95 protein-coding genes and 7 pseudogenes are annotated in these 108,310 nt (G+C 58.2%); 66 read left to right on the top strand and 36 right to left on the bottom strand.

Annotated features, from left to right (window positions below; genetic code table 11):
* Positions 1-447 precede the first annotated feature (447 nt).
* The 6 genes from dmsA (at position 448) to EIEH_RS06275 (ending at position 6,885) form a co-directional block, all read left to right on the top strand.
* Positions 448-2,895 carry a dimethylsulfoxide reductase subunit A gene (gene dmsA / locus EIEH_RS06300; protein ID WP_015871761.1) on the top strand — a complete coding sequence of 816 codons (2,448 nt, stop codon included), beginning with the start codon at positions 448-450 and terminating at the stop codon, positions 2,893-2,895.
* Positions 2,896-2,905: 10 nt separating this feature from the next.
* Positions 2,906-3,523 carry a DMSO/selenate family reductase complex B subunit gene (locus EIEH_RS06295; RefSeq protein WP_015871760.1) on the top strand — a complete coding sequence of 206 codons (618 nt, stop codon included), beginning with the start codon at positions 2,906-2,908 and terminating at the stop codon, positions 3,521-3,523.
* A gap of 1 nt (position 3,524) precedes the next feature.
* Positions 3,525-4,385, top strand: coding sequence for a DmsC/YnfH family molybdoenzyme membrane anchor subunit (locus EIEH_RS06290; protein WP_015871759.1), 861 nt, complete (start codon positions 3,525-3,527; stop codon positions 4,383-4,385).
* Between the two features lie 56 nt (positions 4,386-4,441).
* Positions 4,442-5,056, top strand: a complete 615-nt coding sequence (gene dmsD, locus EIEH_RS06285; RefSeq protein WP_035609037.1) for a Tat proofreading chaperone DmsD — start codon at positions 4,442-4,444, stop codon at positions 5,054-5,056.
* Positions 5,056-5,628: a 4Fe-4S binding protein gene (locus EIEH_RS06280; protein WP_015871756.1), complete on the top strand. Its 573-nt coding sequence runs from the start codon at positions 5,056-5,058 to the stop codon at positions 5,626-5,628. Before dmsD ends, EIEH_RS06280 begins: the two co-directional genes overlap by 1 nt.
* Positions 5,629-5,739: 111 nt before the next feature.
* Entirely contained in the window at positions 5,740-6,885 is a 1,146-nt protein-coding gene (locus EIEH_RS06275) for an MFS transporter (protein ID WP_015871755.1), read from the top strand.
* An 81-nt stretch (positions 6,886-6,966) separates the two neighbouring features.
* On the opposite strand, the gene EIEH_RS06270 is transcribed toward EIEH_RS06275, so the two are convergent.
* From EIEH_RS06270 to EIEH_RS06250, 5 genes are all read right to left on the bottom strand, one after another.
* Positions 6,967-7,419, bottom strand: a complete 453-nt coding sequence (locus tag EIEH_RS06270; protein WP_015871754.1) for a PTS sugar transporter subunit IIA — start codon at positions 7,417-7,419, stop codon at positions 6,967-6,969.
* A gap of 416 nt (positions 7,420-7,835) precedes the next feature.
* A complete protein-coding gene (locus tag EIEH_RS06265) occupies positions 7,836-8,105 on the bottom strand; it encodes a YdgH/BhsA/McbA-like domain containing protein (RefSeq protein ID WP_015871753.1) in 270 nt (89 codons plus the stop codon).
* A gap of 58 nt (positions 8,106-8,163) precedes the next feature.
* Positions 8,164-8,892, bottom strand: a complete 729-nt coding sequence (locus EIEH_RS06260) for a cytochrome c biogenesis CcdA family protein (protein WP_015871752.1) — start codon at positions 8,890-8,892, stop codon at positions 8,164-8,166.
* Between the two features lie 9 nt (positions 8,893-8,901).
* Positions 8,902-9,279: a thioredoxin family protein gene (locus tag EIEH_RS06255; protein ID WP_015871751.1), complete on the bottom strand. Its 378-nt coding sequence runs from the start codon at positions 9,277-9,279 to the stop codon at positions 8,902-8,904.
* Positions 9,279-9,743, bottom strand: a complete 465-nt coding sequence (locus tag EIEH_RS06250) for a DUF417 family protein (RefSeq protein WP_015871750.1) — start codon at positions 9,741-9,743, stop codon at positions 9,279-9,281. Before EIEH_RS06250 ends, EIEH_RS06255 begins: the two co-directional genes overlap by 1 nt.
* Before the next feature lie 107 nt (positions 9,744-9,850).
* Here EIEH_RS06250 and EIEH_RS06245 point away from each other — a divergent pair, with 107 nt between their 5' ends.
* The gene (locus tag EIEH_RS06245; RefSeq protein WP_015871749.1) at positions 9,851-10,462 is read left to right on the top strand and encodes a TetR/AcrR family transcriptional regulator; all 612 of its coding nucleotides are present in this window, start codon (positions 9,851-9,853) and stop codon (positions 10,460-10,462) included.
* Between the two features lie 62 nt (positions 10,463-10,524).
* Here the strand turns inward: EIEH_RS06245 and pflA are convergent, their stop codons facing one another.
* From pflA to ycaO, 4 genes are all read right to left on the bottom strand, one after another.
* Positions 10,525-11,265: a pyruvate formate lyase 1-activating protein gene (pflA, locus tag EIEH_RS06240; protein WP_015871748.1), complete on the bottom strand. Its 741-nt coding sequence runs from the start codon at positions 11,263-11,265 to the stop codon at positions 10,525-10,527.
* Between the two features lie 261 nt (positions 11,266-11,526).
* Positions 11,527-13,809 carry a formate C-acetyltransferase gene (gene pflB, locus EIEH_RS06235; protein WP_015871747.1) on the bottom strand — a complete coding sequence of 761 codons (2,283 nt, stop codon included), beginning with the start codon at positions 13,807-13,809 and terminating at the stop codon, positions 11,527-11,529.
* A gap of 64 nt (positions 13,810-13,873) precedes the next feature.
* The gene (focA, locus tag EIEH_RS06230) at positions 13,874-14,731 is read right to left on the bottom strand and encodes a formate transporter FocA (protein WP_015871746.1); all 858 of its coding nucleotides are present in this window, start codon (positions 14,729-14,731) and stop codon (positions 13,874-13,876) included.
* Positions 14,732-15,161: 430 nt separating this feature from the next.
* Positions 15,162-16,922: a 30S ribosomal protein S12 methylthiotransferase accessory factor YcaO gene (gene ycaO, locus EIEH_RS06225; RefSeq protein ID WP_015871745.1), complete on the bottom strand. Its 1,761-nt coding sequence runs from the start codon at positions 16,920-16,922 to the stop codon at positions 15,162-15,164.
* A 143-nt stretch (positions 16,923-17,065) separates the two neighbouring features.
* Here ycaO and ansB point away from each other — a divergent pair, with 143 nt between their 5' ends.
* The 17 genes and pseudogenes from ansB to EIEH_RS06150 all read left to right on the top strand — a co-directional run bounded on the left by ansB (position 17,066) and on the right by EIEH_RS06150 (position 36,834).
* Positions 17,066-18,115 carry an L-asparaginase 2 gene (gene ansB, locus EIEH_RS06220; RefSeq protein ID WP_015871744.1) on the top strand — a complete coding sequence of 350 codons (1,050 nt, stop codon included), beginning with the start codon at positions 17,066-17,068 and terminating at the stop codon, positions 18,113-18,115.
* A gap of 256 nt (positions 18,116-18,371) precedes the next feature.
* Positions 18,372-19,463, top strand: coding sequence for a 3-phosphoserine/phosphohydroxythreonine transaminase (gene serC, locus EIEH_RS06215; RefSeq protein ID WP_015871743.1), 1,092 nt, complete (start codon positions 18,372-18,374; stop codon positions 19,461-19,463).
* 72 nt (positions 19,464-19,535) lie between these two features.
* Positions 19,536-20,384 (top strand): annotated as a pseudogene (locus EIEH_RS17470) (IS110 family RNA-guided transposase); the annotation flags it as partial.
* A gap of 158 nt (positions 20,385-20,542) precedes the next feature.
* A complete protein-coding gene (aroA, locus tag EIEH_RS06210) occupies positions 20,543-21,829 on the top strand; it encodes a 3-phosphoshikimate 1-carboxyvinyltransferase (protein ID WP_015871741.1) in 1,287 nt (428 codons plus the stop codon).
* A gap of 305 nt (positions 21,830-22,134) precedes the next feature.
* Entirely contained in the window at positions 22,135-22,812 is a 678-nt protein-coding gene (gene cmk / locus EIEH_RS06205; RefSeq protein WP_015871740.1) for a (d)CMP kinase, read from the top strand.
* 227 nt (positions 22,813-23,039) lie between these two features.
* Entirely contained in the window at positions 23,040-24,713 is a 1,674-nt protein-coding gene (gene rpsA / locus EIEH_RS06200) for a 30S ribosomal protein S1 (RefSeq protein WP_015871739.1), read from the top strand.
* An 87-nt stretch (positions 24,714-24,800) separates the two neighbouring features.
* Positions 24,801-25,085 (top strand): integration host factor subunit beta, encoded by a 285-nt coding sequence (gene ihfB, locus EIEH_RS06195; protein WP_005287510.1) that lies wholly within the window; start codon positions 24,801-24,803, stop codon positions 25,083-25,085.
* A gap of 224 nt (positions 25,086-25,309) precedes the next feature.
* Positions 25,310-27,574 (top strand): DNA internalization-related competence protein ComEC/Rec2, encoded by a 2,265-nt coding sequence (locus tag EIEH_RS06190; protein ID WP_015871738.1) that lies wholly within the window; start codon positions 25,310-25,312, stop codon positions 27,572-27,574.
* A 36-nt stretch (positions 27,575-27,610) separates the two neighbouring features.
* Positions 27,611-29,365 (top strand): lipid A ABC transporter ATP-binding protein/permease MsbA, encoded by a 1,755-nt coding sequence (gene msbA / locus EIEH_RS06185; RefSeq protein WP_015871737.1) that lies wholly within the window; start codon positions 27,611-27,613, stop codon positions 29,363-29,365.
* On the top strand, positions 29,362-30,357 hold the full coding sequence (lpxK, locus tag EIEH_RS06180) for a tetraacyldisaccharide 4'-kinase (protein ID WP_015871736.1): 996 nt from the start codon (positions 29,362-29,364) through the stop codon (positions 30,355-30,357). Before msbA ends, lpxK begins: the two co-directional genes overlap by 4 nt.
* Before the next feature lie 315 nt (positions 30,358-30,672).
* The gene (gene cspE, locus EIEH_RS06175; RefSeq protein ID WP_005296986.1) at positions 30,673-30,882 is read left to right on the top strand and encodes a transcription antiterminator/RNA stability regulator CspE; all 210 of its coding nucleotides are present in this window, start codon (positions 30,673-30,675) and stop codon (positions 30,880-30,882) included.
* A 218-nt stretch (positions 30,883-31,100) separates the two neighbouring features.
* Positions 31,101-31,310 carry a cold-shock protein gene (locus EIEH_RS06170; RefSeq protein ID WP_015871735.1) on the top strand — a complete coding sequence of 70 codons (210 nt, stop codon included), beginning with the start codon at positions 31,101-31,103 and terminating at the stop codon, positions 31,308-31,310.
* A gap of 294 nt (positions 31,311-31,604) precedes the next feature.
* Entirely contained in the window at positions 31,605-31,781 is a 177-nt protein-coding gene (locus tag EIEH_RS17465) for a Trm112 family protein (RefSeq protein ID WP_015871734.1), read from the top strand.
* On the top strand, positions 31,781-32,542 hold the full coding sequence (gene kdsB, locus EIEH_RS06165; protein WP_015871733.1) for a 3-deoxy-manno-octulosonate cytidylyltransferase: 762 nt from the start codon (positions 31,781-31,783) through the stop codon (positions 32,540-32,542). The genes EIEH_RS17465 and kdsB overlap by 1 nt, the downstream gene beginning before the upstream one ends.
* A 127-nt stretch (positions 32,543-32,669) precedes the next feature.
* Positions 32,670-33,563 carry a YcbJ family phosphotransferase gene (locus tag EIEH_RS06160; protein ID WP_015871732.1) on the top strand — a complete coding sequence of 298 codons (894 nt, stop codon included), beginning with the start codon at positions 32,670-32,672 and terminating at the stop codon, positions 33,561-33,563.
* A 385-nt stretch (positions 33,564-33,948) separates the two neighbouring features.
* Positions 33,949-35,355 (top strand): nucleobase:cation symporter-2 family protein, encoded by a 1,407-nt coding sequence (locus tag EIEH_RS06155; RefSeq protein WP_015871730.1) that lies wholly within the window; start codon positions 33,949-33,951, stop codon positions 35,353-35,355.
* Between the two features lie 108 nt (positions 35,356-35,463).
* Positions 35,464-36,834 (top strand): 8-oxoguanine deaminase, encoded by a 1,371-nt coding sequence (locus EIEH_RS06150; protein ID WP_015871729.1) that lies wholly within the window; start codon positions 35,464-35,466, stop codon positions 36,832-36,834.
* 2 nt (positions 36,835-36,836) lie between these two features.
* Here the strand turns inward: EIEH_RS06150 and EIEH_RS06145 are convergent, their stop codons facing one another.
* Together EIEH_RS06145 and elyC are read right to left on the bottom strand one after the other, a co-directional pair.
* The gene (locus EIEH_RS06145) at positions 36,837-37,121 is read right to left on the bottom strand and encodes a hypothetical protein (RefSeq protein WP_015871728.1); all 285 of its coding nucleotides are present in this window, start codon (positions 37,119-37,121) and stop codon (positions 36,837-36,839) included.
* Positions 37,118-37,915: an envelope biogenesis factor ElyC gene (gene elyC / locus EIEH_RS06140; RefSeq protein WP_015871727.1), complete on the bottom strand. Its 798-nt coding sequence runs from the start codon at positions 37,913-37,915 to the stop codon at positions 37,118-37,120. Before elyC ends, EIEH_RS06145 begins: the two co-directional genes overlap by 4 nt.
* 181 nt (positions 37,916-38,096) lie before the next feature.
* Here elyC and cmoM point away from each other — a divergent pair, with 181 nt between their 5' ends.
* From cmoM to EIEH_RS06105, 7 genes are all read left to right on the top strand, one after another.
* Positions 38,097-38,882 (top strand): tRNA uridine 5-oxyacetic acid(34) methyltransferase CmoM, encoded by a 786-nt coding sequence (gene cmoM / locus EIEH_RS06135; protein WP_015871726.1) that lies wholly within the window; start codon positions 38,097-38,099, stop codon positions 38,880-38,882.
* Complete coding sequence (gene mukF, locus EIEH_RS06130; protein ID WP_015871725.1) at positions 38,879-40,201, top strand: chromosome partition protein MukF; 1,323 nt, start codon at positions 38,879-38,881, stop codon at positions 40,199-40,201. Before cmoM ends, mukF begins: the two co-directional genes overlap by 4 nt.
* Positions 40,182-40,907, top strand: a complete 726-nt coding sequence (mukE, locus tag EIEH_RS06125) for a chromosome partition protein MukE (protein ID WP_035609032.1) — start codon at positions 40,182-40,184, stop codon at positions 40,905-40,907. Before mukF ends, mukE begins: the two co-directional genes overlap by 20 nt.
* The gene (mukB, locus tag EIEH_RS06120) at positions 40,904-45,361 is read left to right on the top strand and encodes a chromosome partition protein MukB (protein WP_015871723.1); all 4,458 of its coding nucleotides are present in this window, start codon (positions 40,904-40,906) and stop codon (positions 45,359-45,361) included. The genes mukE and mukB overlap by 4 nt, the downstream gene beginning before the upstream one ends.
* A gap of 400 nt (positions 45,362-45,761) precedes the next feature.
* Complete coding sequence (ldtD, locus tag EIEH_RS06115) at positions 45,762-47,396, top strand: L,D-transpeptidase (protein WP_015871722.1); 1,635 nt, start codon at positions 45,762-45,764, stop codon at positions 47,394-47,396.
* 275 nt (positions 47,397-47,671) lie between these two features.
* Positions 47,672-48,220 carry a peptidoglycan L,D-endopeptidase MepK gene (gene mepK, locus EIEH_RS06110; protein WP_015871721.1) on the top strand — a complete coding sequence of 183 codons (549 nt, stop codon included), beginning with the start codon at positions 47,672-47,674 and terminating at the stop codon, positions 48,218-48,220.
* A gap of 81 nt (positions 48,221-48,301) precedes the next feature.
* On the top strand, positions 48,302-48,949 hold the full coding sequence (locus tag EIEH_RS06105; protein ID WP_015871720.1) for an MBL fold metallo-hydrolase: 648 nt from the start codon (positions 48,302-48,304) through the stop codon (positions 48,947-48,949).
* A gap of 81 nt (positions 48,950-49,030) precedes the next feature.
* Here EIEH_RS06105 and fliR read toward each other — a convergent pair whose 3' ends face one another.
* From fliR to fliF, 13 genes are all read right to left on the bottom strand, one after another.
* Positions 49,031-49,816: a flagellar biosynthetic protein FliR gene (gene fliR, locus EIEH_RS06100; RefSeq protein WP_015871719.1), complete on the bottom strand. Its 786-nt coding sequence runs from the start codon at positions 49,814-49,816 to the stop codon at positions 49,031-49,033.
* A 2-nt stretch (positions 49,817-49,818) separates the two neighbouring features.
* Positions 49,819-50,088 carry a flagellar biosynthesis protein FliQ gene (fliQ, locus tag EIEH_RS06095; RefSeq protein ID WP_015871718.1) on the bottom strand — a complete coding sequence of 90 codons (270 nt, stop codon included), beginning with the start codon at positions 50,086-50,088 and terminating at the stop codon, positions 49,819-49,821.
* 148 nt (positions 50,089-50,236) lie between these two features.
* A complete protein-coding gene (gene fliP / locus EIEH_RS06090; protein WP_015871717.1) occupies positions 50,237-50,977 on the bottom strand; it encodes a flagellar type III secretion system pore protein FliP in 741 nt (246 codons plus the stop codon).
* Positions 50,977-51,372, bottom strand: coding sequence for a flagellar biosynthetic protein FliO (gene fliO / locus EIEH_RS06085; protein WP_015871716.1), 396 nt, complete (start codon positions 51,370-51,372; stop codon positions 50,977-50,979). The genes fliP and fliO overlap by 1 nt, the downstream gene beginning before the upstream one ends.
* A 1-nt stretch (position 51,373) precedes the next feature.
* Positions 51,374-51,787: a flagellar motor switch protein FliN gene (fliN, locus tag EIEH_RS06080; protein WP_015871715.1), complete on the bottom strand. Its 414-nt coding sequence runs from the start codon at positions 51,785-51,787 to the stop codon at positions 51,374-51,376.
* Entirely contained in the window at positions 51,780-52,793 is a 1,014-nt protein-coding gene (gene fliM, locus EIEH_RS06075; protein WP_015871714.1) for a flagellar motor switch protein FliM, read from the bottom strand. Before fliM ends, fliN begins: the two co-directional genes overlap by 8 nt.
* Before the next feature lie 5 nt (positions 52,794-52,798).
* On the bottom strand, positions 52,799-53,278 hold the full coding sequence (gene fliL, locus EIEH_RS06070; RefSeq protein WP_015871713.1) for a flagellar basal body-associated protein FliL: 480 nt from the start codon (positions 53,276-53,278) through the stop codon (positions 52,799-52,801).
* A gap of 150 nt (positions 53,279-53,428) precedes the next feature.
* The gene (locus EIEH_RS06065; RefSeq protein ID WP_015871712.1) at positions 53,429-54,643 is read right to left on the bottom strand and encodes a flagellar hook-length control protein FliK; all 1,215 of its coding nucleotides are present in this window, start codon (positions 54,641-54,643) and stop codon (positions 53,429-53,431) included.
* Positions 54,640-55,080, bottom strand: coding sequence for a flagellar export protein FliJ (fliJ, locus tag EIEH_RS06060; protein WP_015871711.1), 441 nt, complete (start codon positions 55,078-55,080; stop codon positions 54,640-54,642). The genes EIEH_RS06065 and fliJ overlap by 4 nt, the downstream gene beginning before the upstream one ends.
* Before the next feature lie 29 nt (positions 55,081-55,109).
* On the bottom strand, positions 55,110-56,468 hold the full coding sequence (gene fliI / locus EIEH_RS06055; protein ID WP_015871710.1) for a flagellar protein export ATPase FliI: 1,359 nt from the start codon (positions 56,466-56,468) through the stop codon (positions 55,110-55,112).
* Entirely contained in the window at positions 56,465-57,220 is a 756-nt protein-coding gene (gene fliH / locus EIEH_RS06050) for a flagellar assembly protein FliH (protein ID WP_015871709.1), read from the bottom strand. The genes fliI and fliH overlap by 4 nt, the downstream gene beginning before the upstream one ends.
* Entirely contained in the window at positions 57,213-58,205 is a 993-nt protein-coding gene (fliG, locus tag EIEH_RS06045) for a flagellar motor switch protein FliG (protein WP_015871708.1), read from the bottom strand. Before fliG ends, fliH begins: the two co-directional genes overlap by 8 nt.
* Positions 58,202-59,911: a flagellar basal-body MS-ring/collar protein FliF gene (gene fliF / locus EIEH_RS06040; RefSeq protein WP_015871707.1), complete on the bottom strand. Its 1,710-nt coding sequence runs from the start codon at positions 59,909-59,911 to the stop codon at positions 58,202-58,204. Before fliF ends, fliG begins: the two co-directional genes overlap by 4 nt.
* Before the next feature lie 252 nt (positions 59,912-60,163).
* On the opposite strand from fliF, the gene fliE reads away from it, so the two are divergent.
* Together fliE and EIEH_RS06030 are read left to right on the top strand one after the other, a co-directional pair.
* Complete coding sequence (gene fliE / locus EIEH_RS06035; RefSeq protein WP_015871705.1) at positions 60,164-60,478, top strand: flagellar hook-basal body complex protein FliE; 315 nt, start codon at positions 60,164-60,166, stop codon at positions 60,476-60,478.
* A 418-nt stretch (positions 60,479-60,896) separates the two neighbouring features.
* Positions 60,897-61,193, top strand: coding sequence for a hypothetical protein (locus tag EIEH_RS06030; protein ID WP_015871704.1), 297 nt, complete (start codon positions 60,897-60,899; stop codon positions 61,191-61,193).
* Positions 61,194-61,498: 305 nt separating this feature from the next.
* Here EIEH_RS06030 and fliT read toward each other — a convergent pair whose 3' ends face one another.
* The 3 genes from fliT to fliD are packed head-to-tail and all read right to left on the bottom strand — an operon-like array spanning position 61,499 to position 63,718.
* Positions 61,499-61,861 (bottom strand): flagella biosynthesis regulatory protein FliT, encoded by a 363-nt coding sequence (fliT, locus tag EIEH_RS06025; RefSeq protein WP_015871702.1) that lies wholly within the window; start codon positions 61,859-61,861, stop codon positions 61,499-61,501.
* A 10-nt stretch (positions 61,862-61,871) separates the two neighbouring features.
* Positions 61,872-62,273 carry a flagellar export chaperone FliS gene (gene fliS, locus EIEH_RS06020; protein WP_015871701.1) on the bottom strand — a complete coding sequence of 134 codons (402 nt, stop codon included), beginning with the start codon at positions 62,271-62,273 and terminating at the stop codon, positions 61,872-61,874.
* Positions 62,274-62,290: 17 nt separating this feature from the next.
* Positions 62,291-63,718 carry a flagellar filament capping protein FliD gene (fliD, locus tag EIEH_RS06015; protein WP_015871700.1) on the bottom strand — a complete coding sequence of 476 codons (1,428 nt, stop codon included), beginning with the start codon at positions 63,716-63,718 and terminating at the stop codon, positions 62,291-62,293.
* A gap of 721 nt (positions 63,719-64,439) precedes the next feature.
* On the opposite strand from fliD, the gene EIEH_RS06010 reads away from it, so the two are divergent.
* The 10 genes and pseudogenes from EIEH_RS06010 to EIEH_RS18420 all read left to right on the top strand — a co-directional run bounded on the left by EIEH_RS06010 (position 64,440) and on the right by EIEH_RS18420 (position 74,818).
* A complete protein-coding gene (locus EIEH_RS06010; protein WP_015871698.1) occupies positions 64,440-64,718 on the top strand; it encodes a flagellin N-terminal helical domain-containing protein in 279 nt (92 codons plus the stop codon).
* Positions 64,719-65,185: 467 nt separating this feature from the next.
* Positions 65,186-66,247 carry a FliC/FljB family flagellin gene (locus EIEH_RS06005; protein WP_015871696.1) on the top strand — a complete coding sequence of 354 codons (1,062 nt, stop codon included), beginning with the start codon at positions 65,186-65,188 and terminating at the stop codon, positions 66,245-66,247.
* Positions 66,248-66,563: 316 nt separating this feature from the next.
* Positions 66,564-67,131: pseudogene (locus EIEH_RS17460) on the top strand (IS256 family transposase); the annotation flags it as partial.
* A 249-nt stretch (positions 67,132-67,380) separates the two neighbouring features.
* A complete protein-coding gene (locus tag EIEH_RS05995; RefSeq protein WP_015871693.1) occupies positions 67,381-68,424 on the top strand; it encodes a flagellin N-terminal helical domain-containing protein in 1,044 nt (347 codons plus the stop codon).
* A gap of 270 nt (positions 68,425-68,694) precedes the next feature.
* Entirely contained in the window at positions 68,695-69,753 is a 1,059-nt protein-coding gene (locus EIEH_RS05990; RefSeq protein ID WP_015871691.1) for a flagellin N-terminal helical domain-containing protein, read from the top strand.
* A gap of 261 nt (positions 69,754-70,014) precedes the next feature.
* The gene (locus EIEH_RS05985) at positions 70,015-71,085 is read left to right on the top strand and encodes a FliC/FljB family flagellin (protein WP_015871689.1); all 1,071 of its coding nucleotides are present in this window, start codon (positions 70,015-70,017) and stop codon (positions 71,083-71,085) included.
* A 195-nt stretch (positions 71,086-71,280) separates the two neighbouring features.
* A complete protein-coding gene (locus tag EIEH_RS05980) occupies positions 71,281-72,003 on the top strand; it encodes an RNA polymerase sigma factor FliA (RefSeq protein ID WP_015871688.1) in 723 nt (240 codons plus the stop codon).
* A 25-nt stretch (positions 72,004-72,028) separates the two neighbouring features.
* The gene (gene fliZ, locus EIEH_RS05975; RefSeq protein ID WP_015871687.1) at positions 72,029-72,547 is read left to right on the top strand and encodes a flagella biosynthesis regulatory protein FliZ; all 519 of its coding nucleotides are present in this window, start codon (positions 72,029-72,031) and stop codon (positions 72,545-72,547) included.
* Positions 72,548-72,672: 125 nt separating this feature from the next.
* Positions 72,673-73,449: an L-cystine ABC transporter ATP-binding protein TcyN gene (tcyN, locus tag EIEH_RS05970; protein WP_015871686.1), complete on the top strand. Its 777-nt coding sequence runs from the start codon at positions 72,673-72,675 to the stop codon at positions 73,447-73,449.
* Between the two features lie 266 nt (positions 73,450-73,715).
* A pseudogene (locus EIEH_RS18420) lies at positions 73,716-74,818 on the top strand (IS3 family transposase).
* Between the two features lie 272 nt (positions 74,819-75,090).
* Here EIEH_RS18420 and EIEH_RS19635 read toward each other — a convergent pair.
* Both EIEH_RS19635 and EIEH_RS20095 read right to left on the bottom strand, forming a co-directional pair.
* A pseudogene (locus EIEH_RS19635) lies at positions 75,091-75,587 on the bottom strand (IS1 family transposase); the annotation flags it as partial.
* Between the two features lie 162 nt (positions 75,588-75,749).
* Positions 75,750-75,884, bottom strand: coding sequence for an IS1 family transposase (locus tag EIEH_RS20095; protein WP_158002376.1), 135 nt, complete (start codon positions 75,882-75,884; stop codon positions 75,750-75,752).
* 289 nt (positions 75,885-76,173) lie between these two features.
* Between EIEH_RS20095 and EIEH_RS05955 the strand changes: the two genes are divergently transcribed.
* The 3 genes from EIEH_RS05955 to EIEH_RS05945 all read left to right on the top strand — a co-directional run bounded on the left by EIEH_RS05955 (position 76,174) and on the right by EIEH_RS05945 (position 82,988).
* On the top strand, positions 76,174-80,241 hold the full coding sequence (locus EIEH_RS05955) for a non-ribosomal peptide synthetase (protein WP_035609027.1): 4,068 nt from the start codon (positions 76,174-76,176) through the stop codon (positions 80,239-80,241).
* Positions 80,242-80,313: 72 nt separating this feature from the next.
* Positions 80,314-82,215, top strand: coding sequence for a thioester reductase domain-containing protein (locus tag EIEH_RS05950; protein ID WP_071525697.1), 1,902 nt, complete (start codon positions 80,314-80,316; stop codon positions 82,213-82,215).
* Positions 82,212-82,988 (top strand): 4'-phosphopantetheinyl transferase family protein, encoded by a 777-nt coding sequence (locus EIEH_RS05945; RefSeq protein ID WP_015871678.1) that lies wholly within the window; start codon positions 82,212-82,214, stop codon positions 82,986-82,988. Before EIEH_RS05950 ends, EIEH_RS05945 begins: the two co-directional genes overlap by 4 nt.
* Positions 82,989-83,208: 220 nt before the next feature.
* On the opposite strand, the gene EIEH_RS19255 is transcribed toward EIEH_RS05945, so the two are convergent.
* On the bottom strand, positions 83,209-83,358 hold the full coding sequence (locus tag EIEH_RS19255) for a transposase (RefSeq protein WP_015871676.1): 150 nt from the start codon (positions 83,356-83,358) through the stop codon (positions 83,209-83,211).
* 10 nt (positions 83,359-83,368) lie between these two features.
* Here EIEH_RS19255 and EIEH_RS20185 point away from each other — a divergent pair.
* From EIEH_RS20185 to fumA, 3 genes and pseudogenes are all read left to right on the top strand, one after another.
* Positions 83,369-83,928 (top strand): annotated as a pseudogene (locus EIEH_RS20185) (transposase); the annotation flags it as partial.
* 75 nt (positions 83,929-84,003) lie between these two features.
* Positions 84,004-84,114: pseudogene (locus EIEH_RS19630) on the top strand (IS5/IS1182 family transposase); the annotation flags it as partial.
* 640 nt (positions 84,115-84,754) lie between these two features.
* Positions 84,755-86,401: a class I fumarate hydratase FumA gene (gene fumA / locus EIEH_RS05930; RefSeq protein ID WP_015871672.1), complete on the top strand. Its 1,647-nt coding sequence runs from the start codon at positions 84,755-84,757 to the stop codon at positions 86,399-86,401.
* Between the two features lie 77 nt (positions 86,402-86,478).
* Here fumA and fetB read toward each other — a convergent pair whose 3' ends face one another.
* The 3 genes from fetB to pyrC form a co-directional block, all read right to left on the bottom strand.
* Complete coding sequence (gene fetB / locus EIEH_RS05925) at positions 86,479-87,237, bottom strand: iron efflux ABC transporter permease subunit FetB (RefSeq protein WP_015871671.1); 759 nt, start codon at positions 87,235-87,237, stop codon at positions 86,479-86,481.
* Positions 87,230-87,928: an iron efflux ABC transporter ATP-binding subunit FetA gene (fetA, locus tag EIEH_RS05920; RefSeq protein WP_015871670.1), complete on the bottom strand. Its 699-nt coding sequence runs from the start codon at positions 87,926-87,928 to the stop codon at positions 87,230-87,232. The genes fetB and fetA overlap by 8 nt, the downstream gene beginning before the upstream one ends.
* 70 nt (positions 87,929-87,998) lie before the next feature.
* Positions 87,999-89,045, bottom strand: coding sequence for a dihydroorotase (gene pyrC, locus EIEH_RS05915; RefSeq protein ID WP_015871669.1), 1,047 nt, complete (start codon positions 89,043-89,045; stop codon positions 87,999-88,001).
* Between the two features lie 346 nt (positions 89,046-89,391).
* Between pyrC and EIEH_RS05910 the strand changes: the two genes are divergently transcribed.
* Entirely contained in the window at positions 89,392-89,682 is a 291-nt protein-coding gene (locus EIEH_RS05910) for a putative quinol monooxygenase (RefSeq protein ID WP_015871668.1), read from the top strand.
* A gap of 52 nt (positions 89,683-89,734) precedes the next feature.
* Here the strand turns inward: EIEH_RS05910 and rne are convergent, their stop codons facing one another.
* Positions 89,735-92,950 (bottom strand): ribonuclease E, encoded by a 3,216-nt coding sequence (gene rne, locus EIEH_RS05905; RefSeq protein WP_015871667.1) that lies wholly within the window; start codon positions 92,948-92,950, stop codon positions 89,735-89,737.
* 577 nt (positions 92,951-93,527) lie between these two features.
* Between rne and rluC the strand changes: the two genes are divergently transcribed.
* Complete coding sequence (gene rluC, locus EIEH_RS05900) at positions 93,528-94,490, top strand: 23S rRNA pseudouridine(955/2504/2580) synthase RluC (protein ID WP_015871664.1); 963 nt, start codon at positions 93,528-93,530, stop codon at positions 94,488-94,490.
* A gap of 64 nt (positions 94,491-94,554) precedes the next feature.
* Here rluC and EIEH_RS18870 read toward each other — a convergent pair whose 3' ends face one another.
* Positions 94,555-94,728, bottom strand: a complete 174-nt coding sequence (locus EIEH_RS18870) for a YadA-like family protein (RefSeq protein WP_015871663.1) — start codon at positions 94,726-94,728, stop codon at positions 94,555-94,557.
* Between the two features lie 165 nt (positions 94,729-94,893).
* On the bottom strand, positions 94,894-95,484 hold the full coding sequence (locus EIEH_RS05895) for a Maf family protein (protein ID WP_015871662.1): 591 nt from the start codon (positions 95,482-95,484) through the stop codon (positions 94,894-94,896).
* 141 nt (positions 95,485-95,625) lie between these two features.
* On the opposite strand from EIEH_RS05895, the gene yceD reads away from it, so the two are divergent.
* From yceD to EIEH_RS18865, 15 genes and pseudogenes are all read left to right on the top strand, one after another.
* Complete coding sequence (gene yceD / locus EIEH_RS05890; protein ID WP_015871661.1) at positions 95,626-96,147, top strand: 23S rRNA accumulation protein YceD; 522 nt, start codon at positions 95,626-95,628, stop codon at positions 96,145-96,147.
* Positions 96,148-96,163: 16 nt separating this feature from the next.
* Positions 96,164-96,334: a 50S ribosomal protein L32 gene (gene rpmF, locus EIEH_RS05885; protein WP_005287307.1), complete on the top strand. Its 171-nt coding sequence runs from the start codon at positions 96,164-96,166 to the stop codon at positions 96,332-96,334.
* Positions 96,335-96,362: 28 nt separating this feature from the next.
* On the top strand, positions 96,363-97,397 hold the full coding sequence (gene plsX, locus EIEH_RS05880; protein WP_015871660.1) for a phosphate acyltransferase PlsX: 1,035 nt from the start codon (positions 96,363-96,365) through the stop codon (positions 97,395-97,397).
* Between the two features lie 6 nt (positions 97,398-97,403).
* Entirely contained in the window at positions 97,404-98,357 is a 954-nt protein-coding gene (locus EIEH_RS05875) for a beta-ketoacyl-ACP synthase III (protein ID WP_015871659.1), read from the top strand.
* Between the two features lie 23 nt (positions 98,358-98,380).
* Positions 98,381-99,310 carry an ACP S-malonyltransferase gene (gene fabD, locus EIEH_RS05870; RefSeq protein ID WP_015871658.1) on the top strand — a complete coding sequence of 310 codons (930 nt, stop codon included), beginning with the start codon at positions 98,381-98,383 and terminating at the stop codon, positions 99,308-99,310.
* Positions 99,311-99,322: 12 nt separating this feature from the next.
* On the top strand, positions 99,323-100,057 hold the full coding sequence (gene fabG / locus EIEH_RS05865; protein WP_015871657.1) for a 3-oxoacyl-ACP reductase FabG: 735 nt from the start codon (positions 99,323-99,325) through the stop codon (positions 100,055-100,057).
* A gap of 154 nt (positions 100,058-100,211) precedes the next feature.
* Positions 100,212-100,448 (top strand): acyl carrier protein, encoded by a 237-nt coding sequence (gene acpP, locus EIEH_RS05860; RefSeq protein WP_005293837.1) that lies wholly within the window; start codon positions 100,212-100,214, stop codon positions 100,446-100,448.
* An 82-nt stretch (positions 100,449-100,530) separates the two neighbouring features.
* Positions 100,531-101,772 (top strand): beta-ketoacyl-ACP synthase II, encoded by a 1,242-nt coding sequence (gene fabF, locus EIEH_RS05855; RefSeq protein WP_015871656.1) that lies wholly within the window; start codon positions 100,531-100,533, stop codon positions 101,770-101,772.
* A 92-nt stretch (positions 101,773-101,864) separates the two neighbouring features.
* Positions 101,865-102,677 carry an aminodeoxychorismate lyase gene (gene pabC / locus EIEH_RS05850; RefSeq protein ID WP_015871655.1) on the top strand — a complete coding sequence of 271 codons (813 nt, stop codon included), beginning with the start codon at positions 101,865-101,867 and terminating at the stop codon, positions 102,675-102,677.
* 18 nt (positions 102,678-102,695) lie between these two features.
* Positions 102,696-103,724 carry an endolytic transglycosylase MltG gene (gene mltG, locus EIEH_RS05845; protein WP_015871654.1) on the top strand — a complete coding sequence of 343 codons (1,029 nt, stop codon included), beginning with the start codon at positions 102,696-102,698 and terminating at the stop codon, positions 103,722-103,724.
* Positions 103,714-104,355, top strand: a complete 642-nt coding sequence (tmk, locus tag EIEH_RS05840; protein WP_015871653.1) for a dTMP kinase — start codon at positions 103,714-103,716, stop codon at positions 104,353-104,355. The genes mltG and tmk overlap by 11 nt, the downstream gene beginning before the upstream one ends.
* The gene (holB, locus tag EIEH_RS05835) at positions 104,352-105,338 is read left to right on the top strand and encodes a DNA polymerase III subunit delta' (protein WP_015871652.1); all 987 of its coding nucleotides are present in this window, start codon (positions 104,352-104,354) and stop codon (positions 105,336-105,338) included. The genes tmk and holB overlap by 4 nt, the downstream gene beginning before the upstream one ends.
* A 29-nt stretch (positions 105,339-105,367) precedes the next feature.
* The gene (locus EIEH_RS05830) at positions 105,368-106,156 is read left to right on the top strand and encodes a metal-dependent hydrolase (RefSeq protein ID WP_015871651.1); all 789 of its coding nucleotides are present in this window, start codon (positions 105,368-105,370) and stop codon (positions 106,154-106,156) included.
* A gap of 306 nt (positions 106,157-106,462) precedes the next feature.
* Positions 106,463-107,896 (top strand): PTS glucose transporter subunit IIBC, encoded by a 1,434-nt coding sequence (gene ptsG / locus EIEH_RS05825; protein ID WP_015871650.1) that lies wholly within the window; start codon positions 106,463-106,465, stop codon positions 107,894-107,896.
* Positions 107,897-108,032: 136 nt separating this feature from the next.
* Positions 108,033-108,310 (top strand): annotated as a pseudogene (locus tag EIEH_RS18865) (hypothetical protein); the annotation flags it as partial.

Raw genomic sequence — 108,310 nt, 5'->3', positions numbered from 1 at the left:
ACCCATTGCTGGGGATCCCTCAGTGCATCGCGGGGTTTTTTATTTTTGTATTATTATCACATAGCCTCACGCTGACTCTACACCCGACGTCGTAAAAATAAATTATTGTAGATATCATCCGTAATTTATTAACTCTGGTTGAAAGGCTTTAAAAGTATTTTTTGTCATTGTGTGAAATGCAACGCCTTATTTCTTGATGTGAAACAAATAGGATAGCAGTGAAATGCGTACTCTTTTTAAGAGAGCTTGACTCAGATCGTGGCGTTGCATAGCCAGTGTATAATTTTAATTATCATGAAATTTTTAGCGTCATCTTGAATGCTCTCAGCGTTATTGCGGGATCGATTTGGAGCCTATTACCTCTTTTCTGCTTTTTTGAGTATGCCGCTATTTCCAGTAGGGAAAGTGGTATTAACCAGTAGAAAGCAAAATAAAAGTGAGCATGCTATGAAAAAAAACAGTCGGACGGCGTTACTGGATGCGTCGCTGAGTCGGCGGAGCGTGGTGAAAGGAGGGGCGATCGGCGGACTGGCAGCGGCCAGCGGCGCGCTGTCATTGCCCTTTGTCCGCCAGACTCAGGCCGCGCCAGCGCAGAATAAGCCGATGGTGCAGGGTGAGAAGGTGATCTGGAGCGCCTGTACCGTTAACTGTGGCAGCCGTTGCCCGCTGCGGATGCACGTAGTCGATGGTGAAATCACCTATGCCGAAACCGATAATAGCGGCGACGATCGCTACGAGGGGCTGCATCAGGTGCGCGCCTGCCTGCGCGGCCGTTCGATGCGTCGCCGGGTCTACAACGCCGATCGTTTAAAATATCCGATGAAGCGGGTCGGCAAGCGCGGCGAGGGAAAATTTAAGCGCATCACCTGGGAAGAGGCGTTCGACACTGTCGCCGTCAGCATGAAGGAGATCATCAAGACCTACGGTAACGAGGCCATTTACCTGAACTATGGCACCGGGACGCTGGGCGGCACCCTGACCCGATCATGGCCGCCGGGGGCGACGCTGCTCGCCCGGCTGATGAACTGCTGCGGTGGTTATCTCAACCACTATGGCGACTACAGCACCGCGCAAATCGCCGCCGGATTGAACTACACCTATGGCGGCTGGGCCGACGGCAACAGTCCGTCGGACATTGAAAACAGCCAGCTGGTGGTGATGTTCGGTAATAATCCGGGCGAAACCCGGATGAGCGGCGGCGGCGTGACCTACTATGTGGAGCAGGCGCGCGCCAAGTCCAATGCGAAAATGATCATTATTGACCCGCGCTACACCGACACCGGCGCCGGGCGTGAGGATGAGTGGATCCCGATCCGTCCCGGTACCGATGCGGCGCTGGCGGCGGGACTGGCCCATGTGCTGATCACCGAGGCGATGGTCGATCAGCCATTCCTGGATCGCTACTGTGTCGGTTATGACGAGCGTACCCTGCCCGCGGGCGCACCGGCCAACGGCCACTATAAGGCCTATATTCTGGGCCAGGGGCCGGATAAAACCGCCAAGACACCGGCCTGGGCGGCGGCGATCACCGGGATCCCGCAGGATAAGATCATCAAGCTGGCGCGGGAGATCGGTCGCGCCAAACCGGCCTATATCTGCCAGGGCTGGGGGCCGCAGCGTCACGCCAACGGTGAGCTGACGTCGCGCGCCATCGCCATGCTGCCGATCCTGACCGGCAACGTGGGAATCAACGGGGGCAACAGTGGCGCCCGCGAAGGCTCCTACAGCCTGCCGTTTGTGCGGATGCCGACGCTGGAGAACCCGGTGAAGACCAGCATCTCGATGTTCCTGTGGACCGATGCCATCGTGCGGGGGGCGGAGATGACGGCTACGCGTGACGGGGTGCGCGGCAAGGAGAAGCTGGATGTCCCGATCAAGATGATCTGGAACTACGCCGGTAACTGCTTAATTAACCAGCATTCAGAGGTCAACCGTACCCACGAAATCCTGCAGGATGACAGTAAGTGCGAGATGATTGTGGTGATCGATAACCATATGACCGCCTCGGCCAAGTATGCCGATATCCTGCTGCCGGACTGCACCGCCTCCGAGCAGATGGACTTCTGCCTGGATGCCTCCTGCGGCAATATGAGCTATGTGATCTTTGCCGACCAGGTCATTGCGCCGCGCTTCGAATGCCGCACCATCTATGACATGACCAGTGAGATCGCCAAGCGAATGGGCGTCGGCCAGCAGTTTACCGAGGGACGCAGCCAAGAAGAGTGGCTACGCCACCTGTACGCCCAGTCGCAGCAGGCGATCCCGGGGCTGCCGTCGTTTGAGGCGTTCCGCAGCCAGGGGATCTACAAGCAGCGAGATCCGCAGGGACACCACGTGGCCTACCGCGACTTCCGCACCGATCCAAAGACGTATCCCCTGAGCACGCCGTCGGGCAAAATCGAGATCTACTCCGCCGCGCTGGCCGAGATCGCCGCCACCTGGCAGCTGGGGCCGGACGACGTCATCGATCCGCTGCCGATCTACAGCCCCGGATTTGAAAGCTATCAAGATCCGCTGATCGCCAGGTTCCCACTGCAGCTGAGCGGTTTTCACTATAAGGCGCGCACCCACTCCACCTATGGCAACGTGGACGTGCTGAAGGCGGCTTGTCCCCAGGAGATGTGGATCAATCCGCTGGATGCCGCTCCGCGCGGTATCGCCCAGGGCGATCTGGTGCGGATCTACAACGATCGCGGCGAGGTGCGCATCAGCGCCAAGGTGACGCCGCGCGTGCTGCCCGGTGTTGTGGCGCTGAGCGAAGGGGCCTGGTATAGCCCGGACGGCGAGCGGGTCGACTACGGCGGCTGTATTAACGTCCTGACGACTCAGCGCCCGTCGCCGCTGGCCAAGGGGAATCCGTCACACACCAATCTGGTACAGGTTGCCAAGGCCTAAGGAGTCGCTGATGACAACGCAATACGGTTTTTATATCGACTCCAGCCGCTGCACCGGGTGTAAGACCTGCGAGCTGGCCTGTAAGGATTACAAGGATCTGACGCCGGACGTCAGCTTCCGCCGCATCTATGAGTACGCCGGCGGCGAGTGGCAGCGCGAGGGCGACGGCTGGCATCATGACGTGTTTGCCTACTATCTCTCGATCTCCTGCAACCACTGCGACGACCCCGCCTGCGTGAAGGTGTGCCCGAGCGGCGCGATGCACAAGCGGGAGGACGGCTTTGTGGTGGTGGACGAATCGGTGTGCATCGGCTGCCGCTATTGCCACATGGCCTGTCCCTACGGCGCGCCGCAGTACAATGCGCAGAAGGGGCATATGACCAAGTGCGATGGCTGCTATGAGCGGGTGGCGCAGGGGCAGAAGCCGATCTGCGTCGAGTCTTGTCCGCTGCGTGCGCTCGATATGGGGCCGATCGCGGAGCTGCGTGCCCGCCACGGTGATCTGGCCGCGGTAGCGCCGCTGCCGGCGGCGCACTATACCCGGCCGAACCTGGTGCTGAAGCCGAATGCCAACAGCCGTCCGGTTGGTGATACCTGCGGCTACCTGGCAAATCCAAAGGAGGTCTGAGATGGGAATGGGATGGCATGAATGGCCGTTGATGATCTTCACGGTGCTGGGGCAGAGCGTGGCCGGTGCCTTTATCGTGATGGCGGCGGTACTGCTGCGCGGGAATCTGGAGGCCGATCGCGCCCTGCGGATCCAGGGGAGGATGTTCTTCCTGTGGCTGCTGCTGGGGATCGCCTTTATGGCCTCGGCGCTGCATCTGGGCTCGCCGCTGCGCGCCATGAACTCGCTGAACCGGATCGGGGCCTCTGGGTTGAGCAACGAGATCCTGTGCGGTTCGCTGTTCTTTGCCGCCGGGGGACTGTACTGGTTGCTGGCGGTATTGGGCAAGATGCCCGTCGTCCTGGGGCGCCTGTGGCTGATGCTGACGATGGCGATGGCGCTGCTGTTTGTCTGGGGGATGAGTCAGGTGTACCAGATCAATACGGTGCCGACCTGGTATAGCGGGTATACCACGCTGAGTTTCTTTGTCACCATGCTGATCGGCGGGCCGCTGCTGGGCTATCTGCTGCTGCGCTCGGTGGAGATGGAGAGCGCCTCGCTGTACCTGCTGCCCCTGATTAGCTGCTTCGCCGCGCTGGTCGGCGTGGTGTCCGCCGGCATGCAGGGGAGTGGTCTGGCCACTATCCACAGCGCGGTGCAGCAGGCCTATGCCCTGGTTCCGGATTTTGCCGGTCTGCTGGCGCTGCGCAGCGTGCTGCTGGCGCTTGGGCTGGGCTGCTGGCTGTGTCCGCTGCTGCGCAGCAGGGCACCGTCGCCGATGACGCTGGCGCTTGCCCTGATTCTGGTACTGGCGGGTGAGCTGGTGGGACGCGGGGTGTTCTATGGCCTGCATATGAGCGTCGGCGTGGTGGTTTCCGGCTGATGACAGAGTGGGGCGGTGCCAGGGCGCCGCCCAATAGCGTAAGGAATGCGTTGGTTATGTTACAACCTGAACAACTGCAGGATATGGCGCTGACGGCGCGGGCGCTGGGGGCCTTGTTATACTGGCCGCCGGACAGTGAGCAGGTGGCTCCGCTGGTGGCGCTGCTGCGTCAGCCACAGGAGACGCTGCGCTGGCCCTATGGCTCGTCGGCGCAGCGTGAACACTGCGCCGCGCTATTGTGCGCCCCTGCGCAGGAGTCGCTGGCCTCGGCTCATCAGCGGCTGTTTATCGGCCCCCATGCGCTGACGGCGCCGCCCTGGGGATCGGTCTATCTGGATCGGGAGAGCGTGCTGTTCGGTGAGTCTACCCTGGCGCTGCGCCACTGGATGGGTGAGCAGGGGATCAGCTGGCAGTCAGACGCCCGCGAGCCGGAGGATCATATCGGTATTTTGCTGCTGATGACCGCCTGGCTGGCCGAGGGGCAGCCGCAGCAGCTTCCGGCACTGCTGCAGCAACATCTGTTGCCGTGGGGCGGACGCTATCTGACGCTGCTGCAGCAGGGCGCGGATCATCCGTTTTATCAGGGGCTGGCGTCGCTGGCGGCGTTGACGCTGCAGGCGTGGCAGCGCCAGCTCGCCATCGCCGACAGCGATGTACGGCTCTATCGCTGATGGGCGGCCGTCGCGACGAACGCTACTATCGCGCCTGGATGATGCACCGTCACGTCAGCCGGCGTGGCCTGCTGCGCGGTCTGCTGGGGGGAGGGCGCCAAGCGCAGCGGCAGGCAGCGCGGATCGCCGAATGCCGGGCCGCGGGGAGGCCGCCTTATGCGCTGGCGGAGGCGGCCTTCTTGGCCAGCTGCGATGGCTGCGGGGAGTGCGTCGCAGCCTGCCCCTATGGACTCATCGCTCTGCACGAAGGGCGCGCCTGGCTGGATATCGCCTTTTGCGCCTGCGACACGCAGCGCTGCCGGGCCTGTGTCGACGCCTGCCCCACAGGGGCGCTGCAGCCGTGGTTCCCCGCGGATACCGCCTGGCGCCCGCAGGTTGGCCCACACTGCCTGGGCCGTTACTCTGGGTGTCGCCTGTGTCAGCGGGCCTGCCCCCGGCAGGCGCTGCACTTCGACGACGCGGGACTGCCGCAGCTTGAGGAGAGCGTCTGCGATGGCTGTGGCCAGTGCAAAATCGCCTGTCACGATGGCCATTTGCAGCTGGTTGCCGCCGTCGCGCGCGGGAGAGGGTAACGCAGTGCCCGTCCGCTGGCTGACCGCTGCTGAGTAATTAACGAGCCATTGACATTTTTGTCACCGGTGGCATGATGCGCACACTTTGTCTGTCTGTGCGGTCACTCTTCCATGCTCTCGCTCTCTCGCCCGGTGCTGCTGCTGCTCTGCGGGCTACTACTGCTGACGGTTGCCATGGCCTTACTCAATACGCTGGTGCCGCTGTGGCTGGATCAGCAGCACCTGGTGACGTGGCAGGTCGGGGTGGTGGGCTCAGCCTATTTTCTTGGCAATCTGGTCGGGACGCTGGTCACCGGGCGCGTGATCCTGTGGCGTGGCTTCAATCAGAGCTACTACTACGCCTGCCTGCTGTTTGCCGCCTCGACGGCGGCGCTGGGGATCGCCAGTGAATTCTGGGGTTGGCTCCTGTGGCGTTTCCTGGCCGGGATCGGCTGTGCCATGATCTGGGTGATCGTCGAGAGTGCCCTGCTGCGCAGCGGTAGCAACGCTAACCGGGGGCAGCTGCTGGCGGCCTATATGACTATCTACTATCTGGGCACCGTACTGGGGCAGCTGGCGCTGGGGGTGATCTCGACGGCGCTGCTGAGGGTGATCCCCGGGACGACGGCACTGATGGTGGTGGCGATGCTGCCGCTGTGTTTTGCCCGTATCGAGCAGCCTCAGCCGCGGCATACGGTGCTGGCGATCTGGCCGCTTCTACGCCGTCGCAGCGTCTGGCTGGGGGTGAGCGGCTGCGTTGTTTCCGGGGCGATACTGGGCACCCTGTATGGGCTACTGCCGCTGTATCTGAGCCATCAGGGGATCAGCGATGCCCGCATTGGCTATTGGATGGCGCTGCTGGTCAGCGCGGGGATCCTCGGCCAGTGGCCGGTAGGGCGCCTGGCCGATCGCTATGGCCGCCTGCGGGTGCTGCGGGCACAGGTTATGCTGCTGATCCTCAGCTGTCTGGTAATGCTGTCGACGCCACAGGGGGCGATGGCTGCGCTGGTTATTTTGGGCGGGGCCGGGTTTACTCTTTACCCTGTCGCCATGTCGTGGGCGTGTGAGCGGGCCGATCGCCATGAGCTGGTGGTGATGAATCAGGTGCTGCTGATAAGCTATACCCTGGGTAGCTTGGCCGGACCTACGCTGGTGGCGCTGTTGATGCAGCATTTCTCCGATCGCTGGATGTTTGTGATAATCGCTGTGATTGCGCTGTGCTATTGGCTGATGTTGTGGCGACGCCCCGAAGGACACTCCGCGCTGCCGACGGCCTAAAGCAAGACACCCTGCGCAGGGCTCAGGGTGTCTTTATGGTGCGGCATAGACCCACCCGCGTGGTGGGACAGGGTTCTGCTGTCAGCGCAGCAGCGTGGCCTGAATTCGGGCCCCCAGCATGTTCTGGCTGGTTGCCTGGGTGAACAGCTCGAAGCCGTTGTTGATCTCCAGCCAGTTTTCGATCCGGCCGTGCAAATCATACAGTGCCTGCTGCGTCCCGGCGGAGAGCGTGATAATCAGGGTCACTTCAGCTCCATCTGGCATGACGACCGGTTTATCACACTTGAGTACGGATGCTTCCCCCTTCTCACTGAGTACCCCATGCTGCGGTTGGGCGAATACCAGCATCACACCTTCGCGTACCATGAAATCCTGCTTGCCCCGTTTCAGTGAGTCGATGATGTGCAGCGGATAATGGGCGCTAATCTTCTTATCGCTGATCAGCGGTTGACAGGCAAGATGGATGGCATGGCGCCAGCTCAGCGGCTGATGGCAATACTGCCAGCGTTGGTCGAGAGTTGCATCAATAGACATAAAATCCTCCGGTAACCTTGTACCTGAAATAATTATCTATGCTGTCCCTAATGATAATTTCATTGAGCCGTCTACAGTCGCAGTGACAATGAGGCGTGGGTACAAGTTCAGCATTAAAATAACGATACATCACACGTAATAGATTGATTAATAATGCTTAATCTCTTGCGGTGTAAAAGCAGTGTATCGACTCAGGTCATAGAAGTCACTGACTAGAAGAATTTCTAATAATCGCGACTATCTCATTACATTACTTAAATTATCGCCATTATATTAGCGTAATAATTCAACAAAAAGAGATTATGTGCGATGAATATCCTAAACGTAACCTAAATAGCATGATAAATGCTATATCGAGTATCGATTGGGCCTGCGGGGAAAATGGCCTCCGGAAAGGAGGCCTCCCACAGAAAATGCTATTTATAAATTTCAGCGGTTGCAGTGGTATTGCTACCCATGCCGGTAGAGCCTATCGAGGTGATCTGGAAGTAGTTTCCCCCCTGCTGCGTGGTTTTCTGCGCCAAGGCATCGACGGCCTGCTCCAGCGTGCCGTTGGGGATCTGGATCCGTACGGCGCCGATACGCTGCTGATCCATGGCCTGACGGGCATCGATCTGGCTGGCGGCGAAAGCGGAGGTGGCGCTGAGCAGCAGGGCCAGGGTGGTTGCGATAGTATAGGTTTTCATCGGATTTCCTTTTTGTTTTTGCAGGTCAATAGCATTGTCTTAATCAGCCAATACGTGATTACAGCGCTGTAGTCAGGTTAATGAGCCACTCCGGAGACAGCACGATGAGCCATTTCTCCAGGGTTTTATCCAGGCCACTCAGCACCAGCAGTCCGACGGTGAGCAGGCTCCAGCCCATGATCTTGCGGCCGGACTCCCCCAGCTGCACCAGCTTAGCGCGGCGCTGCAGGAAAAATCGGCGCGATAGCATACCGATCGCCATCAGCGGCACCAGCGCGCCGAGGCTAAACACCAGCATGACGACGCTGACGCTGAGCAGACTTTCGCCGCGGCTGGCCAGGGCGATGGCGGCGCCCAAGGTTGGACCGATACAAGGGGTCCAGACCAGTCCCAGCAGTAGTCCGACGATCAGCTGTCCGGCGGCGGAGCGCGGTTGAAAGGCGCTGAGCCAGGTCTGCCCGTGTCCAGTCAATGCGCTGGTTTTCAGGCTCATCCAGGCCTGTATCCGGCGGTTCAATAGCCACAGTGCGACCAGTAGCATCAGCAGGGCGGCGCCGTAGCGCAGCGTACGGCCGTCAAATCCCAGGCTGAAGCCCAGCGAGGCGACGAGCACGCCGGTCAGGGTAAACGCCACGGCCATACCGGCGGCAAGGAACAGCAGCCCCCAGCGGCTGCGATCCATCGCCGATGAGGCCACGATAGGCAGGATCGGCAGGACGCAGGGGGAGAGGGTCGTCAGCATGCCGGCCAGCAGGCTGAATCCCAGTGTCAGCAGGCTTATCTCCATGGGATGTCCTCAGCGGCCCAGAAACTCTGAGAGCGCGCTGGGCGACGTTTCGCCAATGCTGCGGCGGATCTCCTGACCGTGACGATAGAGGATCAGGGTGCTTTGCTGGCTGACGCGAAACTGCTGCAGCGCCGTCTTTTGGGTATCGAAGTTGACCTTAAAGACGCGCAGATCGCGCTGTGTCGGCTGGGCAAACAATGGCGTGAGTTCACGCTCCTGTCGTTTGCAAACCGGACACCAGTCGGCGTAGACGTCAATCAGCACCGGCGCGCCGCTGGCCTGTGCCTGGGTAAAGGCGGCGTCGCTATAGGGCTCTACGCTGGCGGCCTGAACGGCCGCTGACAGCAGCAGGGCGGGAATAAACAGTAGGGTGCTCAGGGTTTTCATTATGCTACCTCCGCGGTCGTCGGGGTCTGCATCGCCGCACGGCTGCGCTCGGCAATACTCAGGCTGATGCCCAGGAATGCCAGATCCTTAAACAGGAAAAACTCGGTTACCGGCACTCCGTCGACCACCTTGAATACGCCCGGAGTGGTAAACATGAAGCTCAGGGTGACCAGGAAAATTACGCTGGCGGCAATCCCGGCACAGAAGCCGATGTGCGGTCGCGTGATACCGATCAGCAGCGCGACGCCCACCACGATTTCGCTCAGACCGATCAGGTTGGAGACGGTCTGGACGCTGAATACGCCATACAGCCAGCCCATCAGAAAATGGTGTTCTACCAGTGGCTTGATTGCATCGGCTTCGGTTGGTGTAAATTTGAAGATGCCGAGCCAAATCAGGATCAGTGCCGTTGCCCACAGGCCGATCAGATAGCCGCGCCGTCCGCTGGATTTGCATGAATTCATAATTCCACCTTTTTGTAATGTTCGATACAATATAATATTGTGGTATTGGAAAGTTGAGTCAAGTGTTTTTGTATTCATCGATACAAAAATCGATACGCAGGGTAAAAATGAAAGAGCACAGCAATAAAAAGGCAGGGCGGCCACAGAGGTTTGAGCGTGAGCAGGTATTGGATAAGCTGCTGCATCTTTTCTGGATGCAGGGCTATGAGGGAACCTCTATCGCCGAAATCGTGAAGTGTGCGGGGATTAACCCACCGACGCTGTATGCTTCATTTGGCACTAAGGAGCAGGTGTTTGCGCTGGTGATGGAGCGTTATGTCTCGCAATACCTGAGCCAGGTGATCGCCAGCATCGAGATGCCGGGGCTGTCGGTTCCGGCCCGGCTGGAGCTGTTTTTAACCCGCTTTGTCGAGGTGATCACCCAGCCTGGCTATCCGCGCGGCTGCATGCTGCTGTTTGAGTTGTTCACCTACCACAAAAAGCCTCCGGCGGTCTTTACCGGTCTGTATAGTGCCGGGCTTGCCTTTTTCAACGAATTCTGCATGATGGTGGCGCAGGGGATTGAACACGGTGAGATCCATGGCGCGGGTACGCCACAGGAGACGGCGACGCTGATCCTGGCCTTCGAAAAGGGGCTGGCCATGCAGGCTAAGGCGGGGAGCGATCGCGATATGCTGCTGCATATTAGCCGCCAGTTTGTGCAGATGCTGACGCATTAAGCAGGCTATCGGGTCAGAGAGAGACGCGGCGCCGTCGGCGTCGCGCCGGGAGTGTACCAGGCTTAATAGATAACCTTGTGACCATACTCGGTCAGAATGCCTTTAACCTTCTCCATGATCTCGCGGGAGGGGGGCTTCACGTCGCCCAGCTGATAGGTTTCCCCCATCGCTTCCCACTTGTGCTTGCCAAGCTCATGGTAGGGCAGCAGTTCTATCTTTTCGATATTCTTCATATCCTTGGTGAATTCGCCCAGCAGGCGCGCCGAGGCCTCATCGTCTGACCAGCCCGGGACCACCACGTAGCGGATCCAGGTTTTCTGGTTGCGTTTGGCCAGGTAGCGGCAAAACTCCAGGGTGCGATGGTTGGAGACACCGACCAGATTCTTATGGATATCGTCGTTCATCTGCTTGAGGTCGAGCATCACCAGGTCGGTGACGTCCAGCAGCTCATCAATGACCGGATCGTAACGGCGAACGAAGCCGTTGGTGTCCAGGCAGGTGTGGATGCCCTCGGCCTGACAGGCGCGGAACCAGTCGCGCACAAACTCGGCCTGCAGCATGGCTTCGCCGCCGGAGGCCGTCACGCCGCCGCCGGAGGCATTCATAAAGTGGCGGTAGGTGACGGTGTCTTTCATCAGTTCTTCTACGGTGACCTCTTTGCCGCCGTGGGTATCCCAGGTGTCGCGGTTATGGCAATACAGGCAGCGCATCAGGCAGCCCTGGAAGAAGGTGATAAAGCGGATGCCTGGGCCGTCAACGGTACCGCAGGATTCGAACGAGTGGATGCGACCTGTTACTGACATTGCGGGGTTATCTCCAAAATTGACTGATCAATAGCAGTCATAAAACCATATGAGGCAGGCCGATATGTGGATAGCGCCCTGTCCCGATGGTAGTAACTGTTTTGCCCGGTATCCCTTGGCGTCAGCGTGCCAGAGAGCGACCCGGCAAAACAGTCAATCCTGTTGTTTTTTGGATAGTTTAGTCTGTGCCTGACTCCGGATGATAAAAAGGCCCCACCGGGGTGGAGCCTTTATTTTATGCCATTTTACGCGGTCAGGGAATTAGATGGACTGCGTGAAGGTACGGGTAATAACGTCCTGCTGCTGCTCTTTGGTCAGCGAGTTGAAGCGGACGGCATAGCCGGATACACGGATGGTCAGCTGCGGATATTTCTCCGGGTTTTCCATCGCATCCAGCAGCATTTCACGGTTCATGACGTTGACGTTCAGGTGCTGACCGCCTTCGATGGAGGCTTCGTGGTGGAAGTAACCATCCATCAGGCCAGCCAGGTTGGCTTTACGTACCTCGTCATCTTTACCCAGTGCGTTCGGTACGATGGAGAAGGTATAGGAGATACCATCCTTCGCGTAGGCGAACGGCAGTTTGGCGACGGAGGTCAGAGAGGCAACGGCACCTTTCTGATCGCGGCCGTGCATCGGGTTGGCACCCGGGCCAAACGGTGCACCGGCGCGACGGCCGTCCGGGGTATTACCGGTCTTCTTACCATAAACCACGTTAGAGGTGATGGTCAGTACAGACTGGGTCGGGGTAGCGCCACGGTAGGTGTTCAGTTTCTGAATTTTCTTCATGAAACGTTCAACCAGGTCGCAGGCCATGTCGTCAACGCGCGGATCGTTGTTACCGAACTGCGGGTATTCGCCTTCAATGTCAAAGTCGATGGCCAGACCGTTTTCGTCACGGATCGGCTTAACTTTGGCGTACTTGATGGCGGACAGGGAGTCGGCGGCAACGGACAGACCGGCGATACCACAGGCCATGGTACGGAACACGTCACGATCGTGCAGCGCCATCAGAGAGGCTTCGTAGCTGTACTTGTCGTGCATGTAGTGGATGATGTTCAGGGCGGTGACATACTGCTTGGCCAGCCAGTCCATGAAGTGATCCATGCGCTCCATCACTTCGTCGAAGTTCAGAACGTCGCCTTTGATCGGCTCAGATTTCGGACCGACCTGCATCTTCAGTTTTTCGTCCACGCCGCCGTTGATTGCGTACAGCATGGTTTTTGCCAGGTTAGCGCGGGCGCCGAAGAACTGCATCTGCTTGCCGACAACCATCGGGCTTACGCAGCAGGCGATAGCGTAGTCGTCGTTGTTGAAGTCTGGACGCATCAGGTCATCGTTCTCATACTGTACGGATGAGGTATCGATGGAAACCTTGGCTGCATATTTTTTGAACGCCAGCGGCAGTTTTTCAGACCACAGGATGGTTATGTTCGGTTCCGGAGACGGCCCCATGGTGTACAGGGTGTTCAGGAAACGGAAGCTGGTGCGGGTAACCAGGGTACGACCGTCCAGGCCCATACCGGCCAGGGATTCGGTTGCCCAGATCGGGTCGCCGGAGAACAGCTCATCGTACTCCGGAGTACGCAGGAAACGCACCATACGCAGTTTCATGACCAGGTGGTCGATCATTTCCTGCGCTTCTTCTTCGGTCAGTTTGCCGGCTTTCAGGTCGCGTTCGATGTAGATATCCAGGAAGCTGGATACACGGCCGAAGGACATGGCAGCGCCGTTCTGGGACTTAACTGCGGCCAGGTAGCCGAAGTAGGTCCACTGTACGGCTTCGCGGGCGTTGGTAGCCGGACCGGAGATATCGCAGCCGTATTTGGCCGCCATCTCTTTGATCTGAGCCAGCGCACGGTGCTGTTCAGAGATCTCTTCACGCAGACGGATGGTCGCTTCCAGATCGATGCCGTTTTCCAGTTTTTCCTGCAGAGAGGTGAACTGGGCAAACTTGTCTTTCATCAGGTAGTCGATACCGTATACGGCGATACGACGGTAGTCACCGATGATACGGCCACGGCCGTAGGCATCCGGCAGACCGGTCAGCACGCCGGATTTACGGCAGCGCAGGATGTCCGGGGTGTAAACGTCGAATACACCCTGGTTGTGGGTCTTACGGTATTCGGTGAAGATCTTCTTGATCATCGGGTCCAGTTCGCGGTTGTACGCTTTGCAGGAACCTTCGACCATCTTGATGCCGCCAAACGGGATGATGGCGCGCTTCAGCGGAGCATCGGTCTGCAGACCGACGATCTGCTCCAGATCTTTAGTGATGTAACCGGCGTCGTGCGCGGTAATGGTAGAGGCGATGTTGGTATCAAAATCGACCGGCGCATGAGTACGGTTTTCGATTTTGATGCCTTCCATGACTTTGTCCCACAGGGCAGTCGTCGCAGGGGTGGCACCGGCCAAGAAGGACTCGTCACCTTCATACGGGGTGTAGTTTTTCTGGATAAAGTCACGAATGTTGACTTCGTTCTGCCAGTCGCCGCCGGTGAAACCTTCCCATGCAGCTGCTTGTTTTTCATTAAGTTCGGTCATTTAACACCTACCTTCTAGTGTGGATTTCTTTGTAAACCCGTCCCTGCTCGGGATAAACATTACATTAATGCTTATCGCCGCCGCGCAGATAAATTACCCAGTATGTCAGACCCACCAGCAGGCCACCGCCGATGATATTCCCGAGCGTGACCGGGATCAGGTTGGCCGTAATAAAGTGACTTACTGTCAGGTTTGAGAACTGTTCCGGTGCAGCGCCTACTGCCTGCCAAAACTCCGGCGTTGCAAAATTTTTGATTACGATAGCAAAGGGGATCATAAACATGTTTGCGATGCTGTGCTCAAAGCCACTGGCAACAAACATGGCCACCGGTAGGACCATGGCAAACATTTTGTCCATCAGACTGCGTCCGGAGTAACTCATCCATACAGCCAGACAGACCATGAGGTTAGCCAGAATGCCCAGGCAGACGGCTTCAACAAAGGTGTGGTGCATCTTGTGATCGGCTGTTTGGAGCACATTAAGTCCCCAGCCGCCGTTTGCAACCATATACTCGCCGGCAAACCACATCAGCGCCACGAAAAACAGCGCGCCGATCAGATTGCCGACGTAGACATTCAGCCAGTTTAAACCCAGTTGTTTCCAGGTGACACGGCCGCTGGCTTTGGCGACCACGATCAGTACGGTAGAGGTAAACAGATCGGCGCCACAGACGACGACCAGCATCAAACCGAGCGAGAAGCAGATACCGCCCACCAGCTTGGCCAGGCCAAACGGAACAGTGGCAGTTCCTGTCGTAACGGTGATGTAAAAGGTGAAGGCGATAGAAATGAAGACACCAGCGGTGATCGCTAAATAAAAGGTTTTTAGCGGGTGCTTAGTGGCTTTGTAAACACCGGCATCTTCGGCCACTTTGGCCATTGCTGCGGGTAAAAGTAGGTCAAAGGGGTTGTCAGCTTTCACACTAACTCTCTCTTAAGATTAATCAGCGCCGAGATACTAGCAAAGCAGTATACGGCAAAAATTGACATGGATCATGTTGAATGGCAGTGAATCAGGCAAAAATACCTCAAAAACAGAGGGTTAATAACAAAACTTATTGAAATAGAAAGGAAAAAAAATTTTTAAAATTTACGCTATGAGTTGAAAAAAACCGTTGTGACAGTCGAAAGAAAAGCAGAAATATCGTTATAGAGGTAATGCTATCGTGTGTTTATTGATTTTTTTGTTTTTTTTATGTTGCTCGTGTGAATTTCTTGTTGTAACGCAACGGTAATACTGCCACCGCCCACGGTAATACTGCCACCGCCCGTGACCGCGCGGTGAACAGCATAAGGTGTAAGGCGTGTGCTGTAAACCGGCGATCACCGCGGTGGTCGCCAGCTGCTGTATATCAGGCTTGCCAGAATCGACGCTTGGCTTGCTGTAGTTTTTCATAGGCCGCCAGCATGGCCCGGTGGGCCGGCAGCGCGCTGAACGCGTCGTCGACCGCCGTCAGCCCGTGGAAGCGCAGATCGCCGTTCAGGCTGGCCAGCACCGTCTCAAGGATGTCTGTGCCGTACATGCGCGCAAAGGCCTCCATATATTGGTCGGGATCGCGCTGCTCCTCCATCGCCAGCAGCAGCAGGGTGTGCAGGCAGCGGTAAAACGCGGCGCGCTCGGCGCTGAAGACGGAGGCATTGAACTCCTGGGTCCACTCCGTCCAGATCAGTGCCTGCTCCAGATCGCCGCCGGCCAGCGCCAGCAGCGCCTTCAATTCACCGATACGCAGGGTATGCCAGGCGCTGGTGCTGTCACAGACGATGCCCAGCAGCTCCCGCACCCGGGTAAAGTCATCCATCCCCTCGTCATCCAGGCGCGCCAGCAGCTGCAGGTACTCCTCCTCTTCCCATTCGCTGTCTGGCAGCTGCAGCAGGGTAGTGCGCAGGCCGGCGCCCATGCTGTTGTTGGCCAGCAGCAGATCCTCCGCCGGATAGATGTCGGACATGCCCGGTGCCAGGATGCGGCAGGCGTCGACGCCCAGATGCCGGTAGTCGGCGATATAGACCTCTTGACCATCGCGGGCGAACAGCGCCATCAGGGTGGCGAACTCCTGCTCGCTGCTGCCGCTGAAGTTCCAGTCGACAAACGGGTAGTCGGCATCCGCTTTGAACAGATCCCAAGAGAGGGCGCCGCTGGAGTCGATGAAGTGGGTCTCCAGGTTGGTGTGGTCGGCGACCTCTTCATCATCGAAGGTCGGCGCGGCGAAGACGTCCAGATCCTTCAGGCTGCGGCCCTGCAGCAGCTCGGTGACGGTACGCTCCAGCGCGACGCCAAAGTCCGGGTGAGCGCCGAAAGAGGCGAAGCAGGTGCCGTTGGCCGGGTTGAACAGCACGACGCAGATCACCGGATAGCGTCCACCCAGCGAGGCGTCATAGGCCAGAATCGGGAAGCCTTCGTGCTCCAGGGAGGTGATGGCCTCGACTACCTGGGGATAGCGCGCCAGCGTCTCCGGCGGGATCGCCGGCAGGCTGATGGCTTCGGCGATGATGCGGTTTTTGACATAACGTTCGAAGATTTCCGACATCCCCTGCACCCGGGCCTCGCTGGGGGTATTGCCTGCGGACATCCCGTTGGAGACATACAGATTGCCGATGATATTGACCGGAATATAGACCGTGGCCGAGTCGGACTGGCGGATAAAGGGCAGCGCGCAGATCCCGCGTTCGGCGTTGCCAGACTGCAGATCGATCAGATCGTCGGCGCTCAGATCGCCGTCGGGATCGTAGAAGGTGCGCAGGCTATCGTCCAGCAGCCCGGCAGGCAGGCGGTCATCCTCCGGCAGCGGGAACCATTTTTCGTCCGGATAGTGCACAAAGTCGCCGTTGGCGATGGCGTTGCCCAAATAGAAGTCGGCAAAGAAGTAGTTGGTGGACAGGCGTTCAACATATTCGCCCAGCGCTGAGGCCAGCGCCGCCTTTTTGCTGGCCCCTTTGCCATTGGTGAAGCACTGCGGGCAGTCGCGATCGCGGATATGTACCGACCAGACGTGCGGCACCGGGTTCAGCCAGCTGGCCTCTTCTATATTAAAACCCAGCGCCTGCAGCTGTTGCTGAAAACGATCGATCGAGTCTTCCAGCGCAGCATCTTTGCCGGGGATAAAGGTCTGTGTCATTTGTGTCACTTTATGCGGAGGTCAAAAGCGCATGATACGTTTTTTTAACCTATTCCTCCACGTATTCACTATATCTGTCTGAGGTCACATTTTTTATATGGATGGAATAGATAATTCATACAGTTAATATAAGGAGAATTGGGATGAAGTTAGTCAAGGTTAGCCTGTTGGCATTATTGGTTTCCGGCTTTAGCGGCGCGGCGCTGGCGCTGCCGAGCATCACCATACTGGCGACGGGCGGTACCATTGCCGGCGGCGGCGACTCCGCCACCAAGTCCAACTACACCGCCGGGAAGGTTGGGGTAGAGGCACTGGTGGACGCGGTGCCGCAGCTGAAAAACATTGCCAACATTAAGGGTGAGCAGCTGGTGAATATTGGCTCCCAGGATATGAATGATCAGGTCTGGCTGAAGCTGGCGAAGAAAATCAATGTCGAGTGCAGTAAGACCGACGGGTTTGTGATCACCCACGGCACCGATACGATGGAAGAGACGGCCTATTTCCTGGATCTGACCGTGAAGTGCGACAAACCGGTAGTGTTGGTCGGCGCGATGCGCCCGTCCACGGCGATGAGTGCAGACGGTCCGTTCAACCTGTATAACGCGGTCGTTACCGCTGCCGACCCGGCCTCCGCCAACCGTGGCGTACTGGTTGCGATGAATGACACGGTGCTGGATGGTCGCGACGTGACCAAGACCAACACCACCGGGGTGGAAACCTTTAAGTCCGTCAATTATGGTCCGCTGGGCTATATCCACAACGGCAAGATCGACTATCAGCGCACACCGGCGCGTAAGCACACGACCCAGACGCCGTTTGACGTCAGTAAGTTGACCTCGCTGCCGAAAGTCGGCATCGTCTACAACTATGCCAACGCCAGTGCGCTACCGGTTGAGGCGCTGGTGAAAGACGGCTACCAGGGGATCGTGAGCGCCGGCGTCGGCAACGGCAACATGTATAAGACGGTATTCGACGCGTTGGCCAATGCCGCGCACGACGGCGTTGCGGTGGTTCGCTCCTCCCGCGTGCCGACAGGCTCAACCACGCAGGACGCCGAAGTGGACGACGCCAGGTACGGCTTTATCGCCTCCGGTACGCTGAATCCGCAGAAGGCCCGTATCCTGCTGCAGCTGGCGCTGACGGAGACCAAAAATCCGCAGCAGATCCAGAAAATCTTCAACACCTACGGATAGCGGACGGGGGCATACGTCCCCCGTTTCCCGCCGACCACCCGATGGCGTCCTAGGGCGCCATCCTGCATCTTTCTCCGTCGAATCTTCCGTGTTGGCGACGCTTATGACAGCGGTGCTGCGTCCTCTTGGGGCCATGGCCGACGGCGGCATGGGCACGGCAGGTGATAACCGTTGCGGTGTCTGTTCAGCGGTGATACAACCAAGGGCCTGTCAACCAAACACCTACGGGTGCAATTTAGCGAGAGCGGTGAGTGACATGACTCAGGTTTATAATTTCTGCGCCGGACCAGCGATGCTGCCGGTAGAAGTACTGCGTCGGGCCGAACAGGAGCTGTGTAACTGGCATGGACTGGGGACCTCGGTAATGGAGATCAGCCATCGGGGGGAGGCGTTTATGCAAGTGGCCGCCGAGGCTGAGCAGGATCTGCGCGATTTACTCAAGGTGCCGGCGGATTACCGCATCCTGTTCTGTCACGGCGGTGCCCGCGGTCAGTTTGCCGCGGTACCACTTAACCTGCTGGGTTCTGAGCGGACGGCCCGGGCCGACTATGCCGTCGGCGGCTACTGGGCGCAGAGCGCGGCAAAAGAGGCGCAGCGGTACTGCAATCCCCATGCTATCGATATCGCCCAGCGCGTGGACGGTAAGCTGTCGATGAAGCCCATGGCGCAGTGGGATCTGTTGGAAGAGAGCGCCTATCTGCACTACTGCCCGAATGAAACGATCGACGGCGTCACGATCGATGAGGAGCCTGACTTTGGCGATCGGGTGGTGGTGGCCGATATGTCTTCGACCATTCTCTCACGCCCTATCGACGTGAGTCGCTATGGGCTTATCTACGCCGGTGCCCAGAAGAACGTCGGGCCTGCGGGGATCACGCTGGTGATCGTGCGGGAGGACCTGCTGGGGCGCGCGCGTAGGGAGATCCCGTCGATTTTAGATTATCAGGTATTGGTGGAAAGTGACTCCATGTTCAACACGCCGCCGACCTTTGCCTGGTATCTGTCGGGAATGGTCTTCAAGTGGCTTAAAGAGCAGGGGGGGGTGAGCGAAATGGCGCGCCGTAATCAGGCCAAGGCCGACCTGCTGTATCAGGCGATCGACGGCGGCGAGTTTTACCGCAACGATGTGGCGCCCGCCAACCGTTCGCGGATGAACGTTCCGTTCCAGATGGTGGACAGCGCGCTGGATCCACTGTTTTGGGATGAGGCGCGAAAGGCCGGGCTGCATGCGCTGAAAGGGCATAAGGTCGCCGGTGGTATGCGTGCCTCCATCTATAACGCCATGCCGCTGGCTGGGGTGCAGGCGCTGGTGGCGTTTATGGCAGATTTCGCCCGCCGTCACGGTTGATTTTCTCCGCGTGACGCAGGTCCCGCATCTGCAGGGTTAATGAGATGGTAACCCCACCCTGCCAGCGGTGCGCTGGCAGGGTGTTTTTCTTTTAGGAGAGGCCATCGTGGGAAATACTGTGCTTATTGGTATGATCCCGATAAACCTTCTTTCCGTATTCATTGCCGAATAAGTCAGGTGACGCACTTCTGCGTAAAAAGTTTACGCGCACAACGCTAATGCAGTTTCGGGCAGCGTGCCTGCCCTCAGTTGTTGCCATGGAGGCCTGTGCCGGTGCTCATTTTATGGTATACCGCATCAGCGATATCGGCCATAAGGTAAAACTTATCGCCCTCGCAACTCGTGCGTCCGTTTGCCAAAAGTAATGAAAATGCTTTTGTCGACGCTGAAGCAATATGTGAGGCTGGATCCTGCCCCGCAATGCGTTTTGCCCAGCCCACAGCAGAAGATCAGCAGGCGCTGCGAGTGCTACATCGGGTTCGAGAACCACTTATCAGAGGCAAGGTGAAAACGGCCAACCAAGTCCACGTTTTTTATCAGAGTTTGGGATCAGTCTGCCCATCGGTGATGCAGTAATAAAACGGCTGTCTCTGGTTCTGGCCGAATATGGACTCCCCGGATACCGTAACCGTCTGCTGGTGAAGTTGCATACTCACTCTCTTTACTTTGCCTTGCCTTGTTGAGCCAATAACAACGCTGGAGTCAGAATTAAACCAGTCAATCAAAGCTGATGATGCCATTCAACGCATCATGATAATACCCGGTGTTGGTTTGATTACGGCCCGCCTGCTCTCGCCCCAGCCCGGCGACGGCAAACAATTTTCATACAGCAGGCATTTTGCTGCTTCCACTGGAGTTGTTCCCCAGCAATACGGCACGGGCGGTAAATCGACGTTGGCGGGCATCAGCCGGTGGGGTGATATAAAAATGGGGGGCATAGATTTATTGGTATCTCTGTAGAGAAGGCGCTGGTGGGGCGTCGCATAGTGACAGCGTTCAACAAAAACGGTACAAAAATACCCTTAACAGGAAGCGCGGCCATGATGGCAGCGCTGTTTGCCCAGCAGGAGTGATTTAGCATGTCGTCCGCCCTGACGTTACAACCCGTGCGCCGCTTTAGCGGCGAGATTAATCTGCCCGGCTCGAAAAGCGTTTCCAACCGCGCCCTGCTCCTGGCAGCGCAGGCCCGCGGCGTAACGCGGCTGCATAACCTGCTCGACAGCGACGATGTGCGCTACATGCTCGATGCCCTTAAGGCGCTGGGCGTGCGCTATCAGCTGTCGGACTGCCGCACCCGCTGCGAGGTGCAGGGACTCGGGGGGACGCTGAGCGCCCACGGCGCGCTGACGCTGTTTCTGGGCAATGCCGGCACGGCGATGCGCCCGCTGGCGGCGGCGCTCAGCCTGGGGCTACGCGATGTGATCCTGACCGGGGAGCCGCGCATGAAGGAGCGTCCGATCGCGCATCTGGTGACCGCCCTGCGTCAGGGCGGTGCGCAGGTTGACTATCTGGAGAGCGATGGCTATCCGCCCGTACGTCTGCACGGCGGTTTTAACGGCGGAGAGATCAGCGTTGACGGCTCGGTCTCCAGCCAGTTTCTGACCGCGCTGCTGATGGCGGCGCCGATGGCGGCAGAGGAGACCCGTATCACCATTCTGGGAGAGCTGGTTTCCAAGCCCTATATCGCCATTACGCTGGCGATGATGCGGGCGTTCGGCGTGGAGGTGGAGAATCACGCGTATCGCCATTTCGTGGTGCGGGGGGGGCAGGTCTATCAGGCTCCGAGCGACTATCTGGTCGAAGGAGATGCATCCTCGGCGTCGTACTTTCTGGCCGGCGCAGCGATCGCCGGCGGTACCGTCCGGGTGACCGGAATTGGGCGCCACAGCATGCAGGGGGATATTCACTTTGCCGATGTGCTGGAAAAAATGGGGGCGCAGGTCGAATGGGGGAATGACTATATCGCCTGCACCCGGGATAGCCTGCACGGCATCGATATGGATATGAATGCGATCCCCGATGCGGCGATGACCATCGCCACCACCGCGCTGTTTGCCAAAGGGCCGACGACTCTGCGCAATATTTACAATTGGCGTGTCAAGGAGACCGATCGCCTGGCGGCAATGGCCAGTGAGCTGCGTAAGGTGGGTGCTGTGGTCGAGGAGGGGACGGACTTTCTGCGCATTGAGCCGCCCGCGCAGCTGCAGGCGGCGCAGATTGCCACCTACAACGATCACCGCATGGCCATGTGTTTTTCACTGGTGGCGTTGTCGGGCACGCCGGTGACCATCTGTGACCCCGGTTGTACCGCAAAAACCTTTCCCGATTACTTTCGCCAGTTCTCCGCGCTGTGCCATCCGCGCTAAGCCGCATTAGGATTTTATCTGTAAAGCCGGCGTAGACGTACGCCGGCTTTTTGCTATCCGATTGCACCGCCCTGCAGTGCAGGCAATCGTTTGGGGTTCGTCCGCTCTGCGGCTTTCGCCGTCAGTTTTCCCGCAACCCTCACCTTCAAGGGTAACAGTTCGCCCGGTGACAGCGTATAATACCGGCGTATTCCACGCCTGTCGCTGAGCGTGTTGGGGAATGGCGCGGGTCCAGCGAGGCCGCTATTCCCCAACATGTTTTTCCGATCCACAGGGTCGGAGGTTCCAATAGAGAGGAGACAACAATGACGGCGATAGTCCCGGTCATTACCGTAGATGGGCCCAGCGGCGCAGGTAAAGGAACGCTGTGCAAGGCGCTGGCACAGGCCCTTGGCTGGCATTTACTCGACTCCGGTGCGATTTACCGCGTGCTGGCGCTGGCGGCGCTGCACCATCAGGTTAATATCGATTCAGAAGAGGCGTTGGTTCCGCTGGCGGCGCACCTGGATGTGCGCTTTGACGCCGCCGAGGGCGATCTGCGGGTGATCCTGGAAGGGGAGGATGTCAGTACGGCGATCCGCACGGAAACCGTCGGCAACACTGCGTCGCGCGCGGCGGCCTTTCCCCGGGTGCGCGAGGCGCTGCTGCGGCGTCAGCGCGCATTTCGCGAGGCACCGGGGCTGATCGCCGACGGCCGAGATATGGGGACGGTGGTATTTCCCGATGCACCGGTGAAAATTTTTCTGGATGCCAGCGCGGAAGAGCGTGCTCACCGTCGCATGTTACAGTTGCAGGGAAAGGGTTTTGATGTTAACTTCGAAAGTCTTTTAGCCGAAATTAAAGAGCGCGATTTTCGCGATCGCAACCGGGCTGTGGCGCCATTAGTCCCGGCCGTGGGGGCGCTGCAACTCGACTCGACGAGCCTGTCTATCGAGCAGGTTATCGCGCAGGCATTGGCCCATGCGCGCCAGACACTGGTGTAAGCGGGTATTCACGGCGGTGCGGCATCGCCGCAGTCAACGGGGCAGTGCGTTATTATTTTTACGTGTTGTCTATTGTTGTTATTGATAAATTAGTTCGTTTAGCCGTGAGAAACGTTGTATAATTAGTACCCCTCGCCGCGATGGAATGCAGCTGAGGTATGTTAAACAACCCCGTCTGGCCGGATGCTAGATGGACGTTCAATTAAAGAATCCTGAAGATTATCAACATGACTGAATCTTTTGCTCAACTCTTTGAAGAATCCCTGAAAGAAATCGAAACCCGTCCGGGTTCCATCGTTCGTGGCGTTGTTGTTGCTATCGACAAAGACGTGGTACTGGTTGACGCCGGTCTGAAGTCTGAGTCTGCCATTCCGGCCGAGCAGTTCAAAAACGCTCAGGGCGAACTGGAAATCTCGGTAGGTGACGAAGTTGATGTGGCTCTGGATGCAGTAGAAGACGGCTTCGGTGAAACTCAGCTGTCCCGCGAAAAAGCTAAGCGTCACGAAGCTTGGCTGATGCTGGAAAAAGCTTACGAAGACGCTGCAACTGTTACCGGTGTTATCAATGGTAAAGTGAAGGGTGGCTTCACGGTAGAGCTGAACGGTATCCGCGCGTTCCTGCCGGGCTCCCTGGTAGACGTACGTCCGGTGCGTGACACTCTGCACCTGGAAGGCAAAGAGCTTGAGTTTAAAGTTATCAAGCTGGACCAGAAGCGCAACAACGTTGTAGTTTCTCGTCGTGCTGTCATCGAGTCTGAAAACAGCGCAGAACGCGATCAGCTGCTGGAAAACCTGCAGGAAGGCATGGAAGTTAAAGGTATCGTTAAGAACCTCACTGACTACGGTGCATTCGTTGATCTGGGCGGCGTTGACGGCCTGCTGCACATCACTGACATGGCTTGGAAACGCGTTAAGCATCCGAGCGAAATCGTCAACGTTGGCGATGAAATCACCGTTAAGGTGCTGAAGTTCGACCGCGAGCGTACCCGTGTATCCCTGGGTCTGAAGCAGCTGGGCGAAGATCCGTGGGTCGCTATCGCCAAGCGCTATCCGGAAGGTACCAAACTGACCGGTCGCGTGACCAACCTGACCGACTACGGCTGCTTCGTTGAAATCGAAGAAGGCGTTGAAGGCCTGGTTCACGTATCCGAAATGGATTGGACCAACAAGAACATCCATCCGTCCAAAGTTGTTAACGTTGGTGATGTTGTGGAAGTTATGGTTCTGGATATCGACGAAGAGCGTCGCCGTATCTCCCTGGGTCTGAAGCAGTGCAAATCCAACCCGTGGCAGCAGTTCGCTGAAACCCACAACAAGGGCGATCGCGTTGAAGGCAAGATCAAGTCAATCACTGACTTCGGTATCTTCATCGGCCTGGAAGGCGGCATCGACGGTCTGGTGCACCTGTCTGACATCTCTTGGAACGTTGCCGGCGAAGAAGCCGTTCGCGAATACAAGAAAGGTGACGAAATCGCCGCTGTCGTTCTGCAGGTTGACGCAGAGCGTGAGCGCATCTCCCTGGGCGTTAAACAGCTGGCGGAAGATCCGTTCAACAACTACATCTCTCTGAACAAGAAAGGTGCAATTGTTACTGGTAAAGTCACCGCTGTTGACGCAAAAGGTGCTACAGTTGAATTAGCTGATGGCGTAGAAGGCTATCTGCGTGCTTCTGAAGCCTCTCGCGACCGCGTTGAAGATGCGACTCTGGTTCTGAACGTAGGCGACGAAGTTGAAGCCAAGTTCACTGGCGTTGATCGTAAAAATCGCGTTGTAAGCCTGTCTGTTCGTGCTAAAGACGAAGCGGAAGAGAAAGATGCAATGGCTGCCGTAAACAGCCAGGATGATGTAAACTTCTCTAATAACGCTATGGCTGAAGCATTCAAGGCTGCTAAAGGCGAATAATGATGAGGGCGGCGTTAGCCGCCCTATAACGGTAGTTAAGCTGCATCGTGCGCTCTCCCTTAATGGGAGACACAGCTTGGAGGATATATGACCAAGTCAGAACTCATTGAAAGACTTGCCAGTCAGCAGCCTCATCTGCCTGCTAAGGCCGTTGAGGATGCGGTAAAAGAGATGCTGGAACATATGGCAGCTACGCTAGCCGATGGTGAACGCATCGAGATCCGTGGTTTTGGCAGTTTTTCACTTCACTACCGTGCTCCCCGCATCGGTCGTAACCCGAAAACCGGCGAGAAAGTGGAGCTGGAAGGTAAATACGTTCCCCACTTTAAACCGGGTAAAGAGTTGCGCGATCGGGCAAACATCTACGCTTGACTGCGGATTGAATTGATTAAAATGGCGCCGAATGGCGCCATTTTTCTTTGCCATCCCGCGCCAGTCCTTTCTCCCGTATTTCTTTCCCCTCCCGTCCGTGAACGGAGTAGGTTTGCATTGGCGATGACGCTTTTTGCGCGCCGCTGCGCAGGCGTGTGTCTTGCCGGATTACCCAGAGCGCCTTTACGTGCACACTCCCCGCTTTAACCTGCTGTGGAGTACGAATGGGGCTACCGACAGCGTTATCTTATCTGGCGTGCGGTATGCTGCCGCTGCTGTGGCTGCCTACGCTGCTGTCGGGGCACGCGTCGGCGCTGCTGCTGGGGGTGGCACTGCTGTGTCTGCTGCGGCGCGGTAGGTTGAGTCTGCGGATAGGGCTGCTGTGTCTGGGGCTGCTGTGGGGCAGCGAGCGGTGCCATCAAGCGCTGCAGCCGCTCGTCTATGCCGATCGCGCTGTGACCATCGAGGGGCAGGTGGTGTCGGCGTCGCTGGCGATCGCCGCACAGCGGCAACCGGTCATTCTGCGGGTAACCCGGCTGGGGGGACGGGCGGTAGCGCCGTTTCGTATGCTGCTGCACTGGAACAGCTTACGCTTCCCTTTCGCGGCCGGGCAGCGTTGGCAGGCGGATGTGATGCCGCGAGCACTGCACGGTACCCTGAACCCGGCGGGTTTCGATCGCCAGCGCCATTACCTGTCTCAGAATGTGGTGCTGAGCGCGACGCCGCGCGGCTACCGTCAGCTGGATCCCCGGCGTACGCTGCGCCAGCGGGTCATCGACCTGACCGACCAATATCTGGCCGACCACCCGGCACGACCGCTGCTGCTGGCGCTGCTGTTCGGCGAGCGGGGAGAGATAACGGCAGAATCACGCACGCTGTTGCGTCAGAGCGGGACGCTGCATCTGCTGGCGATCTCTGGGCTGCATATTGCCTTGGTCGCCGTGCTGGCTCACGGGGTCTGGCGCGCTCTGGCTCTGCTTTTGCCGTTGCATTGGCAGACACCGCGCCCGGCTTTGGCGCTGGCGGTGCTGGCCGCCTGGGGCTATGCCTGGCTGGCGGGCATACCGCCGCCGACGCTGCGCGCTGCGCTGATGGTGACACTGTATGCCTTATGGCGCTGGCGCGGGTGTCAGTCTACGCTGCGCGATGTGCTCACGCTGGCCCTGTCGCTGGGACTGCTAAGCGAGCCGCTGCTGCTGCTATCGTCGGGCTTTTGGTTGTCGGTGAGTGCGGTAGCATTGTTGTTGTTCTGGTCCGCCTGGCAGCCGCTGGGGGATCGGCTACGCAGGCCCTGCTGTGCACCGCTGCGATTACTGCACCTGCAGCTGGGACTGCTGCTGCTGTTGTCGCCGCTGCAGCTGGTGCTGTTCCACGGAATCAGCTGGACAGCGCCGCTGGCTAATTTGGTGGCGGTACCGCTGGTCTCGCTGGGTGTCATGCCCCTGGCGCTGGCGGGGCTGCTGCTGACGCTGAGTGGTTTATCGCTGGCGGGAGAGGGGGCATGGCGTGTGGCACTGTGGCTGCTGGAGGCGCTGTTGGCGCTGCTGCGTCGCTTGCCCGATGGCTGGCTGACACCGAGCGGGCTCGCCTTGGTTTATAGCGTGCTGGTGTTGGCGCTGGCTCTGCTGTGGTCGATTCGCCAGGGGTGGCGCGATCTGTGGCTGTTTCTGTTGTGCGGACTGTTGGCCGTCGGATGGGGGCTGTATGGACGCCGCAGTGGCGAGGGGTGGCGGGTCGATATGATGGATGTCGGGCATGGACAGGCTATTGCGATCAGCCGTAACGGACAGGCGCTGCTGTATGACAGCGGTGGACGCTGGCCGGGCGGCGACGCGGCGCAGCAGGTCTTGTTGCCATACCTTCGCTGGCAGGGGCTCTGGCTGAGCGGGATCATCATCAGCCATACCGACAGCGATCATGCGGGGGGGCGACAGACGCTGAGCCAGGCCTACCCCCAGGCCTGGGTCGCCTCGCCAGCGCCGGACGATCTTCCGTGTCGGCGCGGTCTGCATACCTACTGGCAGGGGCTACGGCTCGACTTCCTCTGGCCGCCGCGGGGGGTGACCCGCCCGCGTAACAACGACTCGTGCGTCGTGCGCATCAGCGGGCCGGGGGGCGCGCTGCTGCTGACGGGGGATATTGAGGCCGACAGCGAGCGGGCGCTGCTGGCGGCGGGGACGCAGCTGCACGCCGAGGTGATGCAGGTTCCCCATCACGGTAGCCGCAGCTCCTCCACCGAGGGGCTGCTGCAGGCAGTGCAGCCCGCCCTGGCGCTGGCGTCGGCCGCCCGCTACTCCCCCTGGCGCTTTCCCGCGCCGTCGGTACGTCAGCGTTACGGCCTACGGGGTATCGCCTGGCGGGATACTGCTCACGCTGGGATGATTCGGGTGGATTTTTCCGCCACCGGCTGGCGGGCCAGCACCCAGCGGCAGCAAATAGATCCGCATTGGTATCATGCTTGGTTTGGCGTTGACGGCCATAACGGGTAAAATAATCCGCTGTTTCATTCCTAACTGGTTCATTAAATGCTGAATGATAAAGATCTCTCGACCTGGCAGACGTTTCGTCGGCTGTGGCCGATGATCGCTCCCTTTAAAGCGGGGCTCATCGTGGCGTCGGTGGCGTTGGTGATCAACGCGGCCAGCGATGCCTACATGCTGTCGTTGCTTAAGCCGCTGCTGGACGACGGGTTTGGTAAGACGGGGTCCGACATCCTCAAGTGGATGCCGTTTGCCGTTATTGGGCTAATGGTGCTGCGTGGACTGTCCGGCTTTGTCTCCTCTTACTGCGTTTCCTGGGTTTCCGGCAAGGTGGTAATGAATATGCGCCGCGGCCTGTTTTCCCATATGATGGGGATGCCGGTTTCGTTCTTCGACCAGCAGTCGACCGGTACGCTGCTGTCGCGCATCACCTATGACTCCGAACAGGTGGCCTCTTCCTCCTCCGGTGCGCTGATCACGGTCGTACGAGAAGGAGCCTCGATTATTGCGCTGTTCTGCCTAATGTTTTATTACAGCTGGCAATTGTCGGTGATCCTGATCGTTTTGGCGCCGATCGTGTCGTTTGCTATCCGCTATGTTTCCAAGCGCTTTCGTAACATCAGTAAAAATATGCAGAGCTCCATGGGGCTGGTGACCGCCAGCGCAGAGCAGATGCTGAAGGGGCATAAAGAGGTGCTGATCTTCGGTGGGCAGAAGGTAGAGAGCGAGCGTTTCAACACGGTTAGCAATCACATGCGCCAGCAGAGTATGAAGATGGTGACGGCGTCGTCGATCTCTGACCCGATCATCCAGCTTATCGCTTCGTTTTCGCTGGCTTTCGTACTCTACGCCGCCAGTTTCCCGAGCGTGATGGATACGCTGACCGCCGGGACCATCACCGTGGTGTTCTCTTCCATGATCGCCCTGATGCGTCCGTTGAAGTCACTGACCAACGTCAATTCGCAGTTCCAGCGTGGTATGGCGGCCTGCCAGACCCTGTTCGCCATTCTGGATTTGGAACAGGAGAAGGATGAAGGCAAGCGTGTGTTGACGGCAGATCACGCCAAAGGGGATATCCATTTCAAGCAGGTGACCTTTACCTATCAGGGGAAGGATGTGCCGGCGCTGCGTGACATCAGCCTGACCATTCCGGCCAATAAGACGGTGGCACTGGTGGGCCGCTCCGGCTCCGGGAAGTCGACCATTGCGCACCTGCTGACACGTTTCTATGATATTCAGCAGGGGATGATTCTGATCGATGGACACGATCTGCGTGAATATACCCTGAGTTCGCTGCGCGATCAGGTGGCGCTGGTTTCACAGAGCGTGCACCTGTTTAACGATACCATCGCCAACAACATCGCCTATGCGCGTGATAATACCTACACCCGCGAGGAGATTGCGCATGCGGCGCGCCTGGCCTATGCGATGGACTTTATCGATAAAATGCCGCAGGGGCTGGATACCATCATCGGGGAGAACGGTGTGATGTTATCCGGCGGTCAGCGCCAGCGCATTGCCATTGCCCGTGCGCTGCTGCGTGACTGCCCGATCCTGCTCCTCGATGAGGCGACCTCGGCGCTGGATACCGAATCAGAGCGTGCGATTCAGGCGGCGTTGGATGAGCTGCAGAAGAATCGTACCTCGCTGGTGATCGCCCATCGCCTCTCGACCATTGAGAGTGCCGACGAGATCCTGGTGGTGGAGGACGGCTGTATTGTGGAGCGCGGCAACCATCGTACATTGCTGGATAACGATGGCGTTTACGCCCAGCTCTACCGGATGCAGTTCGGACAATGATCGCGCGGATCTGGTCTGGGCGCTCGCCGCTGTATCTGCTGCTGCTGCCTCTCTCTTGGCTGTATGGCCTGGTGGCGCTGCTGCGTCGTCAGGCCTATCGCCGCGGTTGGATCCGGGTCTGGCGGGCGCCGCTGCCGCTGGTGGTAGTGGGGAATCTGACTGCCGGTGGCAATGGTAAGACGCCGCTGGTTATCTGGCTGGTAGAGCAGCTGCAACGACGTGGCTACCGGGTTGGCGTGGTATCGCGCGGCTACGGTGGCCGGGCCACATGCTATCCATTGGTGCTGGGACCGGATACCCGCAGCGTGGAGTGTGGCGATGAGCCGCTGCTGATAGCCCAGCGCACCGGCGCCCGGGTCGCGGTGGCACCACAGCGTAGCGCAGCGGTACAGGCGTTGCTGGCTCAGGAGCCGCTGGACGTGGTGATCACCGACGATGGCCTGCAGCACTATGCACTGGCGCGCGATATGGAGCTGGTAGTGATCGACGGCGAGCGCCGCTTTGGTAACGGCTGGTGGCTGCCGGCCGGACCGATGCGCGAGCGGGCTGCCCGGCTATGCAGCGTCGATGCGGTGATCGTCAACGGAGGCCTCCCCCGAACCGGCGAGATCCCGATGGCGCTGACTGGCCATACGCTGGTCAATCTGCGCAGTGGAGAGCGGCGTGTGGCGGGGCAATTTGTGACGCCGGTTGTTGCCATGGCTGGAATAGGGCATCCACCGCGTTTTTTTCATACTCTGACCCAGCTGGGAATCCCGCTGCAGGCGACCCATGCCTTTGCCGACCATCAGGCGTATCAGGCACAGGTGCTGGCGGCGCTGACGCCGCAGGCGCAGCCGTTGCTGATGACCGAAAAAGATGCAGTGAAATGCCGTGCCTTTGCCCAAGATAACTGGTGGTATTTGCCGGTCAGCGCTACGCTGCCCGCGGAGGCTGGTGATCGCCTGCTGGCGCGCATCGCCGCGCTGGTTGCAGCCCAGCCGCGCGGGTAGGGCCGTCCGCGGCGGCGGACGGGCTCCGCTGCCCGGGGGCGCCGATCGTTTAGGTAGTGAATATTTAAAAAGGGAAATTTTTAGGCAAAAAACGGCTTGCTCAATCGCGGCGTTTATGCGTAAATGGTCTCGGCCTGTAAAACAGACCCGATTTATGTACGACATGAGAATAAAGCTGTTACTCTTTTAAGACGTTATCCTTGGTGATTCCGCTTGTTCGAGAACCCTCTTCTTAGTGCCACCCATAAGTTAGTTTCTGCATTCGGCCTAACCCCCCCGATGGGGCAATTTCAGTTAAAATTTAAGGTAATTCACATGTCTAAGAAGACTGGTCAGGTAAAGTGGTTCAACGAAAGCAAAGGCTTCGGCTTTATCGAGCAGCATGACGGCGGTAAAGATGTATTCGTACATTTCTCTGCCATCACCGGTGACGGTTTCAAAACGTTGGCTGAAGGCCAGCGTGTAGAGTACACCATTCAGGACAGCCCGCGCGGGCCGGCTGCCGCCAACGTTGTTGCGCTGTAATTACATCGCATAACGCGTGACAATGCGCTTATCGTTAGCGCGGCGATGTGTTCGCCAGTGACGTGCATTGTCTATCAAGAAAGCCCGCCTTTTACGGCGGGCTTTTTGTATCTGTAATTCACCAAGGCTCACGAGGTTTATAACGATAACGTGACAGAGCATGACCACTCCGAGGGCATATGTCCGAGCGGGTGTGCTGATAAGAAGGAATAAATAAAATGATATTAAAAATGGGTTTCGTGAAGTGGTATGACCCGACTGCGGGTCTGGGTGTAATCTCTCCTCTGGACGGCGGTGATGATCTGTACGTCAGCCGGACCGGTATTGCCAGCGCGCACAATAAGCTGCTGCGCGAAGGGCAGCGGGTCGAGTTCTCGACGCCTTGCGGTCGCCGCAGTCAGATGGCGGAAGATGTCATCGCCTACTGATGTACCGTGCAGCCAGCGTTTTCCCTACACGCTTCCACGCTGGCCGCTGATAGCGCCTTTCTTCCTTGCTCATTCGCGTATTTATTCACCTGATTTTCGTCAACAACTTCATGTTTTCAGATTTTGAGATGGCGTGGTACCCAGATTTGCATCATAGTGAATCACGCCTTTGCACGCTGATGCCCGGTGGGTTGCATTCTGCACACCCGGGCTGTGCCCGCGGATGATTAATTCCCCTGAAGGGGGTATGCTAGCACTACTTTTGGATAGCAAAATCAGTAGGACCCTTTACGCATGGATCACCGTTTACTCGAGATAATTGCCTGCCCGGTATGTAACGGAAAGCTCTCCTTTAACCAGGAGCATCAGGAGCTCGTCTGTAAAATTGACCGTTTGGCCTTTCCGCTGCGTGACGGCATCCCCGTGATGCTGGAAAGCGAGGCCCGACCCTTGCCGCAGGAAGAGAATTGATGAGTTTTATTGCTATTATCCCATCCCGATATGCATCGACCCGTCTGCCGGGGAAGCCGCTGGCGGACATCGCCGGTAAACCCATGGTGGTACATGTGATGGCCCAGGCCCAGGCCTCCGGCGCGGAGCGGGTCATTGTGGCGACCGATCACCCTGATGTACAGCACGCCGTGCTGCAGGCGGGGGGCGAGGTGTGTATGACGCGCGCCGACCATAATTCGGGGACTGAACGGCTGGCCGAGGTGGTTGAGCTCTGCGGCTTTGCTGATGACGACATCATCGTCAACGTACAGGGTGATGAGCCGCTGATCCCGCCGCAGATTATTCGTCAGGTGGCTGAAAACCTGGCACGCTGTGACGCCGGTATGGCGACGCTGGCTGTGCCGATCCACGACGCCGCTGAAGCCTTTAACCCCAATGCGGTGAAGGTGGTGCGTGACAGCCAGGGGTATGCGCTCTATTTCTCTCGCGCTGCCATTCCCTGGGATCGCGAGCGCTTTGCTGTCTCGCAGAGCCAGATCGGGCAAACGTTTCTGCGTCACATCGGTATTTATGCCTATCGCGCCGGTTTTATCCGCCGCTATGTGAACTGGGCGCCCAGCCAGCTTGAGCAGATTGAGATGCTGGAGCAGTTGCGGGTGCTGTGGTACGGCGAGAAGATCCACGTGGACGTCGCGCTGCAGGCGCCGGGCACCGGGGTAGACACTCCAGAGGATCTGGACTGTGTACGGGCGATCCTGGCATCGCAGGGACAGAACTGACCGCGTTTGTGGTGATATGAGTCGAAGTGAAAGCGTGCTATTGCACGCTTTTTTTGATCTTAGCGCGTGTGGAGGTGCGCATTCTCGCCCATGATAAAGTAATCCGGTGATGAAAAGGGTATGACGGATGGATCAACTGAAAGCGGAGTTAAGCGCAGCGCTGGGTGAGCCAGTGGGGCGCATGGTGCAAATCAGCGAGCAACCCTATGCTAGTCTGTATGCGCTCTATACCCGTCAGGGTACGGCTATTCCGCTGGTGGCGAAAAGCTACCTGTGCGGTGGCGTGGCGCAGCAGGAGGCCTATAAGCTCTCGATGCTGGCCCGTCAGGGAACTGTCCGCCTGCCCGCCGTATTCGGCGTACTGGTGACACAGCAGAGTCCGTTTCAAGAGGTGCTGCTGATGGAGCGCCTGTCCGGGGTTGCCGCTGAGGCGCCCGCCCGCAGCCCAGCGCGCTGGGAGAGCCTGAAAGAGCAGATCGTTGAGGGGCTGCTGAGCTGGCATCGTATCGATAGCCATGGCTGCGTGGGAAACGTCGATAGCGTACAGGAGAATGGCTGGGCTGAGTGGTATCAGCAGCGGGTGACGGTGATCGGCTCGCTGCTGGACGCAGCACATATGGGGTCGTTAGCGATGCCTGTGCGACAGGCGTTGGTGCGCAGCCAGGCGCAGCTGGCTGCGCTGTTCCAGGACTTTGATGACGGTGCGGTGCTGGTGCATGGTAACCTGACACTGCGTAGCGTACTGAAAGAGAGCCGTAGCGATCAGCTGCTGGCCATGCTGAATCCCGGCATGATCCTGTGGGCCCCGCGGGAGTACGACCTGTTTCGACTGAGTGAGGACGACATGTCGACAGATCTGCTGGGCTGCTATCTGCGCAAAGCGCCGGTCAGTGAGGCATTTATGGCGCGTCGCTGGCTGTATATGTTGTGGGAGGCGGCCAACCGCTATCTGCACACGGGGGTCCAGGAGCAGGCGGTGCTCACCCGGGCGGCGGCGCAGCTGTTGCCGTGGCTGGGGTAATATTATTCTCGTTCATCGGCGCGGATTCACCGCGCCGTCAATCACTTTGATGCACTCTCGCGTTGAAAATGATACGTCGTCTACCACTTTGATAGCGCGACGCAAACGTTTAATCTCACACTCTCCGCGCCGCGCCACTGCCGCCGGCAATAAATGTGACGCCTTCCTCAATTCTCGTTTCATTTTATCCTGAATGCTGTTTTAGACGACAAATGCGCATGCTCTGTGCATGGTGATAACGTCAGCGTCCGACGAGTACGGGGCGCGGCAGATGCCATGATATCGGGGCGCACCATCACGGCGTGCACCTGAGCCAGGGGAAGCGAATGCCTCTCGAATCGTAGCCGACGGCGGACGCCGTCGCGCCGTAAGGAGTGATGAGTCCATGAGCGTCATGAAGAATCCGCCAGCGGAAAGCGCTGCGCAGCCTGTCGATGAAGTTGAGCGTAAGCTGCCTATCGCGCAGCTGTTTACTCTGGGACTGCAGCATGTACTGGTGATGTATGCCGGCGCCGTGGCGGTGCCGCTGGTGATCGGTGGCAGCCTTGGCCTGCCCAAAGATCAAATCGCCTTTCTGATCAGCTCCGATCTGTTTTGCTGCGGCGTAGTGACCCTGCTGCAGTGTCTGGGGATCGGCCGCTTTGCCGGTATTCGACTGCCGGTGATCATGTCAGTTACCTTCGCTGCCGTTACGCCGATGCTGGCGATTGGCGCCGATCCCACCATCGGCCTGACCGGGATCTTTGGCGCGACCATCGCCTCGGGGATTCTGGCGACCCTGCTGGTACCGCTGGTCGGACGCCTGATGCCGCTGTTTCCCAACGTAGTGACCGGGGTAGTGATCACCTCTATCGGCATCAGCATTATGCAGGTGGGGATCGACTGGGCGGCAGGCGGCAAGGGGAATCCGGACTACGGCAGTCCGCTGTATCTGGGGACCTCGCTGCTGGTGCTGGTGTTTATTCTGCTGGTGACCCGTTATGCCAAGGGCTTCCTCGGCAATATTTCGGTACTGCTGGGCATCGTCTTTGGTTTCCTGGTGGCGCTGTGGCTGGGAGAGGTCAGCTTTGACGGACTGAGCGATGCTGCCTGGTTCGCGCCGATCCACCCCTTTGCCTTTGGCTGGCCCACCTTCGAGCCAATCTCCATCGTGACGCTGACGGTGGTGATGCTGATTACCTTTATCGAGTCAATGGGGATGTTTCTGGCGCTGGGTGACATTGTCGGCCGCCCGGCCAAGCAGCACGATATCGTACGCGGCCTGCGGGTGGACGGTATTGGTACCATTATCGGCGGTATGTTTAACAGCTTTCCGCACACCTCCTTTTCGCAGAACGTCGGTCTGGTGAGCGTGACTGGGGTTGCCAGCCGCTGGGTTTGCGTGATGTCCGGCGTCATCCTGCTGATGTTCGGGCTGATCCCCAAGATGTCGGTGATCGTGGCCTCTGTGCCGCAGTTTGTGCTGGGCGGCGCCGGGATCGTGATGTTTGGCATGGTATTGGCCACTGGGATCCGTATTCTGGCACGTACGGATTTCAGCCATAACCGGTTTAATCTGTATATCGTCGCCATCAGCCTGGGGGTCGGGATGATCCCGACGGTATCCAGCCACTTCTTTAGCCAGCTTCCACCCGCCCTGCAGCCGCTGCTGCACAGCGGTATCCTGCTGGCCAGCGTCAGCGCCGTCGCCCTGAACCTGTTCTTTAACGGCTATCAGCGCGATGAGCGGGTCGTCAAGATGCGCGCCGAGCGGCGGGCGGCCCGTCAGGCCGACTCATCACGGGCCTCTTAGCCGCCGCAGGTGTTCAGATGCCGTAGACCGCCGCTGGGGGCTATGGCACCGTTAAATCAGCCGCGGAGCGGCGCATAGCGGATGCGCTCGCCTGCAGAGGGGAAAGCGATGCACACGAAGAAGACGCTGGTGATTAAGAATGCCGATCTGCTGGTCACGATGGATGACCGGCGCCGGGAGATCCGCGGTGGCTGCATGCTGGTGGAGGGATGTCGTATTGTGGCGGTCGGCGGCAGCGAGCTGCTGGCCGCCGGCGCCGACGAGGAGCTGGATCTGCGCGGGCACGTGGTGATCCCGGGGATGGTCAACACCCATCACCATATGTTCCAGACCCTGACGCGTGCGCTGCCTGGCGCTCAGGACGCCGAGCTGTTCTCATGGCTGGAGACGCTGTACCCGGTATGGGGACGTCTGACGCCGGAGATGATTTATATCTCGGCCCAGACGGCGATGGCGGAGCTGATGCTCTCCGGCTGCACGACCTCCAGCGACCACCTGTACCTGTTTCCCAACGGCTGTCGTCTGGATGACAGCATCGATGCGGCGCGTGAAATCGGTATGCGCTTTCACGCCTGTCGCGGCAGTATGAGTCTGGGACGCAGCCGCGGTGGCCTGCCGCCCGATGCGCTGGTAGAGCGTGAGGAGGCGATTCTGGAGGATTCGCTGCGGCTGATCCAGTCCTATCATGATGCGGCGCGCTTCAGCATGCTGCGGATCGCGCTGGCGCCTTGCTCCCCCTTTTCCGTCAGTCGGGAGCTGATGAAAAAGAGCGCGCAGCTGGCGCGTCAGCACGGGGTCTCGCTGCATACCCATCTGGCGGAGAATGATAATGACGTCAGTTACAGTCAGCGCCACTTTGGTATGACTCCGGCGGAGTATGTGCGCGATCTGGGCTGGACTGGCCCGGACGTCTGGCATGCACACTGCGTGAAGCTGGATGCGCAGGGGATCGATCTGTTTGCCCGCACCCAGACCGGGGTCGCCCACTGCCCATGCTCCAACATGCGTCTGGCGTCGGGGATCGCGCCGATCCGCCAGATGGTGGATGCCGGGGTGCCGGTCGGTATCGGCGTGGATGGTTCGGCTTCTAACGACGGCAGCTCCCTGCTGGCCGAGGCGCGTCAGGCGATGCTGCTGCAGCGGGTGGCCAGCGGGCCACAGGCCATGAGCGCGCGTGAGGCTCTGTGGCTGGCGACGCGGGGCGGGGCACAGGTCCTTAACCGTGACGACATCGGCGCGCTGGCGCCGGACATGGCGGCGGACTTTGTCGCCTTTGATCTGCGCGGCCTGGGCACCGCCGGCGCCCGTCACGATCCGCTGGCAGCGCTGGTGTTCTGCAATCCGGGCAACGTGGCTCTCAGCGTGATCAATGGCCGGGTGGTGATCCGCGACGGTCAGCTGCAGACGATCGATCTGTCGCAGGTGATCGCGACGCATAACCGCCTGAGCACGTTGCTGCTGCACCCCGATCCGCTGTAGTCCTAGCGGGCGCGCCACAGCCAGCGGCGGCACAGCAGGTAGGTCGTCGCCGGCAGCAGCAGCAGGCAGGCGGTGGCGGTCAGCAGCGCCGTCGTGGTGCCCAGATCGGTGGTCCAGGCAAAAAAGAACCCCAGCATGCTGACGGTTTCCAGCGGGCTGCCGTTCAGCGCGGCGTTCTGCGGCCTGGCGAGCGCGTCGAACAGCAGCACCTGTCCCTCAAAGGTTAACAGTGCGATGGCCAGGCTGTAGAGGCGGGCGCGCCGCCGCGTTAAGATCCGTAGGTTCATTTCTCCTCCGTCGGTGCCGCCGTGCGCCGATCCTGACCCTGTCCGGTGAGAGCTTGCCAGAGGCGCCCCAGGGTTTCATACCCGGCGCGTTCGCTGTGCCCCAGGTAGAGCGGAGAGGGGAGCCAGCGCTCCCAGGGATTGAGCGGGCTGGCGATCGCCAGCTGGTTGGCCGGTGCTGGAATCGGATCGAGCCCCTGATGATGGAAAAAGCCCAGCGCCCGCGGCATATGGTTGGCCGAGGTGACCAGAATCAGCGGCGCGTTACCGACGACGCCTGCGACGGCCCGCGCCTCCTGGCCGGTATCCCGGGGACTGTCCAAAACGATAATACGCTGTTCATCGACGCCCAGCGAACGCGCCACCTGCGCCGCGACCTCGGCGCTGCTGAGCGGGTTCCCCTGCGCCGCTGCGCCGGTAAAGATAAGCTGCGCCTGCGGGTTCAGGGCGAGCTGGCGAATGCCCTCGGTCACCCGCGGCAGGCTGTTGCCGATCAGGTTGGAGCTGGGCGCCCACTGCGGGTTATAGGTGTAGCCGCCGCCGAGAACCACCACATAGCGGGCCTGATGCGGGCCGTTCAGGGTAGGGTAACGATTCTCCAGTGGGGCAAGCAGGCGATCGGCCAGCGGTTGCATGCTCAGCAGGAGAATACCCAGCCAAGCGAGCGAAACGAGGACTTTTCCTATGCGCTGACGGCGAGTGAACCAGAGCAGCGCCAGGCCGAGAGCGCAGATCGACAGGAGCAGCGGCAGCGGTAATAGCAGCATACCGACAAATTTTTTGAGCTCAAATAGCATGACAACCGTCTCTTTTGGATGAAAAAACGTCATTCGCGTCGAATATCAGGCTGATAATATTCATTCTACGATAGCCTGTGTCAAAATGTACCTTTGATCCTTTGGACCTCGTGCGGCGGCTGACCGCGCGGCTCAAAGGGGGCTGACCAGCCTAAGTCACCCGGCGTGCGGAGTGGGGAGTATGCAGGATCGTAATTTTGACGATATCGCGGAGAAGTTTGCGCGTAATATTTATGGCACCACCAAGGGGCGTATCCGTCAGGCGGTTCTGTGGCAGGATTTGGAAACCCTGCTGGCCGGTTTACCGCAGCGTCCGCTGCGCATCCTGGATGCCGGTGGTGGGCAGGGGCAGATCGCCTGTCAGCTGGCGGCGCGTGGTCACCGGGTGATCCTGTGCGATATTTCGGCGCAGATGTTGCAGCGTGCGGCGCAGCACGCCGAGGAGCAGGGTGTTAGCGCGCGCATGGAATTGGTACAAAGTCCGGCGCAGGAGATGCATCGCCATTTGGCCGAGCCGGTGGATCTGGTATTGTTTCACGCTGTCCTGGAGTGGGTGGCACAGCCACAGGCGGTGTTGGCAGCGCTGGAGAAATGCCTGGCGCCAGGCGGCGCGCTGTCGCTGATGTTCTATAACTACAATGGGTTGCTGATGCTGAATACCCTGGTGGGGAATATGGAATATGTGAAGCTCGGCATGCCAAAGCGCAAGCGACGTTCGCTCTCGCCCGACCATCCGCTGGATCCCGTACAGGTGTATGGCTGGTTGGAGCAGCTGGGACTGACCATCAGCGGTAAGACCGGGGTGCGGGTATTCCATGATTATCTGCGGGATAAGACACAACAAATCGGGGCCTTTGACGATCTGCTGGCGCTGGAGCAGCGCTATTGTCGTCAGGAGCCCTTTGTAAGTTTGGGGCGCTATATCCACGTGATGGCGCACAAAGGTGACATGAGGGATCCATTATGAGCGATTTTTCCCAGACAGTACCAGAGCTGGTTGCCTGGGCGCGCAAAAATGATTTCGCCTTAACGCTGCCGACCGAGCGACTGGCCTTTCTGCTGGCTATCGCTACCCTTAACGGTGAGCGTTTGGACGGTGAAATGAGCGAGGGGGATCTGGTCGACGTATTCCGTCATGTCAGCAAGACATTTGAACAGACGCACGAAACCGTCGCCCAGCGCGCCAACAATGCGATTAACGATCTGGTTAAGCAGCGCCTGCTTAACCGCTTTACCAGCGAGCTGGCGGAGGGGAACGCCATCTATCGCCTGACTCCGCTGGGGATCAGTATTTCCGATTACTATATCCGTCAGCGCGAGTTTTCTACCCTGCGTCTGTCGATGCAGCTCTCTATCGTGGCCCAGGAGCTGCGTGCGGCGGGGGACGCGGCAGAAGAGGGCGGCGATGAGTTTCACTGGCAGCGCAACGTGTTTGCGCCGCTGAAATATTCGGTGGCGGAGATCTTTGACAGCATCGATCTGACCCAGCGGCTGATGGATGAGCAGCAGCAGGGGGTTAAGCGTGATATCGCCGGGCTGCTCACCCAGGATTGGCGGGCGGCGATCTCCAGCTGTGAGCTGTTGCTGTCGGAAACCTCCGGTACCCTGCGCGAATTGCAGGATACCCTGGAGGCGGCGGGGGATAAGCTGCAGGCCAACCTGCTGCGCATCCAGGATGCGACCCTGGGGCAGGAGGCGCTGGGCTTTGTCGATAAGTTGGTGTTCGACCTGCAGGCCAAGCTGGATCGTATTATCAGCTGGGGACAGCAGGCGATCGATCTGTGGATCGGCTATGACCGCCACGTACACAAATTTATCCGTACCGCCATCGATATGGATAAGAACCGGGTCTTCGCCCAGCGCCTGCGCCAGTCGGTACAGGGGTATCTGGAGGCGCCCTGGGCGCTGACCTACGCCAACGCCGAGCGGTTGCTGGATATGCGCGACGAAGAGCTGATGCTGCTCAATGCCGAGGTGACCGGCGAACTGCCGCCCGATTTGGAGTTTGAGGAGTATTCCGAGCTGCGTGAGCGGCTGGCGGCGCTGATCGAGCAGGAGCTGCAGGTCTACCGCCAGGAGCAGCGGCCGCTGGATCTGGGGCGGGTACTGCGCGAATACCTGGCGCGCTATCCGCGCCAGCGCCATTTTGACATGGCAAGAATTTTGGTTGACCAGGCGGTACGCCTGGGTGTAGCCGAAGCAGATTTTAACGGATTGCAGGCCCAGTGGCAGGCGATCAATGAGTACGGAGCCAAGGTGCAGGCCCATGTCATCGACAAATACTGAAAATACTATGCCGGCCAAGCTGGCACAGGCGGTGTTTAATCCGCTGTTTCCCGCGCTGGACAGCCAGTTGCGCGCCGGGCGTCATATCGGCATCGACGATCTGGACAATCACGCTTTCCTGATGGATTTTCAGGAGGAGCTGGAGCTGTTTTATGGGCGCTATAATGTCGAGCTGATCCGTGCGCCGGAGGGCTTCTTCTATCTGCGTCCCCGCTCCACGACCCTGATCCCCCGCTCGGTGCTGTCTGAGCTGGACATGCTGGTGGGCAAGATCCTCTGTTATCTCTACCTCAGCCCGGAGCGGCTGGCCCATGAGGGGATCTTCAGTCAGCAGGAGCTGTATGACGAGCTGCTGACCCTGACCGATGAGAGCAAGTTGCTCAGGCTGGTTAACCAGCGCTCGACCGGCTCTGATCTGGACCGTCAGAAGCTACAGGAGAAGCTGCGCACCTCGCTGAACCGCCTGCGCCGGCTGGGAATGGTGTTCTTTATCGGTAGCGACAGCGCCAGGTTCCGCATTACCGAGGCGGTGTTCCGCTTCGGCGCCGACGTACGTGCCGGCGACGATGTGCGCGATGCCCAGATGCGCCTGATCCGCGATGGCGAGGCGGTCACGCTGGAGCCATCGCTGGCGCTCAATGACGGCGCGGCGGACGACGCGCAGGCGGAACAAGAATCCGAGGATGCAGAGGATGAACAGGAATGATTGAACGCGGTAAGTTTCGCTCGCTGACCCTGGTTAACTGGAACGGCTTCTTTGCCCGGACCTTCGATTTGGACGAGCTGGTGACCACCCTCTCCGGCGGCAATGGGGCGGGAAAGTCCACCACCATGGCGGCCTTTGTGACCGCCCTGATCCCGGATCTGACCCTGCTGCATTTCCGCAACACCACCGAGGCTGGCGCCACCAGCGGGTCACGCGATAAGGGCCTGCATGGCAAGCTGCGCCCCGGGGTGTGCTATGCCGCGCTGGACGTGGTGAACTCCCGTCACCAGCGGGTGCTGGTTGGGGTGCGCCTGCAGCAGGTGGCTGGCCGCGATCGCAAGGTGGATATCAAGCCCTTCGCCATTCAGGGGCTGCCGACGGCGTATCAGCCGACCCAGCTGCTGACCGAGACAGTCGATGGCCGTCAGGCGCGGGTGCTGGCGCTGCCCGAACTGAAGGAGCGGGTAGAGGCGATCGACGGGGTGCAGTTCAAGCAGTTCAACTCGATTACCGACTACCATGCGCTGATGTTCGATCTGGGCGTGGTGCCGCGCCGCCTGCGTTCAGCGGCGGATCGCAGCAAATTCTACCGGCTGATTGAGGCCTCGCTGTACGGCGGCATCTCCAGCGCGATCACCCGTTCGCTGCGCGACTATCTGTTGCCGGAGAACGGCGGGGTGCGTAAGGCGTTCCAGGACATGGAGGCAGCGCTGCGCGAGAACCGCATGACGCTGGAGGCGATTCGGGTAACCCAGTCCGACCGCGATCTGTTTAAACACCTGATCAGCGAGGCCACCGCCTATGTTTCGGCGGACTATATGCGTCATGCCAACGAGCGGCGCAGCCATCTGGATCAGGCGCTGCAGCTGCGTCGCGAACTGCTCGGCGGGCGGCGACAGCTGCTGAGCGAGCAGTATCGCCACGTGGAGATGGCGCGTGAGCTGGAGGAGCAGAACGGCGCCGAAGCGGATTTGGAAACCGATTACCAGGCGGCCAGCGACCACCTGAATCTGGTGCAGACCGCGCTGCGTCAGCGGGAGAAGATCGAACGCTATCAGGGCGATCTGGAGGAGCTAAGCTACCGTCTGGATGAGCAGAGCGAGGTGGCGGCCGAAGCGCAGGAACAGTATGAGTCCTGTCAGGAGCGCAGCGAGGCAGCGGAGGCGGAGGTCGATGAGCTGAAGAGCCAGCTGGCCGACTACCAGCAGGCGCTGGACGTACAGCAGACGCGGGCTATCCAGTATCAGCAGGCGCTGCAGGCGCTGGCGCGGGCGCAGACGCTGTGCACGCTGCCGGCGCTGAGCGCCGACGACGTGGAAAGCTGGCTGGAGGACTTTCGCGCCCGGGAAGAAGAGGCGACCGAGCTGCTGCTGCAGCTGGAGCAGAAGCTGAGCGTGGCCAACGCGGCACACAGCCAGTTTGAGGAGGCCTACCGCCTGGTGGCCCGGGTGGTGGGCGAGGTCAGCCGCAGCGACGCCTGGCAGGCCGGGCGCGCGCTGCTGCGCGAGTGGCCAGCGCTACAGCATCAGGCCCAGCGCGTTGCGCCCATCGGCGCCCGCCTGGCCGAGCTGGAGCAGCGGCTGAATGCCCAGCAGGATGCCGAGCGGCTGCTGCAGGAGTGCGTTAAGCGCAGCGGGCGCGACTGTGACGCGCAGCAGTTGGACGCCCTGCAGGCCGAACTGGAGGCGCAGATCGATACCCTGACCCAGCAGGCGGCCGACGCCGGTGAGCGCAGCATGGCGTTGCGTCAGGAGCTGGAGCAGATCGCCGGGCGGGTCGGCACGCTGAGCGCGCGGGCGCCGGCGTGGATCGCCGCTCAGGAGGCGCTGAATGCCCTGGAGTCTCAGTGCGGCGAAACGCTGGAGGAGAGCCGTGCAGTGACCGACCAGATGCAGCAGTTGCTGGAGCGTGAGCGCGAGTACACCGTCGAACGCGACGAGATCGCCGCCCGCAAGGGGGCACTGGAGCGGGAGATCGAGCGCCTGAGCCAGCCCGGCGGTGCCGAGGATGCCCGGCTGATCGCGCTGGCAGAGCGCTTTGGCGGTGTGCTGCTGTCAGAGATCTACGACGATGTCACGCTGGACGATGCGCCCTACTTCTCGGCGCTGTATGGGCCGTCGCGCCACGCCATCGTGGTGCCGGATCTGGCCGCGGTGCGCGCGCAGCTGGCGGGGCTGGAGGAGTGCCCGGAAGATCTCTACCTGATCGAGGGGGATCCGCAGTCCTTCGACGACAGCGTTTTTGCCGTTGAGGAGCTGGAGAAGGCGGTGGTGGTGAAGATCGCCGATCGCCAGTGGCGCTACTCCCGTTTCCCATCGCTGCCGCTGTTTGGCCGTGCGGCGCGCGAGAGCCGTCTGGAGACGCTGTACACCGAGCGCGAGGCGCTGGCGGAGCGTTATGCCACCCTGTCGTTCGACGTACAAAAGATCCAGCGTCTGCACCACGCCTTCAGCCGCTTTATCGGCAGCCATCTGGCGGTGGTATTTGATAACGATCCGGAGCAGGAGCTGCGCCAGCTACAGCAGCGCCGGGGTGAGATTGAGCGCGAGTTCACCGGCCAGGACGCCCAGACCCAGCAGCAGCGTCAGCAGTTGCAGCAGGCGCGCGAGCTGGCCGGGCTGCTGAATCGCCTGGTACCCCAGGTGGGGCTGCTGGCGGATGAAACGCTGCCCGATCGGGTCGACGAACTGCGTGAGGAACTGGAGCAGGCCCGCGATGCGGCGCGCTATCTGCAGCAGCACGGCGCCACGCTGGCGGCGCTGGAGCCGGTGATCGGCGTGCTGCAGAGTGATCCGCAGCAGCATGAGCAGCTGCAGCAGGATTATCAACAGGCGCTGCAGCGTCAGCGTCTGACCAAGCAGCAGGCCTTTGCCCTGACCGAGGTGGCGCAGCGTCGTGCCCATTTCAGCTATAGCGATGCGGTGGGGATGCTGGGCGAAAACGCTGACCTCAACGAGCGTCTGCGTCAGCGTTTGGAGCACGCCGAGGCCGATCGCAGCCGCAGCCGCGAGCAGCTGCGTCAGCATCAGGCTCAGCTGGCCCAGTACAATCAGGTGCTGGCGTCTCTGAAGAGCGCCTTCGATGCCAAGCGTGACATGCTGCAGGAGCTGCAGCAGGAGATGCAGGATATCGGCGTAGTGGCGGATGCGAGCGCCGAGGCGCGGGCCCGTACGCGCCGCGATGAGCTACACGCCGCCCTGAGTGAAAACCGCAGCCGGCGCAATCAGTTGGAGAAGCAGATCACCATCTGCGAGGCGGAGATGGAGTCGCTGATCAAGCGACTGCGTAAGGCCGAGCGCGATTACCATCTGATGCGAACCCAGGTGACCCAGGCCAAGGCGGGCTGGTGTGCGGTGATGCGTTTGGTGAGGGATAACGGCGTCGAGCGCCGTCTGCACCGGCGAGAGCTGGCCTATATGGATGCAGACGAGCTGCGCTCCATGTCGGATAAGGCGCTGGGCGCCCTACGTCTTGCGGTGGCGGATAACGAGCATCTGCGCGACGTGCTGCGCCTGTCGGAGGACCCGAAGCGTCCCGAGCGCAAGGTACAGTTCTATGTGGCGGTCTATCAGCATCTGCGGGAACGTATCCGCCAGGATATTATCCGCAGCGACGATCCTATCGATGCCATTGAGCAGATGGAGATCGAACTGGCGCGTCTGACGGAGGAGCTGACGGCGCGTGAACAGAAGCTGGCCATCAGTGCCCGCAGCGTGGCGAACATCATCCGCAAGACCATTCAGCGCGAGCAGAACCGTATCCGCATGCTGAACCAAGGGCTGCAGTCGGTGGCCTTTGGCCAGGTCAACAGCGTACGCCTGAACGTGAATGTACGCGACAGCCACGCCATGCTGCTGAACGTGCTTTCCGAGCAGCAGGAGCAGCATCAGGATCTGTTCAACAGCAACCGCCTGACCTTCTCAGAGGCGCTGGCCAAGCTGTATCAGCGCCTGAATCCGCAGATCGATATGGGACAGCGTACTCCGCAGACCATCGGTGAGGAGCTGCTGGACTACCGCAGCTATCTGGAGATGGAGGTGGAGGTGAACCGTGGATCGGACGGCTGGCTGCGTGCGGAGAGCGGTGCGTTGTCAACCGGCGAGGCGATCGGTACCGGGATGTCGATCCTGGTAATGGTGGTGCAGAGCTGGGAGGAGGAGTCACGCCGCCTGCGCGGTAAGGATATCTCCCCCTGCCGACTGCTGTTCCTGGATGAGGCGGCGCGCCTTGACGCCAAGTCTATCGCGACGCTGTTCGAACTGTGTGAGCGGCTGGAGATGCAGCTGATCATCGCCGCGCCCGAGAATATCAGCCCGGAAAAAGGCACCACCTATAAACTGGTGCGTAAGGTGTTCAACCATATCGAACACGTGCATGTGGTGGGGCTGCGCGGCTTTAGCGCCGCGGCGGAGGAGGAGCACATGGCGCAGCCGCTGGAGGATACTCCGGCCTGAGGGAGCACCTTGGCACACCGCGTCGTCGTCTGACGGCACCCCGACGGCCCGCTTTGTGCGGGCCGTGATCTTTTTGGCCGCTGAACGGTGGCAATACGGGAAGTATCTGAAGGCGTGAATGTTCGCTGGCGTTGGGTTATCTGCTGCTAGCATTATGTCATAAAGTGACATAAATATTTGTCTGCGATGCTTTTTCCCTCGTCTTTTTTTTGGAAAAATAGCAACATAGTCATGTTACCTATGTCTGTGGCGTGGGCGTGAGCGGATCGGAATGACGATGGCGCACAGGGCGGTAGCGTAGCTTGTTACCGTAGCGAGGCCGCCAATCGGCGGTTTATTCTGTATAATTTGCATTAGGTGCCCGACAGTATCGCTGTGGGCGAAGAGGGAGCAAGGAGTCATGCTGAGCGCTAAATTCGGTTTTCGCCGGCGTATGGCCGGCACGCTGCTGGCGGTAACGCTGGCGCCTTGGGGTACACCGGCGCTGGCACAAACGGCGCCGCTGCATGCGGAGGCAGCGCCCGCCGTGTCGGTGCTGCAGGCGCAGCTGCCGCCGGGGATCACGCTACGCTATGGCCATGAGCTGGCGGTGATGTACGCGGCCCACAGTGAGCAGCCGATGTGGCAGGACAGCGAGGTGGTGCGGGACTTCCAGCAGCAGCTGGCGGAGCTGGCGCTGTCCGGCGTACAGCCGCAGTTTGCCCGCTGGGCCGATGCGCTGACGGATCCCCGCCTTCACGGCATGGCGCGGGATATCCTGTTGTCTGACGCCATGATGGGCTACCTGCAGTATGTGGCCGGCGTGACGGCCAACGGTGATGCCTGGCTGTACGGTAATAAGAGCTATACGCTCGCAGCCCCGCCCGTCGGGCTGGTCGATAACTGGCAGCGGGCGCTGCGCCAGGGGAAGCTGACGGTCTTTATCCGTTCGCTGGCGCCTTCTAACCCCCAGTATTTGGCGATGCGCTCGGCGTTGGAGAGGCTGTTGGCTGATACGACGCCCTGGCCGCAGATGCCCGGTGGGCCGACGCTGCGCCCGGGCGACAGCAGCCCAGCTGTCGCACCGCTGCGCGAGATACTGCTGCGCAGCGGCGCACTGCCGGCGACAGATGAGGGTGACGGCAATGTCTATACGCCGGCGCTGGTGGCGGCGGTGAAGCGTTTTCAGAGCGGCCAGGGCCTGACGCCGGATGGGGTGATCGGGCCGCGCACCTATGCCTGGCTGAACGTCACGCCGTCGATGCGAGCCTCTCTGCTGGCGCTGAATATTCAGCGCCTGCGTCTGTTGCCCGCTTCGGTGTACACCGGGATCATGGTAAATATCCCAAATTACTCAATGACTTACTTCCGAGAAGGTAAGGATGTGCTCTCTTCCCGGGTGATCGTCGGGCGTCCGGCGCGTAAGACGCCGCTGATGAACAGTGAGCTGAACAACGTGGTGGTCAATCCGCCGTGGAATGTGCCGACGAAGCTGGTACGTGAGGATATCGTCCCCAAGGCCATGCGCGATCCCGGCTATTTTGAGCGCCACGGTTATACGCTGCTCTCCGGCTGGAGCGGTGATGTCCAGGTGATAAATCCCTATATGCTCGACTGGAGCAGCGTGTCGGCGCGCAACTTCCCTTATCGGGTACGCCAGGCGCCGGGGGCGGGCAACTCGCTGGGGCGCTTCAAATTTAATATGCCGAGCCAGGACGCCATCTACCTGCACGATACACCGAACCATGCGCTGTTCAATCAGGATATCCGCGCGCTCAGCTCCGGCTGCGTCCGCATCAATAAGGCATCGACGCTGGCGGATATGCTGCTGGCTGACGCCGGGTGGAGCCCTGAGCGGGTTGCCTCCGCACTGCAGGCAGGCAATACGCAGTATGTCCCTATCCGGCAGCGCATTCCGGTGCGGCTCTATTATCAGACCGTCTGGGTCAGCGACGGTGGAGAGCCCCAGTTCCGCACAGATATTTACAATTATGATCAGCTGGCCCGCAACGGTAGCCGCAGCGTGGCGCAGGCGCGTCAGCTTTTCCATCTGTAGCGGGCGGTTATCCCATCGTGCGGCGGTCAGCGGCACCAGTGGTGGCAGGGCAATTTTTGTAATGGTCCGCGCCGGGGGGCGCAGGGCGGGTTGACGTCGCCGTATGGGGCGGTTAAGGTGCACTGAGTAAGGCGCCGCGCAAGTGCTTTTCGTGCTATTATAACCACGATCGGTCCGGCGGTGCTGGACGCGGGATAACAGGGGGTCGCACTGGCTCCAATCTGCGCGCTTTGGGCGTGTTATTCAGACACTTTTTGGCCGGGTTATATTTGCTCATGGAACCGATAGATTTTCAGCGCCGTAAATGGCTGGCGCTCGGTGGTGCGGCAGTTGGATTTGCCCTGCTGCCAGGCGTTGCTCAGGCGACCCTCTCTACGCCGCGCCCGCGGGTGCTGGTGTTCAATAACTTAAATACCGGTGAGCGCCTACGCGCCGAGTTTTTTGATGGCCGCGCCTATATTCCTGAGGAGTTGGCGCGTCTAAATCACTTTTTCCGCGACTATCGCGCCAATCTGGTTAAGCGGATCGATCCGCGTCTGTTTGATCATATCTTCCGCCTTCAGGTGATGCTGGGCAGTAAGAAGCCGATTCAGCTGGTGTCCGGCTATCGCTCGCCCCATACCAACAGTGAGCTGCGCGGGCGCAGCCGCGGCGTAGCCAAGCAGAGCTTCCATACCAAGGGGCAGGCGATGGATTTCCACATCGATGGCGTGACGCTGGCTAATGTGCGTAAGGCGGCGATGCGTATGCGCGTCGGCGGCGTAGGTTATTATCCGCGCAGTAATTTTGTTCATATTGATACCGGGCCGGTGAGAAGTTGGTGATCGTCGCGCGGATGCGTATGATGGAGTCTGGTAAAGGCGACTGCCGGCCGTGAGCCGGCATTTTTATGCGCGGAGAGTACCATGAAATACCACATCATTCCGGTTACCGCTTTTCAGCAAAACTGCACCCTGCTGTGGTGTGAGACGACACGGGAAGCGGCGATAGTCGATCCCGGCGGTGAGAGTGCCAAGATCCTGCGGGAGATCGGCGCCCGGGATCTGAAGGTGACACAAATCCTGCTGACTCACGGCCACATCGACCACGTTGGCGCGGCGGCGCGTCTGGCGCAGACCCTGTCGGTGCCCATCTATGGCCCGCAGCAGGAGGACAAATACTGGCTGGATCAGCTGCCGCAGCAGGCCGATATGTTTGGCTTTACCGACTGTCAGCCGTTTATGCCGACCCGCTGGCTGCAGCAGGGCGACACGCTGGCGGTGGGCGAGGAGCAACTGACGGTGCTGCACTGTCCGGGACATACGCCGGGCCACGTCGTTTACTTCTGCGAGAGGGCGCGTCTGGCGCAGGTGGGGGATGTGCTGTTTCGCGGCAGCATCGGGCGCAGTGATTTTGCCGGCGGCAACCACCGTGACCTGCTCAACAGTATCTGGACCCGCCTGTTCACCCTGGGTGATGACGTGGCGTTTATCCCCGGCCACGGCCCCATGTCGACCATCGGCGAAGAGCGGCGCAGCAACCCTTACGTACGCGACGAGCTGGAAAACTGGTAGCGGCGTGGGTTGGCGCCGCTTTCCTCAATGAACCGCAAGACGCCTTAGCGCGTCTTTTTTGATCTTCTGGCCGCGGGCGCATTAGATCATCTGCATACCGCCCAAGATCACCGTAAGACGGTCAAACAGGGTCTGCATCAGGTGGTCGACGAAGGGCGCCAGCATTGGCATCAGCATGCTGAGGGTCATCATACCGATGGTGAGGGTCAGCGGAAAGCCGATGACGAAGATGGATAGCTGTGGCGTCATGCGGTTGAGCAGCCCCAACGCGATGTTGAGGGTCAGCAGCAGGGTGATCAGCGGCAGAGCCAGCATCATGCCGCTGAGGAAGATCAGTTTGCCGCTCTGGGCCAGGGCCAGGAACCCGTTGCCGTTCAGCGGGTGTGTCGACAGGGGCAGCGTGTGGAAGCTGTCGGCCAGTAGGGAGATGGTCCACAGGTGGCCGTTGGCGCAGAGAAACAGCAGCAGGGCCAACAGATTAAGCAGTCGCGCCAGAACCGGCATATTGGGGCCGCCGGAGGGATCAAAGAAGGTGGCAAACGACAGCCCCATCTGCATGCCGATTACCTCACCGGCCAGACGAACGGCGGCAAAGGCGAGCTGCATGGTCAGGCCGATGGCACAGCCGATCAGGATCTGCTGGATAGCCAGCCACAGTGCCCCGTCGCTGGCCAGCGTAATGTCCGTTGGCGGTAGCTGAGGGGCCAGCAGAAAAGCCGTCAGCGCGGCCAGGGCGATACGGACCTTGCGCGGTATCACTTTCTCGCCCAGCATCGGTGCGGTACTGTACAGCGCCAGCAGGCGGATGAAGGGCCAGAAAAACTGCCCCAGCCAGAGCGTGAGCTGGGCGGGATCGAAGGTGATCATAGCTAGCCGGTCAGGGTAGGCAGACTGCTGAATAGGGTGCGCATATAGTCCAGCAGCAGGCTGAGCATCCAGGGGCCGGCGACGACCAGGGTTGCGAAGACGGCCAGAATTTTGGGAATAAACGACAGGGTCATTTCGTTGATTTGGGTCGCAGCCTGCAGCAGGCTGATCAGCAGACCGCTGATCAGCGAGGCCAGCAGCAGCGGGGTGGCCAGTGCCAGTCCCACTTTCATTGCCTGATATCCCAGGGCCATTACCGATTCCGGCGTCATGGCATCCTCCTCGTAACACCTATCCCAGTAGGCGTGATTGTTAAAGCGGCGCGACCCCGATGTGGACGGCGATACCGCGATCGATACGGTGTACGCAGGATGCCTATCGGGGCAGGGCGACGGATAAATCGTCTAATGCGATGGGGCGTTAGGTGTAGAAACTTTGCGCCAGCGAGCCGAGCAGCAGTTGCCAGCCGTCCACCAGAACAAACAGCATCAGTTTAAACGGTAGTGAGATGGTGGCCGGCGGTACCATCATCATCCCCAGCGCCATCAATACGCTGGCGACGACCAGGTCGATGATCAAAAATGGAATAAAGACGGTAAAGCCGATCTGGAATGCTGTTTTCAGCTCGCTGGTGACGTAGGCTGGCAGCAGAATCCGCATCGGTACATCTTCCGGCCCCTGCATCTCTGGCTGTTTCGCCAGGCGGGAGAACAGCGCCAGATCGGTTTCACGGGTTTGACGCAGCATAAAGGCCCGCAGCGGTTTGGCGCCGCGATCCAGAGCGGTCTCCATGCTGATTTTCTGTTCGCTGAATGGCTGATAGGCTTCCTGGTAGATCTTATCGAGCACCGGCGACATGATAAAAAAGGTTAAGAACAGCGCGAGTCCCAGCAGCACCTGGTTCGGTGGCGCAGAGGGGGTACCCAGCGCGTTGCGCAGCAGGCCGAGAACGATGATGATCCGGGTAAAGCTGGTCATCAGCAGCAGCGCGGCCGGCAGGAAGCTGAGCGAGGTCAGGAAAACCAACGTCTGGACCGGCAGGGACCAGCTCTGCCCGCCGTGCGCCAGCGGTTGGCTGATAATGCCGGGCAGCTGGGCCAGCGCCGCCGGCGCACACAGCAGCAGCCCCGACAGCAGGGTGTAACGCAGAATACGCCGCATCAGGAGTTCTCTTTACTTCGGCCAAACCGGTGACGTGCAGCCTGGCGTAGCAGGTGCTGAAATGAGGTCGGTTGCCCGGCCGCATCATGTTCTGCTGTTGCTGGCACATCAAAGGTATGTAGATGTGTAATGCTCTGGGCCGTGACGCCAAGCACCAGACACTGGTTGTCCACTTCGACCACCACCAGCCGCTCACGCTGTCCCAGGCTGCAGCTGGCGCGGACGTTGAGCAGTCGCTCACCGCGTGGACGGGCGGCGAATCCCAGACGCTTGACCAGCCAGGCCAGCGCCAGGATCAGCAGCAGAATGCCGCCCAGCGTACCGCCCACCTGGGTTAGCACGCTTTCTGTTGGCAGAGCGGGGGGGGCGGGGATCGCCGCGACGACGCTTGACATATCAGCGGCTCAGACGACGCATGCGTTCTGACGGGGTGATAATATCGGTAATGCGGACGCCGAATTTATCGTTGACCACCACCACCTCACCCTGGGCTATCAGATAGCCGTTGATCAGCACATCCAGCGGCTCTCCGGCCAGGCCATCCAGTGCCACCACGGATCCTTGTGACAGACGCAGCAGCTCCTTGATGGTCATCTTGGTACGACCCAGCTCCACGGTCAGCTTGACCGGGATATCCATGATCAGATCGATATCCTGACCACTGCCGACGCTCAGCGTCGGCGTTTCGTCCAGATTTTGAAAAATATCGCCGTTATTCTGAGCGGCGGTCTGTTGTTCTCCCATTGCTTCCGCCCACAGGTCGGCGGCGTCATCCTGAGCGTCAGCTGACGGCTTGTTGGCGTCACTCATCGGAATTTCCTCGCGAAGTCGCATCTAAAATAGGGTTAATCATTTTTTCTACGCGCAGTGCATACTGGCCGTGATAGCAGCCATATTGGCAGGTTAACACCGGCACACCGTCTACGTTGGCTACCAGTCGATCGGGCCGGTCGATGGGCAATACGTCGCCGATCTGCAGCTTAAGGACGTCGGACAGACGCAGCGGAATGTCGACAAAATCGGCCACCAGCTCCAGCTCGGAGTGTTGTACCTGCTTGCTAAGGGTATCGCGCCAGTGCTGATCCTCCTGTTTGGAGTTCTCCAGCGGCGGGTTGACCAGCAGCTCGCGCAGCGGTTCGATCATTGAGAAGGGGATGCAGATATTGAACTCCCCACTCAGTGCTCCGACCTCAACGGTAAAGGGTGTCGTGACCACGATATCGTTAGGAGAGGTGGTGATATTGGTAAATTTTACCTGGATCTCTGAGCGGACATATTCGATGTCCAGCTTGAAGATGGCGCTCCAGGCATCGCGATAGGCGTCCAGCGCCAGTCGCAGCATGCTCTGGATAACCCGCTGTTCGGTGTGAGTAAACTCACGTCCGTCCACCTTGGTGGGGAAGCGGCCATCGCCGCCGAACAGGTTATCGACCGCCATAAATACCAGGCTGGGTTCGAAGACCATCAGCGCGGTGCCGCGCAGTGGCTTCAGGTGTACCAGGTTGAGGTTGGTCGGCACCGGTAGGTTACGGGCAAACTCATGGTAGGGCTGAATACGTACCGCGCCTACCGTGATATCTGGGCTGCGTCGCAGCAGGTTAAACAGCCCCATGCGGAACTGACGGGCGAAACGCTCGTTGATGATCTCCAGCGCCTGCAGACGTTCGCGCACGACGCGTCGCTGGGTGGTGGGATCGTAGGGACGGACTTCGCCGTCGTGGGTTTCCAGTGACGCATGCTGCTCGCTGGGCGCGGCATCGCTATCGCCATTGAGCAGCGCGTCTATTTCGGCTTGAGACAGAATGCTATCGGACATAACGGTTACCGCAGGATGAACGCTGTGAACATAACGTCATTGACGATCTGTGGCGGCTGGCCGCTGACGACCGGCGCGCGCAGGGTGGATTTAATTTCGTCCATCAACGCTTTTTTACCCTGCTCGGTGGCCAGTGTTGCAGCCTGCTGGCGGGAGAGCAGCATTAACAGACGGCTACGTACCTCGGGCAGATAGTCGTTTAGACGCTTACGGGTGCCCTCATCAGGCAGACGCAGGGTAATGCCGACATACAGGACCTGGTCGCTGTCGTCATTGTTACTCATCAGGCTGACCGTAAACGGCTCCAGCGCCATAAAGACCGGCTGGGGAATCGGTGCCTGCTTGGCGGTATGCTGCTGTGTCTGTTGATAATAGTGCCAACCGAAGTAGCAGCCGCCGGCGGCCAGCGCGGCAAAAAGCACCAACAGGATCAATACCCATTTGCGCCGTTTAGCGGAGCGGTTAGGGAGTGACATATCAGACATAAGGGGGATGATTCCTGTAGCTGTGTGCGCAAAGCACGTGGAAATTCGCTGAAGCTATTATCCCTGCCGTCAGGCCGGAACAATGGCGGGAATAACGTCAAAAAACGGGGCTAATCGGGCGATTGCCCCGTTCTGTTTCTGTCAGGCGCGCTAAACGCTGATATCGACGGCGCCCAGATGGCGGCGTACTGTGGTCGGTACAACCGACTCCAGCGGCGTCGGGATCGTATTGTCGGCCACGATAAACGGCGTGGCGTCCGGATGTGGGGCCTGCCCCTGCTGTTGGCCGTTGCCCCACTGGGATTGGGCCTGGCTGCCGATGCTGCTCTGTCCCAGCTGAATGCCGCTTTCCGCCAGCGCTGTACGCAGGTGCGGCAGCGCGGCCTCCAAGGCGGCACGGACCTGGCTGTGCGCGGCGGCCATATGCAGCTGCGCCTGATTATCGTCCAGGCGCAGAGTGATCTGGACGGCACCGAGATCCTGCGGATGCAGGCGCAGCTCGGCCTGATGCTGGCCGTTGCGGGCAAACATCAGTACCTGTTGTCCCAGCGCCTGCTGCCACTCACCGCTGCCGAGGGGGGCGTTGAGCAGCGGAGCGCTGGTCGTGGCGGCAGAGGCCAGTGGCGTTGCGTTGACCTGGGGAATCGCCGACATCGGCACGGCGTGCAGGGCGGTCGGCGTAATGGCCTGCGCACTGTGGCCCGGCTGGAGGTCATGCGGTAGACTCCGGCTCTCCTGGGTATCCAGACTGACCAGTGAGCTGGCAGTATCCAGCGTATTGATCCCCGGCGTGGTGGGTAGCGCATTGGGCGTGTCAGGGTGACCGCTGCCCAGCAGCGAGGCCAGTGAGCTCTCCGGTGCCCCCCGGTGCGGGGAGATCAGATGCATCAGGCCGTCACCGTCACCTGCGTGCGTGATGCCCGGCGTAAAGGTCTGGGAAGATCCGTCGGCGCGTGGCGGCAGCATGGCCAGCAGGGCGGCGATCGCCTGCTGGGTCGTCACGTCGGGACTTTCCGGCGTGATTTTCTGAGGGTGATCCGACGTCGTCAGCGCCGGGGGCTGGCGCGACGACGCGACAATTTCTGCCGGGTCAAGCTGCAGACCGTGCTGATTCTCCAGGCTGGCCAACAGCGCCTGACGCTGCGTTGCGCTCATCTGCGACAGTCGGCTGAGCAGAGCGCTGTGCGGCCCGGTCGGTATCTGGCCTTCCGGCTGCTGCAGTGCCCGGATCAGCGCCTGCTTGCTGCCCGGTTGGCTGATCAGCGCCAGAATGTCGGCAAACGGGAAGCCATCGCCGGCGTCCGCCGCCGGGCTGTCCGTCGATGCGGAGGCGGTATTAAGCGTGATGGCAACGGGCGTTGTCATGATTTTTCTCTCCTTTGGCTGGCACGCTGGGCGTACTCATCCATCCGTTTTTGATCCTGTTTATTCAGTACTATCTGGCGCTGTAGCTCGGCGCGCTCATGCAGGGCGCTGAAAGCGCTCAGGCGTTGCTGTTTCTGCTGCCAGCTGTGGGTTGCCTGTTCCAGGCGGGAGTGGCACTGGGCCAACTGTGCCCGGTGCTGATCGATGGCCTGCTCCAGCGTCAGGATAAACTGTTGGTAGTTGTACCAGCTGGCCGCGGCGATACCGCCGCTCATCCCCTGATTAAGGCGCCTGCGATACTCGTCCTGATAGTTCAGTAGCATCTCCAGCTGCTGCTGGGCCTGCTGACAGGCCTGACGGGCATGGCCCAGTGCCCGGGTTGCCTGATCGACATCCTGCTGTGCCAGTTCGCGTAGGGTATTTAATGCTGATGACATGTCAACCTCCCCTTATGCCTTGGCGATGGCTATGTGCTGAACAGCGTCTGCAGCGCCGTACAGGACTGTTGATAGTCGCTGCGCTCAAAAATGCCCTGTTGCAGAAATGCCTCAAGCTGTGGATAGAGCGCGATGGCCTGATCCAGCAGTGGATCGCTGCCGCGCGCGTAGGCGCCGACGCTGATCAGATCCCGGTTACGCTGATAGCTGGAGAGCAGCTGTTTGAAGCTGCGCACCCGCGCATAGTGTGCCTCATCGATCAATGAGGTCATGGCGCGGCTGATGGAGGCCTCGATATCGATGGCCGGGTAGTGACCGGCCTCCGCCAGGCGGCGCGACAGCACCACGTGCCCATCCAGGATAGCGCGCGCCGAGTCGGCGATGGGATCCTGCTGATCGTCGCCCTCGGTAAGCACGGTATAAAATGCGGTGATGGAGCCACCGCCGCTGATCCCGTTACCGGCGCGCTCCACCAGAGCGGGCAGCTTGGCGAAGACCGACGGGGGATAGCCTTTGGTGGCCGGGGGTTCACCGATAGCCAGCGCGATTTCACGCTGAGCCATGGCGTAGCGGGTCAGGGAGTCCATGATCAGCAGCACGTGCTGGCCCCGATCGCGGAAGTCTTCGGCGATACGGGTGGCGTAGGCGGCGCCCTGCATACGCAGCAGCGGTGAGACATCCGCAGGGGCGGCGATCACCACAGAGCGCTGACGCCCCTCATCGCCGAGGATGTTCTCAATAAAGTCTTTGACCTCTCGGCCGCGTTCGCCGATCAGACCGACGACGATAACATCGGCCTGGGTGTAGCGCGCCATCATCCCGAGCAGTACGCTCTTGCCGACCCCGGAGCCGGCAAACAGCCCCATGCGCTGGCCGCGACCCACCGTCAGCAGGGCGTTAATGGCGCGTACGCCGACGTCCAGCACCTGGGTTATCGGCGTTCGCTGCAAAGGGTTGAAGGGTTGACTGCTCAGCCCGCCGTGGTCGCTTTCATCGGGTGGCGGCAGGCCATCGAGGGGACGGGCGCTGCCGTCGAGCACGCGGCCCAGCAGGGCGGGGCCCAGGGGAAGCTGTTTGCCGCTGTTTAAGGCGGCGGCTGGAGCCCAGACGCGGGCGCCGGGCACAATGCCCTCGACCTCTTCCAGCGGCATCAGGAATAATTGGCGACCGTTAAAGCCGACCACCTCGGCCTCCACGTCCAGCACCTGGTGGCCGTCGTGACGCTCGACGCGGCAGGTGGCACCGATCGGCAGCTGCAGACCGGTCGCTTCCAGTACCAGGCCGGTGGCGCGGGTCAGCTTACCGTAGCGGCGCGCCTCCGGCAGAGTAGGGATACGGCGCTCAAGGCTGGCCAGCGCACCAAGCCAGGTGTCAAGCCGACTGCTCATAGCGGCAGCTCCGGTGCGGCCAGCTTGCACAGCTCCTGCCAGCGGGTGGCGATGCTGGCATCCAGCTCACCGCCTTCGGCACTGAGCTTACAGCCGCCGCGGTGCAGCTGGGTATCGGCCAGCAGCTTCCAGCCCTGTTGCTCAAGCTGTACCCCCAGATGCTGTTGGACCAGCGGTAAATCCTGTGGGTTGACACGCAACTGCAGACTGCCGCTGAACAGTGGATCCTGGTGGATCAGCTGCTGAATTTGCTGCAGTACCCCACTGGCGTCGCACAGTGGAGTCTGTCCGATGATCTGCTTGGCGGCAGTCAGCGCCAGTTGCATCAGGCGTGCCGCAATGACGCTATCGAGGGAGTTGAGGGAGCGCTGAAATTCGGCTGACAGGGTACGCCAGGTATCCAGCATCGGCTGCTGCTCGGCCATCGCCTGTTGCATCCCCTGGGTGCGCCCCTCTGTCAGTCCCTGCTGGAAGCCGACGTCGTAGCCCTGTTTTTCCCCCTGCTGCAGGCCGATCTGCAGCCCCTGTTGCTGGGCGTCGTGACGCAGACGCTCAGCTTCGGCCTCTTGGGCCGCAGCCTGGGCAGCGGCGCTGCTGGCGGCGCTGCTGCTCTGCTCGTCCGCCTCGATACGTGGACGCAGCGGTCGGCGCGGTGCGGCGAAGTCATGCATTTTCCAGCGTTTCCAGCGCGGATCGCTGGCTTCGGGGCTGCCCTTGGGCAGCACCGGTTTACGGAACGGAGAGTTAGACATAGGTATCCTCGCCGGCGCCAATCACGATCTCGCCGGTTTCTGCCAGACGACGGACGATCAGCAGGATAGACTTCTGCTCCGCCTCGACCAGCGACAGGCGTACCGGACCGCGGGTCGCCAGGTCGTCGCGCAGGATATCGGCCGCGCGCTGAGACATATTGCGCATAAACTTCTCGCGCAGCGCTTCGTCCGCGCCCTTCAGGGCGATCAGCAGCGACTCGTTCTCGACCTCCTGCAGAATTCGCTGGATACTGCGATCGTCGACGTCCACCAGGTTTTCGAACAGGAACATCTCGTCGATGATCTTCTGCGCCAGCTCGCTGTCGTGAGTGCGCATGGCCTCGATGACCGACTCCTCCTGCTGGCTCTTCATCAGGTTGATTATCTCGGCCGCAGTGCGGACACCGCCCAGCTTGCTGCGCTTGAGATTCTGGCCGTCGAGCAGGTTATTCAGCACGTCGGTCAGCTCCTGCAGGGCCGTCGGCTGCACGCCACCGAAGGTGGCGATACGCAGCATGACGTCGTTGCGCTGGCGTTCATCGAACTGCGCCAGAATATCGGCCGCCTGGGCACGCTTCAGGTGCACCAGGATAGTGGCGATGATCTGCGGATGCTCTTCGCGGATGATATCCGCGGCCGCCTGCGGCTCCATAAAGTTGAGGGTTTCGATACCGTTGGCGGTATCGCGCGACTCCAGAATATCCTCCAGCAGGCTGGCGGCGCGCTCCTCGCCCAAGGCCTTGACCAGCACCGAACGCAGGTAGTCGCTGGCATTGACGCTCAGGGCGGCGAATTGCTCCGCCTCATCCTGAAACTCGCCCAATACCTCGGCCAGCTGCTGATGGGAGACCTGACGCATGCCAGCCATGGTGGTACTGAGTTGTTGTACCTCCCGGTTAGAGAGGTGTTTAAACACTTCGGCGGCGCGGTCTTCGCCGATGGTCATCAAAAGTACCGCGCTTTTTTCGGTTGCAGTCAGGCTCATTGTTGTTCTGTGCTCATCCATTGGCGGATCACCAGCGCCACGACGCGCGGATCCTGTTCGGCCATTTCGCGTACGCGCTCGGTCTGCGCTTCGGCGGTGCTGCGCTGCTGCAGCTTACGACGCTGCTGCAGCTCCTCATTGCTCAGCTGCTTGGACGGCTGCGCCGATAGCGGCGGGGTGTCGGCGCGTTGCTGCGCGGCAGCGGCAGCCTGCTGCTGTTTGGTCAGCAGCGGTTTAACCAGCTTGCGCCACAGCAGCCAGGCGACCAGGGCGACCAGCAGATAGCGTCCCAGGGTAGTCAGCAAATCGATAAAGGCTTGCTTCTGCCAGAAGGGCAGTTCACCGCCATTATCTTCCACGCTGTTAAATGGCGTGTTGACGACGCTGAGGGTATCGCCACGGCTTTGGGAGAAGCCCATGGCTTCACGTACCAGATTATTGATCTGGTCCATCTTCTGCTGGCTGAGGGCGACCTCTTTACCCTTGGTGTCGCTGGCATAATTGACAACAACGGCAACGGAAAGACGCTCGATGGTGCCGGCGCGTGCCTTGGTGTGACGAATGGTTCTATCCACCTCATAGTTGATGGTCTCATCACGGCGGAAGTTCTCACTACGGCTGCTCTGGCGACCGTTGTTACTGACGGCATTGCTGCGGTTGGCTGCACCGTTGCCACCCTGGGCACTGCGTGGCTTACCGTTGATGTGGCCGGTGGGGGCAGGCGCCGGTTCATTGGACAGCGCACCCGGGACCCCGCCGCTTTGCAGACCGCCAGACTGATCGCTCTGATTGATCTGTTTGCTGCGTACCGCGGCCTGATTCGGTGGCTGATTCGGCGTGTACTCTTCGTCGGTCTGCTCGCGGCTGGCGAAGTCCAGCTGAGCGGTGACCTGCGCATGTACGTTACCGTTGCCGAGCATCGGTTGCAGAATGGTTTCAATGCGGCGTTGTAAGCGGCTCTCCACCTCTGCGGTAAATTTCAGCTGAGCGGCATTCAGATCACGCCCGGTACCATCAGGCTGGCTCAGCAGATGGCCGTACTGGTCGACGACGGTGACATTGCCCGGGGGTAATCCGGCGACACTACTGGAGACCATATAGACAATGGCGTTGATTTGGCCGTCATCCAATACGCGTCCCGGCTCCAGGGTCAGGGTCACGGAAGCGGAGGGTTGCTTCTGCTCACGCACAAACAGAGAGGGTTTGGGTTCGGCCAGCAGCACGCGGGCGCTGACGACCGGTCCGAGTGTTTCGATGGTTCTGGCCAGTTCGCCTTCCAGAGCCCGCTGGTAGTTCACCTGTTCACTGAACTGGCTGATACCAAATTTCTCCTGGTCGAGCAGCTCAAAGCCGACGGCCCCGCCTCTTGGCAGCCCCTGCTGGGCCAGTTTCAGGCGTGTTGCATACACGTCTGAGGCTGGCACCATCAGCGTGGTGCCGTTATTGGCAAAGCGATAGGGGATATTCATCTGTGTCAGCTGTGTGACAATAGCGCCGCCGTCGCGATCGCTAATGTTGCTGTACAGTACCCGATAATCGGGCGCGCGCGCCCAAAGCGCCAAAACAACCACGATGGCGATGGCGACGGCGCTGGCCAACAGTAAGGGAATTTTGGGATTGGCCCGTACGCGCTCCAGTATGGCTTTAATACTATTCTCAGCGCTTTTTGCTGCGGTGCCAGCGGTACCGGTGGCTGAAGCGTTCATGGGCTTACCTTATTGTTCAGTTGCGTCCGGACTTGAGGCCGGTATGAATGGATGTGTAACAAATCAGACTCCCTGACGCGGCAATGCGAATCGCGGAAAACCTGCAAAAGCAGGCACTTTATTATTGGCGCACGCGGCAAAATCGATGGCGGGAGAAAGGGACATTTTTAGCGTTATTTACCCGCTTTGGGTTTCACGCCTTATGGTAGGTTGTCATGCAATCGGTAGTGTTCAATCATTAAGGAGCCTTTCGTGGCAGTCACCGGCATCGAGAACGTTTTACAGCAGCTTCAGGCCACCGCGCTTTCCGCCGCCAACGGTACCCCGCAGGATGGGGTGGCGCAGGGGACGTTTTCCTCCGAGCTGAAGGCGGCCATCGACCGTATCAGCGACAATCAGAACCATGCCCGTCTGCAGGCCCAGCAGTTTGAGATGGGGGTTCCCGGCGTGGCGCTGAACGACGTGATGCTGGATATGCAGAAGTCCAGTGTTTCCCTGCAGATGGGGGTTCAGGTGCGCAATCGTCTGGTTGCCGCCTATCAGGACATTATGAATATGCAGGTGTAGCTAAGATATTTAGCTGAAATATAAATATATGACCTGTTTTACTTCAATATTTGTGGCGTGGATGGGGGAACGGTGGCACGCCCATGATGCCGGCGGCGTCCAGTGACGTTGCCGCATGGTGCTATCGTATCCTTGACTTCCCCAGGGGATGCACAGCCAATACCAATAACCTGGACCCACCTGACGCCACTCCCGCGACTGTGGGAGTGGCGTGATCACGCCATACTCTTGGTGTAACGCCGGAGGTTCACTTTCCGATAATCCCTGCGTTACACTGATGCCGGCAATACGCTGTAGTCTGTCGTCGAATACGCGCTGAGTGGCTACCGATAGCGGCGCCATTGTAGCACCATCCAGTTACACGAGCGCGGGGAACTACGTCGCCGCGCGATCCGATATATCCCGTAAGGAGAGTATTATGCGTTGGCTCGGCCTATTCGCGCCGCTGCTATTATTGAGCGCCTGCAGCAGCGCGCCGGGGCATTTTGTCCGCAGTGAGGAGGACCCGGTATCGCATTCGCTGGTCTATCGCTTCGATCCCGGGATTGTCGATCGGGCCGCAATGCAGGCCGATGCATTGGCCTATTGCCGCAGACACGGCTTTGATCGTGCCCATGAGGTCGGCCCGCTGAAGCCGAGCGCAACGGGGTTGACGCGGGCGGCCTACCTGTGCGTTTATCAGGCGGTGCGGGCACAGGTCGTGGTGAAAAAATAATCTTATTTTCTGTGTAATCCGTCGCTGGTGAGCTGACGGTAAATGCAATAGGGCTATCACTGTCGTGATAGTTGATGCCGATTGCTCATGGCTACCCGCTCACATTGTTTTTAACAGTCTACTGTACTGTTGTTTTCACTCCCCGCGCTTTTTGGCGCGGTTTTTTTATGGCTGGCGTAAAAGGTGTGGGAAGGGGAGTGACGCCCGGCGTACCACGTATTGTCGTGGTCGAATGTCATGACAATGTGGGACGCCAGCGGGCAAATAAAAAAGATTAGCCAGAGGCAGTGATATCCGGCGAATGATTATAGCTGTTCACCGGGCAACAGGATCCCGCCCGTGAACTGCCCATAGGCGTGGCTTAGCGCCTGCTGACGGCTACCATTACCGATCAGCTGGCGCAGCTCATCCATTCGAGCCTGGAGCCGTTGTTTAACGTGGGTTTCGTTGTACAGGATCTGTTTAAGCATCTGGCGTAGCTCATCCTGCAGTGTTGTGGCTGTTTCGGGCTGTGACATTATACTGGCCGTGTGTGACACCGCCGTCAGGTACTCCACTTCCAGCGCAATCAACGCTTCCCACTCGTCGCGCTGTGCCAAATCGCGCATACGCTCGCTTAAGACCAGAACCTGATGGTAAGCCTGGAGTAGCGGCGGTAGTCCATACATAGTATTTCCCCTACTGGGTGATTTGCGAATTCGGGCCTATCTGGCGCCAGGCATCGGCAATGTTATCGAGTAATTCCGTAACGTGGCGCACGGCCTGCGCATCGTTGTGCAGATTGGCCTGCAGCAGACTGCGGACCATATAGTCGTACAGCGCATACAGGTTTTGCGCCAGCTCGCCTCCCTTTTCCAGATCCAGCCCGGTTTTCAGGCCATTATCAATAATGTTGATAGCTTTGCTGAGAGCCTGCCCCTTCAGGGCAATCTGCCCGGCATCAATATGCAGCGCCGCACGAACCAGGGCGCTGTGCGCCCCGTCGAACAACATTACGATCAGTTGGTGCGGACTGGCGCTCATGACAGCGCTTTCCAGTCCGACCTGTGCATAGGCCTGTGTACCCCTGGTGTTGTACATGGTCGTGGTTACCTTTTCTATTTATCTGATGATTTATTCATCGCACTGAATTGTTGGGTCAGGTAAGAGCTGGTGCCGTTGAGTTTGGACATCAGGGTATCCAGATGGACAAACTGCGCTTTATAACGGCTGATCGTGGCATCAATATTCTGGTTAATGCTGTCGATCTGGTTACTCAGACTCTGCAGGCTGTTGTTGATACTCCTGGTGGTTGAGTCGAGGACGCCGTTGCTTTTGACATAGTCCCGGATTTCCTTGTGTACCATATTGGCAATCCCGGTATCCTTACCGTTACCGATAAAGAGGTTCTGGACCTGTCCCGGATACTCATCAATAACGTGTTTCAGCTTTTTATCATCGATGCTCAGTTTACCGGTGAGCGGATCAGTATTGATGCCCAGGTTACCGATACCCTTGATGTTTCGGTTGTTTTGCTCGGAGCTCAGAGCACCTTTAATGCTGGACTGGATGGCCCGCAGAGTGCTGTCACCCAACAGAGGTCCATTGTTAAAGGCCGGTGCCTGCCCCTGTTTTACCGGGGTGAATTTGGTCAGCGCCTGAAAGGTATCGATGAGCGAGTTATAGCTGTCAGCCCATTCATGAATTTTTTTGCTGACGCCATCACCGTCACTGCTGATCACCAGATTCTGCGGGCTGCCTTTAGGCGTTGTCGTTTTCAGCTCCAGGGTAACGCCCTGGGGAACGTCGGTTATCTGGTTGCTGCTGCGGGTGATTGGAATTCCGTTAAGCGTCAGTTCGGCATCCTGCCCCTGCACGGTTCCTTTCATGCCCGTTTTATTGGCAGGCTCGGTACCGTTATAGTTCAGCATACCGGCCAGTTTGCTGTCACCGCTGACGTTCAGCTTGATATTACTGCTCTTACCGGTCTTATTGGCGGTAATGGAAAGGGTATATTCCTTGTCGGAGATCTGGATGATACTGGCCTTAACATTGGCGCCAGACTTATTGATGGCATCCCGCATGCCACGCAGTGAGGTCTGATCATCAGCAAGTGCGATCCGGGTCTCTTTGGGCGGGGTTCCCACACTGATGGTGAGTTCACGGCTACTGGCTCCGGGCGTTCCCTGTGCACTGGTCTGGCTGTCGGCATGGGTCTGGGCGGTCAGGCTTTGGGCCTGGGCCAGCTGGGAAATACTGATGGAGTAATTCCCCGGTATGGCGTTGGAGGTGGTGGTGACGTTGAACTGGTCGTGCGTACTGGCCTTGGTAATGGTAAAGGTATCAAGTTTGGCCAGATCCTTGCTTACATCATCAAACTTTTCCAATGCGCCTTTCAGGGTACCGTAGGCTGTCAGCTTGGACTGATAGCTGACCTGCTGGTTTTTATAGGGAGTTAACTGCTGCTGTTCGAGCTTGGTCATTTTGGTCAGCAGAGAGTTTAGGTCGAGGCCAGAGCCGATCCCCAGTGATGAAATGGTTGCCATGCGTATTTCCTTTCTTTATCACGAGTACACTGATGTGAGTTATCGGCTCTTTCTGATAAAAGTTTACAGATAAATGGTAAAAAGCGATGGGGCAATAAGAGACAAAAAAAAGGGGGCTTTTTCACCGATTGATTGTGAGAGGTGTGTCATTTTGTGTCATGTATCCGGGGTCGCAAGATATAAACGGCACATTTTGTCGGGAGACCATGGCTTGTCGGAAGGCAACTGTGTTGAAAGTTTTTGGGTAGAGACGAGAGACTCAAGCGCTACTGCACTGATTGATACCTGCTTGTTGATACCAGCCCAATGTTTATCCATTCAGCGGTGACATATCAGGAGGTGTAGCTTTTGCTGCCGTAATAAAAAAATACATTAAAATTTGTATTGGCCATACCGGTAGCATTGCTGTTCACGCCTGTAGGTGGCGTTATCCGTGTGCACACCAGGCGGTAATCGACATGATCGGTATGCGCCCAATATATGTGGCGTAGGGGCACGGTATTCTCCTTAATTAGTCAGCGATATTTAAGGCAAGGATTTTACTTATGGCATAAGAGCCTATCTCAGCAAGAATATATTGTTGCAGCCCGTTTGGACACGGACAGCGCGCAACAACCGGAGCGTACACGCAGTACGTGAGGATGGTGAGCACAGCCCCGGACCGAAATGGCAAATCAAATAGCCTAATGGGATAGGATCTGAGTTTATCAATACCAATATTTTGTCCCTGCTGGCACAGAACGGCTCCAACTCTGAGAGCGATCTGCCGTCCATCCAGGATGAAATCCCCCAGCGTCTGGATGAAATCAACCGTATCTCTATCTCTGCCCAGACCGGCTTTAACGGTGTGAAGATCCTGAGCAAGGATCAGAGCGTCGGTATCTGTCTGAGCAAGATTGATGTAACGACCCTGAAGATGAATACCTTTGATATTACCAGGCCGGTACCGCGCTACTGGCTAAGACCAACCGGCCTATTCAGGACGTACTGTCCCTGCTGAGTTAATGGTAGTCGCCTGCCTGGTGCAGGCATTGTCCGTAGCGATATAAATAACCGCCTTCGGGAAAATACGTTCACTGAAGAGATTGCAGGGTGAACGGGATAGAGCTTTGCGCGCCGAATGTCCTTTCTTAGGGCCGCTTTCCCGGCAGGATGAACCGCTGCACATTCTGGTTTCTCTTTCTCTCTATATTGATACCCGTCTTGCTCCATGGCAGCCATAAGTGATGACATGATCGCAGCGGATCTTCATACCGGTAATCAGCCAGACGATCTTTGGGGGGATCTGGATTTTCGGCTCTTGGTTTTATTCGTGGGTCTGAAGGAGAGTCGGTGAGATGGATGGCGGAGAGGTCTGATCAGCAGAAAGTGTGCCAGATACGTTAAAGTTTTTACGGTAGGTGTCGATAGTAAAAGAGGTATCAGTTAGATGTTATATGATGTTATATCCAGTTGAGGATTTTTATCATGGCACTAGTTATTAACACCAATATTCTGTCCCTGGAAGCACAGAACAATCTGAACAAATCCCAGTCAGCTCTGGGCACCGCCATTGAGCGTCTCTCTTCCGGCCTGCGTATCAACAGCGCCAAGGATGATGCTGCCGGTCAGGCCATCGCCAACCGTTTTACTGCCAACATCAACGGCCTGACCCAGGCCTCCCGCAACGCCAACGACGGTATCTCTCTGGCACAGACCACTGAAGGCGCCCTGAACGAAGTCAACGATAACCTGCAGAACATCCGTCGTCTGACCGTTCAGGCGCAGAACGGCACCAACTCTGAGAGCGACCTGCAGTCCATCCAGGATGAAATCACCCAGCGTCTGGATGAAATCAACCGTATCTCTGCCCAGACCGACTTTAACGGTGTCAAGGTCCTGAGCAAGGATCAGAGCCTGACTATTCAGGTTGGTGCTGACGATGGCCAGACCATCGGGATCAATCTGCGCAATATGGATGTGGGCACTCTGGGGCTGAACTCCTTTAGCGTAATGACCAAGGGCACCCGTGTGGGTGATACCGTTTCTGTTGGTACCATGGTTACCCCGACAGCGGGCGGCAAAATGGTTGCCGTTCAGGCAGTGCCTACGGCTGCTAAAGGGTCAACGGCTTCCCTGGTTTCCGGAACAAGTGCCGCGGGGCAGGCCGGTTACTATATTAAAACCGTTAACGATTCAACGGGTGTGGCAACTTACACCACAGCGACCATTGATGATAAAGGCGTTGTAACTGCAGGCACTAAAGTGACTGACCTGCAGACCCCGCTGGCAACCCTGGATAAAGCGCTGTCTCAGGTTGATGACCTGCGCAGCGGCCTGGGTGCGGTACAGAACCGTTTCGACTCCGTTATCAGTAACCTGGACAGCACCGTCACCAACCTGACTGCTTCCCGCTCCCGTATTCAGGATGCTGACTACGCGACCGAGGTTTCTGACATGAGCCGTGCGCAGATCCTGCAGCAGGCCGGTACCGCGGTACTGGCCAAGGCCAACCAGTCCACCCAGAATGTACTGACCCTGCTGCGCTGATGGGCAGCAGCCTGCCTAGAGCAGGTGCAGCACCGCGCGATATCGCAGCCACCTCCGGGTAAGTGCCATTCACTTAAGCGTGTATGGGGTGAATGGGATATGGTCTCGAGCGTCGAACGGCCCTGTTTTGGGCCGTTTTTTATTGCCGCCGGTAGAGTCTTAGAGCGTGGTGTAAATTCGGAAGGATGGTGAGAGCCATCGGGTTATCCGGTAAGGTAATGGTTAATCAGACAATTATCTTAGAAGGCGTCAACCGATGGCTGACAACAGCATGACATTCAGCAACACCCTGTTGTAACTTGGCGGTAAGGGTTTTCTGCGCAGACTCACCGCGTTTATGCTCAACCGCATCATGGAAGCTGACGTCACTCAGCGCATCAACGCAGAGCCTCACGAGCGCAGCGATGGGCGTGAGACCTACCGCAACGGTTACTGTGACCGTCAGTACAACACCCGCCTCGGCACGCTGGACCTGCGTATCCCGACGCTGCGTGAAGGTACCGACTTCCCGCCCTTCCCCGACGCCCGCAGGCTGTCGGAGAAGGCGCTCAACGCGGTTATCCGGGAGGCATGGATAAACGGCGTCTCGACCCGCAAGGTTGACGCGACTGGTCCAGCCGATGGGGATGAGCGGTATCTCCCGAAGCTAGGTGTCATCCCTCTGCCGCGGCATCGACGAGCGTGTGCAGGCGTTCCTGCAGCGGCCGCGGGAAGGGGAGTGGCCCTACCTGTGGCTGAATGCGACCTACGTGAAGGTGCGCAAGAACGGGAGGGTGGTCAGCGTGGTGGTAATAATCGCCTGCGCGGTCAGCCCGGACGGTCGCCGGGAGATTATCGGGATGGGTATCGGTGAGTCAGAAGCCAAAACGTTCTGGCTGGCCTTCCATTCTATTATTCCATTCCTGCGTTTCTGTCCCTGTATTGCTTCTCGGCTTGTGTCCCATGGTTCACTAACAGTGATGGGGGGCCACGCCGGCATTTCATACCGGTCATCCGTCAGACCTTAAAGGTCTTAAAGGCGGCGGGGATATGTCATTATCAGGAAATGTGCCAAAAACGCTAAAGCTTTTAACGCAGGTGCCGATAGTAGATGAGTATCAGTCATATGTTATATCCAGTTGAGGATTTTTATCATGGCACTAGTCATTAATACCAACATTTTATCTCTGGAAGCACAGAATAACCTGAACAAATCCCAGTCAGCCCTGGGCACCGCCATTGAGCGGCTCTCTTCCGGTCTGCGTATCAACAGCGCCAAGGACGATGCCGCCGGTCAGGCGATCGCCAACCGCTTTACCGCCAACATCAACGGTCTGACCCAGGCATCCCGCAACGCCAACGACGGTATCTCTCTGGCGCAGACCACTGAAGGTGCCCTGAACGAAGTCAACGATAACCTGCAGAACATCCGCCGTCTGGCCGTTCAGGCGCAGAACGGTACCAACTCTGAGAGCGATCTGCAGTCCATTCAGGATGAAATCACCCAGCGTCTGGATGAAATCAACCGTATCTCTGCCCAGACCGACTTTAACGGTGTGAAAGTCCTGAGCAAGGATCAGAGTTTGACTATTCAGGTTGGTGCTGATGATGGCCAGACCATCGGGATCAATCTGCGCAAGATGGATGCGGGCACCTTGGGTCTGAGCTCCTTTAGCGTAATGACCAAGGGCACCCGTGTAGGTGACGCCGTTTCTGTTGGTACCATGGTTACCCCGACAGCGGGCGGTAAAATGGTTGCTGTTAAGGCTCCAGCAGCAGGCACCCTGGTTTCCGGGACAAGTGCAGCGGGGCAGGCCGGTTATTATATTAAAAACACGGATGCCAAAACCGGTGTCGTAAGCTATACCTCGGCTACCATTGGCGCTGATGGCAGTGTAGCAGTAGGAAAGCCGGTCACAGACCTGCAGACCCCGCTGGCAACCCTGGATAAAGCGCTGTCTCAGGTTGATGACCTGCGCAGCGGCCTGGGTGCGGTACAGAACCGTTTCGATTCTGTTATCAGCAACCTGGATAGCACCGTCACCAACCTGTCCGCCTCCCGCTCCCGTATTCAGGATGCTGACTACGCGACCGAGGTTTCTGACATGAGCCGTGCACAGATCCTGCAGCAGGCCGGTACCGCAGTACTGGCCAAGGCTAACCAGTCTACCCAGAACGTGCTCTCCCTGCTGCGTTAATGATAGAGGCCTGCCCGGTGCAGGCGCTGTCCGCAGTAATGGAAAAACCGCCTTCGGGCGGTTTTTTATTGTCTGTTGAACACTCCCAGCTCAGCAGGGGGCTGGTTTGAAGTGGATAAAAGCGCGGCCGTATCTCTAAAACATTCTGTAACAGAATGAATGGAATGACATTGATTTAAAAAAATAGAGAATTTTAATAAAGTTTTGATCAATGCTGCCGATAGTAGGAGGGTATAAACAAGCAAGTACCATTTATTAAGGATTTTCATCATGGCGCAAGTCATCAATACCAATATTCTGTCCCTGCAGGCACAGAACAACCTGAACAAATCTCAGTCAGCCCTGGGCACCGCCATTGAGCGTCTGTCTTCTGGTCTGCGTATCAACAGCGCCAAAGATGATGCTGCCGGTCAGGCCATCGCCAACCGTTTTACCGCCAACATCAACGGCCTGACCCAGGCCTCCCGCAACGCCAACGACGGTATCTCTCTGGCACAGACCACTGAAGGTGCCCTGAACGAAGTCAACGATAACCTGCAGAACATCCGTCGTCTGACCGTTCAGGCACAGAACGGCTCCAACTCTGAGAGCGACCTGCAGTCCATCCAGGATGAAATCACCCAGCGTCTGGATGAAATCAACCGTATCTCTGCCCAGACCGACTTTAACGGTGTTAAGGTCCTGAGCAAGGATCAGACCCTGACCATTCAGGTTGGTGCTGACGATGGCCAGACCATCGGGATCAATCTGCGTCAAATTGATGCGGGGAAACTGGGTCTGAGCACCTTTAGTGTGATGACCAAGGGCACCCGTGTGGGCGATGCCGTTGCCGCTGGTACCATGGTTCCGGCAACAGTCGGCGGTAAAATGGTGGCTGTGAAGGCACCGGCAGCAGGTACCGGTGGTGCGACAACGTCTTTGGTTTCCGGGACCAGCAAAGATGGTCAGGCCGGCTACTACATCAAGACTGTTGATGCCAAGGGTGCCGCAACCTATACCGAGGCTAGCATTGGTGCCGATGGAACCGTGAAGGCCGGGGCGGCAGTTACTGATCTGCAGACCCCGCTGGCAACTCTGGATAAGGCCCTGTCTCAGGTTGATGATCTGCGCAGTGGTCTGGGTGCGGTACAGAACCGTTTCGATTCTGTTATCAGCAACCTGGATAGCACCGTGACCAACCTGTCCGCCTCCCGTTCCCGTATTCAGGATGCTGACTACGCGACCGAGGTTTCTGACATGAGCCGTGCGCAGATCCTGCAGCAGGCCGGTACCGCGGTACTGGCCAAGGCTAACCAGTCTACCCAGAACGTGCTCTCCCTGCTGCGTTAATGATAGAGGCCTGCCCGGTGCAGGCGCTGTCCGCAGTAATGGAAAAACCGCCTTCGGGCGGTTTTTCCATTAATATGACTCATTCATGTCTGTTTGATAAGCAGACGGCATGGTGTATGAATAAAGTTTATATAACCAGCTGAATATATTAGTGATGGTCTGAGAAAAAAAGATAATCTTTATTAAAGTTTTCACTATGGGTGCCGATAGTAAAAATCGCAAACAAATGCGTCGTACAGTATTTCATTAAGGATTTCTATCATGGCACAAGTTATCAATACCAATATTCTGTCCCTGCAGGCACAGAACAATCTGAACAAATCCCAGTCTGCCCTGGGTACCGCCATTGAGCGTCTCTCTTCCGGTCTGCGTATCAACAGCGCCAAGGATGATGCCGCCGGTCAGGCGATCGCCAACCGCTTTACCGCCAACATCAACGGCCTGACCCAGGCTTCCCGCAACGCCAACGACGGTATCTCTCTGGCACAGACCACTGAAGGTGCCCTGAATGAAGTCAACGATAACCTGCAGAACATCCGTCGTCTGACCGTTCAGGCACAAAACGGCTCCAACTCTGAGAGCGATCTGCAGTCCATCCAGGATGAAATCACCCAGCGTCTGGATGAAATCAACCGTATCTCTGCCCAGACCGACTTTAACGGTGTGAAAGTCCTGAGCAAGGATCAGACCCTGACCATTCAGGTTGGTGCTGACGATGGCCAGACCATCGGGATCAATCTGAGCAAGATTGATGCAACGACCCTGAAGCTGAATACCTTCGATGTTACTAACAATAAAAACCGTGTAGGCAGCGCAATTGAGGCCGGTACCTCTATTAATTATACCAACGCAGGTAAAGCGGCTACCGGCTCTTTGGAGCTGACTAAAGGTCAGACTCTGGTTTCCGGTACCGATGCTACCGGTGCTGCAACCTATTATCTGAAGGGTGTTGATGCAGCAACCGGTAAGGTAACCTACAGCTCTGTCAAATTTACTGTCGATGCAAAAGATGCAACCAAAGTTACTGTTGCGGCTGATAAAGATGTCACCAAAGATATTCAGACTCCGCTGGCTGATGTGGATTCAGCACTGGCTCAGGTAGACAAACTGCGCAGCGGCCTGGGTGCGGTACAGAACCGTTTCGATTCTGTTATCAGCAACCTGGATAGCACCGTCACCAACCTGTCCGCCTCCCGCTCCCGTATTCAGGATGCTGACTACGCGACCGAGGTTTCTGATATGAGCCGTGCGCAGATCCTGCAGCAGGCCGGTACTGCAGTGCTGGCCAAGGCTAACCAGTCTACCCAGAACGTGCTCTCCCTGCTGCGTTAATCCCGGCCGGAGACGTTACACGTTTCTGTCAAACCCCGCCATGGCGGGGTTTTTTTGTATCCAGTGTATATGGCCGATTGGCTTCACCTGGAGCAAAGCGGCTAAAAGGCCCCGTTTTTACCGAGTTATCGCAGCATTGGATTGCAACAGAGACGGGATAATAAACGGGCATCCATCAACCCGGGTTCTGTCGACGTGACTGATTTGTATACCGCCGAAGGCGTGATTGACAAAAATACGTTATGGCAGCGCTATGCGCCACTGGTTCGTCATGAGGCGCTGCGTCTGCAGGTTCGCCTTCCGGCCAGCGTAGAGCTGGACGATTTGCTGCAGGCGGGCGGCATCGGGCTGCTGCATGCGGTCGAGCGCTATGACGCTATGCAGGGGACTGCATTTACCACCTATGCCATTCAGCGTATCCGCGGTGCGATGCTGGACGAACTGCGTAGCCGCGACTGGGTGCCGCGCAGTGTGCGGCGGAATGCCCGTGGGGTATCGGCCGCCATGCAGCGCGCCGAGCAGCGTCTGGGACGGGTGCCGGGTGACAGTGAGATTGCCCAGGAAATGGGGATTTCGCTGGCCGAGTATCAGCAAATCCTGCTGGATACCAACACCAGTCAGCTGTTTTCCTATGACGAGTGGCGTGAGGAGCATGGTGACAGTGCTGAGCCGGTCGTTGAGCAGAGCGAAGAGTCCAACCCATTGCACCAGCTGCTGGAAAGCGATCTGCGTGGCCGGGTGATCGCCGCTATCGAGGCATTGCCGGAGCGTGAAAAGCTGGTGCTGACCCTGTACTACCAGGAAGAGCTTAACCTCAAGGAGATCGGCGCGGTGCTGGAGGTCGGTGAATCGCGCGTCAGTCAGCTGCACAGCCAGGCGATTAAACGCCTGCGCACCCGTCTGCTCAGCCAGCGCTGAGCTGCGTTTTGCCCGAGTATCGGACATGCCCGAATCATCCATTTCTCCGTCTGATAACAGACACCGGCCACTGAGCCGCTACCTGAAAGACTTTAAACATGCGCAGTATCAGTGTTCGCACTGTGGGCGCCCGCTGGATCGTATCTCCCTGGTTCTGGATGGCGTATTGCTGAACCGTGACCGTCAGACCCAGATGGAGCGGCTGATCGACGACGTCGGCTGGGCCGCTCTGCAGCAGGGACTGCTGGCACTGTGCCGCTTCTGTAGCGATGTCTATTGCCATGCGCACTGCAGCCGTTTTGATATCATGGGGTTTAAACAGTATCTGTGTGAGCAGACCGATATGCGTCACAGCAGCATCCGCGAATATGTGGTGCGTCTGCGGCGTCTGGACGGGCTGCTGACGTGTCATGCGCCGCCGTCGATGGCGCTGGACGATCTGTCCGAACGCTGGCTGGCGGGGCTGCCCCGGTGCAGCCAGAACAACTATCGTATCGCGCTGCGCAAGTATCAGCAGTATCTTCAGTTCGCACAGACGGCCTGACGCCCGATGTCAGTTATTTCCTAAAATTATTAGCATATTACCTTTTATTCCTTTCCATACTGTCACGCCTTGCTACAGTGACGGCACGGAGCGTCGGCGTACGGCGCGGAGGGGGAGAGAAGAGTGTGAGTGCCATCGAACTGACACAGTTGGTGAAATCCTTTCACCATCAGCAGGTCCTGCACGGTATCGATCTGTGCGTGCAGCCGGGCGAGGTGGTTGCGATCATCGGGCCGAGCGGTTCGGGCAAGAGTACCCTGCTGCGCTGCATTAATCTGTTGGAGACGCCGGACGCGGGGATCCTGCGGGTCGGTGATATCAGCGTGGACGCCAATCGCCCGCTGGTGCGTCAGAAGGCGCAGATCCGTCGTCTACGCCGTCAGGTTGGGTTTGTGTTTCAGAACTTCAATCTGTTTCCACATCTTACGGCGCTGGAGAACGTGACCGAAGGGCCGCGGGTGGTTAACGGAGTTGCGCCCGCAGAGGCCGAGCGTCAGGGACGGGCACTGCTGGCGCGGGTCGGACTGGCCGATAAGGCTGATTCTTATCCCAAAAGGCTATCTGGCGGTCAGCAGCAGCGGGTGGCCATCGCCCGGGCGCTGGCCATGCAGCCGCAGGTTCTGCTGTTTGATGAGCCCACCTCGGCGCTGGATCCGGAGCTGGTGGGCGAGGTGCTCGCCACCTTGCGCGGCCTGGCGCAGGAGCAGCGCACCATGGTGATCGTCACCCATGAAATGCGCTTTGCCCGCGACGTGGCGCAGCGGGTGATCTTTATGGATGGCGGCCGTATCGTAGAGCAGGGGCCATCCGGGATCCTATTCAGCCGTCCCCGCCATCCACGCACCCGCCAGTTCCTCGCCCAGTATCTGGAGGAGATAATGGCACCTGAGTTTGAAATCTAGACCGTGCGCTGCTGCTCTTCATTCTGCCTGGCCCCCAGGGGGAGCCTTATCAGCCCGTTGGGCCGTGCGCTGCGCGCCGGAGACGCTTGAGACACCAGTCCGTACCCCTTTAGTCCACTGTCAGGGCTGAGCTACCCTCTATCCAACGCAGGAATCGCCGTACGCATCCCGGCGCCGTATTGATGTTGACCCTGCCCGAAAATCCTGCGCCATGCAGAAACAGCATTCCGGCATGATAAACACGCTCCTGAACGGAGGTGGCGCCGATGAAAAAGTCACGATCCACCGAAGGGCAGATTATCTTTGCCCTGAAGCAGACTGAGCTGGATACGCCCGTGCCGGATGTCTGCCGCAAGCTGGGTATCTCCGACGCCACTTTTACACCTGACGAAAGAGATACGGCGGAATATCCCCCTCTGAACTCAAACCTATGCGGCAACGGGCAGAGGAAAATCTACGGCTGAAGAGGGAGGCTGGCTATTGATCTCAGCCCCGACAAGGCGATGCTGCAGGGGGTATTGGCAAAAAAGGGCTGACACGGGCACCTCTGTGCGAATGGATCAGGGATTGACAGCGCCGATAGGGGGCCAGCGCAAGACAGGTCTGTTTTGCACTGCGGGTCAGCCGTAGTTCGTTCAGGTATCGTTCCGTTGCTGCCGATGACAGTGCACTGCGCCTGCGTATCCGGGAGAGCACCGAAACGCGAATTCACTGCGGAGATCACCGGGTACACCGGATGCTCCGGCGTGAGGGATGGCATGATAATCGCACACGGATCTATCGCCTCTACCGTGAGCAGGGGCTGTCGCGGCGCCTCAACGGCCACGCCGCCATAAATCAGCCCAGCGGCGGCAGCCGCAGCCTCATGGCCTGTCCCCAAACCAGATTTGGGGCATGGATTTTGTCTCTGATGCATTGTTTGACGGGCGAGGGCTGCGACCGTTGACGATTTCGACCTCTACACCCGCGAATGGCTGGGGATAGGCGTGAGACAGCATCTGCGTCCGACAGAGGTGGGCGGAATGCTGGACAGCATAGCGCCCAGGCGTCCTTTACCGCAGGTGCTGAAAGCCGATAATGGTTCTGAATTTGCGGGGAAAATATTAGACAGAGGGGTGTATGAAAGAGGGATCGGCTTCTCCCGCCAAGGAACACCGACGGACAACGCAGCAGTGGGTCCTTCAACGGCAGGTTAAGGCAGGCGTGCCTGAATAAAAACGGGTTCACCTCTCTGGTGGATGAACGGCGCAAAATCGAGGCCTGGCGCATACACGATAACCAGCGTCGTCCCCATTGTGAACCGGGCTGGATGACCCCCTCAGCGTTGGCTGAAAAATCGGCCGGTTGCCAGAATATGCAGCCAGAATGAGGCCGGTTATTCCAGATTATGAATGGACCACACCATATAGGGAGCGGTTCAAAAATTATCGGTGTTTTTATCGAAAGAGTTTATCTTAACTGATTGGAAGCATAGTTATTTTTCTGTAGAGGATTTTATAAAATCGATCACTGAAATTAATAATGGAGGAACTGCGTGTTTTTGAAAAAAATACAGCACTATCGTTTTTTTGAATAAAAGAATGAGAAAGATTTGACAGGGAAAAATAAGGGTTATAGTTTTAATATAGAAAACATGTGGAATTAACTCAAATTAATAGAATGTATGTTTTCGATAAAGGCGCCGATGACTTTTTGTGAGTCCCGACGGCGCGTGAGAAGTAAATTGTTTTACGTGCCAGTCTCTTGACGCGCTTTCTGAGTGTCAGGTTATTACGCTCGTTGTGTTGCGTTGCGTAAAAATATTGACGTCAGATGTTTTTTCTTCAGCACCTCTTTGGCATAGTTGCTCCAGTTGTCGCTACCCATCATGCCGATACAGAATGGCGTCAGCAGGGGGGCAACTCCCGACGTATCTTATCGGAGACGGCCCGAAGCAGTAGGCCAGTATACTGCCCGTTTTTTGCTCTATGCGTATCAGCGCGCCTTATTGCCAACGAAGTTCCACTGCTTATCGAATTCACAGATAAAAGCAACATCAAAGTGAGTAACGGGAGATGAGGTTATTTGGCGGGGCGAGAGTTTTTTAAAGTCCGTATGGCCGTATTGATACCCGTTTTCAGCATTCTGACGGTATCACGGGAATTTGTTGATTAATAATGGATCATATTGTTTGCTGTCGCTATATTCGGTGGAAAAAGCTAAGCGTTTCAGGAGGCGTGTATCCCTACACGTCCCAACTACATGAATTTTCGTCGCTGAGGTTAGCCACTACATTGAGCTGACAGTATAAGTCTATTGATTCAACAACACCGCTTCATAGCGGTAGGTTGGCGGCAATACTGATAACGGAGGCTCCCGCGTTGAGTCGGGTTGAGGCCATGTCGATAAATTTCATCTGAATAGCAGTAAAGGCATTGAACAGCAACAGTCGCCACGAGCAAACATCAAATGATGACAAAATATTATCAAGCTAATTATTTGAGCGGTTGTCTGCGCGTATGTGAATTAAGTCTTTTTGTAAATGAATGTGTGTATATTTCATCTTTAATATTTCTTTAATGACTTACTGTAGAGTTGGATATATGTGAAAAAGATAGAACTTAGTTACAAACAGTAACGCGTAATTTATGCGGTGCGTCTGTTGAGCTCACCTGCAAGGCACTTGGCATTAAGTAAAATCAATGTCTTCATTGCTGTTGCATACCATAAGTGGATATTTTACATATGACTATGTTAGATAGAACATTAATTTCAGCATTTACAATTCATGTTAAAAATACACCAGATAAAGTGGCGATAAAACACAATGGAAAGCAAACAACCTATAGGCAGCTTGATGAATTATCAACAAATATTGCCAGTTATATCTGGCAAAGAAAACCTGGTCATGATAAGTCCACGTCAATATTAATTTGCCTCGAGCGCAGCGAACTTACTATTGGCGTGATTCTTGCTTGCGTGAAGCTTGGTTTTACATATGTTCCCTTTGATCCAAAAAATCCTGACGAACGCTTGCAATATATGCTTGATGACTGTCGGCCCGCATTGGTTATCACCAGCAAGAAAGATGCAAAAAGGCAAGATGGTTACCTTGAAATATATGTTGAGGACATCCCGCTGCCCACAGCGGAAGTATCTCCTGATTTTCCAGGAGTATCGAATCTGGAGGCGGTTTATATTATGTACACCTCCGGCTCGACCGGAAATCCCAAGGGTGTCGTCATTTCACAGAAAGGAATCCTTCGTCTGGTGCTTGATGCCAAACCATTCCAGTTTTCATCTGATGCCATTATTGCGCAATCTGGGAATATCGCTTTTGATGCGTCAACGTTTGAAATCTGGGGGGCGCTGCTTAACGGTGCTACGCTGGTTATTACGCCTTATGAGACCGTGATTGATAGTGATGCATTGGCGACGTTTCTGTGCGTCGAAACAATCACTGATGCTTGGTTTACCGTGGCACTCTTTAACCTGCTGGTGATGGAAAACCCTGGTGTGTTTGGTTCGTTAAACAATGTCTTAATCGGTGGGGATGCGCTAAACCCCAAATTGGTCCATGCCGTACTCTGTTCTGATACACCGCCTGGTGCACTGTGGAATGGCTATGGTCCGACAGAAAATACGGTATTTACTACGTTGCACCGAATTACGCTGGAAGACTCAACGCGGAGTAGTATTCCAATTGGAATACCGATAGCGGGAACGCACTGCTATGTGCTCGATGCGGATCGTCAGCCTGTTATACCGGGAGAGGAGGGGGAGCTATATACCAGTGGGGCCGGGTTGGCGACCGGATATCTGAACAAGCCGGAAAAAACCGCTGAGGCATTTTTCCCTAATCCTTACTATAAGCTAGAGAAATGCCAGAACCTGCAATCCGCAAGCGCATGGATGTATAAAACCGGCGATCGCGTGAAGATGCTTGCAGATGGCACTTTGGATTTTCTGGGGCGGGTGGATAACCAGGTAAAAATTCGCGGATTCCGTCTGGAACCTGGAGAGGTGGAGTTTCAGCTGTGCCAACTCGCTGATGTGGATCTGGCTGTTGTGACGGTTGTGGAACATCAGGGGCAGAAAAAACTGGCTGCATGGTGTAAAAGCTCCCGGAATGCTAACGAGATTCTGCAACTATTCCGCCAGCAGGTTCCGGCATATATGGTGCCTTCTTATCTTCAGGTGGTAGAAAGCTTCCCCGTAACGGCAAACGGTAAAATTGACAAACGTAGTCTTCCTGCGCCTCAGTTCAACAATCATCAGGCCACACCGCCGCAGACGGCCACAGAAATTTGGCTAAGTAAGACCTGGCAGCAGTTGCTCTCTTTACCACATCCCGTTGGCCGTGAGGATAACTTCTCTTCTCTTGGTGGGCATTCACTGCTGATTGTTAAACTCAAGCAAAAAATTCAAACAGGCCTGAATAAACGTGTTTCATTAACTGAACTATTCAATCTTTCTTCGTTGAGCGACATGGCTGAGTATATCGATACGCTGCCAGAAAGCTGCGGCGTTATCACACTCAACCGGGTTGGTTACGGGGAAAAAATCGCGCTCACAAACGAACAGCTTCGTTTGTGGTTGATTTGCAATCGTGAGCCACAATTACCCCACTACTCTATTCCCCTGGTGTTTCAACTTTCAGGTGAACTTCATCCCGAGCGGCTGGCGCAAGCGCTGGATTCGCTCTGCCAGCGCCATCAAAGCCTGCGCTCGCGTATTTTCAACACGGAAGGGACGCCTTGGCAGCAAGTGGCAGAAATGTCCCCCCAGCTGATTATGGATGAAGTAAAGGATGAAGATACGCTGCAGGAGATACTGCGTCAGGAGGTTCAACGGCCGTTCACCTTTGGGAATGATCCATTACTGCGTATGGTGCTCTATCGCGTAGCTCATAGCCGCTGGGTACTGTTTATTAATATTCACCATATTATTACAGATGGCTGGTCAATGGGCGTTTTTTTCCGTGAGCTTTCATCCCTCTACGCTCAGGATGACGAACTTCCTGCACTGGATTACCAATTTATCGATTATTGTGCCTGGCAGCAGAGGTTGGATCACTCGGCTGATCTGGCCTGGTGGCAGCGACAACTGGAAGGGGTAACGCCTCAGCAACTTCCACTCAGGGGTAAGCCAACAGGAAGGGCAATCACACGCAGTAAACAAATCCCTGCTGCGCTTCACCGCCAGCTCAACGAAGTCGCTATCCAATGCAATACAGGCCTGTTCAACATTACCTGCTCAGCACTGGCGATTCTGCTATCGCGCCTTTGCAACCAGCAGGATATTCAGATATCCAGTATCTGGGCAAACCGCCAGTACCCTGAAGTGGCCGAACAGATTGGTTTCTTCGTTAATACGTTGGTTATGAGAATGCAGGTTGATCCTGAGCGCCCACTGATGCAGTGGCTGAAAAATAACCATACCCTGATTACTGAAGGATTCCGGCATGGCGCCGCGCCTTTAAGCGATGTACTTGCCCAGAGTGGTATTCCCTCAGATGGTCATCAGCATCCCCTGTGTTCAGTACTATTAGTACTGCAAAATACTGAAGGTGGCGATGGTAAAGGGCTACAGCTGACAGGCTGTCACGCGCTACCTTACCCATTGCCGGAAGAACAGGCGAAATGCGACCTGCTTTTCAATATTGTTCCTGAGCCTAATGGCGAGCTGCGCTTGGAAGCGTCCTTCCGCGAGGGGATCTGGCCTGAAGCATTAATGAAAAGTGTGTTGGATTATTATCAGCAGATTCTGATCACTATGACGGAGCATCTTCACCAGTCTGTAGCCAATGCCATGGATATTGGCAATGAGATGCGTCGCCAGCAGTTACTCTCTTGGAACCCAGAAATTAGGGCAAAACATACGACATCGCTACTGACATTTTTTAATCAACAGGTTCAAATCCGCCCTGATGCGCCAGCCGTTTGTGATGTTGAAACACAATTCAGCTATCGCGAATTGAACGCGCGAGCTGATTTATTGGCCTGGCAGCTACACAAACGAGAGGGGAGTTTATACGGTAAACGCGTGGTATTTGCACTCGATCGTAACGCAGATACCATTGCCCTGATTATTGCGATTCTGAAACATGGCGCAATATATGTTCCTTTCGATCCCACACATCCTGATGCCCGTCTGCTCTATATTCTGAAGGATTGCGCCTCTACCTGTCTGATCACGGAGTCCAAATATCGACATCGGCAAACGTTCTGTCCTGAATATGACATTGCGGAGCTACTGGCTGCACCGATTACCGAGGCGATGCCAGGATATGCGGTATCGCAACAGGCGGATGAAGTTGCATATATCATGTATACCTCCGGTTCGACGGGGGAGCCTAAAGGTGTCGAAGTTCTCCATCAGGGTATCTTGCGCCTGGTTGTTGATGCAGCCCCGTACCAGGTACGCCAAAATGCAGTGATGGCACAGACCGGGAATATTGCTTTTGATGCCTCAACCCTTGAAATCTGGGGGGCATTACTTAATGGTGCTCACCTGATAGTCATTCCTTACCACACCGTCATCGACAGCCAGGCATTACCCGCAGCCCTGGCTAAATACCAGGTTACGGACGCCTGGTTTACGGTGGCGCTTTTCAATCAGCTGGCCTGTGAGGATCCCTCCTCCTTTGGTTGCCTGGAGCATCTATTGATCGGTGGGGATGCGTTAAACCCGGCTATCGTCGGTTCTGTGCTGGCCTCCGATGCGCCTCCGGCCCATATCTGGAATGGTTATGGCCCTACGGAGAATACGACTTTTACCACGCTTCATCCGATCACGATTGAGGATTGCTAGGGCGATGCCATTCCGATCGGGCGTCCCATTGCCGGTACAATCTGTTATGTCCTCGATCAGCATCATCGCCTGTTGCCACCGGGGTTTCCCGGCGAGCTGTACACATCAGGATTGGGGCTGGCAAAAGCCTACCTGAATAAGCCGGAAAAAACAGACGAAGCCTTTATCCCAAATCCCTTCTGGCACGAAAATGCTAATGGCAGCATTGCCACGCAGATGATGTATAAAACAGGTGACAAGGTGCGCTGGACAGAACATGGGACGCTGGGTTTTCTTGGCCGGCTGGATTATCAGATTAAAATTCGTGGATATCGTCTTGAACTGGGTGAGGTTGAACATCGCCTGTGTGCGCTGGATATCGTGTCGCAGGCTATCGTGGATGTCCAGATGTTGCATGGTCAGAAGCAACTCGTTGCCTGGTGCGTCAGTGAAGCATCTGCCAGCGATATACTGCGAGAATTTCGTCGGCATGTTCCCGCTTATATGGTTCCAGCTTGTCTGGAGGTTATTGAATCCATCCCGTTAACCCCCATCGGCAAAGTAGATAAAAAACGTTTGCCACCCCCCAATATTCATACGGCAAGTTCGCAAAAAACACTTCCGCAGAATGACACTGAGCGTCTTTGTGCAGAAGTATGGCAGCAGTTGCTACAGACGGACCTTCAATACTACCGGGAGGATAATTTCTTCAATATCGGTGGCCATTCTTTGTTGGTGGTTAAAATGGCTGATTTAATCAGCCGTAAAACCGGGAAGCAGCTCTCCGTTGCTGACGTGTTTAACTGCGAAAATCTTGCCGGGTTGGCTGCACATATTCAGGGTGAGAGTTTTTCTCATGATAATGAGTATCAGCAGATACTGCAGGATAGCCAGCTCGCGCTGGAGGGATTTATTTCTACCCCTGATATTCGTCTGAACAGCCTGCTGTTAACCGGTGCGACAGGTTTTCTCGGTATTTACCTGCTGGCTACACTACAGCAACAATTGCCAGATGCCACAGTATATTGTCTGGGACGAGGAAAAAAAGGGATGGCGCGTTTGCGCAGCACCGCAAAAACCTATCAGATCACGCTCGACGAACGCAGAATAAAATGGATTGAAGGTGATCTCAATCAGCCAAAACTGGGTCTTAACGGGCAAACATGGCAGGCATTGGCAGACAACATTGATGCTATCTATCACTGTGGTGCATGGGTAAATCACCTGCATCGCTATAGCACACTGCGGGCTGCAAATGTCATCAGTACGCTGGATTTACTGATGCTGTGTACATCCGGACGACAAAAACAGTTCTTTTATGTTTCGACACTGTCTGCTGCGGCACGGCAGGATAACCGTCTGCTGGAGCAGGCCATCGCGGATACTCCAGCCATGAATAATGGATACGTTCAAAGTAAATGGGTGTGCGAGCAACTGTTGTCACAAGCTTTTTCGAAAGGGCTACACGGCGGTATTTACCGTATGGGAAATATCACTGGATCAACCAGTAATGGCATATCTAACGTTGGGATCAACCATACTCTGAATCTGATTAAAGGGTGTTTACAGCAAGGTGTTGCCCCCGAATGGCCCGGCTATCATCTTGATATCAGCCCGGTAGACCTGCTGGCGTCTTTACTGGTTACCAGCAGTATTCATCACCCCTATCCAGACTGTGCACTTAATCTGGGACATGTGTGTGCGGTTTCCTGGAAAAGTCTGCTGACGAGCATTGCGAAAGAGGGATATCCCTTACGTTTTGTCAGTGCTGATGAGTGGGCTACCCACTGGGTGCCTGAAATCGGCAGTGAAAATGCGTTATATCTGTTCAAATCGTTTTATTTGACACCACGGTACTATTCCCGCGAGGAGATTGATCACACTCTGGTTACGGATGCTGATTACAGCATCGATTTTCCGAAACTGTTGCGGCTTTATACTGATTTCTGGCTGCAAAGTGGCTTCCTTGTGGCACCGATGGATAAGTTGGCATGATGTCTAATAGCCAATATCTACCCGGAGAAAGTGAATACACTCCGGGTAACATCGGGGGGCCTCCGGGTGTTGAAGTAAACTCATCCGATTTTTTACATGATTACCGCCCATTTCCATTGCCCGACCTCAATGGCGGTATTATCGGCTGCCAGTTCTTCAAACAATATTATGAAGACAGATTATTTTCGGCACTGGGTGTCAGTTTTCCTCCATCGCTAAATAAGGCCCTTCCTATACGCCGGGCGGAGTATCTTGCAGGGCGGGCACTGGCAAAAATAAATCTGGCACAGTTGCACATATTTGACCATCAGCTGCTGCCGGACAGGAACGGGGTCCCACAATGGCCAACGTGTATTAGTGGCTCACTCAGTCATAATCGTGACATGGCGATATGTGTAACTCTGCCATGTGAACAGGCCAGGATGGTCGGGATAGATATTGAAAAACTGATATCACCTGAGGATGCACAGCTATTATGGCGACATATTATCAGTCCTCAGGAGTATGCATTTTTGCTGACCCAACCACTGGACTTTCATCAAATGTTAACGCTGGTTTTTTCTGCGAAAGAGAGCTTTTATAAGCTTGTTTTTCCTAAAACAAGAGCTGCGATGATTTTTCATAGCGTCAAAATTGTCGCCTTTGACCTATCCTCTGGAGTGTTTTCGCTGACGATACCGGATGAGCTGATTGCTCTTTTTCCATCCCGGCGTTATACCGAAGGAAGGTTTTTGTTAATGGATGATAATGTTATTACATTTATGCGTGCATGAATTAAATTTGTTAATGAAATGGTTTCCCCTATATCCTGTGCCACAGTGGGACGATAAATCCTCACTACTTGAGTGGCGTGGTCATCATGAACGTTAAAACTATCGGTATCGATTTGGCAACAGAGGTTTTCCAGGTTTATGGAATTGACGAACACGGCAAGCGATTGTTCAACAGGCTGCAAACGGAGTCTGTAAATAACTCTGTGTAACTGCTATCGTATTAAAAGTGAGTGCTCAGGCGGTCACCGAACTCGATAATAAAAGGGCTCATAGCCAGCCGCCAGTTCTGGATCGGCATACTCCATTTTTTCGCTGCGGCCTGTATCGCCAAATAAATCATTTTACGCACCGAGTCATCCGTCGGGAACATTTTGCGTTTCTTGATGGCCCCTCAGTTCGTCAAGCCCTATGTCAAAACCAGTAAGTATGATGCTGCAGAGGCCGAGGCTATTTGCCGGAGCCGTCACGTGACTCAACATGCGATTCATGCCTGTCAAGAGACCTGAGCAGCAAGCTGTATTGGTACTTCACCGGAGTCGTCAGCGTTTCATCAGGCTACGGACCGCTCAGGCGAATCAAATTCGGGGGGCTATTGGCTGAATTTGGCATCGTCGTGCCCCGGGGGATCCAACGGCTACAACTCCAGTTACCTGAGATCCTGGAAGATGCCGATAACTCATTGCCATCTCTATTCCGTGCACAACTGAGTCTGTTGCACCACCATATGACATATCTGTTTGATATTGTCGCTGCGCCTGATCAGCACATTGAGCAGTGCTACCGGGGTGGGGGCAGTCCAACTATAGGGCAGGATCGTCTACCGGGGTGGGGGCAGTCCACCGCAAAAATGCACTATGTCAGCAAGATCCCGGGCATTGGCCCGATAACCGCCACCGTACTGATTGCAGCTATCGGTAACACCAGCAATTTCGGGAATAGCTGACAGCCTGAGTTCCCGGACTTAACTCTCTCCCATAAAACCGGTACGGTTCAATTTCATTAACAAAGCCTTTGACTTGATGAATCTGCCATTGCGGCATGGACTGACAATGCACAGCCTCAAGGTCGTGGTCAATCGCTTCATGGCACCGATATGGCTATCACCATGTTCCTGATGGTACCGCGGCGTGCTCCTTCTTGCCGGGGACGTGCTTAGGCGGTCTGTTGTACCACAGGCTGCTGGCGGAGCGCAGTGGGCAACCGCCCTGAAATGTTCCATAACGGTTATGTGCCGCAGAGGCAGAATCGTTACGGGACTGCTTGAGTTTGAGGTGTATCGGCGTGATGCGGTCTGCCGCCGTGAACCCGTCGGTATTTATTCCACCACGTGCTTCCACGTCGTGAAGGCAGTGGTAGACGCCATTTGTGAATATATCTCCATGGGTGGGGGACTGCGATCCTGAAGCGGAGTGGGTAATGTGCCCCGCCCTGGGTATGCCGATTTTAGCCATTTTGTTCATTTTCTTTTTAAATCAAGCTGATTAATCTCTCCTTTCCCCAAACATACGACAATTAATCCCCCATAGTTTGATTTTGATCCTGTTACCTCGCTAGGGTTATTTGGCAGGATGGATTCACCTGATGATTAGGTTAAGTCCCGTTGCATGCCGATACTGAGCGCGGTCGCACAACGCTTATTGTAAATAACATGTTAACATCGGGTGGTAAAGTTAACAGGTCGCGCGGTTTTTCTTATCGGGCATCACGGCGATGGCGCTGCGTGGCTCGGTAAATTTATACAAGCTGACGTTGTAAGCGAGAGAAAAATGTCAAATAAACCCTTCCATTATCAAGATCCGTTTCCGCTGCAAGGCGATGACACCGACTATTATCTGCTGAGTAAGGAGCATGTTTCCGTGGTCAGCTTTGAAGGCCAGGAGATGCTGAAGGTCGAGCCGCAGGCGCTGACGCTGTTGGCCCAGCAGGCGTTCCACGATGCCTCGTTTATGCTGCGCCCGGCTCATCAGCGCCAGGTCGCCGCGATCCTTGACGATCCGCAGGCCAGCGAAAACGATAAATATGTCGCGCTGCAGTTCCTGCGTAACTCCGAAATCGCCGCCAAGGGGGTGCTGCCGACCTGTCAGGACACCGGGACGGCGATTATCGTGGGTAAAAAAGGCCAGCGCGTTTGGACCGGTGGCGGCGATGCCGAGGCGCTGTCGCGCGGGGTTTATAACACCTATATCGAAGATAACCTGCGCTATTCCCAGAACGCCGCGCTGGATATGTACAATGAGGTCAATACCGGGACCAACCTGCCGGCGCAGATCGATCTGTACGCCACTGAGGGCGAGGAGTACAAATTCCTGTGCGTCGCCAAAGGCGGCGGCTCAGCCAATAAAACCTATCTGTATCAGGAGACCAAGGCGCTGCTCACGCCGGAGAAGCTGAAGGCTTTCCTGATCGAGAAGATGCGTACCCTGGGCACCGCGGCCTGCCCGCCATACCACGTGGCCTTCGTCATCGGTGGCACCTCGGCGGAGTCTACCCTGAAGACGGTGAAACTGGCATCGACCAAGTACTATGATGCGTTGCCGACCGAGGGCAATGAATACGGCCAGGCGTTCCGTGACGTGGCGCTGGAGCAGGAGCTGCTGCTGGCAGCCCAGGCGCTGGGGCTGGGCGCGCAGTTCGGCGGTAAATACTTTGCCCACGATGTGCGGGTGATCCGCCTGCCGCGTCACGGTGCCTCCTGTCCGGTCGGCATGGGGGTTTCCTGCTCGGCGGATCGCAATATTAAGGCCAAGATTAACCGCGAGGGGATCTGGATCGAGAAGTTGGAGCATAACCCGGGTAAATATATTCCTGAGCATCTGCGCCAGGCCGGCGAGGGGGAGGCCATCAAGGTGGATCTCAACCGTCCGATGAAGGAGATTCTGGCGCAGCTCTCCCAGTATCCGGTCTCCACCCGTCTGTCGCTTTCCGGCACCATCATCGTCGGGCGTGATATCGCCCACGCCAAGCTGAAGGCGCTGCTGGACGAAGGCAAGCCGCTGCCGCAGTATGTGAAGGATCACCCGATCTACTATGCAGGCCCGGCCAAGACGCCGGCGGGCCATGCCTCTGGCTCACTGGGGCCAACCACGGCAGGCCGTATGGACTCCTATGTTGACCTGCTGCAGGCCAACGGCGGCAGCATGGTTATGCTGGCCAAAGGAAACCGCAGCCAGCAGGTCACCGACGCCTGCCATAAACACGGCGGCTTCTATCTGGGCAGTATCGGCGGCCCAGCGGCGGTACTGGCCCAGCAGAGCATTAAGAGCCTGACCTGCGTGGCCTATCCTGAGCTGGGAATGGAGGCTATCTGGAAGATTGAGGTAGAGGACTTCCCGGCCTTCATCCTGGTGGATGACAAGGGGAATGACTTCTTTCAGCAGATTGTGACCAGCCGCTGCAGTGGCTGCATGAAATAAGCGGCTAATCCCGGCAGCGATAGTGGCCGGTTATCCCATTGATCCCCACGCCATGGCGTGGGGATTTTTGTATGGGCCTAGCGCAGCTGATCGCGGGCCGTGTAGAACCTGGCGTAGGCGAGGTAGCCCGCGATGATGGTGGAGAGGCTGGCGGTGGAGATCAGCATAAAGGTCACCATAATCTGATAGCGGATGGCCTTGACCGGATCGATACCGGCGAAGATCAGGCCCGACATCATGCCCGGCAGGCTGACCAGCCCGACGGTTTTGGCGGAGTCGACGGTGGGGATCATCGCTGCTTTGATGCTGGCGCGGATGATCCCCGCCGATGCCTGCTTCGGGGTCGCGCCCAGGCTGAGCATCTCCTGCACCCGCTGACGTTCGTCGTGGAAGCGCTGGCGCAGGTTGTTATAGCACAGGCCGACGGCCACCATGGCATTACCGGCGATCATCCCGGCGATGGGGATCACCTGCATCGGGGTGAATTCGATGGAGCCGCTGACGATCAGGATCGCCAGGGTCAGCGCGGTACCGGTGACGATGGCGATCAGCGACATGGCAAAGGCATTGCTGAGGTTCTTACTGCGCTTTTTCGCGTTCCAGGCCGCGTTGACGCAGATAAACAGCACCATCAATAGGGTCAGCAGGGCGCTGTCCAGATGAAAGATATACTTTAAGACGTAGCCCACCAGGATCAGCTGGACGATGGCGCGGCTGACGCTCCACAGAATGTCCTTGCCGAGTCCCAGCTTTTCCCGCCCACTGATGACCAGCGCAATGGCGACCAGCGCCAGGGCCATGACCAGGGACTGATCGGTAATGTTGTGGCTATTCATGGCGCTGCTCTCCGTTTGGCTGGGTCCCGTCTTCCTCTGCGTCGTCGCTGTCGGCCAGACGTGGCAGGGTTATCACATTGTCGCACTGGGTAATCTCATCGCTGCTGTGAGTGACCCAGATAATGGCGACCCCCTGCTGCTGATTGAGGTGCGAGATGACCTGATGCACGATGGTCCGATTGTGCTCATCCAGCGCGCTGGTGATCTCGTCCAGCAGCAGCACCTGCGGCATATACTGAATGTTACGCAGCAGCGCCACGCGCTGACGCTCGCCGCCGGAGAGATCTTCGATGCGCTGATCCAGCGTGTGCAGCGGCAGGCCAAACTGCATCAGACCGCGGCGGATGCGGTCCATATCCGGCGTGTCGCTGCGGATCTGATAGGGAAACAGCAGGTTGTCACGCACCGTATTACCGAACAGCACCGGCGTTTGGACGCTGTAGGAGACCTGCTTACGGTACGCCTCCGGAGGATAGCTTCCCAGGGGTTTTCCCTGCAGCAGGATCTCGCCGCGCTGCGGCTCCAGCAGTGAGGCCGCAATCTTGAGCAGCGTGCTCTTGCCGCAGCCCGAGGGGCCCGTGATTACTTTGAATTCGCCGGGCTGTAGCGTCAGCGAGACGTCGTGCAGAATGGGGCGTCCATTAGCGCTGAAGTCGATGTGATTGAGCGCCAGTAGCGGTGTTGCGGTCATATTCTCCCTCACGGCTACCAACAAAAAGGCCTGTCCTAAGGGACAGGCCGGAGTAAATAGTGTCCTGAGCCTACGCGCGTACCGACCATCGCAGCGTTTCCCCTGCCAGGAAGGGGGTCAGGGTTTCATCGCCGCTGGCGATGCTGTCGACGACAGACGCAGGCTCCTGTGCCAGCTCAATATACGCCTCATTGGCCGGGAGTCCATAGAAAGCCGGTCCGTTCAGCGAACAGAAAGCCTCCAGATGCTGCAGCGCCTGCTCCTCTTCAAAGACCGTTGCGTAGGCCTGTAGCGCCGTCGGCGCGTTGAAGACCCCGGCGCAGCCGCAGGCTGACTCTTTGCGCCCGCGCAGGTGCGGCGCGGAGTCGGTACCGAGGAAGAAACAGGTCTGCCCGCTGGTGGCCGCCTTGCGCAGCGCCTGCTGGTGCACGCTGCGCTTGAGGATCGGCAGGCAGTACAGGTGCGGGTGAATCCCGCCGACCAGCATGTGGTTGCGGTTGAACATCAGGTGCTGCGGGGTAATGGTTGCCGCCAGATAGCGATCGCCTTCGGCGACAAACTGGGCCGCCTCGCGGGTGGTGATGTGCTCAAAGACGATGCGCAGCTCGGGGAAGTCGCGGCGCAGCGGCAGCATCACCTGCTCGATAAAGCGAGCCTCGCGATCGAAGATGTCGATATCCGCCTGGGTGACCTCACCGTGGATCAACAGCGGCATGCCGCTCTGCTGCATCGCCTCAAACAGCGGATACAGTCCGGGAATGGAGGTGACGCCGCAGGCCGAGTTGGTGGTGGCGTTGGCCGGATACAGCTTGGCGGCGGTGAATACGCCTTCCCGCTGGCCGTGCATCAACGTGTCTACCGAGAGGGCATCGGTCAGATAGCAGGTCATCAGTGGGGTAAACGCGTGCCCCTGAGGCACGGCGTCGAGAATGCGCTGGCGATAGGCGATGCACTGCTCCACGGAGGTGATCGGCGGAACCAGGTTGGGCATCACCACAGCCCGGGAAAAGTGGCGGCTGGTGTAGGGTAACACGCTGTGCAGCATCGCATCATCGCGCAGATGGAGGTGCCAATCGTCAGGGCGGCGGATCTTCAGGGTGTGCTGCATTACGGTCATTACGGACTCCGGCTGGTGGATATGTCTGATGGACTGCGCAGGCTTCTGGCCGCCGCAAGGGCAGGGCGCCAGGGCGCAGTGAACATTTCTGTGCCGGGCGATAAGGATAACGGGAAACGGGTCTGGATGCATCTGATTGTTGTATGGTGTCATCAAATTGTGCGCTTGAGCAGGGCGATGGGGTGATTGAGTGCTGATGGCTCATGTCGCGGGCGGCAAAAACGGGTAAGGTGATCCTGTAGGCATCCGTCGCGTACCACGACGGATGTATTCCAGGCGGTGCCCGCCGCGGTTCAATATATCAGCGCCGTACCGCGGGGCACCCCGGCCAAAAGAGGAGTGTGTTATGAGTGAAGTTCGCATTGTCGCGACGCTGGTCGCATCCACGGGGCAGCAAGAGGCGGTACGCCACGCCGCGCTGCAGCTGGTTGAGCCCAGCCGCGCCGAGGCAGGAAATGTGCGTTATGACCTCCATCAGGAAGAGGGGCAGGCCGCAACGCTGGTGTTCTTTGAGATCTGGCAGTCGCCGCAGGCGTTGGCGCAGCATGAGAAAAGCGCCCATTTTGCCGCCTTTCTGCAGGGGATCGAAGGGCGGTGTGCCAGCGTTGAGATTAAACGGCTGCAACAGATAGCCTAGCGCCGATATAAAAAAACCCGCCTTTCGGCGGGTTTTTGGGGCTGGCTGCATCTTACTCCTGCGGCATGACCGGTTTCGTGGCTGGCGCTGCAGCCTGACTGGTCGCAGCGTCTGCACCGGCGGCACTGCGGCCGTGGAAGTCATACTCCGGGCGAACCCAGGTGCTGACTACCGCTGCCGGTGTGACATAGGCTGGCGCCGGTGCCGTGGTCATCGGCGCGCTGGCGCGACCGTGTTCGTGCGTCGCGGCGTGCGTATCGCTCGGGGCCATTGCCGCCGGCGCTACCATGGGGGCGGCTACGCTGGCTTCGGCTTCGGCTTCGGCTTCGGCTTCGGCTTCGGCCTTGAGTTCCGCTTCAGCAGCCTGCGCTTCGGCCTGGGCCAATGCAGGCAGTGCCTCTTCCAGCGTCGGTGCGGCGGCGGCACAGACGGCGTGCGTGACGCTCTCCTCTGCTGTCACCGGCGACGGCGATGCCGCGATGGCCTCGCAGGCCTGCTCCTCAACGGCAGCGGCCGGGACGATGATCGCCGGCGCCTGCACCACCGGTTCGGCGGTCGCGGTGTCGTTGACGACGGCCTCGGCGATGGCCTCTGGACGCGTGGTTTCAGCCGGTACGGCGGCGAGGGTCTCTACCGTTACCGGGGCGGCGCTCTCCTCCATGACGCGCGGCGTTTCGAGCGCGGCGGTCTCGGCGGCGGCCGGGGTGGCGACAGGATAGCTGATCCACACCTTGCCGGAGGCCATCTCCGGAGAGTATACCGCCAGCGTCAACGGCATCGGAGACTGCTGCGGATAACGCTCGTCACGATAGCGGCGACGGCGCTGCCCACTGACGCGCAGGTGGCGCGGTGAACGGCGGGAGCGGCGCGGCATGCCATTTTCATGGCGCGGCGCGTTATCTTCCTCCGTTGCCGCGGTGGCACTCTCCTGAGGCTGAGCGCTGACCACCGGCAGAGCCGGAGCGGTGGTCGCGTCGGCGACCGGTGCCACAGCGGTATCTGCATCGGTATTGACGACTGCTGACGCGCTATCGCCGATGCGGATTTTCTGGCTCAGCTGACGGCGTTGACGGCGCTGGGCCGGTACGCTCTCCTCTGCGATCTCCTCATCTGGCTGTGTGGCGGAGTCCAGCGCCTTGACCTCTTGCTGGGCCTGGCGCTTCTCTTCCTGACGACGACGCTGACGCTCGTTGCGCTGCTCGCGGCGCTGTTGCTGCTCTTCGCGCTGCTGGGCATTCTCCTCTACGCCGCTCTCTGTCGCCAGTGTCGGCTGAGTCTGGCGGCGGCCACGGCGCTGTTCGTCGCGGTTTTCACGGCCGTCGCGGTTCGCACGCTCCGGACGTTCACCACGCTCCGGACGCTCACCGCGCTCCGGACGATCACCGCGCTCACCGCGCTCACCGCGTTCACGACGCGGATTCTGACGCCGACCGCGGCGCTCCTGCGGGGAGCGGCTCTCTTCACGCGGACGCTCTGCGCTGACGGCAGGTTTATCTTCCTGCACCGGCGCCGGTGCGGCTTCACCGGCGAAGATCCCTTTCAGGGAGGCAACCAGGCGACCAAACAGTCCCGGACGGGTGTCGGCTACCGGCTGCGGGCGCTCAGTCGGTGCGACGTCGGCAGCGATAGGCTTATCCTGCGCGGCGTCGATCGGCGGTGCAGCGACATTCAGGCTAAAGGCCGCCAGTGCAGGCTGCTCCGGACGCTTACGCTCTGCCGGCACCTCTTCATCACCGCAGGCTTCCGCTTCGTGCAGCTGCGGCAGCTTGTAGCTCAGGGTATGGGTCTCTTCACCTTTGCGAACCCGCATAACGGCATAGTGCGGGGTCTGCATTTGCTCGTTGGGTACCACGATAACCCGCACGTCCGGCTGACGTTTCTCAATGGCGTTTACGGCGTCACGCTTTTCGTTCAGCAGATAAGAGGCGACCGGTACCGGCACGATGGCGTGCACTTCACGGGAGTTCTCCTTCAGTGCTTCCTCTTCGATCAGACGCAGAATGGACAGCGCCAGTGATTCGTTGTCACGTACGGTACCGGTGCCGTTACAGCGTGGGCAGACGTGGTGGCTGGATTCACCCAGAGAGGGGCTGAGGCGCTGGCGGGACATCTCCAGCAGGCCAAAGCGGGAGATCCGGCCGATCTGAATACGGGCGCGATCCTGACGTACGGCATCGCGCAGGCGGTTTTCCACCTCGCGCTGGTGGCGTACCGGGGTCATATCGATAAAGTCGATCACGATCAGACCGCCCAGGTCGCGCAGGCGCAGCTGACGGGCGATTTCATCGGCGGCTTCCAGATTGGTGTTGAACGCCGTCTCTTCGATATCGCCGCCGCGGGTAGCGCGGGCAGAGTTGATATCGATGGCGGTCAGCGCCTCAGTGCTGTCGATAACGATAGAGCCGCCGGAGGGCAGACGGACTTCACGCTGGAAGGCGGACTCGATCTGTGACTCGATCTGATAGTGGCTGAACAGCGGGATCTCACCGGTATACAGCTTGATTTTACTGCTGAAGTCTGGACGGCCCAAGGCGGCGATATGCTGCTTGGCCAAGTCGAGGATCTTCGGGTTGTCGATCAGGATTTCGCCGATGTCCGGGCGCAGATAGTCACGGAAGGCGCGGACGATAACGTTGCTTTCCTGATGGATCAGGAACGGCGCAGGGCGGCCTTCGGCGGCTTTCTTGATGGCGTCCCAGTGCTTCAGGCGGAAAGAGAGATCCCACTGCAGCGCTTCGGCAGACTTGCCGACGCCGGCGGTGCGGACGATCAGTCCCATACCGTCAGGGATCTGCAGAGAGGAGAGTGCCTCTTTCAGCTCGGTGCGGTCATCACCTTCGATACGGCGGGAGATACCGCCGGCGCGCGGGTTGTTGGGCATCAGCACCAGATAGCTGCCCGCCAGGCTGATAAAGGTGGTCAGCGCAGCCCCTTTGTTGCCACGCTCTTCTTTATCGACCTGAACAATGACCTCCTGGCCTTCGCGCAGCACGTCCTTAATGTTGGGACGGCCGTGGGCGGAGTAGCTGCTGGGAAAATATTCGCGGGCGATCTCTTTGAGGGGCAGAAAACCGTGTCGTTCAGCGCCGTAGTCAACAAAGGCGGCTTCCAGACTGGGCTCAATACGGGTGATTTTACCCTTGTAAATGTTTGCTTTCTTCTGTTCGTGACCCGGGCTTTCAATATCCAGATCGTACAGTCGCTGGCCATCCACAAGGGCGACGCGCAACTCCTCCTGCTGAGTTGCGTTGATTAACATTCTTTTCATCGTTAACGTACTCGTTTTTTTTGCATTGGCAACTTAAGCTGCGGGCGAAAAGACCTTTCTGACCGGGAGGAAGACCGATGACCCCGAGTCTTATCGCAAAGTCGTCAACCTCACGGTTGTCGCCTGCATAGGGGCGCAATATTCGGTAAGCCTGCATTTCTTTGTGAAAGACAGCGCTGTTTATCAGGATGGCACTGCAGAAAAAGGATGCGGCCAACTGATTCCATGTTGTTGGTCAGACTGCGACCCGCAGCCCGCTAATTACTTGATTTCGCACTACGTCTTACGCCATTGCTGCATTTCTGCGCTATCAGGTAAACGTTGAATCCCACCTCTTTTTTCGCTTTGATGGAAAAAAGTGCAGAAAACGACTCCATTATTTCACTGCAATGACAAATATAGCAAGACGCCATTGCGGGTTGTTTGCAGAAAATTTCCCTATGACGATATGTCACACCATAAACTCTGCTGATGGGTATGTCCGTGCGTCGCCGTGGTGCACGCTATCGCCAAATTATTGCACAGTGGCTGAAAATAGCAGTAGCGCGGCGTTGCGGCGCTCTTTAAAATCGCGCCCATGAATACACAAAATACCTCCGTCAAGTTAGTCACGATCGCCGCCGATGAGGCGGGACAGCGAATTGATAATTTTTTGCGCAACCAGTTAAAGGGTGTGCCAAAGAGTATGATCTATCGCATCGTGCGTAAGGGTGAGGTGCGGGTCAATAAGAAACGCATCAAGCCGGAATATAAGCTGGAAGCCGGGGATCAGGTCCGCATCCCGCCGGTGCGGGTGGCAGAGCGCGATGAGGCGCCGGTGTCAGCCCGTCTGGATAAGGTCGCCGCGCTCAATGGCTGTATCCTGTATGAAGATGACTACCTGCTGGTGCTGAATAAGCCCTCGGGTACTGCGGTACACGGCGGCAGCGGCCTCAGTTTTGGCGTGATTGAAGGGTTGCGCGCCCTGCGCCCGGAGGCCCGTTTCCTGGAGTTGGTGCATCGGTTGGATCGCGAGACCTCCGGGGTACTTCTGGTGGCGAAAAAGCGCTCAGCGCTGCGCTCGCTGCATGAGCAGCTGCGCGAGAAGGGGATGCAGAAGGATTACCTGGCGCTGGTGCGCGGCCAGTGGCAGTCGCACTGCAAAGTGGTGCAGGCGCCGCTGCTGAAAAATACCCTGCAAAGCGGCGAGCGCGTCGTGCGGGTTAACGCCGAGGGCAAGCCGTCGGAGACCCGCTTTAAGGTAGAGGAGCGCTTTGCCAACGCCACGCTGGTGAAGGCCAGCCCGGTGACCGGGCGGACCCACCAGATCCGCGTCCATACCCTGCATGCCGGCCACCCGATCGCCTTTGACGATCGCTATGGCGATCGCGACTTCGATCGCGAGCTGGCGGATACCGGCTTAAACCGTCTGTTTCTGCATGCGGCGGCGCTGCGCTTCGTGCACCCGCACAGTGGCGAGACCCTGCGCGTAGAGGCGCCGCTGGACGCCGCGCTGCGCCACTGCCTGAACGCGCTGCGCGCGCGCAGTGCGCTGAGCTGAGGCGGCGCGGGCGCGACAAAAAAGTAGGCCCCGCGTTAGCGGGGCCTACTGCGTTGACGACGGTTTAAAACTCCGGACTGACCCCGATATGGTAAGCGGCAGAGCCGCTGCCAAAGGCGTTGCTCCCCTTGGTGGCGAAGGTTTCGTTGACCCGGCAGCCGACGGCGGCGGCCTGCTCATCCTTATATCCCCCATGGCCGCCGTCACGGTGACCTTCCCGACCCCATAGGGCTGGCACAGCGCCTTACGGCTATCGTCGACCCCGCGACAGAGAAGGCTGATCTGCCGTGGGGAGCCCGCCGCTGCAGATTGGCATCATTACTCTCATCAATGGCCGTTTTTAGCCTGGCGATATAGCTCCTGAGCGTCGCGGGGAGCGCCGTTCCGTCATCCTGTGCGCCGATTATCTGGCGGCCAGCAGCGGATTCACGCCGTGGCGCTGTAGCAGTGTGTTCAGCGCGATCAGCGGCAGTCCGATCAGGGCATTGGGGTCACGCCCCTCCAGACGCTCGAACAGCAGAATCCCGGCCCCTTCGCACATAAAGCTGCCGGCACAGCGGAGCGGTTGCTCCAGCGTTACATAAGCGTCGATTTCGGCATCGCTCAGGGGCCGAAAGTGAACATGAAACGGTTCACACAGCGTATGGCAGGCGCCGCTGGCGCTGTTGAGCACGCTCAGGCCGCTATAAAACGTGATGCGTTGTCCGCTGGCGGCGCGCAGCTGGGCGCAGGCGCGCTCATGGCTTAAAGGTTTCCCGGTGATCTGTCCGTTGAGTACGCAGACCTGATCGCTGCCGATGATCAGGTGCGCCGGATAGTCGGCGGCCAGCGCGCGCGCCTTGGCCTCTGCTAGGCGACAGACCAGCGCCTGGGCACTTTCATTGGGCAGCGGCGTTTCGTCCGTGTGTGGCGCTGCGCAGATAAAAGGCAGCGCCAGCTTCTCCAGCAGTGCACGGCGGTAGGGCGAGGTCGAGGCAAGCAGCAGGGGTAACATATTTTTTCCCGAAAGCATGGCGTTAATGATGGCATCATTCTAAACTGTCCGCCGCTCAGGAAGCGAATATTGGGGGAAAGGGGCGCGAGAGTGGCCTTTTCCTTTGACTCTATGGCTTTACAAAGTTAATATGCGCGCCCTATGCAAAAGGTAAAATTACCCTTGACCCTTGATCCGGTACGCGCTGCGCAGAAGCGTTTAGACTATGTTGGTGTCTATGCTTCCGGGCAGTTAACGCGCTTAGCTGAATCTGTGGTCAGCGTGGACAGCGATGTCTCCGCTGAAATGTCCTTTTCAATCGACAATCAGCGGTTGGCTGTGATCCGTGGGCATGCCGACGTTAGCGTAACGTTGCAGTGCCAGCGCTGTAATCAGCCATTCCAGCATCACCTCCACGTAACGTATTGTTTCAGTCCGGTCGCCAATGACGAGCAGGCTGAAGCATTGCCGGAAATTTACGAGCCGATCGACGTCAATGAATACGGCGAAGTCGATCTGCTGGCGATGGTCGAAGATGAAATCATCCTCGCCTTGCCGGTGGTTCCGGTGCATGAATCTGAACACTGTGAAGTGTCCGACGCGGACATGGTGTTCGGTAAGCTGCCTCCCGAGGCGGAAAAACCGAATCCATTTGCCGCACTAGCCAGTTTAAAGCGAAAGTAATCAAGGAGTAAGGTCCATGGCCGTACAGCAGAACAAAAAAACCCGCTCTTGCCGTGGTATGCGTCGTTCCCACGATGCGCTGACCACTGCAACCGTCTCTGTTGACAAGGTTTCCGGTGAAACTCACCTGCGTCACCACGTCACTGCGGATGGTTTCTACCGCGGTCGCAAGGTCATCGCTAAGTAATACAGCTCTGTATTAACAAGGCGATACCTTGACTCGTCTAACCCTTGCGTTAGATGCGATGAGCGGGGACTTTGGTCCCTGCATCACAGTGCCTGCCGCGCTGCAGGCACTGACTTCAATTTCGTCACTGTCCCTTTTGTTGGTCGGCCAGCCCGACGCTATCGCGCCTTACCTTTCCGCCGCAGACGCTTCACTGCGCTCCCGGCTACGGGTGGTGGCAGCCGAAACCGTGATCCCCAACGACGCCAAGCCGTCACACGCCATCCGCAACAGCCGTGGCAGCTCAATGCGCATTGCGCTGGAGCTGGTGAAGCGCGGCGAAGCCCAGGCGGTGGTCAGTGCGGGAAACACCGGCGCACTGATGGGGCTGGCGACGCTGTTGCTAAAACCGCTGGAGGGCATCGACCGTCCGGCGCTGGTGACGGTGCTGCCCAATCAGCGTAAGAGTAAGACCGTGGTGCTGGATCTCGGGGCCAACGTGGCCTGCAGCAGTGCCATGCTGGTACAGTTTGCCGTGATGGGCGCGGTGCTGGCGGAAGAGATTGTCGGTATCCCGGCGCCGCGCGTCGCGTTACTGAATATCGGGGAAGAAGAGTGTAAGGGACTGGACAATATCCGCGAAGCCGCCGCTGTGCTGAAGACAACGCCGGCCATCGACTATATTGGTTATCTGGAAGGCAATGACCTGCTCAGTGGAAAAACCGATGTATTGGTGTGTGACGGCTTCGTGGGTAATGTTACGCTGAAAACCATGGAGGGAGTGGTGCGTATGTTCCTCTCCCTGCTGAAGCCGGCGGGCGATAAACCGCGCAGCGCCTGGTGGCTGCGCTGGCTGGGGCGCTGGATACAAAAAAGAGTGGCGAAGCGTTTCGGGCATTTGAACCCCGACCAGTATAATGGCGCTTGTCTGTTAGGATTACGTGGCTCTGTAATCAAGAGCCATGGGGCGGCAAACCAACGGGCGTTCGCTGTCGCCATACAACAGGCTGTGCAGGCGGCGCAACGGCAGATCCCTGAGCGGATCGCACTGCGCCTTAAGGCTGTATTACCCAAGAGTGACTAATCGTACATGCATACAAGAATTCTCGGTACGGGGAGCTACCTGCCCGTACAAGTACGCACCAATGCTGATTTAGAGAGGATGGTGGAGACCTCTGACGAGTGGATCGTCAGCCGTACCGGTATCCACGAGCGTCGTATCGCCGCGGCGGACGAGTCCGTCGCCACCATGGCATTTGAAGCGGCCAAACACGCTCTGGACATGGCTCAGATCGACAAGGACGATATCGGCCTGATCATCGTGGCGACCACCTCGGCCAATAACGCGTTTCCCAGCGCCGCCTGCGAAGTTCAGAATATGTTGGGGATCCGTAACGGATCTCCGGCCTTCGACGTCGGTGCGGCCTGTGCCGGGTTCACCTATGCACTGAGTATCGCCGATCAGTACATTAAAGGCGGTGCGGTACGCCACGCGCTGGTGATCGGTTCGGATGTGCTGGCGCGCACCGTGGATCAGCAGGATCGCGGCACGGTGATCCTGTTTGGTGATGGCGCCGGAGCCGTGGTGCTGAGCGCCTCTGAGCAGCCGGGGATCCTGTCGACCCATATTCATGCTGACGGCCGCTATGGTGAGCTGTTGACGCTGCCTAACCGTCCGCGCCATACCGAGGATCAGGCGTACCTGACCATGGCAGGGAACGAGGTATTCAAGGTGGCCGTGACCGAGCTGGCGCATATCGTGGATGAGACGCTGCAGGCTAACCAGCTATCCCGCGATGATCTGGACTGGCTGGTGCCGCATCAGGCGAACCTGCGTATCATCAGCGCGACCGCGAAGAAGCTGGGCATGAGCCTGGATAACGTGGTGGTGACGCTGGATCGTCACGGTAATACCTCGGCGGCCTCGGTTCCGGCGGCGTTGGATGAGGCGGTACGCGACGGTCGTATCCAGCGTGGCCAGCTGATTTTGCTGGAGGCTTTCGGTGGCGGTTTCACCTGGGGCTCCGCACTGGTTCGTTTTTGATTTTTTTGTTCAGGAAAACACTCATGTCTACATTTGCAATGGTATTCCCCGGGCAGGGGTCACAGACCGTGGGTATGCTGGCCGATTTAGCCGCACAGTATCCGGTGGTCGGGCAGACCTTCGCCGAGGCCTCCGAGGCGCTGGGCTACGATCTGTGGCGCTTGGTGCAGCAGGGACCAGCCGAAGAGCTGAACAAGACCTGGCAGACCCAGCCGGCGCTGCTGACGGCCTCCGTCGCGATTTACCGCGTCTGGCAGCAGAACCATGGCAAACAGCCGGCGATGATGGCCGGACACAGCCTGGGTGAGTACTCTGCGCTGGTCTGCGCCGGTGTACTCGACTTTACGCAGGCGGTACGCCTGGTCGAGCTGCGCGGTAAGCTGATGCAGCAGGCGGTGCCGGCAGGTACCGGTGCGATGTACGCCATCATTGGTCTGGACAACGACGCCATCGCCGCCGCCTGCACCGGGGCAGCGCAGGGGCAGGTGGTCGCGCCGGTCAACTTCAACTCGCCGGGGCAGGTGGTAATCGCCGGTGAAAAAGAGGCCGTCGAGCGTGCCGGGGCAGCCTGCAAGGCCGCCGGTGCCAAGCGTGCGCTGCCGTTGCCGGTCAGCGTGCCATCCCACTGCGCGCTGATGAAGCCGGCCGCGGACCAGCTGGCCGGGGCGCTGCAGGCCATTGCGTTTCATGCGCCGTCCTGCCCGGTGATCAATAACGTCGACGTGACGGCAGCGACCGACGCCGATGCGATCCGCGATGCGCTGGTGCGCCAGCTCTACAGCCCGGTTCGCTGGACCGAGACCGTACAGCTGATGGCCGCCGAAGGCGTTGACCATTTGCTGGAGATGGGCCCGGGCAAAGTGCTGACCGGTCTGACCAAGCGTATCGTCGATACCATGACCGCCGCTGCGGTAAATGACTGCGCATCCCTGAGCGTTGCTCTCGAACAGTAAGACGAGGAAAACATGAGCTTAGAAGGTAAAATTGCACTGGTAACCGGTGCCAGCCGTGGCATTGGCCGCGCTATCGCCGAGACTCTGGCCGCCCGCGGTGCCCGTGTCATCGGTACGGCTACCAGCGATAAGGGCGCAGAGGCGATTAGCGCTTATCTGGGCGATAACGGTATGGGAATGGCGCTGAACGTGACCGACGCTGCCTCTATCGACAGCATGCTGGAGCGCGTGCGCGCTGAGTTTGGCGAGATCGATATTCTGGTCAATAACGCCGGGATCACCCGCGATAATCTGCTGATGCGGATGAAAGATGATGAGTGGCAGGATATCCTGGACACCAACCTGACGTCGGTGTTCCGCCTGTCAAAAGCCGTCATGCGCGCGATGATGAAGAAACGTTGTGGGCGTATTATTACCATCGGCTCCGTGGTGGGTACCATGGGGAACGGTGGGCAGGCGAACTACGCGGCGGCGAAAGCGGGTCTTATTGGCTTCAGCAAGTCGCTGGCGCGTGAAGTCGCCTCCCGCGGCATCACGGTTAACGTGGTGGCACCTGGGTTTATCGAGACCGATATGACGCGTGCGCTCTCCGATGAGCAGCGCAGCGGCATTCTGGCTGCGGTTCCGGCCGCTCGTCTGGGGGATGCCAAAGAGATCGCCTACGCCGTTGCCTTCCTGGCCTCGGATGAGGCGGCCTACATTACCGGTGAGACGTTACATGTCAATGGCGGCATGTACATGATCTAAAAATCACGAAAACTATTTGCCTTTATTGAGCAAAACACCGCAAAATAGAGCAAAATCGTGGTTTGACCAGCCGGGATTTGGTTGCATCTTTTTCAACTTTCAATACACTACGAAAACCATCGCGCAAGCGAGTTTTGATAGGAAATTTAAGAGTATGAGCACTATCGAAGAACGCGTTAAGAAAATCATTGTTGAACAGCTGGGTGTTAAAGAAGACGAAGTTGTGAATTCAGCTTCTTTCGTTGACGATCTGGGTGCTGATTCTCTTGATACCGTTGAACTGGTTATGGCTCTGGAAGAAGAGTTTGATACTGAGATTCCGGATGAAGAAGCAGAGAAGATCACCACTGTTCAGGCCGCTATCGACTACATCGAAGCTGCAAACAAGTAAGTGAACTCATCTAGGCGGTCATTCGACCGCCTACGTTTTTCCTGCATTCATCAAGTATCACTTCCCTCCCTGGAGGACAAACGTGTCTAAGCGTCGAGTTGTTGTGACCGGACTGGGCATGTTGTCTCCTGTCGGCAATACCGTAGATTCCACATGGAATGCGATTCTTGCCGGTCAGAGTGGCATCAGCCTGATCGACCATTTCGATACTAGCGCCTATGCAACGCGTTTTGCTGGCTTAGTAAAGGATTTTAATTGCGAAGAGCATATTTCGCGCAAAGAGGCGCGGAAGATGGATCTCTTCATTCAGTACGGGATCATGGCCGGTATTCAGGCCTTCCAAGACTCCGGGCTGGAGATTACGGAAGAAAACGCCCCGCGTATTGGCGCCGCTATCGGCTCCGGGATCGGCGGCCTCGGCCTGATCGAAGAAAACCACAGTGCGCTGATGCACGGTGGCCCGCGTAAGATCAGCCCGTTTTTCGTTCCATCAACCATCGTCAACATGGTGGCCGGGCATCTGTCCATCATGCTGGGGCTGCGTGGACCGAGCATCTCGATTGCGACGGCCTGCACCTCTGGCGTGCATAACATTGGCCACGCGGCGCGAATGATCGCGTATGGCGACGCCGATGCCATGCTGGCTGGCGGCGCAGAAAAGGCGAGTACGCAGCTGGGCGTCGGCGGATTTGGCGCCGCGCGTGCGCTCTCGACCCGCAATGATAACCCGCAGGCGGCGAGCCGTCCGTGGGACAAAGATCGCGACGGCTTCGTGCTGGGCGATGGCGCCGGCATTCTGGTGCTGGAAGAGTATGAACATGCCAAGGCGCGTGGTGCCAAGATCTATGCCGAGCTGGTTGGCTTTGGCATGAGCAGCGATGCCTATCACATGACGTCCCCACCGGCCGATGGCGCCGGTGCGGCGCAGGCGATGGAAAACGCCTTGCGTGACGCGGGTGTGACGCCGGCACAAGTCGGCTATATCAACGCCCACGGCACCTCTACGGCGGCCGGCGATAAGGCGGAGACCCAGGCGGTCAAGAATGTCTACGGCGCCGACGTGGCCCGTGTGATGGTCAGCTCGACCAAGTCGATGACCGGCCACCTGCTGGGTGCCGCTGGCGCGGTAGAGTCCATCTTTACCATTCTGGCGCTGCGCGATCAGGTGATCCCGCCGACCATTAACCTGGACAACCCGGATGAGGGTTGCGATCTGGACTTCGTTCCGCACGAAGCCCGTCAGGTCAGCGGCCTGGAGTATGCGCTGTGCAACTCCTTTGGCTTCGGCGGTACCAACGGCTCCATTATCTTCCGCAAGGTGTAATGGCGTATCGTTGGGAAATGGCTCCTTCGGGGGCCATTTTTTTATCCCGGCGGTTAGAATAGGGTGATGTGCACGAACGAAGGGAGAGGCGAATGTATTGGCTTGATGGAGAAGAGTGCCAGCAGATCGACCTGCGCGATCGCGGGCTGCAGTATGGCGACGGCTGTTTTACCACGGCCCGCATCGTCAATGGCCGGGTCGACGGGCTACAGGCGCATCTGACCCGGATGCAGCGCGCCTGCGAACGCCTGATGATCCATGGTGTGGCCTGGCCGCGCTGGCAGGCCGAGGCTGAGCAGTATGCGGCGACCCGCGATGAGGGTGTCCTGAAGGCGATCGTTACCCGCGGCTGCGGTGGCCGGGGCTATGATCCTACCGGGAGCCATTCGCCGCGCCGGATCTTCAGTACAGCACCGCTCCCTTCACACTATCCGGCGCTGCGTGAGCGGGGGATAAACCTGATCGTGAGTCCGGTCAGACTGGCGCATCAACCGTTGTTGGCGGGGATCAAACATCTGAATCGGTTAGAGCAGGTGCTGATCCGGGCCAGCCTGGCGCAGACACAGGCGGATGAGGCGCTGGTGCTTGACACTCAGGATAACCTGGTGGAGTGCTGTGCGGCCAATCTGTTCTGGCGCAGTGGTCAGCAGGTGTTTACCCCGCGCCTGACCCGCTGCGGCGTGGATGGGCTGATGCGTCAGCGCATCTGTCGGGTGCTGGCGCACAGCGGGTATCACCTTGCCGAGGTCGATGCCGGTCTGCCGTCCCTGCTGGCGGCCGATGAAGTCGTGGTGTGCAATGCGCTGATGCCGTTGCTGCCGGTGCGCCGGGTGGCAACGCAGGTTTTCAGCGATCGCACGCTGTATCAATTTTTATTACCGCACTGCCTGCAGGTTGAGGCATAGCGGTGTGATGGCGGTTGAATGAAGAGAAAATGGATAGCCTGGATTGCGGCGTTGGTGCTGCTGTTGCTGGGCGCTATAGGTGTGATGGGGTATCACCAGGTGGAGCGCTTCGCCCGCACCCCTTTGCCCCTGAGCCAGGCGACGCTGTTTAAGCTGCCTTCCGGCAGCGGGCGGGATAAGCTGCAGGCGCTGTTGATCCGCGATCGCCTGATCCACAGTGGACGCTATTTGCCCTGGCTGCTGCAGCTGGAGCCGGATCTGGCGCAGTTTAAGGCCGGTACCTATCGGCTGACACCCGGGATGACGGTGCGCGACATGCTGGCGCTGTTCAGCAGCGGCCGAGAGGCGCAGTTTGACGTGCGCTTTATCGAGGGCACCCGTTTCAGCGATTGGCTGAAGGTGCTGGCCGATGCCCCACAGGTGCGGCAGACGCTGCGTGGGGAGAGCGAGGCGCAAATCGCCCAACGACTGGGGATCACGGCGGGGCAGTCTCTGGAAGGGGGGTTATACCCCGACACCTACCGCTATACCGCCGGTACCAGCGATCTGATGTTGCTGAAGCGCGCACACGCCCGGATGGAACAAGAGGTGGCACAGCAGTGGGCGCAGCGTGACGTCGCGCTACCCTATAAAACTCCGCAGCAGATGGTCACCATGGCCTCAATCATAGAGAAAGAGACCGGGCTGGGCGAGGAGCGTCCCAAGGTGGCTTCGGTATTCATCAACCGCCTGCGGATCGGGATGCGTCTGCAAACCGATCCGACCGTGATCTATGGCCTGGGAGATGCCTATAATGGCAACCTGACGCGGCGTGACCTACAGCAGCCGACGCCCTATAACACCTACGTTATCGCCGGTCTGCCACCGACGCCCATCGCCATGCCGGGCAAGGCATCTCTGGATGCGGCGGCTCACCCGGCCAAAACGCCCTATCTCTATTTTGTGGCGGACGGTAAGGGAGGGCATGTATTCAGTACCAACCTGCAGAGCCATAATCAGGCGGTGCGGGCCTATCTGCAGGCATTGAGGGATAAGAATGGAAAGTAAGTTCATCGTGATTGAGGGGTTGGAGGGCGCCGGTAAGACGACTGCGCGCGACGTGGTGGTGGATGAGCTGCGCCGTCACGGCATTCCGGAGGTGGTCTTCACCCGTGAGCCGGGCGGAACGCCGCTGGCCGAGCATCTGCGCACGCTGGTGAAAGAGGGGGTCGATGGCGAAACGCTGACCGACCGCGCCGAGGTACTGATGCTGTATGCTGCCCGGGTTCAGCTGGTCGAAAATGTGATCAAACCGGCGCTGGCCCGCGGAGCCTGGGTAGTGGGCGATCGTCACGATCTGTCCTCCCAGGCCTATCAGGGCGGGGGGCGGGGTATTGATACCCATCTGATGCAGACCCTGCGCGATACGGTGCTGGGCGACTTTAAACCCGATTTGACGCTGTATCTGGATATCCCGCCGCAGCAGGGGCTGGAGCGGGCGCGCAGCCGCGGTGAGCTGGATCGCATTGAGCGGGAGTCTCTGGCTTTCTTTGAACGCACCCGCGCCCGCTATCTGGCGTTGGCTGCCGTGGATGAGACCATCGTAACTCTGGATGCCGGGCAGCCGCTGGAGCAGGTCAGTGCGGCGATCCGTCAGGCGCTACGGGCGTGGCTGGCCTCTCAGGAGGCGCAGGTGTGAACTGGTATCCCTGGCTCAACGCACCGTATCGCCAGCTGCTGGCACAGCATCAGGAGGGGCGTGGCCACCATGCGCTGCTGCTGCATGCCATCGACGGCATGGGTGAGGAGTCGCTGGTATACGCTCTGGCCCGCTGGTTGCTTTGTCAGCGCCCGCAGGGAGATAAGAGCTGTGGCGAATGCCATGCCTGCCGCCTGATGATGGCGGGCACCCACCCTGACTGGCACGTGCTGCAGCCGGAGAAAGGGAAGTCGACGCTGGGTATTGAACCGGTGCGTCAGCTCATTGAGCAGCTGCAGAGCCATGCCCAGCAGGGGGGAGCCAAGCTGGTGTGGATCGCCCGCAGCGAGCAGCTCAGCGAAGCGGCGGCCAATGCCCTGCTGAAGACGCTGGAGGAGCCGCCCGCACGGACCTATTTCCTGCTGGGAACCCGCGAACCGGCGCAGTTGTTGCCGACGCTGCGCAGCCGCTGTTTCTACCTCTATCTCGCTCCGCCGGCCGAGGGCGTCAGCCTGCGCTGGTTGACGCAGCAGATGCCGGGGGATGCGCAGGCCCAGCGCAGTGCCCTGCGCCTGAGTGCAGGCGCACCGGCAGCAGCGCTGGCGCTACTGCAGCCGCCGCGCTGGACCCAGCGCGAGGCGCTGTGTCAGGCGCTGTATCAGGCGTTGGAGAGCCGCCAGTGGCTGACGCTGCTGGGCGTGTTGAACCATGACGACGGTAGCGAACGGCTGGGCTGGCTGTGCGCCCTGCTGCTGGATGCCCTGAAGCTGTGCCACGGCGCCGCGGCCAGCGTCACTAACTGTGACCACCTCCCGTTAATCCAGCGGCTGGCGACGTGTCTCGGCGAGGCCGATCTGCGGCGCCTGCTGCAGGCATGGATCGCTTGTCGCCACCAGTTGCTGGCGACGCCGGGGGTAAACCGTGAATTGATGCTCATGCGCCAACTTTGCGTATGGGACGCACCCGCACCGGCCCACCCGTGAGCCGGTCATAGACAGACTGTAGGTTTCTTATGTATCTAGTGGATTCGCACTGCCATCTTGATGGCTTGAACTATGAGACGCTGCACGACGGCGTCGACAGCGTGTTGGCCGATGCCCGTGCGCGCGGCGTGGGCTTTGTGTTGGCGGTCGCGACGACGCTGCCGGGCTATCGCAGCATGCGTGAGCGGATCGGCGAGCGGCGCGATGTGGCATTCTCCTGCGGAGTCCATCCGCTGAATCTGGAGGAGGGCTATGACTACGGGGCGCTGCGCAGCCTGGCGGCGCAGCCGGGCGTAGTGGCGCTGGGGGAGACCGGGCTCGACTACTACTATCAGCAGGATAATATCGTCCTGCAGCAGGATTCGTTTCGCCAGCATATCCGTATCGGCCGCGCGCTGGGCAAACCGGTGATCGTGCATACCCGCGACGCGCGGGATGATACGCTGGCGATCCTGCGCGAGGAGGGGGCGGAGGCGTGCGGCGGCGTGCTGCACTGCTTTACCGAGGATCGTGCGACGGCGGCGGCGCTGCTGGATCTCGGGTTTTATATCTCCTTCTCCGGCATCGTGACGTTCCGCACCGCGGACGCCCTGCGTGAGGTGGCCCGCTATGTGCCGCTGGATCGCCTGCTGGTGGAGACCGACTCGCCCTATCTGGCGCCGGTGCCGCACCGCGGAAAAGAGAACCAGCCAGCCTACGTGCGTGATGTCGCTGAGTACCTGGCGGTGCTGAAGGGTGTCGATCCACGGCAGCTGGCCGCACAGACCAGCGCCAATTTTAGCCGTTTGTTTGGAGTGACACTGCCAGAGGCGGATTAATATATTTCATCCTGTGTAAAAATGCCCGGCGATGGGCATTTTTAGCCGGATAAACGGCGGGTAAATTGGATAATAACGCAATAGAATGGTTAATGGAAGTGTATTTTCTTTATATAAATGTTAAATAAAATGCTGTAATGTGTGAAATGTGACAGCCATCAAACATAACTCAACCTATTTATTTTACCCTGCGTAAAAAATACAAGGGTGCATAGACACCCGACGTCCGGGGCTCTCTTCCCTGCGGCGGTGCGCTGTTTCCGGCGCGGATAAAAAGAGCATTTTTACTCAGGAGCACACTCAATTATGTTTAAAAACGCATTTGCCAACCTGCAAAAGGTTGGTAAGTCACTGATGCTGCCCGTATCAGTCCTACCTATCGCAGGCATACTGCTCGGCGTCGGATCGGCAAACTTTAGTTGGCTTCCCGCGGTGGTTTCCCATGTGATGGCTGAGGCCGGTGGCTCGGTATTTGCCAATATGCCGCTGATCTTTGCCATCGGCGTGGCGTTGGGATTTACCAATAATGACGGGGTATCAGCCCTGGCCGCCGTGGTTGCCTATGGCATCATGGTGAAAACCATGGCCGTGGTGGCACCGCTGGTGCTGCATCTGCCCTCGGAAGAGATTGCCGCCAAGCATCTGGCGGATACCGGGGTGCTCGGCGGGATCATCGCCGGTTCTATCGCCGCCTATATGTTTAACCGCTTCTACCGCATCAAACTGCCGGAATATCTGGGCTTCTTTGCCGGTAAACGCTTTGTGCCGATTATCTCCGGCCTGGCAGCGATTGCGCTGGGCGTGGTGCTCTCCTTCATTTGGCCGCCGGTTGGCTCCGCCATTCAGCATTTTTCCCAGTGGGCCGCCTATCAGAACCCGGTGGTCGCATTCGGCATCTATGGTCTGGTAGAGCGTGCACTGGTGCCATTTGGCCTGCACCATATCTGGAACGTACCGTTCCAGATGCAGATCGGTGAGTATGTGAATGCGGCGGGACAGGTGTTCCACGGCGATATTCCGCGCTATATGGCCGGCGATCCGACGGCGGGTAAACTCTCCGGTGGCTTCCTGTTCAAAATGTATGGCCTGCCGGCGGCGGCGATCGCCATCTGGCATTCGGCGAAGCCGGAAAACCGTACCAAGGTGGCCGGGATCATGATCTCCGCGGCGCTGACCTCATTCCTGACCGGGATCACCGAGCCTATCGAGTTTGCCTTTATGTTCGTGGCGCCGATCCTGTATGTGATCCACGCGATTCTGGCCGGTCTGGCGTTCCCGATCTGTATCCTGCTGGGGATGCGCGACGGAACCAGCTTCTCACATGGCCTGATCGATTTTATCGTTCTGAGCGGCAACGGCAGCAAGCTGTGGCTGTTCCCGATCGTCGGCCTGTGCTACGCGCTGCTGTACTACGTGATCTTCCGCGTGCTGATCGTCAAGCTGAACCTGAAGACGCCGGGCCGCGAGGAGAGCAGCAGCGAGCAGAGCGCGCAGAGCGGCAACGACATGGCTGCGTCGCTGGTACAGGCATTTGGCGGTAAGGAAAATATTACCAACCTGGACGCCTGTATTACCCGCCTGCGCGTCAGCGTCGCCGATGTCGCCAGGGTGGATCAGGCCGGGCTTAAGAAGCTGGGCGCTGCCGGGGTGGTGGTGGCGGGCTCTGGGGTGCAGGCCATCTTTGGTACCAAGTCCGATAACCTGAAGACCGAAATGGACGACTATATTCGCAGCCATTGATGCAAGTGCGTGATACGCCTTTGACAGGGTGGTTACGTTAGTTCGCCCCCGTTTTTACGGGGGTTAATGAGATGGTCACCCCCCCACCCTGTGAGCGGTACGCTGGCAGGGTGTTTTTCTTTCTGGAGAGGCCATAATGGAAAACATTGCGCTTATTGGTATCGCTCTCGGTAAACACTCTTTTCATGTTCACTGCCAGGATAAATCTGGTAAGGCGCTTTTGCGTAAGAAATTCACGCGCACGAAGCTAATGCAGTTTCTGGCAACATGTCCGTCCGCAGTTGTTGTTATGGAAGCTTGTGCGGTGCGCATTTTATGGCGCGGCGTATCAGCGATATTGGCCATAAAGCAAAACGTATCTCTCCGCAATTCGTGGGTGGTGACTCCAAATTAGTGTCGTGGTATTATCCACCC

The sequence above is a fragment of the Edwardsiella ictaluri ATCC 33202 genome (assembly GCF_000264785.1).
GTDB lineage: Bacteria > Pseudomonadota > Gammaproteobacteria > Enterobacterales > Enterobacteriaceae > Edwardsiella > Edwardsiella ictaluri.
The sequence above is the reverse complement of the archived record's forward strand: the minus strand, read 5'-3'. Positions and strand labels throughout refer to the sequence as shown.

Coding starts and splice junctions, on each gene's coding strand:
- dmsA (WP_015871761.1), top strand. CDS start 448: ATGAAAAAAAACAGTCGGACGGCGTTACTGGATGCGTCGCTGAGTCGG.
- EIEH_RS06295 (WP_015871760.1), top strand. CDS start 2,906: ATGACAACGCAATACGGTTTTTATATCGACTCCAGCCGCTGCACCGGG.
- EIEH_RS06290 (WP_015871759.1), top strand. CDS start 3,525: ATGGGAATGGGATGGCATGAATGGCCGTTGATGATCTTCACGGTGCTG.
- dmsD (WP_035609037.1), top strand. CDS start 4,442: ATGTTACAACCTGAACAACTGCAGGATATGGCGCTGACGGCGCGGGCG.
- EIEH_RS06280 (WP_015871756.1), top strand. CDS start 5,056: ATGGGCGGCCGTCGCGACGAACGCTACTATCGCGCCTGGATGATGCAC.
- EIEH_RS06275 (WP_015871755.1), top strand. CDS start 5,740: ATGCTCTCGCTCTCTCGCCCGGTGCTGCTGCTGCTCTGCGGGCTACTA.
- EIEH_RS06270 (WP_015871754.1), bottom strand. CDS start 7,419: ATGTCTATTGATGCAACTCTCGACCAACGCTGGCAGTATTGCCATCAG.
- EIEH_RS06265 (WP_015871753.1), bottom strand. CDS start 8,105: ATGAAAACCTATACTATCGCAACCACCCTGGCCCTGCTGCTCAGCGCC.
- EIEH_RS06260 (WP_015871752.1), bottom strand. CDS start 8,892: ATGGAGATAAGCCTGCTGACACTGGGATTCAGCCTGCTGGCCGGCATG.
- EIEH_RS06255 (WP_015871751.1), bottom strand. CDS start 9,279: ATGAAAACCCTGAGCACCCTACTGTTTATTCCCGCCCTGCTGCTGTCA.
- EIEH_RS06250 (WP_015871750.1), bottom strand. CDS start 9,743: ATGAATTCATGCAAATCCAGCGGACGGCGCGGCTATCTGATCGGCCTG.
- EIEH_RS06245 (WP_015871749.1), top strand. CDS start 9,851: ATGAAAGAGCACAGCAATAAAAAGGCAGGGCGGCCACAGAGGTTTGAG.
- pflA (WP_015871748.1), bottom strand. CDS start 11,265: ATGTCAGTAACAGGTCGCATCCACTCGTTCGAATCCTGCGGTACCGTT.
- pflB (WP_015871747.1), bottom strand. CDS start 13,809: ATGACCGAACTTAATGAAAAACAAGCAGCTGCATGGGAAGGTTTCACC.
- ycaO (WP_015871745.1), bottom strand. CDS start 16,922: ATGACACAGACCTTTATCCCCGGCAAAGATGCTGCGCTGGAAGACTCG.
- ansB (WP_015871744.1), top strand. CDS start 17,066: ATGAAGTTAGTCAAGGTTAGCCTGTTGGCATTATTGGTTTCCGGCTTT.
- serC (WP_015871743.1), top strand. CDS start 18,372: ATGACTCAGGTTTATAATTTCTGCGCCGGACCAGCGATGCTGCCGGTA.
- aroA (WP_015871741.1), top strand. CDS start 20,543: ATGTCGTCCGCCCTGACGTTACAACCCGTGCGCCGCTTTAGCGGCGAG.
- cmk (WP_015871740.1), top strand. CDS start 22,135: ATGACGGCGATAGTCCCGGTCATTACCGTAGATGGGCCCAGCGGCGCA.
- rpsA (WP_015871739.1), top strand. CDS start 23,040: ATGACTGAATCTTTTGCTCAACTCTTTGAAGAATCCCTGAAAGAAATC.
- ihfB (WP_005287510.1), top strand. CDS start 24,801: ATGACCAAGTCAGAACTCATTGAAAGACTTGCCAGTCAGCAGCCTCAT.
- EIEH_RS06190 (WP_015871738.1), top strand. CDS start 25,310: ATGGGGCTACCGACAGCGTTATCTTATCTGGCGTGCGGTATGCTGCCG.
- msbA (WP_015871737.1), top strand. CDS start 27,611: ATGCTGAATGATAAAGATCTCTCGACCTGGCAGACGTTTCGTCGGCTG.
- lpxK (WP_015871736.1), top strand. CDS start 29,362: ATGATCGCGCGGATCTGGTCTGGGCGCTCGCCGCTGTATCTGCTGCTG.
- cspE (WP_005296986.1), top strand. CDS start 30,673: ATGTCTAAGAAGACTGGTCAGGTAAAGTGGTTCAACGAAAGCAAAGGC.
- EIEH_RS06170 (WP_015871735.1), top strand. CDS start 31,101: ATGATATTAAAAATGGGTTTCGTGAAGTGGTATGACCCGACTGCGGGT.
- EIEH_RS17465 (WP_015871734.1), top strand. CDS start 31,605: ATGGATCACCGTTTACTCGAGATAATTGCCTGCCCGGTATGTAACGGA.
- kdsB (WP_015871733.1), top strand. CDS start 31,781: ATGAGTTTTATTGCTATTATCCCATCCCGATATGCATCGACCCGTCTG.
- EIEH_RS06160 (WP_015871732.1), top strand. CDS start 32,670: ATGGATCAACTGAAAGCGGAGTTAAGCGCAGCGCTGGGTGAGCCAGTG.
- EIEH_RS06155 (WP_015871730.1), top strand. CDS start 33,949: ATGAGCGTCATGAAGAATCCGCCAGCGGAAAGCGCTGCGCAGCCTGTC.
- EIEH_RS06150 (WP_015871729.1), top strand. CDS start 35,464: ATGCACACGAAGAAGACGCTGGTGATTAAGAATGCCGATCTGCTGGTC.
- EIEH_RS06145 (WP_015871728.1), bottom strand. CDS start 37,121: ATGAACCTACGGATCTTAACGCGGCGGCGCGCCCGCCTCTACAGCCTG.
- elyC (WP_015871727.1), bottom strand. CDS start 37,915: ATGCTATTTGAGCTCAAAAAATTTGTCGGTATGCTGCTATTACCGCTG.
- cmoM (WP_015871726.1), top strand. CDS start 38,097: ATGCAGGATCGTAATTTTGACGATATCGCGGAGAAGTTTGCGCGTAAT.
- mukF (WP_015871725.1), top strand. CDS start 38,879: ATGAGCGATTTTTCCCAGACAGTACCAGAGCTGGTTGCCTGGGCGCGC.
- mukE (WP_035609032.1), top strand. CDS start 40,182: ATGTCATCGACAAATACTGAAAATACTATGCCGGCCAAGCTGGCACAG.
- mukB (WP_015871723.1), top strand. CDS start 40,904: ATGATTGAACGCGGTAAGTTTCGCTCGCTGACCCTGGTTAACTGGAAC.
- ldtD (WP_015871722.1), top strand. CDS start 45,762: ATGCTGAGCGCTAAATTCGGTTTTCGCCGGCGTATGGCCGGCACGCTG.
- mepK (WP_015871721.1), top strand. CDS start 47,672: ATGGAACCGATAGATTTTCAGCGCCGTAAATGGCTGGCGCTCGGTGGT.
- EIEH_RS06105 (WP_015871720.1), top strand. CDS start 48,302: ATGAAATACCACATCATTCCGGTTACCGCTTTTCAGCAAAACTGCACC.
- fliR (WP_015871719.1), bottom strand. CDS start 49,816: ATGATCACCTTCGATCCCGCCCAGCTCACGCTCTGGCTGGGGCAGTTT.
- fliQ (WP_015871718.1), bottom strand. CDS start 50,088: ATGACGCCGGAATCGGTAATGGCCCTGGGATATCAGGCAATGAAAGTG.
- fliP (WP_015871717.1), bottom strand. CDS start 50,977: ATGCGGCGTATTCTGCGTTACACCCTGCTGTCGGGGCTGCTGCTGTGT.
- fliO (WP_015871716.1), bottom strand. CDS start 51,372: ATGTCAAGCGTCGTCGCGGCGATCCCCGCCCCCCCCGCTCTGCCAACA.
- fliN (WP_015871715.1), bottom strand. CDS start 51,787: ATGAGTGACGCCAACAAGCCGTCAGCTGACGCTCAGGATGACGCCGCC.
- fliM (WP_015871714.1), bottom strand. CDS start 52,793: ATGTCCGATAGCATTCTGTCTCAAGCCGAAATAGACGCGCTGCTCAAT.
- fliL (WP_015871713.1), bottom strand. CDS start 53,278: ATGTCTGATATGTCACTCCCTAACCGCTCCGCTAAACGGCGCAAATGG.
- EIEH_RS06065 (WP_015871712.1), bottom strand. CDS start 54,643: ATGACAACGCCCGTTGCCATCACGCTTAATACCGCCTCCGCATCGACG.
- fliJ (WP_015871711.1), bottom strand. CDS start 55,080: ATGTCATCAGCATTAAATACCCTACGCGAACTGGCACAGCAGGATGTC.
- fliI (WP_015871710.1), bottom strand. CDS start 56,468: ATGAGCAGTCGGCTTGACACCTGGCTTGGTGCGCTGGCCAGCCTTGAG.
- fliH (WP_015871709.1), bottom strand. CDS start 57,220: ATGTCTAACTCTCCGTTCCGTAAACCGGTGCTGCCCAAGGGCAGCCCC.
- fliG (WP_015871708.1), bottom strand. CDS start 58,205: ATGAGCCTGACTGCAACCGAAAAAAGCGCGGTACTTTTGATGACCATC.
- fliF (WP_015871707.1), bottom strand. CDS start 59,911: ATGAACGCTTCAGCCACCGGTACCGCTGGCACCGCAGCAAAAAGCGCT.
- EIEH_RS06030 (WP_015871704.1), top strand. CDS start 60,897: ATGCGTTGGCTCGGCCTATTCGCGCCGCTGCTATTATTGAGCGCCTGC.
- fliT (WP_015871702.1), bottom strand. CDS start 61,861: ATGTATGGACTACCGCCGCTACTCCAGGCTTACCATCAGGTTCTGGTC.
- fliS (WP_015871701.1), bottom strand. CDS start 62,273: ATGTACAACACCAGGGGTACACAGGCCTATGCACAGGTCGGACTGGAA.
- fliD (WP_015871700.1), bottom strand. CDS start 63,718: ATGGCAACCATTTCATCACTGGGGATCGGCTCTGGCCTCGACCTAAAC.
- EIEH_RS06005 (WP_015871696.1), top strand. CDS start 65,186: ATGGCACTAGTTATTAACACCAATATTCTGTCCCTGGAAGCACAGAAC.
- EIEH_RS05995 (WP_015871693.1), top strand. CDS start 67,381: ATGGCACTAGTCATTAATACCAACATTTTATCTCTGGAAGCACAGAAT.
- EIEH_RS05990 (WP_015871691.1), top strand. CDS start 68,695: ATGGCGCAAGTCATCAATACCAATATTCTGTCCCTGCAGGCACAGAAC.
- EIEH_RS05985 (WP_015871689.1), top strand. CDS start 70,015: ATGGCACAAGTTATCAATACCAATATTCTGTCCCTGCAGGCACAGAAC.
- fliZ (WP_015871687.1), top strand. CDS start 72,029: ATGCCCGAATCATCCATTTCTCCGTCTGATAACAGACACCGGCCACTG.
- EIEH_RS05955 (WP_035609027.1), top strand. CDS start 76,174: ATGACTATGTTAGATAGAACATTAATTTCAGCATTTACAATTCATGTT.
- EIEH_RS05945 (WP_015871678.1), top strand. CDS start 82,212: ATGATGTCTAATAGCCAATATCTACCCGGAGAAAGTGAATACACTCCG.
- EIEH_RS19255 (WP_015871676.1), bottom strand. CDS start 83,358: ATGTTCCCGACGGATGACTCGGTGCGTAAAATGATTTATTTGGCGATA.
- fumA (WP_015871672.1), top strand. CDS start 84,755: ATGTCAAATAAACCCTTCCATTATCAAGATCCGTTTCCGCTGCAAGGC.
- fetB (WP_015871671.1), bottom strand. CDS start 87,237: ATGAATAGCCACAACATTACCGATCAGTCCCTGGTCATGGCCCTGGCG.
- fetA (WP_015871670.1), bottom strand. CDS start 87,928: ATGACCGCAACACCGCTACTGGCGCTCAATCACATCGACTTCAGCGCT.
- pyrC (WP_015871669.1), bottom strand. CDS start 89,045: ATGACCGTAATGCAGCACACCCTGAAGATCCGCCGCCCTGACGATTGG.
- EIEH_RS05910 (WP_015871668.1), top strand. CDS start 89,392: ATGAGTGAAGTTCGCATTGTCGCGACGCTGGTCGCATCCACGGGGCAG.
- rne (WP_015871667.1), bottom strand. CDS start 92,950: ATGAAAAGAATGTTAATCAACGCAACTCAGCAGGAGGAGTTGCGCGTC.
- rluC (WP_015871664.1), top strand. CDS start 93,528: ATGAATACACAAAATACCTCCGTCAAGTTAGTCACGATCGCCGCCGAT.
- EIEH_RS05895 (WP_015871662.1), bottom strand. CDS start 95,484: ATGTTACCCCTGCTGCTTGCCTCGACCTCGCCCTACCGCCGTGCACTG.
- yceD (WP_015871661.1), top strand. CDS start 95,626: ATGCAAAAGGTAAAATTACCCTTGACCCTTGATCCGGTACGCGCTGCG.
- rpmF (WP_005287307.1), top strand. CDS start 96,164: ATGGCCGTACAGCAGAACAAAAAAACCCGCTCTTGCCGTGGTATGCGT.
- EIEH_RS05875 (WP_015871659.1), top strand. CDS start 97,404: ATGCATACAAGAATTCTCGGTACGGGGAGCTACCTGCCCGTACAAGTA.
- fabD (WP_015871658.1), top strand. CDS start 98,381: ATGTCTACATTTGCAATGGTATTCCCCGGGCAGGGGTCACAGACCGTG.
- fabG (WP_015871657.1), top strand. CDS start 99,323: ATGAGCTTAGAAGGTAAAATTGCACTGGTAACCGGTGCCAGCCGTGGC.
- acpP (WP_005293837.1), top strand. CDS start 100,212: ATGAGCACTATCGAAGAACGCGTTAAGAAAATCATTGTTGAACAGCTG.
- pabC (WP_015871655.1), top strand. CDS start 101,865: ATGTATTGGCTTGATGGAGAAGAGTGCCAGCAGATCGACCTGCGCGAT.
- mltG (WP_015871654.1), top strand. CDS start 102,696: ATGAAGAGAAAATGGATAGCCTGGATTGCGGCGTTGGTGCTGCTGTTG.
- tmk (WP_015871653.1), top strand. CDS start 103,714: ATGGAAAGTAAGTTCATCGTGATTGAGGGGTTGGAGGGCGCCGGTAAG.
- EIEH_RS05830 (WP_015871651.1), top strand. CDS start 105,368: ATGTATCTAGTGGATTCGCACTGCCATCTTGATGGCTTGAACTATGAG.
- ptsG (WP_015871650.1), top strand. CDS start 106,463: ATGTTTAAAAACGCATTTGCCAACCTGCAAAAGGTTGGTAAGTCACTG.